The sequence below is a fragment of the Pseudolactococcus raffinolactis NBRC 100932 genome, from assembly GCF_001591765.1.
GTDB lineage: Bacteria > Bacillota > Bacilli > Lactobacillales > Streptococcaceae > Pseudolactococcus > Pseudolactococcus raffinolactis.
The window spans coordinates 1-115,343 of record NZ_BCVN01000003.1 but is presented as its reverse complement, the minus strand read 5'-3'; the positions used below and the strand labels follow the sequence as shown (position 1 = coordinate 115,343).

Here is a 115,343-nt window from a genome sequence, read left to right as displayed (position 1 = left end):
TGATTTGTTTCAATCGCTTCAGCAAATGGCGCATAGGCTGGTGTATTAATTAAAACACTTTCATTTTCATTAGTAAAAGCTTGTACAATGTAATGTAGTGTTGATACCGTCCCAAAAGTCAGGCGAATCCATTCTTTTTTTAGATCAAGATCAAAACGACGTTTATTCCAGTCAATCACAGCCTCGTAAAAATCATCTGTTACTGACGTATAGCTATACTCGCCCATTTCAGCACGTGCAATCATCGCTTCTCTTATCTCTGGTAGACATTCAAAATCAATATCTGCCAAATCCAAAGGAATAGCATCTTCCCCTAGATGGAATTTCTCCTTAATAATTTTCGGACTCCATTTTCGACAATTTGTCTGTTTCCGATCTCTTTCTTTATCAAAATCATACATAGTCGTTTACCCCTCTATTACTAGCAAGTTTTTAGTAGATTTATTAAGCGGTGTTTCCACACTATCTAGCAATGCCACATCATCTTCAATTCTGACTCCCCCTAAGTTTGGCACATAAATCCCTGGTTCACAACTCATGACCATGTTATTAGTAAGTATCATATTACTCCTTGGATTTAAAATCGGAAAATCTCCTCCACGACCAATACCATGACCTAACCCGTGTGAGAAATACTCGCCATAGCCTGCCTGTTCAATGACACGACGAGCCGCAGCATCGACCTCTTGCCCAGTCTTATCTATATTAATACTCGCAATACCAGTTAACTGTGCAGCAAGTACTGTTTCATAAATCTTTTTCATTTCAGATGTCGCTGAGCCTAGGACGATCGTTCTGGTCATGTCTGACTGATAATCATCTAATGTGACACCAAAATCAATCATCACAAATTCTCCCGACTGCATTACTTTCCCTGTTGGCCGGCCATGTGGATAAGCTGTCCGATTACCACTGGTGATAATACTATCAAAAGCCATGTTACTTGCCCCTTTGTTCAAGCAAAGATAAGTAATTAAAGCTGAGAGTTCATATTCCTTCATACCAACATGTATTTTGGGTAAAATTTCAGTGAATACTTCATCTGTCAAGGCACAAGCTGCTTTAATTTTATCAATTTCACAAGGCAACTTGATACTGCGAATTTCTGCTAGTTCATTTTCCCATAACGAAATATTCAATGGGTGCATTTTCAATTCATCATATTAACTAATAGTCAGTGCTGAGCTCTCTATCGCCAAGTGAATCAGACCTTGCTCACGTAGGGTCGAAACAAGTCCCGTTATATAGCTACCTTTGGAAACAACCTTGATTTGGAAGCCAGAGGTTGTTTCTATTGCTTCACCCTCATAACGGCCATCTAAAATCAGCCATGCATGGTCATGTAAAATTAATAAATAAACACCACTGCCACTCAATGCACCAAAATATTTTTTGTTTACATTCGAATGTACCAATACAGCTTCTAAATTACTTTTTGCTAACAGATGTCTGACTTTTTCAATCCCTATTTCATTCATTTCTCAATGCCTTTCTGATCTGACACTTCGATTAAACTGGATCACTCGCAAACAGAGTCCAATTTAGTCTTTTTATAAAGGCTACCTCTAAAAAATTTTTTTAGAGGTAGCCTAACGTCTTTAAATTAATTCGTGCTTTTGATTTTTTTAGAAATCCAATTCTAATCCTGCTAAAATATCCAAATCTTCATCTGCAACAATATCCTCAATAGCTTTGTTAGTTTTTTCAGATTCTTGACTTAATTCTTCACGTTCCATAATTTTAAAGAATGGCCAATAAATAGCGATGGCTAAGACGAGCTGAAGGGCGCAAACTAAAATCGTACGCCAGTCTCCATTGGTCAAAAAGCCTTCCAAGAAAACACCAACGTAAGGCGGATCAAAAACTGGTTTCTTGAGCCAACCCCAGTGCATGAAAAACATTGGTAATGTACCGATGATTGCTCCCCCGAATACATGAGGAATAAACATGACTGGATTTAGAATGATGGGTGCACCAAATAGAATTGGCTCATTGATCCCAAACAATGCTGGGAACAAGGCTACTTTACCAATTTTTTTATACCGGATACTTTTAGATAACATACAAGCAACGATACAACCTATACTGATACCACAACCTGTAAAACCAAAGAAGGCACTACTTGTACCAGCTGTATAGAAATGAGGTAGTGCTTGTCCCGCTTGTAGTGCGGCATATTTTCAGCGATAAAGGCAACACGAATTGGACCTGTAATTGGGCTGAAAACTGATGTATGAATCCCAAAGAAGAAAATCAAACACATCATAAAATGTAGAACCAATACTGCCCAAGGGTTATCCATACTTCCGACAAGTGGTGCTAAAATCTTGGTTAAAATCGTAGGTGGTAACTCACCAATCGTTGCCATTAGGACAAAGCGCAGAACGATAAAGGTGCCACCAACAATCAAAGTAACCGGAATCAGTTCAAATGATCGAGAAACAAAATCAGGAACGCCTTCTGGCATGTTAATAGTGATATTTTTTTCTTTACAGAAATGATATAATTCAACCGTTAATAAGGCACAAACCATAGAAGTGAACAAGCCCTTAGCGCCTAAACTTGCAATTTGTAGATTGCCCTCTTCACCAAAAGTTGCGACCATAAATAAGAAGGCAAAGGTTGATAGTGTAATACACCCGGGAATATATAATTTATAGTGATTCCCTAGATTATAGGAAATCGCCATACAAGAGTACAAGCCAATCATGCCAATTGATAACGTAACAGGCAGGTTAACTATTTCATCATTGTTCAAGATAAATTGGCTGATTGCATTGTTTTGGCCTAACATATTGGGGAGTGCTGGCAAAATTGCAAAGAAACTTCCTAAAATAGTAAAGGGTGTCATTGCAACCATACCAGCCTTAATCGCACTCAAATGAGGCTGATTGTCAACTTTATGCGCAATCGGTAGAAAGATCCGATTCATCATGGCTTCAAATCGAGAGAATAATCCAGCATTACTAGTCATTTTGTTTACCTCATTTTTCTATTAAGTACCTTGCTGCAACTGATGTTTTTTGTGTGTAATCAAAGCTAATTTCATCACAGTTGCGCCATCCATTTGGCCATATACATCCTTATTAATAACGGCATAAGGTATATTTCGAGGTTTTAAAATTGACGCAATAAACTCAACTTTATGCGTAATTTGTGGTCCAACAAGCACCACATCCCAGCCATCCACTTGATCATCTAAAGAATCTGCAGGTATTGCAGTAAAATCAAAGTCTTCTACATTCATTTTGGCACTTGCTTGTATGACTTTTTTCATATTTTGCATTAACATGTTCGTTGAAAAACCACCTGCACAACATAATAAAATTTTCATTTTTACTTCTCCTTTTGAACTTCTATAAAAATGTATAACCTAAGTTTGTGTTTCAAACTACTTATAGTAGTAAACTTATCCTTAATTTAAAGTATCGTTAACTTTTGAAAACAAATGGTCAAAGACCTCAACAAGTTCCTCAATTAAGTCTCTAGCAAGTTGACTTGTCATATAGTGATCCTGCGCATGCACCATCAGCATGCCAACCACCGATTCTCCTTCCTGGCTCATTTCTTGCTGAATCCATTGTGTCTGCATATTGTGCGCTTCTAAATCCAAGTGCCGTGATTCTTTAATTAACTCTCTTGCTTTATTGAATTCTTTTGTTTTCACGCATTTCAAGGCTTCAAAGGCTTTTGCTTTATTTTCGCCTGAACTGGAAATAATTTTGACAATTGCTAATTCATTTTCATTCATTTTCTTTTCCCCTATTAAATAAAATTTTGCACACGTTGAAAAACGTCTATATCAAAATTGATTAATATTTCTTGATATAAGTTAATCATTTGTTCGATATCTTTGATATTAACAATTGAATAAGCGCAATGGCCATATCGAACGGGTACGATATTAACGATTGTCGGCTTTCCTTCATTGACCAAATGTGCTTCTCCACCATCTGTACCACCCGTTTTGAACATATCTAGTTGGAGAGGAATCGAAGCGTTTTTAGCGCTTTCCTTCACATAAAGTTGTAAATTTCTATTTGGTAATAAGGTACGATCATAGTGTGTTAAAATCGGACCTTTACCAATTTGGCGTTGATTGGTATCATCACGTACAAATTCATTGCTAAATGTCGCAACATCTATGACCAATACAATATCTGGATTCATCTTTTGAACTGCTGTTTTGGCACCGTGAATCCCAACTTCTTCACTACTGGTTCCAACCAAATGCAAAGTATAATCTAAACTTACACCGTCTAATTTCTTCAGTAATTCACCGATAATAAAGCAACCTAAACGATCATCAAATGCTTTTCCTGCGTAGATATGTTCAACTGCAAATTTTTCAAATTCTGTCGCATAAGTGACCATGTCTCCGACATCAATGCCTAAATCAAAAACTTCTTGTGCTGTTGTTGCACCGATATCACAATATAGGCCATCTGTTATACCATCTTGATAAGTGCCATTAATGACACCACTGATTTTTTCACCCTTCAAAGTTGTAATTCGAACCTTTTGTAAATGTTGGGCCAAGGGCTTGACACCTCCAACTACCATGAGCCGAATTAGACCTAAATCACTAACACTGCGTACCATGAATCCAACTTCATCCATATGGGCACAGATCATAATACTTTTATCCGATTTTCCTTTTTTGGTGAAGATAATGCTTCCTAGACCATCTGTCTCAACGCTTGAACATTTCCCTTCAAGTTCTTGCAACATGACTTCACGAACTTCCTGTTCATTACTAGCAATTGCATCGGCGTTAGATAGTTTTTCTAAAAACTCAATGTTCATCTTTGATTTCTTCTTTCTATCATTATTTATTATTACCAACGATACAGTTGACAAATGCTGCATGATCTTTTGCATCTAAAAGCTCACCATATCGTTTAGGATCGTTCACCACATCATTAAACCATTCGAAAAACATGTTCATATAGTTCCTGTCTGCCTTACTAATCGCAATTAAGAGCACCAATCGAATTTCAAATTCTCCCCACATAAGTGGCTGCCTTAGCTGCATCACTGATAGACAGGAGACATTTGCCATAACCTTTAAACTATGTGGCATGGCAAATCCATAAGCAAAGGAAGTAGCTGAAAAAAATTCTCTTTTAAAGACATCAGCCTTAAATTCTTCTGGTGTATAGCCTTTTTCATATAGAGCATCTAGCATAAATGATAAAATATGTTCGACTGTTTCAAATTTAGAGACTTGATTGATATAAAACACATCTGGCCGAATTAAGTCACCCACCTTTTCTTCAAATATATCATGAAGCTTTTGATGGTCTAATTACGTCAGTGCATCAATGACTAGACTCTCATCAGAGTGAGTGACAAACAACGTCAATTGAACTGTCAAGATATTTAAGGAATGCGAAAGGGGAAGTGACGTCAAAATTAAATCTGGGTTCAAATCTTGAACAAGACTTTCTTCGAAATAACTTAGATGCGCAATTAGCGCGATATCTCCCTTAAATCGTGATTCAAGCTTGGCAACAAACTGACTATTACTACCTTTTTCGTCTGGATGGATGATAACAGTTCGATACTTGCTATCATTTCTACTTGTATCATAAGAAGCACCCAGATGAATCGCTAAGAAAGCGATTTCATTTTCGCAGATAGTAAAGTGCATTTTCTCTTCAATAATCTCACCTAATCTAACTGCCATATCAAAGATCAAAGGATAATGACGTTTCAACTCTTGTCGGTAAGGATTTTGAACTGCAAGTTGATTTTTCTGACGGTTGATTAAGCCTCTCAAATGTCTTTCAAGTCCACTTTTCAAATGTTCATCTTTATAAAAATTGATATCATATTGAGAAGCAAGTACTGTCAAGATTTCAGTTACAAGCGACTTAATTGATTGATCATCAGTATATGCTACATTTAACTTGCTAAAATTAGCATTTCGGTTGCCAAGTAAAATTGCCAGTAAAACAATCTCTTCCTTTTTAAGCTCGATAGGTAGACTCTGAGAAATTTGTTTATAAAAATTTTCAGCAATTTGATACTCAACACTATTTTGTAATTCAGCATCGTGATAAGGTAAACTCACAAAATTTCGATTTAGCATGCGTTCAATGCCGATACCAATATGAAGCATCATCATTGGAATATCAATTTCTCGAACCCGATAGTGGTAATGACGACAGACACCATCAAACTTTGACTTAATTGTCATCAAATCAAGTTTTGAAAAAAGTGTTGAAATCGTCGTTAGGTTAAGGAAATTACCTTTTGTTTCCTTAGATAAAAGAGTTTTATAAAGATGACGCTTTTCATCCTCTATTCCTTTTAACGAAAGAATATTTTTTGACCGTAGCAACTTGAGGGAAGGATAATCAAGCAAAAATTGGCGAACCTTTTTCAAATCGTTCTCAAGCGTTGACTCACTAATAAAAACTTGCTGTTGAAAACTTATCAGGTTTATTTCTTTTTTACTCACTAGCAAGTGCTTCAATAAAAATAAAGCACGTTCATTAGCGGTTTGTGGTATAGCCATTGACAACGGTGTTTCAATAGTTTTAGCAGTCATTTCTCCTTTAGATAAACGATAGCCTTCTCTTCGATTAGATTGGATCAAATTGAAACCATAAAAATCATTAATCTTTCCAACATCTGAACGTATCGTTCTATCAGAAACAGACATCAGATAAGCCAATTCTTTTCCTGTTAGCCAGGAACCATCCTTTTCAAGATAATCAATTATTTTTTCCTGCCTTTTCGTTAACATTTTCTCCTCACCCCTTTCTATATTATAATTATAACCAATTATTTTTATCATTTAAAGCAATACTCTTTCCTAACTGTTAGGAAGTGTTCACTTTTTTGACTTATTTTACTTCAGTATTTCACACTTCATTTTTTAGTTTGATGACACGATAATCCTAATATAGCCATTAATTTAACTTTCTACGCTATCATATGGTTTACCTTTTGAAAATAAAAAACTAGCCTACTCAATACTGCACTAGCAAGATTTAAGTAGCCTAGTTTTATTAGGTTATCGAATCACACAAGCAACGCCAGCAGTAGAAAAGACCTGTTGATAATCAATCAAGTCTTCGCTGTGTAGTTGTTTGACATCTTTAAGCTGATAGGGGCGATCTAAATAATCATATTTTTTCTCACCAAATTGATAAAAAGGAAGTACTTCGATTGCTGTCACGCCAACTTCATTGAACAATTTTGCAAAAGCTTGCGCATCCTCTAAACTATCATTATATTCAGGAATGACTGGGATACGCACGGTTAAATTAGGATGCGTCTTAACAGCAATTTTTAAATTTTCAAGAATTAATTCATTGCCAACTGCAATGCCAGCTCTATGCTTTTGCGTATCATAATGTTTAATATCCAGATAAAGATTATCTACCCACGCAATAAAAGATTTGAAAACCTCTGGTTTAGCATATCCTGTCGTTTCGCAGGCTGTATGAATCCCCTTTTCTTTTAAAGCTTTCAATAGCTCTGTCGCAAAAACAGCTTGAAAAAGTGGCTCCCCTCCAGATAATGTGACCCCACCATCTGACTCTAAATAAAAGGGTTCATCTTTCATAACCTCTATCATAATCTCATCAATTGTCTTGTATTCTCCAACAATCTCTGGTCGCTTGGTTAAATTATCATACATTTCCTCTGGTAGTCCTGACTGTGATTCAGGATTAGAACACCAAAAACAACGTAGAGGACAACCTTTAAAGAAGACAACACTCCTAATTACCTGGTCCATCATGAATACTAAAATGTTGGATATTAAAAATACATGCTTGTTCTGTCATCATAACCTCACTATTTATTAAATGGTAACGTAATCATTTCCTTATCATAAGTATACCATCATTTCATACGTAAGTAAATATTTATCATATGAAACAAAAAATAAATTTTTAAAAAATGCCTCTGCCATAAAAACAGAAACATTTTTAGTTGTCACAAATCAAAAATCTTCCCCGGATTCAAGATATTTTCCGGATCAAAAGCACGTTTAATCGCCTTCATAGCTACCAACTCACTGGTCCCAGTGTATTTTTGGAAAAAAGGCTTCTTGAGCAGACCAATACCATGTTCTGCTGAAGGCTTGCCACCGACTTGGGCCACATAAGCATAGAGAACATCCAGATAGGCTTCAAGTTTTTCCGTCCATTCCTCATCCGTCAAATCGTTTTTGATAATGTTGGCATGGATATTACCATCGCCTGCATGACCGAAAAAGATAGCCGATAAATTCGCTTCTATTGCCATTTGCTTCAGCGCTATAATCGTTGGTGCTATTTTATTTACGGGAACAACCACATCCAGTGGTTCTTGGATACTTTCAAGTTCTACTGAGGAGACGATTGCCCCTCGGAGTTGCCAGACAGCGTTACGCGTCTGCTCATCTGTCAAAATCAGTGACTCGTCGCTCAGACTTGCTAGATAGCTCAGCTCATCTTCTAGTTGCTGTTCCGCATTGCCATCTAAGGTTATGAGCAGGAAAGCCTGACCCGAAATGTCAGGAAAGGCTACTTGTAAAGCGCGCTCTGAATAAGCCATGCTGTCTCGCTCGAAAAATTCCAGAGTAGCTGGCATTAGACCTGATGCTAGGATTTCAAAAACTTTGGGTGAGAGCTGCGTCAAGTTCTCAAAACCTAATAAAACATCTCGACTGAATTTCGGTTTGGGCTGAATTTTCAGTTCAAGTTCTGTGATGACACCCAGAGTACCTTCACTACCGATGAAAATATCTTTGAGATCATAGCCTGAACTATCCTTACGGTTGATAGAACCAACCCGAAGCTCACGACCATCTGCCAAAATCACACGCATGGCCCGGATATTATCCCGTGTTACCCCATATTTGACTGCTCGCATCCCACCAGCGTTTGTCGCTGCATTTCCACCAATACTGGCTTCCTTACTCCCTGGGTCCGGTGCATAAAAATAGGGTGTATCAACCAAGTACTCTGAAATTTCTGCAATCGTGACACCTGCTTCCACTGTTAGTGTCATTGTCTCAATATCTAGTTTAATAATGCGATTCAGTTTTTCTAGACTCATTAAGACTTGATGGTCATCAGGGAAAGTCGCACCTGATAGGCCTGTATGTCCTCCTATCGTGATTAATTTCTGCTGATTTTTTCGAACATCCAGCATGATCGCCACTACCTCTTCTTGCGATGTTGGAAAATAAATCGCAGTAGCTTGACCAATTTCTCCTGTTACACGATTAGTCAAATAATTTTCTGAAATCTCCATTAAATCCCCTCTTTCTCAAGCAAGTCAACAACTTCTGTCAAGCTTTTCACTGTATAGTCTGGACGTGCTACCTCACTTTGAGGCGTATCCTTGCGATTTAACCAGACAGACTTCATGCCCACTGCATTTGCACCCAAGATATCTGTAAATAACTGATCTCCAACCATGAGACTTGTCGCTATATCCGCTTGGGCACGAGATAAGGCAAAGTTAAAAAAGTCTGGCGCCGGTTTCCCCTGACCGAAATCTCCAGAGATGATGATTTTCTTGAAATATTTTTTAAGTTTTGGTGCTTTCTCTAACTTCAACTTCTGTAAAGAAGGCGAACCATTAGTCAAAAGAACTAGTTGAAACCGTTCATATAAGGCTTCTAAGCTGGCATAGGTATCCATATAAGGCACTGAATTTTCAGTTCTGACGACGATGAACATTAAACTGATGAGTTTGGCCAATCGATTATCTGAAATGCCAACATCTGCCAAGGCCATAGACCAAACTTGCTGACGATAAGCCTTGACTATCTCTGCTAACTCAGGAAATCTTAAAGTACGATCCGTAAAGTCGCCCCATAAGGCTTCAAAGGGACTAATCCCAATCTGCACTGTAAAATCATAGATTGCATAAGTGTCAAACAGTGTTACAGCTCTATTTCTTAGAGCTGCCTCAAATGCTTCCGCCTTGATACGTGGATATTTACTAACTAAAAAAGCGGTCGTTCGATCAATCGCTGTTTGAACTGCCAGTTCATCAGACAATAAGGTATCATCCAAATCGAAAAAAATTGTTTTGATTGTCATCTTATCATCCTCCGTGAGCTAGCACTCAGTTTTATAGTTCTACGACGTCTTTTACGCTACCATCCACATCAACAAAATAGCGCTTCATGTTTCCTAAATCATAATACACATCAATCAAATCGTCTCTCAAAAATGGGACAGGATTACGGCGGAGTGGCTGACTTTTGAAAATGTAGTCTACTCCATTAATTTTACCTGTACATGTTAGTCTTGATAACCTACTATTATTAACGTTGAGTGCTGTCGCCTGAAAATCAACGAACTTAGCTGTGATTTTTGTTCCTTGTTCTATCAACCGTTGATTTTTATTATTTTGATAGTAAGGATAACCGATAAGGTACAGTCCTATCAAAAGTAAAATGAAGCCAACTCCACCAAAAGCAGCTAGGAAAATTAGGCGAAAGTTACGGACAGCTGATACACTTTCTGTATAGACACCATTGATCTCAACACCAGTCATGGGAACAAGTTGCATCACAACTGCCACAACCATAAAGATAAAACCGATTAGCAATGGAATTAATCCAATCCACCAAGTTTGATAAATAAAACTTTTCTTCTTCATACTATCCTCCTTTCTAGATGCAAATAAAAATAACCTCATTGTTGCCAACGAGATTATTATATCATAAACTTATCATATTATCAGAACCCACCCAAATCAACTGCCTTGTATTCAGGTTCAATACCTTCTGCTTTCAAATAGTCAGTTAGTGGTACTAAGCTTTCAGCTTCATAGCGTTCACGGTAAGCAGTAATTGCTGCTTGATCATGAATTTTTTCATCCAAGATAAGGGCTTCGACTGGAATCGGTCTGTCACCTGAGATTTTGGCATCAATCAAAACGGTTTCACCTTTAGCAATATCCGCTAATGCTGCATCAAAGACAGATTTTGCGTCATCTATACTTGTTAAGGTATAACCTTTTGCGCCCATGCCTTGTGCTATTTTAGCAAAATCTACTCCCATGAATTCAACGCCGATGTAGCCTGAGTTCGTCTCTTCTTGTTCATCTTTGATGAAGCCGAACTGATTGTTGCTGAAGACAATGTTGATAATCGGTAATTTGTACTGCACTTCTGTTGCTAGATCTTGCATGACCATGTTAAAGCCACCGTCACCTGCTAGATTCCAGACTTGACGGTCTGGGAAGTCGAGTTTGGCAGTCAAGGCACCTGGAATACCTATGCCCATGGTTGCAAAGAGATTAGATGTCCGCCACATTTGTTTTGGGTTGAGATGAAGATGTCGAACAGAAGTTTGTGTGACGTCACCCACATCAATTGAAAAGATCGCGTCATCTTCTGCGTGGGTGTTGATTTGGTGATAAACTTGATAAAGCTGCAAGTCACCTTCTGTTTTAGTTTCAAGTTTGTAGACGTAGTCGTTCCAGTTTTTGATGTTAGCAAGATTGGCACGCCACCAACCTGTTTCTGGTTTTTCTTTAACGAGTTTTGTCAATTCTCGAATAGCATCACCAGCATCACCTAGGATAGTTACATCATTATGGTTACGTTTGCCGAGGTTCGCAGGATTGATATCAATTTGGATAAAGTTCTTAACGTTTTCAAAGAGATTGGTAACTTCAGCAAATGGATAGTTATTGCCGACAAAGACAACTGTATCGGCGTTTGGGAAGGCTTCATTAGCAGGTTTAGTTGCGACACGATTGGCAGAGCCTAACAAGGCTTCAAAATTCGCATCAAATGCATCAAAATTGATGCCGGTCACTGCAACAGGCGCTTTGATCTTACGAGATAGATCGACCACATCTTAACCTGCCCCACGGGTGCCGATACCAGCATAGATAACCGTTTTCTCTGACTCGTCTAAAATCTTAACAGCTGCTTCGATATCTCCATAATGCAGGGTTGGTTTTGGAAACTTACGATAGGCATTAGCAGCAGAGTAAAAAGGTTTGGCTGGAATATCAAATGTCCCTAGATTGACTGGTAATTGAACAACAGCAACACCACTTTTAGCGTAGGCTTGGCGAATGGCTTCATCAATGACATGAGGGATTTGTTCTGCCGTTGTAATCGTCCGATTATAGACGGCAACATCTGCATAGATGGGATTTTCGTTCATTTCTTGGAAGGTATCCATGTTCATCCCATTTGTCGCAAACTGTCCAACAATCGCTAAAACAGGAACATGATTTTCACGCGCATCATATAAACCGTTGAGCAAATGTGTGCCACCAGGGCCAGCTGACCCAAAAGCAACTCCGATATGCCCTGTGTATTTAGCATGCATAGAAGCGGCTAGAGCACCGACTTCTTCATGACGAACTTGGATATAGTTAATTACATCTTTTTCGTGTAAGAGAGCATCCATCAAGGAATTGATGGAGCCACCAGGAATTCCATAGATATGTTTCACTCCCCATTCTTCTAAAACTTTGACTGCTGCAACACCTGCGTTAATTTTTTCCATTATCCCTACTCCTTTTTAAACGAGTGACTCGTCCATAAATTAATAACTGATCAATTAAACTCATCAGACAATCCAGTTAAAACGCTTATTTATTTTTCTACAGGTTCATTATACACCTTCTGATTTATGAGATAAAGAATAAGCTCCGAAAAGCGAAGTCTTTTCTAAAAAAGGATGATGACTATAATTTGGAAAAAAAATGAAAACTTCCTATTGCCAAGGCAATAGGAAGTTTAAACAAACTAGATTTAATCAACTTCTTTTGTCGCATTAGCGGCAAGGACAAACGGTGTCCAAATCGCAATGGCTGCTATGAAGCTGACAAGCGTTACGATTGGTGCACGCCAGTCATAACCAGTTGACATCAAACTATACAAGAACGGCGGAATAACCCACGGAGTTGCTACAACAACTGGATCTACTAAATTAGCTGCGGTCGCCAACCACCCAATGGTTACACCGACAATTGGTGATAAGATGAAAGGAATAAAGAAGATTGGATTCAATACAATTGGCAAACCAAACATAACTGGTTCATTGATATTGAAAACTGATGGTGCAATCCCTAATTTTGCTACCATACGATAATCCGCACGTTTTGAGAATACTAAAATTACAATTAAGAGTGTGATGGTACCTCCGACACCACCAAACCAAGCATAGGAATCAAATGAACCACGCACCCACATATAGGCATCGCCATTTCCTGCTTTAATGGCCTCTTTTACACCTGCCATGCCTGATCTGTCATATACGTTAGTATTTTTAAGTAAACCAACACCCCAAATACCTTCAAGTACAGGCGCCATAACATTTGAACCATGTAGACCGAAGAGCCACATTAATGAAACAAGGAAAGTCACCAAGATAATAGCACCCAAACTTTGTCCGATATGCAAGAATGGATCAGCAATTGTTTTTTGTACCCAGCTAATTAGAACATCACCATTTTTACCAAGTGTCAAACTAAAGATATAGTACATAATCGCTGTAGCATAAAGTGCAACGGCAGCAGGGATAATCGCTGTAAAAGCTTTAGCAACAGCCGGTGGCACACTATCAGGCATTTTAATTGTAATGTCTCTAATCATCAGTTTTGCGTAGATGATTGTGGCAAGGCCACCAACTACCATAATCACAAAGTAAGCGTTACCATCTAATTGACCAAGCTTTAACCAACCCCAACCGCCGACATTTAGAGCACCATCTGCATATGAAATACCTGTATCTGCAGATCCTACGTTAATTATTTTTGCTGCGGCAGCTGGAAGTTTCATAGCCGCTGAAGTTGAAAATGAAAATCCAACACCTTGAAGAAGCGCGGCAAGCGAAACAATACCACCAGCTAATTCATTGACTTGATACGCTCTAGCTAGATTATATCCCCATGAAAAGGCGAAAATAATTCCGACAACGGCAAGTGTACCACTCCACATAAAACCATTAACGGCAATGATTTGTTTGATAACAGGGATTGTGCTACCATCATAACCTTGGATAAATTTTGCGGGCATATCACGGACGATTGCGTTAAGCATAACTGCAATGGCGCCAGCCATTGTTGCAGGTAAGGTACCTATAAAGGCATCACGCAAGGCAACTAGGTGTTTTTGTCCACCAATTTTAGCTGCAAGTGGGACGAAGTACTTCTCCATCCAAGCTGTAATTACATTCATGAAAATCTCCTATTAGTATATTGAATCTATCTTAAACTACTGAAATAAGCTTAGATATAGAAACATCATTTTTTTGCGATAACCTTATATAATTCAATGATTTCTCTTGCAAGATCAACAAATGCAATACCTGTCATCAAGTGATCTTGTGCATGAACCATATAAATAGATACTGCTACTTCCTCACCATTTGCGGCCTTAGTCAATAATTCTGTTTGACCATGATGCGCCTCTACAATGGCTTTACTTGCTGCCTCAATACGTTCATCAGCTTTATCAAAATCACTTTCTTTAGCGGCACGAATCGCTTCAATTGCGGAAGATTTAGCTTCCCCTCCAAATATAATTAAGGGCATGATAACTGCCATTTGTTCATCGTTCATCAATTTCTCTTTTCTAATTTTTTATAAAGATATAATTATATCGAATGTAATGCGCATTACAAATCATTCTAACTCATCACTTTTAACAAGTCAATAGGTATAGACCAATTTCAAAAAATATATCTTTACGAGATATTTTTTGGTACAATCTATCTGAAAATTCGTTCTATTAATTAATAATTATCCTCTCAAAAATAACTATCTCTTGTTCAAACAGTAAAAATTTGATCAAAAAAAAGCTCCAAAAATGGAAGCCTCTTAATTTTGAAAAAAATAGATGACAAGCGCCAGAATTGAGCCAACTAATGAGATGCTCCAGAAGAAGAGATCAACACGCCACTCTGACCATGGTTTGCCATGCCCTGAAATCCCACCTAGTTCAAAATGATGATGCACTGGCGTCATCCGAAAGATACGTTTACCATGCGTGATTTTAAAGTAAGTTACTTGCATCATGACGCTGACCGTTTCAAAGACATAGACGATGCCAATCAAAAGCAAAGTCCACTCAACGTTTAAGATGATGGAAATAATCCCTAAGAGACCGCCTAGCGCTAAACTACCGACATCTCCCATAAAGATTTTAGCTGGTTTATGGTTGAAGATGAAGAATCCAAGTAAGCTACCAATAACAGCAACGATGAGAATCAGAACATCAAAACGGTTTTGGTGCACTGCAATTGCTGCATAAGCAAGAAGAGAAATCACGACTGAAATCGAAGCTAAACCATCAATCCCATCCGTCAGATTAACGGCATTTGAAAAGCCAACTAGCCAAAAGACTAGGAAGATGACAAAGAACACACCGAGATTCAATCGATAACCAAAAATATTCAAAAAGTTAGCTGATGTTTCATGGGTATAAACTAGATAGGCTACAATCCCTGTCGCGATTTGCGCCACTAATTTTTGCCAACTCGTCAACCCTTGATTGATTTGTTTAAAAATTTTCAAGAAGTCGTCCAAGAAACCAACAACTGCGTAAATGGCAAAGACAAACCAAATAACCATGAAAGCAGCTGTTAACTTGCCAAAAATAAAGGCAAATAGCAATGAGACGACTAGACTTACCACGACAAAAACAAAGCCACCCATGGTGGGGGTTCCAGCTTTTGCTGCATGTTGTTTGACATCTTCATGCATTTGTTGACCGCCAATTCTTGCTTTATGGTAAAAGCGAATAAAGGCAGGGATTGTGAGGACTGTGACGATAAAAGCCACAAGACCAGCAATAATAGAATTTAATATCATATTGATTTCCGTTAATTTCTAGAGCATCAGATAATGCGTTAGGCATCGATCGCGCTTGTCCTGATTTTGACACAAAACAAAAGGATTGGCATGAAAGGAGGTCTAATCATCCCATCTCTAGCATGTTCACATTTGTCACACTCAGTTGAGTGTCACCGTTAATTTTTGACCTTTTTTCAAGTTTGCATTCATCTTAATACTTTGTTCTGTTACTTTTCCAGTTTCAGCACCTTGATAAGTGACGGTTAAGCCAGCCCATTTAGCCAAGGTCTCAACATCTTCCTTAGACCAATCATAGATATCTGGCATATCAATATCCCCATCTGTCAATAATAAGACACGAGCATTAGCGCCTAGTTTAGTTCCTGCTTCAATCGATTGTTTGGTAATGACTGACCCACTACCGACAACGACTGGTTGTAAGATTTGTTGGCGCAAGAGATCCAAGGTATTACCAGGTTTTTCACCTTTGTAATCTTTCAAAGTAACTTTAGCTTCTTTGACATTATCACCGTTTGTTGGCATTGATGTCGCGTCAATCGTTGATTTAAGCTCATAAGCCCGCGCCAATAACGGATTAGCGATATCTGAAATGTAAGATAAGGTCCAATGTTGTGGGAGTGTCACAGTCATATAGAAAATGTAGTCTGGATTTTCTGAAGGAACCATGGCAACTGCCGAATAGAGATAAGATGTTTCCCCCTCATAGTAACCACCTGTAGTTTTGGCAACTTGAGCTGTACCTGTCTTGATAGAGACATCTTTACCATCCACTCGGAAGTAAGGTTGAGCATTTTTCCAGTCATAGGCGGTACCAAAAGTAACATCGGTACCAACATTGACCATATATTTAAGAACATCATCTGCCGTTGATTTTTCAATTGGTTTACCAATTACTTCTGGCTGACTCACGCGTTCTGTGGCTTGATCGATGTTGGCGATTTTAGAAATAAAATGCGGTTCTAACATTTTACCACCATTGGCAATAGCGGTGTAGCCTCGTATCATTTGAACTTCTGTCACACCAATCCCTTGGCCAAATGATGAATTGACCTGGGAAACGACATTTTCAGACGGTAGTGTTCCAAAACTTTCACCACCAACACCCATACGCGTTGGTACACCAAATTTGAAACGTCTTAAATAATCATCCCACGTTTTATCACCCATAGCCATTTGAAGCTTAGACATACCAACGTTTGAAGAATGAGAAAACCCTTGGGCAAAGGTCATCGCACGACCATTTTTAAATTCTTCAACATCCCAGTCATTGACGGGTGCATCGGCAACCATAATAGGCGCTGAAACATAGGTTGCATTTGGATTAAAAGTTTTAGTTTCAATCCCAGCTGCTAATGTAAAGAGTTTAAAAGTCGAGCCGGGCTCAAAAGCCGCTTGATAAAGCAGATTATTCTGACCAAAGAGATTTTCTTTGTCAGATTTTTTATCATCTTTAGGGCCAATGACGGTTTGTGTCGCAGGGTTAAAGGTTGGGCGTTGGGTTGTGGCTAAAATCTCTCCTGTATCAGCCTTGACGAGCGTTGCAACAATATTTTGAGCACCGGCATCTTTCACAGATGTCGTATCCATCAAGTTTTCTAAGTACTTCTGTAGAGTACCGTCTATCGTTGTGTAAACATCATCACCATCTTTAGCTGGCGTGACTGACTTGGCAACACCTTGTAAGGCTTGACCATTTTTATCTTTTTCCAGCGTTTCAACACCATTTTTTCCTGATAAAATGCCATTTAATGACGCTTCTAAACCAAATTGACCGATAAGCCCTTTGGTGTCATCATCACCATCTTTAAGACCTGCGAGTCCGATAAAGTTTGAAGCAAAATTATTATTGGGATAAGATCGTGCCAAATGAGAGGTAAAGCCGATTCCAGCAATCCCTTTTGCCTTGGCTTCATTTTCAATCTCTTCTTTTTTTGTAAATGAAATATGCTTGCCAGATGTGCCAAACTCAACTTGGCTCGCACCTTTACGTTGGAGTTGTTCTAGAGTATATTTTTCATCTATCCCTAATTTATCCTTGAAAAGCTGGGCAATGGCTGGAAAATCTTTCGGCGCAGCAAAGAGTTTCTTACCCTCCCCCGACACATAAGTCGTATCCAAGATCACATAAATAGAGTAATCACTAGAATCCATAGCAATCGGTGTGCCATTTCGATCAAAAATAGTACCACGTTTTGCATAAATCGTCGTTGTTTCAGAATAATTCGCTTTGGCACGTGTAGACAATTTCACACCATTGCTAGAGTCCGTGACGATAATCCAAGAAAATCTAACGATAAAAACCGTAAACACAAAGATAGCGAGAATCAAGATGTCCTGCGCAATCCGTTTACGGTTGGCTTGTGGGCTTAAATGCGTTTTAGCTGCACTTTTTGCTACTTTTCGAAAGGGAAAGAGTATCAGATTTTTTAAAAATTTTATCATTTATTTCGTTGCCTTTATCACATTGTCATTATTCATTTTCAATCCACTATCACTTGCTTGTTTTGCAACGCGATCATCTGTCATCAATTCATTGATTTGCTGATCATAAGCTTTGAGTTGGTCTTCTTTTGTTGTAACCTCTGCCTGAATCGTCAAGGTATTTTGCTCAACTTCAATAATTTTAGTTCGAACGAAGACCATGCCAATCGCAAGCACAATAGCCGTCACAATCACTGAAAGGTAAAATACTTTTTCAACATTTGAAAGTTTCTTAAATTTTCGCGTCAAAAGCTCTGGCGCAATTGAATCCGCAGAAATATTATAACTACCATTTTGATTGGCGGTTTTGATATCAAAATATTCTTTTGGTTTAGCTGCCATGATTTACCTTTCTACAATTTTCATTTTGCGAACCTAAGTACGCTTAAAATATTTCTGATTTTATTTAATGATTAATTTCAATTAATTTTTTTGAGCTACTCGTAATTTAGCAGAGTGTGCACGATTATTATACGCTAACTCGGCTTCAGATGCAAGAATTGGCTTACGGTTGACGACTGTTAAAAGAGGCTTCATATCCACCGGTACCATGGGTAAGCCACGAGGTATATCAACTGTCGCATACTCTTTAAACAAAGACTTTGTCAGCTTATCTTCTAAAGAATGGAAAGTAATCACAGATATTCTGCCCTCTTTTTTCAGCATGTGAATGGCTGCTTCGATCGATTCCGCAGCAGCACCCAGCTCATCGTTCACTTCGATACGAATAGCCTGAAAAATTCGTTTAGCCGGATGACCTTTTTTCTTCAATTCTTTTTGAGGAAGGGCAGATTTGATAATCTCTGCTAATTCAAGCGTTGTATCAATCGGCTGAATTTCTCGTGCTTTTTCGATTTTACGCGCAATCTGTTTAGAGAATTTCTCTTCTCCATAACGGCTAAAAATCCGCATCAAATCGTTAAAAGCATAAGTATTGACGACATCGTGCGCGGTCAATGCCTGTGATTGATCCATCCGCATGTCTAATCTAGCTTCTTTCTTATAAGAGAAGCCCCGTTGGCTGTCATCGAACTGGGGACTTGAGACACCTAGGTCATAAAGAATCCCATCAAATTCAGTGACACCATGTTCTGCTAGCGCTGCCTTAAGATGTCGAAAATTATTCTTAATCAGAGTTACTTGACTAGCTTCAAGTTGTGTTTTTAGTTTTATTTTAGCATTTTCATGGGCTGTTTCATCCTGATCAAACGCATACAGGTGCCCTGTTGTGAGTTGGCTCAGCAAATACTCGCTATGACCGGCGCCACCAAGTGTGGCATCTACATAGATGCCATCAGGCTTGACCTCAAGCATATCAACGGTTTCATGAAGCAGAACGGTATCATGCTTAAAAGTTGTCTGGTCTGACATGTGGGCTCACTTTCTTAGGTTTAGGACTGATTTAATATTATGGTATCAAAATCAGCTGATGCGATAATGCAACTCCTAAACAAATCTTATTATACCAAAAAAATCTAGCAATATCTAGATTTTTACTGAATTGTCATCTTTTAGTCATGAAATCGTGACGATTATCTTATACGTATCGCAATGATACAGCTTTGCCAGACTAAAAAACGTCATCTTAATGACGTCATAATTTTTAGCCACGAGTTTGACCATTTCCATTGATCAAATATTTGTAAGACGTAAGTGCTTCGAGCCCCATCGGACCACGGGCATGAAGTTTTTGAGTTGAAATGCCAATTTCAGCTCCTAAACCAAAGACAAAACCGTCTGTAAACCTCGTTGAGGCATTGACATAAACTGCTGCTGAATCAATTTGTGCTTGAAATTGGTCGGCATTAGTCAAATTATCCGTGATAATACTCTCTGAATGTTTGGTGCTATAGTGATTGATGTGGTCAATAGCCTGATCAATACTTGAAACAACCTTAACCGACATTTTATAATCTAAATACTCAGTACCAAAATCCGCTTCTAATGCAGGTTGGCCTACCATCAACTCAGCCGCCAATTCATCAACTTTAAAGTCAATTTGTTGGACTGTATTAATTGCCGTTTGAAGTTTTGGTAAAAACTCAGCAGCAATTTTTTCATGAACGACCAAGCTTTCAGCAGCATTGCATACACTTGGGCGCTGCGTTTTAGCATTAATGACGATTTTAGTTGCCATCTCTAAATCAGCAAACTCATCAACATAGATACTGACATTACCTGTTCCTGTCTCAATGATTGGGACACGAGACTGCTCTTTTACCGTCCGAATAAGCCCTGCACCACCACGTGGAATGAGGACGTCAAGATAGTCAGTCGCCTGCATCATTTCTCTCGCTACTTCATGGCTTGTGTCTGTCACAAGGCCTACCGCATTTTCTGTGATACCAGCAGCTGTTAACGCCGATTTAATAACTTGAACGAGTGCTTTGTTGGAATGAATAGCATCTTTTCCACCACGTAAAATGACTGCATTATTGGTCTTGAAACACAAGGCAAACGCGTCCACTCCAACATTTGGACGGCTTTCGAATATCATCCCAACAACACCTAATGGCACTCGTTTTTGGAGGATTCTCAAGCCGTCGATGTTGGTATAACCATTAATAACTTGACCTACGGGATCTGGTAAGGCTGCGACTTGTCGGACACCCTCAGCAATATCCTGGATTCTTTCTGGTGTCAAACGCAGACGATCTATCATAATCTGACTGATTCCATTTGCCTCTGCATTGGCTAAATCTTTAGCATTTTCAGAGATGATCTCAGCAGTATTGTCAACAAGTGCTTGCGCTAACTGTTGCAAAAATTGATTTTTTTCAAGTGTGGCGTATTTAGCTAGCTCAAAGGCTGCTGTTTTGGCATGTTTACCGAGTGTCTCAATCATCTGGTTTCCTCACTTATTTTATTTTTTTACGGAATTTGTAGGCAAGATTACTTAAGGAATAGAGTAGGCCATTGACCGGGATGTTGAATTCACCAACCAACTCTTGAATATCAGGGTTAAAATTACTCTTGAATTTAGATAGACCGTCATTTAGATCGCCTTCTACACCACCCATATTTGCCCATTTAGCACTGGCAGCAAAGGCATCGTCAAAGGCTTGTGGGTAAAGGAGATACTGCGGGTAGAATTTTTTGAAGGCATCATTCATCCCAGCATAGAGCATCTCCATCGTATCTCCGAATTTTATAGATAAGATCCCTGCAATCACCGTTGAATCTGCGGACTCTGTATCATAGTCTGCAAATTCTTTTAGGTATTTTTCAACTGATTTCTTCTGATCATTCAGGCGATTGAAACGTTTTTTCTGATTTTCAGGTGTCTCAGCGATGTCTTTCTCAATCTGTGCTTGTTGTGCTTGCAGCTCAGCATATTTTTCTTTGAGATTAACTTCTGCTAAATGCAAATAAGCATCTTCCCCATACAAGGTCATGAGCTGCTCAAAGTAATCCCGATTTCTTAAGGCAACGCCTTTACGACTTTCGGTCATACTCACAACTTCACTAAACTTATCTAAGTGATCGATCCCTACACGACGACCGGTAACACCACGATTAATGGCATCCTTCATAATCCGTTTCGCGTGTTTAGGATAAATCGTCGTCATATCACTAACCAAAGGCTCATTCGCTTGATAACGCGGTTGAATCGTCTCACTCATGACTTGATTAAAGCCAAGATGTTCAGCGCCTGCCGCCTTGATATTGTTTAACATCGTCACAGCTCCCGGCAAAATGTCAGAGGCTTCTCTTTGACCAAATTTTGAGGTCCGGTAAAGGATTGCAGGATCTATTTTTATAAATAGTGCTTTCTGTTTTTTGGCCATTTTCTTTAATTGGTCGAAAAAGAACGACACCAGCTCAGCATTTTCGTAATCCATGATTGGTCCACGTGGTGTATAGAACATGGTAAAGCCAAGTGGTAATTTTTTGATTAAGACCAAAGAAGAGGCAATGAGATTTCCAGCATCATCTGTCACCCCAACAATTTGAGATGCCCAATTATCTTTAACTTCAGCCCATGTGCTGGATTGTAATAAATGATTGAGTGGGCTTTGTTTAACAAATTCATCGTGTGCTTTCGCATCGACTGCTGTATTAAATTTCATGATAGACGACTGCTTTCTAACGTTTGATGACAGCTTTTAAAATTTCTGTCATTTTATTTAAGATTGGCTTCACAACTAATTCATAGTTTCCTGAGGACTGCCAAATATAGCCCTTAAAGTTTTGTTTAAATTTCAAAACACCCTGATCTGGATTATCAGGCGCATTGACCCCCATAAAATGGTAGTGATCAATGTGATGCGCAAAGGCATATTGCAAAATGTAATCTTGAATCAAGAAAGGTGCTGAGAATTCCCTGTATTCATCATACATCCCGCTAAACATATAAAGGATGTCATTAGGCATGATAAAGAATTGGGCTGCGGCTAAAATCACATCTTGATCACCGTGCATCTCCGCCAACTTTTGGAGTTCTGTTTGGAATTTTTCAAGACGTGACACCCTTTGATGAAGGGTATCAAGGCTCTTTTTCTTATTTTGCGACTGAGCTTGCTCAATTTCCTTGTGAACGCCAGCCAATTCAGACTGATTGGCTACCAATTCTGTTTGAAAGTTGAGCTTAGCCAAAACAAACTTAACACGGTCCCCAAAGGCTTGATAGACCGCCTGGTAATAGGATAAGTCTCGCGTTGAAAAGTTTCTACGCTCTCCTGCCTCATCGACAACTTTCTTAAAATCAGCCAATTCATCATAGCTCGCTTCATAGACTTGAATGCCTAATTTACGCGCTTTCTTGATTGTTTGAAGCCCATTTTTCTTATATGATTTTTCAAGTTTAGCAAAATTTTCAAAACCCGTCAAGGTTTTACTGTAATTGTAGTTAAAGCCCTTTTCAAAATCGCTCAGATGACCTTCTAAAAAGCCCAATCCCTGATAAAAAGCATCTAAGTCTTGGTTAAATTCACCTACTTTTTCCCAGTTATCATCATACTTTTCAATCATTTGATTTGAATGGATGATGAGTTTCAAGACACCTTGCTTCTTAAGTAAAGCTTTGGCACCTGAAACGAGCAGTTGATTATCGTTTGCTACTGTTGAAAAGTATGGATTGCCATGGGCTTCTGCCAGATATCCAAACCGAACCTTAGCCAGTGTTACTAGCATTGCCGCGACGATTGTCTTGTCATTTTTCACCGCCAAGTAAAAAGGCTGATGTCCTAAACTATCTTGTAAGTCACCAAATGCTTTGGTTTGCTGGAAATGAACATCATCACGTGTCGCCACAAAATCAGAAAATTCTGCTGCTGTGATGACTGTAAATTGACTACTGTCCAAAGTAAGTTCCTTTCTTCTTGCCAGAAATGATGTCCCGAATCTCACGGATTCGAGCACCATTGGTCAGCACCATCTGTTTGTCATTATCAAAAATCAGTTTGGCAGCTTCTAATTTGCTAGTCATCCCACCTGTACCAAAACGACTACCGGCACCGCCTGCTACTTTCATCAACTCGTCTGTAATTTCAGAGACAGTGTCAATGAGTTTGGCGTCGTCAAAAATATTGGGATTTTTGTCATACAGACCATCAATATCAGACAGCATGATCAACAAATCAGCATCTGCTAAGTTCGTCACAATAGCACCTAATCTGTCATTATCACCGAATTTTGTCTTATGATCCATCTCATCGACACTAACCGCATCATTTTCATTGATGATAGGAATAATGCCCATGCTCAAGATTGCTTGGAGCGACATGGACGCATTTTGCCGGCTTTCAGGATATTCAATGACATCATTTGTCAACAAGAGCTGAGATACTTTTTGCTGATAACGAGCAAAAATATGATTATATAAACTCATCAACTCAACCTGACCGATTGACGCCAAGGCTTGCTGTTGGGCAATTTCTGAAGGTCGTTTGTCCATTCCTAAGACATTGAGACCAACACCGATCGCGCCTGATGTTACCAAAATGATGTCATAGCCTTCGTTTCTTAAGCTTGACAAGGTAAAAGCCAAGTCGTCCATATTTTTCAGATTGATTTGCCCATTGGCCAAAATTAGGCTTGATGTGCCGATTTTGATTACAATTCTTTTGGCCGTTTTTAGTTTTTCTCGATTCATCTTCTTATTTTTCCAGTAATTTTTTGGCTTGTGCCAGTGCTTCAGGCGTTAAATCATCACCTGCTAACATCTTAGCAATTTCGATTTCTCGTTCTTCAAGCGTTAATTTTCTAACCGTTGATGTGGTGCTATCGTCCAGCTGTATTTTTTCAATATGGTATTGGGTATCCGCAATCGCGACAACTTGCGGTAAATGTGAAATACACAAGACCTGACCACTTTGGGAAATCTTGTAAATTTTATTAGCAATCGCTTGAGCGACGCGTCCTGAAACACCAGTATCAACTTCGTCAAAGACAATGGCTGTTTTATTTTCACGTCTGGCAAAACTTGACTTGATTGCAAGCATGATCCGGCTCATTTCCCCACCCGATGCTGTTTTAGCCAGAGGCTTGAAGCCTTCTCCCGGATTGGTTTGAATGAAAAACTCGACGTGCTGATTCCCATTGACCGAGAATTTCGCGGGTTCAAAGTGAACCTTGAAATCTGCTTTGGCCATATAAAGATCCGCCAACTCGCCCTTGACATCTTTGGCAAGTTTGTCAGCAATGATTGCTCGTGCTTCCGACAGCGCTTGTGCACTGATTAAGAGTGATTTCTCTGCTGCTTTAAACGATGCTTCTAGATTTTCTGAAGAGTTTTCATCCCCTGTCAACGCTTCTAGTTCTTTTTGACAGTTGGTTAAATAAGCCAACACATCTGTCAATTCTGGACCGTATTTTTTCTTGAGGGTCGTCAAAACTGAAATACGATCTTCAATCATAGCCAACTCGGATGGATTGAATTCCAAATCGTCAATCCGTTTTTCCAAGTCTGCTGCAGCATCCTCTAACAGATAGTAGGCTTCTGCAATTTTTTCAGACAATTTAGCATAACTTGGTGCATCAAACTGGCTTGCCGATTCCAACTCATTCATGGCATTTCTCACCATGGAAAGACTTGAATAATCAGACGCATCATCATCTAAAGAATAATAAGCTGCGTTTAAGTGTTCTGCAATGTGATTGGCATGCGTGAGCAAGTCACGTCTTTGATAGATGCCCTCATCTGATTTCAGATCAATCTCAGCTGAGGCAATCTCATCGATTTGGAACTTCAAGATATCGATGCGTTGGGCAAACTCAGCTTGATTTTTCTTCAGTGTAACGAGTTTTTGACGGAGTGTTTTATAGTCTGAAAATTTCTGCGCATAGTCTTGCTTGATTTTTCGGAATTTTTTGTCACCAAATTCATCCAACATGGCCAGATGATGGGCAGGACTCATAAGCTCCTGATGATCATGCTGACCATGAATATCAACCAAATAACTACTAATGGCTTGGAGATTTGATAAGGGTGTCAAGACACCATTAATCCGACACGATGATCTGCCGTTGGCAAAAATTTCCCGTCGCAAAATCAGCTCGCCTGTATTTTCAAAGCCTAAGGCTTCTAATTGGGTTGCGATTTCTGGACTATCTTGATAGAAGAATAGCCCTTCTATTTCCGCCTTGTCTGCACCATGGCGAACAAAAGATGTTTGTGCCCGTGAACCTAATAAGAGGTTCATAGCATCGATAATAATCGACTTACCAGCACCCGTTTCACCCGTCAAAATCGACATGCCTTGATCAAATTGCATGGCAATCGTGTCGATAATGGCAAAATTTTTGATCGATATTTCTTGTAACATCAATTTTCCTCCATCAAGCTGCCTTGGCATTTCTTGATCACACGATACGCTTTTAAGTAAAGAAAATAAAACAAAATTTATGAAATATTTTTCGTCAATTCGCGATTTATCTAAGCGCTAAACGAAAACATGGCGAATCTAGCCCTCAATATTTGCTTTATTATATCAATTAATTTGATAAATCTGAATAAATCTTTTCAGCAGTTTCTTCAGATGTGGCGATTAGTAAAATCGTATCATCATCTGATAAGACTGTAAAAATAAGCGGTTCAAAGCGCGTCAACAACCGATTTTTAAGTAACATGGCTGACCCAGGACTTGTTCTAATTGCCAGTTGGTCGCCTTGCTTTTTAATTTCTCCAACGACTGATTTGAAGAATTCAGTATCTGTGTTAGCCCGACTACTTTCAGGCAAGGCATAGCGATACCCCCCTGTTTTAGCAGGCACTTTCACCAAGCGGAGTTCCCGCATATCACGCGAAACAGTGGCTTGTGTGACTTCAATTTTTAAATCTAGTAGTGCCGACACCAAGTCGTCTTGCGTCATAATATCTTGTTCAACCAATATTTTTTTGATTAAATCAATGCGTTCACTTTTTTTCATCTAATTCTCCATGTGCCTCTGCAACCACCTTTTGAATTTGTGGTGTCACTTGATCAAGCACGTCTCTTGCTTTAGACAAATACAGTAAAAACTCTATATTACCATGACCACCTTTAATCGGCGAACTTGTTAAGCCTAGCGTAGAAAAGCCTAGACCATTTGCCATATTCACTACGGCTTCAATTACAGCTTGGTGAATTTTAGCATCTTTAATAATACCGTTTTTCCCGATTTGTTCACGACCTGCCTCAAACTGAGGTTTTATCAAGGCCACAACCTGACCGCCTTCCAGTAAAATATTATACAAGGCTGGCAAAATTAAAGCTAGACTGATAAAAGATACATCAATTGACGCGAAGGTTGGCAAATCATGGCTAAAATCTTCTGGTTTGGCATAGCGAAAATTAAACTGCTCCATAACGACAACTCGGTCATCTTGTCGGATTTTCCAAGCCAATTGATTGGTCCCAACATCGACAGCATAAACTAATTTAGCGCCATTTTGGAGCATGACGTCAGTAAAGCCACCTGTTGATGAGCCGATATCAATGGCTGTTTGATCTAAAACCGAAATGTCAAACGCTTGGAGCGCTCGTGCCAATTTCAATCCGCCACGGCTGACAAAGGGCAGTTTTTCACCCTTAATCATCAACTCTAAATCATCGGAAATTTTTTCGCCCGGCTTATCAAAGCGCTCTCCATTAAGGGCATTGATGACAATACCTGCCATGACACCACGTTTTGCCTGTTCGCGTGTGTCAAAAAGTCCTTGATTATAGGCTAGGACATCTACTCGTTCTTTAGTCAATTTTTAATCTTTCAATTTGTTTCAAAATGCTGTCAGGCACTAGCTGCGTTGTGTGCGAAAGCTCCGCCAAAATACCTTCAGCTGCTGCCAGATTGGCTGATAATTCTGCCTTGGCACCCGCCAAACCTAATAGTTTAACATAGGTCGACTTATCTGCAACTTCATCTTTACCAGGTGTTTTCCCGATTTGGTCAAATGTTGCAGTGACATCTAAAATGTCATCTCGGATTTGGAAGGCTTGGCCTACTTTTTCCCCTAGATTGCGGAGCGATAAGATGACCTCATCTGACTGCTGCGCAATAAGGCCTGCGGCAACGAAAGGAAATGTTAGCATTTTACCTGTTTTCAAGGCATGAATTTGTTTTAGCTGCTCAAAAGTGAGTGCTTGTGTTTCCCCATCCATATCCAAAACTTGACCTGCAACCATCCCATGGCTACCTGAGGCTAGTGCCAACTCTTTCACCAAAGCGACAACAACCCCTGAAGGTAAGTCAGCATTGGCCAATAAGAGATAAGGATCTAACAAGAGGGCATCGCCTGCTAAAATCGCCTGTGCTTCTCCGAACACTTTGTGGTTGGTCGGTTTACCACGACGAAAATCGTCATTATCCATGGCCGGTAAGTCATCGTGGATGAGCGAGCTAGTATGGATCAGCTCCACAGCACCGGCAACTTTGAGGTGTTCTGTCGTGATGGTCACGCCAAAAGCCTGCAAGGTTTCGAGAAGAAACAGTGGCCGAATCCGCTTGCCACCTGCCTGAATCGAGTATTGGATACTCTGCGTCAGATGGTCTACTAAATCATCCGCAGCATAAAAGCCATCGAAGATAGTTGTTAATGCTGTTAATAAAGCTTTATTGTCCATCGAATACTTGCTCTGTGCCATCATCAGCCATCACTTTGACTAGCGTAGCTTCTGCCTCTTTCAAGGTTTTTTGAAGGGATTTAGACAACTTCATGCCTTTTTGAAATTCAGCGATGGCTGCTTCCAAAGGAACATCACCATTTTCTAAACGTTTGACGATGTCTTCTAACGCTGCTAAGTTTTCTTCAAAAGTTACTGCTTTAACCATTTTTCACCTCTACATTTATCAGACCGTCTGAAACTTCTAGGCTCAGTTGGTCACCTGTTTTAACATCTTGGGTTGATTTAACGACTTTTTGATCTGCTGTTCTTGCGATTGCAAAGCCACGTTTTATAATTTTTTCTGGATCGATCAAGCTCAAGCCGTCATATGCTTTTTCTGCCCGCGTTTTTTGATAGGCCAAAAAATTGGTCATATTCAATTTTAGACTCGCCAATTCCCGTTCCAATTGCCGATTGGCTTCTGAGATTTTTTGATCAAGTCTTAAACTCGTCAAACGACTAGTTAAGAGTGATTGGGCTTGCTGATTTTTTTGGTAATGCTGTTGCAAGCGTTGGGTTAGCGTATTGGTTAGCTGATCTAGTTTCTGGAGATAGCCGTCATATAAGCGCTCAGGCTGTCGGAAAATCACTGAATTTTGAAGTCTGATCAGTCTTTCCTGACCTTGGTTAACGCTACGTTGCATACTGCTCGTTAGTCTTGTTTCACTGTTTGTCAAATACTGTAAAATATCTAGTTTAGTGTTTGGTGTTGCAAGCTCTGCTGCTGCAGTTGGTGTTGCAGCACGTCTATCCGCCACAAAGTCTGCCAACGTCGTATCTGTTTCATGGCCAACTGAGGAAATGACAGGGATTCTTGATTCAAAAATCGCGCGGACGACGATTTCCTCGTTAAATGCCCAGAGGTCTTCAATAGAACCACCGCCTCGACCGATGATCAAGACATCTAAGTCTGCCCGTTTATTGGCTTCGCGAATGCGACTAGCAACTTCATCAGCTGCACCATTGCCCTGAACCTTGGCGGGAAAGAGTAGGATTTCTGTCATGGGGAAGCGGCGATTGACGGTGGTGATGATGTCACGAATCACGGCACCGCTGGGACTTGTGATGACCCCGATTTTTCGTGAAAAGCTAGGAATCGCTTGCTTAAAGTCAGGGTTGAAGAGGCCTTCGGCAGTTAGTTTTTTCTTGAGTTGCTCGATCTGAACCGCTAGGGCGCCGATGCCGTCGGGCATCATTTTTTCGATGATAATCGAGTAAGAGCCGCCCGGTTCGTAGAGCTGCACGCGGCCCACGAGGTTGACTTTCATGCCTTCTTCTAAGTCGAAGTTAAGTTTAGAGAAAGCTCCCGCCCACATGGTCGCTTGGATTACAGATTTCTCATCCTTGATTGCAAAGTATTGGTGCTTGGGACGGCGTCTAAAATTGGAAATTTCACCCGTCAGAAAAACCCGCTCCAAATAAGGATCACGGTCAAATTTGGTCTTTAAATATTTAGTTAATGTTGACACACTCAAATATTCTGTCATGTTTCTATTGTACCAAAAAAACGGGAAATTTTCCCCGTCTGAATTTAGTGCTTATTTGCTTAAAGTCCGTTTGGCTGCTTCATAGGTCTGTTCCATCAACATGGTAATCGTCATGGGACCAACACCACCTGGTACTGGTGTCATCAGGCTAGCAATCGGTTCAACTTCATCAAACTTGACGTCGCCGATCAATTTACCATTGTCATCTCGGTTCATACCGACGTCGATTACAACAGCACCTGGCTTGACGAATTCTGCGGTAACAAAGTTACCACGGCCGATGGCAACTACTAAAATATCTGCTTGCTTGGCTAATTCAGGTAGATTTTGCGTTCTTGAGTGGGCGATGGTCACTGTTGCATGTTGATCTAACAGCATCTGTGCCATGGGTTTTCCGACAATGTTAGAGCGCCCAATCACTAGCGCGTTCTTACCTGCCACCTCAACGCCATAAGTTTCCAGCATGACCATGATCCCTGCGGGTGTTGATGGGATCATGACAGGATTACCTGACCAGAGGCGCCCCATGTTGGTTGGATGAAAACCATCGACGTCCTTATCTGGGTCAATGGCGAGTAAGATTTTTTCTTCGGAGATATGTGCGGGTAAAGGAAGTTGTACTAAAATCCCATGCCATTTATTATCTTGGTTGAGTTGCGCGATCAGTTCTAAAAGTGCCGTTTCCGTCGTGTCTTCAGATAGACGAATGACTTCTGAGTTAAAACCGGCTGCTGTTGCGCGACGTTCTTTATTTCTGACGTAAACTTGACTGGCTGGATTTTCACCAACTAAAATCACAACCAAACCTGGTGTGACGCCAGCTGATTTCAAGTCGTCAACTTTTGCTTTCAATTCAACAGCCATTTTATCGGCTAATGCTTTGCCATCTATTAAGGTCATGCTATGCTCCGTCTTTCTTTTTTACCATGTCGCGACCTACTAAAAATGCTAGCTCATGACGGGTTCTAAAACTATTTTATCAAAAAAACAGTGAGAATACCGCTGTTCCTCACTGTTTCTGAATATGAATATGTAAAATGTTCGGTATTACTATGTGTTACTTTATATTGCATTTTCTAGCCGTAAATCTTTCTTAATTCGTTCTTCTGCTGTTTGATAGGCAATTTTACGAACAGATCGCGGCAAAAACTTTCTGATATCGTCTTCATTATAACCGACTTGAAGTCTTTTATTATCAACTATCAAAGGTCGTCTCAGTAAACTTCTATTTTTTTCAATCACTTTAATCAAACAATTCATAGAGAGATCATACAAATCAACATTTAATTTTTGGTAGGCTTTACCACGTTTGGAAATAATCTCCTCAGTTCCATTCTCTGTCAATGAGAGAAGATGGAGAATTTCTACATCTGATAATTGATCTTTCACCAAATTAATTTCTTCAAATTCTAAATTGTGTTCTTTTAACCACTTTTTAGCCTTATCACACGATGAACTATAGGCAACTGTATATATCTTAATCATAACCCTCTTATCTTTAAATACTATTAAAAAACTACGACAACGTAAACAAATTAGTTATTTAATTCGTTTGTAAAAATATTATATCGCAATAAGAAACTTTTGTAAATAGGTCCACATCAAAAACAATGTTATTTTTACGTTATTTTTTATTACGATTATATAACAAAAAAAAGCCCATCTTCAACAAGATAAACTTTTTTTGATAGCAATATCAACTTGCGACATGATTTCATCACTAAGATGCCCCGTTTTTTCCCGTAAACGACACTTATCAATTGTTCTCATTTGTTCACATAGAATTACTGAATCTGAGCCAACGCCTGCTGCTTCTTTACAAATAGAAACATGTGTTGGTAATGCTTTCTTCGTCTTTTTTGCTGTGATTGCCGCAACGATTGTCGTTGGTGCAAAGGTATTCCCTGCATCATTTTGAATAATCAAAACAGGTCTAACTCCCCCTTGTTCGCTGCCCGTGACAGGCGACAAATCGGCAAAAAAGATATCTCCCCTTAAAATTTCTCTAGCCATTTTGATATATACGTTTAATCCGATCACTTAATAAACAAACTACTTCATAATTAATTGTTCCACGATGTGCTGCCACATCATCTACTGTTATTTTTTCATCACCATCTTGGCCAATCAATGTTACTTTTGTACCAATTGGTAAAGTTTCATTTAAAGCAATAGTCATTTGATCCATGGAAATCCGACCTATAATCTGACATTTTTTCCCATTAACCAAAACGTAGAATCCAGTCATATCACGTGTCCAACCATCTGCATAACCAATTGGAACAGTACCCACGATGGTAGGCTTATCTGCAATAAACTCTGCCCCATATCCAACCGTCTCGCCTTTATTGATTGTCTTGATATGCATCAATTCCGACTTCAACTCAAGCGCTGGTGTTATATTATAGGTCATTTTGAGCATTGATCCACTTGGATTTAAACCATACATGGCATCTCCCAAACGCTCAATATCTTGAATGGTTTCCTTATGCCAAATACCTGCGGCAGAATTACTAGAATGGACATATTTTGGTCGACGAGTTATCGCTGCGACAATAGTTTCAAATCGTGTCCATTGTGACTCAAATTTTTCTTGTGCTGCTTCATCAGCTGTGGCAAAATGCGTAAATATACCATCAAAGACCATACCATATTGATCTGCTACTGCAATGATGGCGTTGGCCTCTTCAGCTGTCGTTACACCAATCCGGCCCATACCAGAATCGACCTTGATATGAAATTTTAAATGCTCTATCTCGACATCTTCGAGATGTTGAGCGACCAGTTTAAGCCAATCCAGAGAAGGTACAGTTACAGTCACACGTAAGTTAACCGCAATATGAATATCTTCTGGAACAATACCACTCAAAACTAAAATCGGCTTAACAATCCCATGACTTCTAAGTTCAATCGCCTCATCAAGGTTAGAGACACAAAAGCCTGACACTAAATCATTGGCGCTTTGCGCCACATCATTTGCACCATGACCATAACCATTGGCTTTGACAACTGCCCAGATCTCGGTGCGGTCACCTGTATACCTTTTGAAGTTTTTAATATTAGCCTGAATCGCCGCGAGATCTATAATCGCTTGCGTTGGCCGATGTGTACTTGGTTTCATTTCCTATTCACGACTTTCTAAAATAACGAAAGCAATAGCTTCCAAATTGCTATGACTGATGGATAAGTGCGCCATACCCTGTTCAGAAAAAGGATGTTGGATAAACTTGGGTGCGCCTAAATCATCATGTAAAATGGTCATATCCTGAAAAGATAAATGCCCGCCTATACCGGTGCCATAGGCTTTAGAGTAAGCTTCTTTGGCTGCCCATCGACCACCTAAAAATTCGATTTGACGTTGACCTGATAGGGTCATAAATTTGGCCAATTCATTTTCCGTGAGCACACGTTGGGCAAATTTCGGATTCCGATTTAAAGCCTTTTCAATCCGCGAAAGTTCTATATTATCAACACCATTACCATAAATCATAATCTCATTATATCAAAAAAATCCCGTGCCATGGGATTTAATTGTTTTAGTTTTGTTTAATAAAGGCTACAGTCCCTGTTTTAGTTAACAGTCTATCCGTCACAATACCTGCCACCATTGAATCACTAACATTGAGTGCTGTTCTTGCCATATCAATTAAAGGCTCAACACTGATGACTAGTCCCACGATAGCAATTGGTAAGTTCATTGAAGATAAAACGATGAGTGAGGCGAATGTCGCACCTCCACCAACACCTGCAACCCCTAGTGACGAAATCGTCACGATTGCAACGAGTGAGAGGATAAACTCAAATGAAAAGATGTTAACCCCAACTGTTGGTGCAACAATAGTCGCAAGCATGGCTGGATAAATACCAGCACAGCCATTTTGACCTATGGATAAACCAAAGCTCGCTGAAAAGTTAGCAACTGCTTCATTGACACTAAATTTTTCAACCTGTGTCTCAACATTCATCGGCAACGTCCCTGCACTCGTTCTTGATGTGAAGGCAAAGAGCAAGGTCGACCAAGCATTGCCTAAGTATTCGCTTGGTAATACTTTCACCCAAAGCAAAAGAATGAGATGGACGGCGAACATCACCAGAATAGCCGCATAACTTGCGATAATGAAACGACCGAGATTGACCAGAGCTTCAAAATCACTCGTTGCCATGACACGTGCCATGAGGGCAAAAATCCCAAATGGTGTCAATCTTAAAACTAAGGTTGTCACGCGTAGGATTATTTTTTCAAGTGACTGAATCAAGTCAGCAAAAGTTTTAGCTTCTTTCGTATACTTTCTTTGGATACCAAGAAAAGCAATGCCCAAGAAAGCCGCAAAGATGACGACAGCAATCGTACTTGTCGGACGTGTGCCCGCAAAATCTGCAAACACATTACGAGGAATTAGATTAAGTAACTGATCAGTGATGGGAACACCCTTAACCTGAAGCTGTTTTTCCGTCAATGCTGCAATCCGTTCTGCTTCAGCTGCCCCTTCAGCGAAAACAGCACCATTTAGTCGGAAAACAATGACCGATAAGTAACCAATCGCCGCCGACACCGCAGTCGTGCCTAATAAAATCAGAAGAACATTTCGTGCCATTTTACCCAAATTTTTAGAGACTTCCAACTTGGTAAAAGCCCCAACTATAGAAATAAAAACCAACGGCATCACAAGCATTTGCAGAAGTGCAATATAAGCATCTGCTACCAATGAAATCCAAGAAAGACTGGTAGAAAAGTTCGACACCTTTTCAAATAAGAAACGAATCAAGAGACCAAAAACAATACCGCCAAACAAACCAAAAAGCACCCGTTTGTTAAAGCTAATATGCTTCACTTGCAAGCGAAAAAGCCACAGCAAACTACCAATGAAACCCGATAATATAATAAGTAATGATAAAATAGTCATAAATTCCCCTTAAAATTGATATAGTCTATTTTCTCATGCTATTTTATGATCTGCCATATGAAAAATTTATGCCCGTGATCAAGTTTCATAAAACCTCATTGGCTAATATATTTAAGCCCTTTGAAATCAAAAAAACACCACCAACTTCTGGTGATGTTTTAGTTATAGCTTGACTTATTTGGCTAATTCGTAGATCGCCTCAGCATAGATAGCCGCTGCACGCAACAAGACATCCACCGGAATAAATTCATTAGCTTGGTGCATGGTGTCAATGTCACCAGGGAACATAGCACCAAAGGCTACGCCGCGTTTAAGTAAGCGACCAAAAGTCCCACCACCGATGATTTGTTCGTGGCCTTTAAGACCTGTTTGTTTTTCATAGACAGAAAGCAATGTGCTCACCAATTCATCATCCATTGGCACATAGTGTGGTGTGTGCTCATGGGCAGATTTAGTAACCGCATCAACGCCTTCAAGCGCTGCGAGAACGCTATAAATCGCATCTGAATCTGTCCCTTGTGGGTAACGGAAGTTCAAAGCAATCGTGTTGTCAGATGACGCGTCATCAAAGTTGAAGACACCTGCATTCATTGACAAGGCACCCATTTTAGGATCTTCGAAGGCAACGCCTGTTTTGTCACCTGCATGATCTTCAATGAGGATCGTCCCTGCAATTTTAGTGAATGGTGATACAACGCCGATTTCATCTAGGAATTTAGCGAGGTATGTTGCACCATTAACACCTTTTTCTGGCATGGCACCGTGGGCTGAACGACCATGAAGTACGACTGTTACTTGACCATCTGAAGTGGCTTCAGTTTCAAATCTAAGGTTTTTGTCGCTATGGGCGCTGACAAAGGCTTCAAGTTTTGCCTTAAGGTCTGCTAGGTCGCCAGAAATCACTGCTGTTGCAGATTCCGGTACCATGTTTTCACGCAAACCACCTGTAAAGCTGTGCAGGTGAACCGTACCCGTGTTATCGCATGCGATGTGGAGGTATTCTGTAATGTTACCTTTTTCACCATTGATGATCGGGAACTCGGCATCAGGTGAGAAACCAAAGTCAGGTTCAGGTAGACCAACATGGGCAAAGTAGTAATCCATGTCTCCCCAACCTGATTCTTCGTCAGTGCCTGCGATGAAGCGGATTTTTTTAGTTAAAGGCACGTTCAACTCTTTTAAAATTTTCAAGCCATAGTAACACGCCATGGTAGGACCTTTATCATCCGAAGCACCACGGGCATAAATCTTGCCGTCACGGATTTCAGGTTCGTAAGGGTTGCTATCCCAGCCAGTGCCAGCAGGGACAACGTCCATGTGGGCGAAAATCCCAAGGACTTCTGCATCTTCTGGTAGGTCATCGCCATATGTAAAGTGCCCCGCATAGTTATCAACGTTTTTCGTTGCGTAGCCATCACGTTCTGCCAAACTCAAAAATTGTTGGAGTGCCGTAACTGGACCAGGGCCAAAAGGTGTTTCTGGTGTAACTTGGCTATCGTCACGTTCAGAGTTAATTTTCAAAAGTGAAAATAAATCTGCTAATAAGTCCTCTTTACGTGCTGCAACCTCTGCTTTAAAATCGATATGTGTCATTTTCTTCCTAATAACCTTTCTTTATATTCGTCATATTCTTCTGCGGTAATCAAACCTTCTTCCATTGAAAGCTTGGCAGATGACAATTTTTCATACATCGTGGATGTATCATAGACAACTTTTGGCTCTGCCGTTTGTTCTAGCATGGGCTGTTGCTGTTGTGATGATCCTGGCATTGGGGCATTTGTCTGATAACCACCATACATCTGGTTATTCTTAATATCGCTCACCCCTTCTTGGATCCGCTTAGCTATCCTTCTGACGACATTTTTCGTCCAAAAGACTGAAAAATTATCACCTAAAGATTCTACTCGAACATGACCCCAAATAATATGGGTGATGGGCTCGATATTTTTGATATCATTGAGCGGAATTGAAGATACCTTGTGAAAGAATGGTCGCCAGCGGGCATAGACTAAGCGATTTTCGTTAGTGATGATATAAGCATAGTAGCCTTGGGTATTGAAAAACTTAGGGTCTACTTGCCCGCCGTCACTTTCTTCTCCTTCGTCATCATCATAATCTGTATGTCTGCCGATAAAACTAGAGACAGCGTATTCGTCATCTAACAAACTCTCAGCGACAATCTTAAAATGTAATTTCTGCAACCATGCGCCCCAAAGGTTAAAGCCAAGTTTATTTTCTCTGGCAAAGCGATACATATCATCTGCCGTCCAGAGTTGGGCTTTGTTCGTCATCTGTCACCTCTTTTCATTTGGGTATCGTTATATCCTTAAGCTTGATTTGCCATCATCACTATTTTATCAAAAAAACGTGCAAAATGGCGCATTCAGCTCATCTTTTCCCGAATTTCTAGAAAAGACTTACTCTTTCTCGTCTTCTGTCGGTGACAGGGTTTCTATGATTCGGCGTGCGACATCATAAGGAATCCCTGCTTCGTGAATCGCTTCAGGCGTGGCTGTTTGGATATTGGTCAAGGACTTGAAGGTACGCATCAATTTTTGTTTGCGTTTAGGCCCTAGGCCATCTATGCCGTCTAGTTTGCTAGAAAATGAATTTTTCGAACGAACTTGTCGGTGAAAGGTGATGGCAAATCTGTGAACTTCATCTTGAATCCGCTGTAATAAGAAGAACTCTTGACTTTGTCGACTCAATGGCACGACTTCCAAAGGATCACCGAATAATAACTCCTGCGTTTGGTGCTTATCATTTTTGGCCAAACCTGCAATCGGAATATCAAGACCTAGACTATCCAAAATTTCCTTAGCTGCATTAATTTGCCCAACACCACCATCCATGATAATTAAATCAGGCAGGATACCATCTTCTTTGATGGCACGACTATAGCGTCGCAAAATAACTTCGCGCATGCTGGCATAGTCATCTGGTCCCACAACAGTCTTAATCTTGTATTTGCGATAATCTTTATTAGAGGGTTTCCCATCTACAAAGACAACCATAGCACTGACTGGACTTGTCCCCATAATATTGGAGTTATCAAAGCTTTCAATTCGATGCGGTGTCGGAATATTCATGATGGTACCAAGATTTTCAATCGCACCTTGAGTTTTTTCGATATGTTTTTCAGCTAATTCAAATTTTTGCTGCAGACTAACACGTGCATTTTTAGTCGCCAAATTAACCAACTGTTTCTTCTCTCCACGAGACGGCTGAATAACATTGGTTTGTGTCAAAGCCCGAACAGATGCCAAATCAATATCCGATGGAATGAAAATCTCCTTGGGAATAAAGTGACTTGTCCCCTTGTAAAATTGACCAATATAGGTCAAAAAATCTTCATCTGCATCATTATAGTAGGGAAATAGATTAACATCACGCTGAATAAGCTTACCTTGCCGAACAAAGAATACTTGTACACACATCCAACCTTTATCCACTGCGTAACCAAAGACATCTCGGTCCTGTAAATCATGATTCATGACCCGTTGTTTGGTTCTAAGCGTTCCGATATTCTTGACCAGATCGCGATACTCAGCAGCCTTTTCAAAATCAAAAGCTTCAGCTGCTGTGTGCATTTTCGTCTCTAATTCCCTGATGATTTTATCTTCACCACCATTGAGAAACTTAGTAATCTCCTCTGTCATCCCCTCATAAACCTTGGGATCAATATCAAAGACACAGGGTGCCAAACACTGGTGCATATGGTAATAAAGACAAACTTTGTTGGGCAAGACATTACACTTGCGCAAGGGAAAAATCCGATCCAGTAGCTGCTTGATCTCATTAGCCGCTCTAACATCAGGATAAGGACCAAAATACTGAGCCCGATCCTTCTTAACTTGCCGCGTAATCAAAAGACGCGGGTACTTCTCGCGTGTGATTTTAATGAAAGGATAGGATTTATCATCCTTAAGTAAGATATTGTACTTGGGCATATTCTCTTGGATCAGATTAATCTCCAAGAGCAATGCTTCGATATTTGATTCAGTAACAATAAATTCAAAATCGACAATCTCCGAAACCAATAGTTCTGTCTTTGTATCATGCGACCCACGAAAATAAGATCGAACACGATTTTTCAGATTTTTGGCTTTGCCGACATAGATAATCGTGCCATTTTTATCTTTATGCAAATAACAGCCTGGATTATCTGGTAAGATGGCTAGTTTTGCCTTGATATTATCATTCATACTGTGGCCAGCCCTAATGTTTTCAATTTGACCATTTGATGCTTTCTCCTTTTCATTCGTAGATCGTGCGCACAATTTAGCAAGATCTTTGCGCCCTATGATTTACCTACGAACTCTTGATATTAAAGCCGTTTTTAGCGCCGCTTTCTTTCCATTATAACAAAAAAACGCCCTTTCGGACGTTTTGGCAACCTTTAATTAAAAGTTGTTGATATCGAAATCATCACCTAAGAAGTCAGCAAGTGAGAAGCCTTCTTGCGTTTCTGGCAATGTGTATTCTGGTTTAGTGTTGCGACGTGGCGCGCGTGGTTTAGCATCACGACGTTGTCCACCTTGTGCAGCGTTACCTGAATCGTTTGAACGTTCTTTACGTGCAGGCGCTTCAGTCAAAGCTTTGATAGACAATGAGATACGTTCTTCAGCTGGTTTCACGTCAAGTACTTTAACTTGAACAGCTTGACCTACTGACAAGACATCTTTAGCGTTTTCAACACGTTCCCAAGAGATTTGAGAAATGTGAACCAAACCTTCAACACCTGGGAAGATTTCAACAAAAGCCCCGAAGTCAGTGATACGTTTAACAGTACCATCGAGAACAGAACCAACTGGTGCTTTTTCATCGATGTCATCCCATGGGCCAGGCTGTGTAGCTTTAAGAGAAAGTGATACACGACCAGCTTCTTCATCAACTTTCAAGACTTTAACTTGAACAGTTTCGCCAACTTTAACAACATCGCTAGGTTTTTTAACGCGTCCGTGAGCCAATTCAGTCACGTGAACAAGTCCGTCAACACCACCAAGATTGATGAAAGCACCAAAGTCAGTTGTACGTGCAACAGTACCTTCAACGATATCACCTTCGTGCAAGTTAGCAAAAGCTTCAGCACGTTGTGATTTAGATTCTTCTTCGATAACCGCACGACGACTCAAGATGAAACGTTTTTCAGCAGCGTTAACTTCGATGATTTTAGCGTCAAATTCTTCACCGACAAATTTCTTAGTATCGCGTACAAAGTAAGTGTCAATCATAGATGCTGGGATGAAACCACGAACACCGTTGAAGTCTACAGACAAGCCACCTTTAACGTCTTTCAAGACTTTAACAGTAACAACTTCGCCTTCTTTGCCTTCAAGGTCAGCAAAAGCTTTACGTGCAGCAAGACGTTTTTCAGAAAGCAAGTAAACGTTAGCGCCTTCTGATTCTTTACCGACGATTTGCTTAACAACCAAGAGTTCTTTAACTTCACCAGCTTTGACGAAGTCATTTATATCAGCGTCACGTTCGTTAGTGAGTTCACGAAGCGTCAAAACACCTTCAACACCTGTACCAACGATAGCTACAGTAGCTTGATCGCCTTCGACAGTGAGGATTTCACCGCTTACGACGTCACCGACTTTAACGTCACCGACGCTGTTCAATAATTCTTCAAATTCGTTCATTTTTTAAAAAGTTTCCTCCAACAATTTGACTAGTACACATCTTTTTACGACAGATACAGTCCTAATGTTTATCTTAACATAAATATTCCTAAAAAGAAAGCGATTTTTGACTAGAAATCACTTTTTATTTTAGATTTGACTCGCTTTTTGTAAAAAATCAGCAATTTCATCTGTTTTGCCGTCGTGTAATCCCTTAACAATGTAAGATCCGACGATGACGCCATCAACCGCTTTGCGGAAATTTTCAACATGTGTGATAGATGACACACCAAAACCAGCTAAAACAGGCGCATCAGAAATCTCAGATAATTTTGCCAAGTGTTGATTCAAATCCGCTCGATAATCGTGACCAGCTCCTGTGACACCATTGACCGTCACAGCATAGATGAAGCCTTTGGCATCTTTTACTAATTCAGCTTGGCGTTCTGGAATACTAGTCAAAGTCACAAGTGGCACCAGAGCAATGTCAGTGTTTGTTAAAAACGGTGCAATCATATTTTCATGTTCACGTGGGACATCGGGTAAAATCAAGCCTTTGACCGGTGTATCTTTGAGGTCGTTGACAAATTTTTCGATGCCGTATTTGTAGATTGGATTGAAATAAGACATGATGACCAGTGGCACATCTGTTTTGATGGTTTTCAGGGTTTCGATGGCGTTTGTCAAAGTCGTCCCATTTTTCAAAGCACGAATCCCCGCTAATTCAATCACAGGGCCATCTGCTACTGGATCTGAAAAAGGGATACCGACCTCAATGGTGCTGGCACCATTGGCCACCAAAAAGTCGATCGTTTCAGGGAGTCCCGCGATGCCATTTGCGTGATCGCCGGCCATGATATAGGGTACGACTAGGGTTTTCCCAGCTGATTTGAGTGTTTCTAAGTGTTGTCGTAAGGTTTTCATCTTAAAATTCTCCTATAGTTGAACTTCAAGCTAACTTCTTAGGAAAATAGATAATTTGTGAACCTGCGCAAGCGCAGAACCAGCAAATTCCTAATTTTCTACAAAAGTTTGCGACGATATCGCACCGCTTTCAGTATCATGATTTTCAGCGCGAGCTTTGATCTGCGCGACATCCTTGTCACCGCGACCGCTGAGGCAGACGATGATGCTCTCATCTTTGCCGTAGCGTTTCGCCAAGCTTGGCAGTTGGGAAATGGCGTGTGAACTTTCTAGCGCAGGGATGATGCCTTCAGTGACGCATAGCATTTTGAACCCAGCTAATGCTTCATCGTCAGTAGCTGAGATGTACTCTGCTCGACCCGTTTCGTTCCAGTGACAGTGCTCAGGACCAAGGCCTGGATAATCCAAACCGGCTGAAATGCTGTAAGCTTCTTGCACCTGACCATTTTCATCTTGCAGCAAGCGCATAATATTGCCATGAAGAACACCGTCTGTGCCACGGTTGATAGAGGCTGCTGTTTCTCCGCTATCAAGACCACGACCAGCCGCTTCTACACCGATCATAGCAACTGATGCATCATTGACAAAAGGATAGAAAAGTCCAGCTGCGTTTGACCCACCGCCAACACAAGCCACAACAGCGGCAGGGAGTTTGCCTTCTTTTTCGAGGATTTGCGCACGCGATTCACGTCCAATGATGGCTTGGAAATCACGCACCATTTCTGGGAAAGGAGCTGGACCAGCAGCTGTACCTAAGATGTAGTGGGTGTCTTCAACACTTTCAACCCAAGCACGAAGGGCGGCATTGACCGCATCTTTGAGGACACTAGAGCCATCAGTTACAGGCACAACTTCTGCACCTAAAAGTTGCATGCGGAAAACGTTTAGTTCTTGGCGTTGCACGTCGATAGCACCCATGTAGATTTTACAGTCCATGCCAAAGAGTGCAGCAGCGGTTGCTGTTGCAACACCATGTTGTCCGGCACCTGTTTCAGCGATAATTTTATTCTTGCCCATTTTTTTGGCAAGCATGACTTGTGCTAGGGCATTATTAATTTTGTGTGCGCCTGTATGATTGAGGTCTTCACGTTTGAGGTAGATTTTAGCGCCACCACATTTTTCAGTCAGATTTTTCGCAAAGTAAAGGGGATTTTCACGACCGACATAGTTTTTGAGTAGGTCTGATAATTCGGCTTGGAAAGCTTCATCCGTTTTACTAGCCTCATAGGCAGCTTTGAGTTCTTTGACGGCGTACATTAATGTTTCTGGTACGAAGGTGCCGCCGTAGGTGCCGAAGAAACCGGCTTGGTCAGGGTTTTGGTAGATCATGGTGTCTCCTTATACGTTATAATATGCTTGAGATAGCTTATCGTTTATGACATTTAGTTTGTGCAGATGAGATAAAATGTTCTATTTTAGCCAAATCTTTCTGTCCATCACTCTCAACCCCACTAGACACATCAACCCCAGTCGGATTAAAAATAGAAATGGCTTGACTGACGTTCTCGGGATTCAAGCCTCCGGCTACAAAAAATTTGTAGCCGTCCAAGGCAGTCAAATCAACCTTGTCCCAATCAAAAGAGTGACCACTGCCACCGGCAAATTGAGCTGGTGGGGCATCTAATAGAATTGTGTGTGCTCTAAAATCGGCGATGGCAGCTAGTATTTTACCATCTTTGATACCAAAAGCCTTAATAGCGGGTACACCGACTTGCGCCGCATAGTCCGCGTTTTCTTGCCCGTGAAGTTGCACCATGTCGAGCCCGACTTTGGCTACCACTTCTTGGACAACTGCCAAGTCTTCATTCACAAATAAGCCGACTTTTTTGACTGTTTTCGGCACATCTTTTGCCAAATATTTGGCATATTCTGGCGTGACTTGGCGCTTGCTTTCGGCGAATACAAAGCCGATATGCGTCGCCCCAGATGCCACCGCCATATCAACAGCTGCGTGTGTTGATAAACCGCAAATTTTAATCCACATGGCGCTTGACCTGAAGCCCTTTCGCCGCTGCTTTCGGCTTGCCATCTTTCATCAAGGCTTCGCCAACGAGGACTGCACGGAAATCATGGGCAACTTTTCTAGCTTCAACAGGTGACTTAATCCCAGACTCTGAGATATAAAAGCGACCAGATTCTTGTAAGGCGACCAAGTCAAGACTATTCTGAAGACTGACTTCGAATGTCTTGAGATTGCGATTATTAACGCCAATCAACTCAGCATTGATACGATGTGCAACAGCTAGTTCTTCAACATTGTGCACTTCAACCAAGACTTCTAAACCGAGCGAAATGGCATAGTCATACAAGTCTTGCAAGTCTTTTTCAGTCAGGCAAGCAACGATCAACAAGACAATCGTTGCCCCACTGTTGACCGCACGCGCAATCTGCTTTTTATCAATGATAAAATCCTTGTTCAACACCGGCACGTCAACGTTTTGGGCAACCAAGCGCAAATCGTCAATCGATCCCTTGAAAAAAACAGGGTCTGTTAAAACTGAAATAGCTGAAACACTCGCCGCTGCATAACTTGTCGCTTGCTCTAAGACATCGACAGTCATATTGATAGCACCAAGTGACGGTGAGGCACGTTTTACTTCGCCAATCACCTGTAAGGTCTCAGGATTGTCACGCAGTCGCTCGATAAATCCCTTGACTTCCCGAACTTTTCCAGGCCTTTCCATGACCATCTCTGCCACTTCGATTTGCTTTTCTGCTAATATTTTTTCGAGAAAATTTTCCATTACTTGTTTTTCCTTTACTGCACGGTAAACTAATCTTTAAGATTAGCCTTAAGCGCCTGATGTTCAATCCTAATAAAATCCTCTATCATTTGACGATAGAGATTTTCGACAAGCTGTGTATCAGCGCCCTTTTCAGTCGCGAGTTTGGTCACTTTATCAATCACTTGCTGCACACGTTCAGGCGCTGCTACTTGCGCTGCTGTCTTTTTAAAAGTCGCAGCTTGCTTGACGAACTCACCACGTTTCGCAATCAAACCAATCAGAGCGTCGTCGATTTTATCAATTTCAGCACGAACTTGAGTCAGACTTTCAGCCATCATTTCAACTCTTGCATTTCGACTAACTTAGCCATTGCGGCACCGCTCGCAATCACATCACGCGCTTTGGCAACGCCTTCCGATATCGTTGTCACACAACCATTAGCAAAAAAACCTAGACCGGCATTCAAAACCGTCACTTCCAAGAAAGGACTCGGCTCGTTATTGAGCACGGACTTGAGAATCACCGCATTTTCCTTACCCTCGCCACCGCGAATCTCCTGCAGGGTCACGCGCGGCATCCCCAGACTCTCATGATCGAACTCATGCACCGTAATCTCGCCGGTCTCATCCAGCAGCGCATAGCGATTCACGCCGTCCAGACTCGCCTCATCCATATTATTTGGCCCACTCACGACCACGGCACGTCGCCGTCCCAATGATTTCAGGACTTCAGCCGTCGTTGTTAAAAGGTCGGGACGAGAGGTTCCGAGTAACTGGGTATCGAGATCGACTGGATTTGTGAAAGGACCGATGAGATTGAGCACCGTGCGAACCTCCAGCTCACGCCGAACTGGCATGACATAACGCATATTGGGATGCACATGTTGGGCAAAGAGAAAGACTAGCCCCGTCTGATCAAAAATCTCAGCCAGTTCATCTGGTGTGTGATAGAGATTGATACCGAGTGCTTCTAGCACGTCAGCCGAACCAGATTTAGAAGAAATCGAGCGATTGCCATGCTTTGCCATTTTCACACCACCGGCAGCTAGGACAAATGCTGATGTCGTCGACACATTAAATGAAAAGGACAAATCACCACCTGTACCACAGTTGTCCATGGCGGTCGTCACAGTTGTTGGAATTTTCAAGGCTTTGTCACGGACAACATCCACAATCCCCGCCATTTCATCAACTGTTTCGCCTTTCATCGCAAGGGCGATGAGAATTGCTGAAAGTTGTGAATCCGTCAGCTCACCATTAAACATAGCATTTGCCATTTGATTGACTTCGTAACGTGAGAGATCCTCACGGTTCATGAGTTTGACTAGATTTTCTTTCATATTATTTGTCCTTTGCTTTCTATCTGCGAGTTACGCTCACAACCCCACAAAATTCTCAATCATCTTAAGCCCATCAGGCGTGCCAATACTTTCTGGATGATATTGCATCCCAAAAATCTGTAGGGTTTTATGTTGTATCGCCATAATTTCGTGGTCATCAGTTGTTTTCGATAAGATATCAAAATCTGCTGGCATCTCTGAAATCACGATGGAATGATAGCGCATGATTTCATGCGTTTTGGGAATGCCTGCCAATAATGGTGTATCTTGCAACCTTTCAGCCATGGAAGTTTTGCCGTGCATGATACGTTGCGCCAAATCTAATTTGCCACCAAATACTTCAGCAATAGCTTGATGTCCGAGACAGATACCTAGGATTGGTTTCTTGCCGGCAAAGTCACGGATCATCTCTTCCATTCTGCCGGCGTCAGCAGGCCAACCAGGTCCTGGTGAAAAGACGATTTTATCTGCCGCCTCGGCCACGTCGTAGAGGTCTCGGTCGTCATTTCGCAAAACCTTAACTTCGGAAAATTCGCCGATGTATTGGGCTAAATTATAGGTAAAACTATCGTAGTTATCAACTAATAAAATCATTACTTTCTCCAATCTTGGTCATGGCTTTGGCCTTGTTCAGGGTTTCCTGATATTCGTTTTCTGGGACGCTGTCAAAGACGATACCGGCGCCTGCTTGGGCGTGTGCTTTGCCATCTTTTAGAACCATTGTTCTCAGGGCGATGGCGAAATCCATATCTGAGTTGCTCGACAGATAGCCGATGGCACCTGCATAAATGCCACGTTTTGTTTTTTCTAACTCGTAAATCCGTTGCATGGCGCGGATTTTTGGTGCGCCTGATACGGTCCCTGCCGGCAAGGTTGACTTGAGGGCATCTAGGCTAGAAACGCTATCTAAAAGCTCCCCTTTGACAACGCTGGTCAGGTGCATAACATAGCGGAAATACTCAACTTCCATGTATTTAGTTACTTTGACCGTACCAACTTTAGAAATCTTCCCGATGTCATTACGGCCTAGGTCGACTAGCATCCGATGCTCCGCGACTTCTTTTTGATCCCCTAGCAAATCTTTGGATAAGGCATCATCTTCTGCCTCATCAGCGCCGCGCGGTCGTGTTCCCGCAATCGGATTAGTTGTCACCACGCCATTTTTGACAGACACGAGACTTTCAGGACTGGCACCCATGATTTGATAATCGCCAAAATCTAGGAAATACAGGTAATTTGACGGATTGGTCAGGCGTAGATTGCGATAGTAATCAAAGGGATTGCCCGTAATCTGGCTCGTCAAACGTTGACTGAGAACGATCTGGAACATATCGCCATTTTTGATATAAGTCTGCGCCTGCTCAACCATCCCCATAAACTCTGCCTTTGCCGTATTACTCGTAAATGATAAAGGATTGAGCTTAACTGTTTCAAATTCATTTTTATGCGGTCGCGTCAGGTTTGACAGCACCAAGGCCATGGCCAATTCCTGATCAAGTTCCGAGCGCCCACTGTAAATATCCGACTCGACGATCGTAATCTGCTCCTTTTTATGGTCGAAAATCAGATATGACTCATATAGGAAAAAATGCAAATCCGGCGTCCCAATCACATCCTCAGGAATCTCCCCGATATATTCATAGAAGGAAATGGTGTCATAACTCACAAAACCAATGGCTCCGCCCGTAAATGGTAGGCTTGAAGCCTCAGTATTTTTAACAGTCAACTCACCCAGATAATCGAGTGGATCACCTGTTTTGACCTGACCATTATCCGTCAACACGCCATTTTCAAACTTAATTTCATGCACAGGATTGTAAGCAATCATGGAGTAGCGTGAATTTTCCTTTTCACGTGGAATGGATTCCAAGATCAGCTTGTGTTTCAACTCCAATCTCAAATAAGCTAGAATTGGTGTGATAATGTCTGCGTTAATCGTTTTTTTTAAAGTCATAAACTTGCTCTTTCTATACAAAAAGTCCTCGACGAAAGACTTAACTTTCGTCGAGGACGTTATCACACGCGGTGCCACCTCAATTTGTAGCGAAAAAACCTATCTGAAATAGCATTTCTCTACATCTCATCTCCCTCAAGCAAGGGATTGTGCGATATCGGGCACCTACGTGATTCTTATCGTTTCGAACCAAGATTGAACTCATCTCTAGATCAGCTCACACATTGCAGCCCATTCACGTGATCGAACTCTTGTCTCGCAATCACCGACAAGTCCCTGAAAGTCCTATTATCTCGCTACTTCTTCTGCTATTGTTCTAATTTTACGATTATTCTGACAAGTTGTCAAGCGAAAAAAACATTTATTATGAGCGAAATACTCTATTTTACTCATTTTATTTTTTTAAGGTCGCCAAAACAAGTCTTTTTGCCTATAACAACTACTTCACACGCATCAAGCGAATCCCATTCAAGGTCACTAAAATCGTTGCGCCCATGTCGGCTAGAATGGCTATCCAAAGTGTCAACCACCCTGGAATCACCAGTAACAAAGCAATTACTTTCAGGGCTAATGAAAAAGTAATATTCTGTTTAATGGTTCTTAAAGTGCTGCGGCTCAGTCTGACGATAAAAGGTAGTCTTGCTAAATCATCGCCCATCAAGGTGATATCTGCTGTTTCCAATGCCGTATCCGTTCCAGCGACACCCATAGCAATCCCAACATTTGCCATAGCTAAGGCTGGTGCATCATTCACGCCATCCCCAATCATAGCAACCCGACCGAAAGTCGCTTGTAAGGCCTGAATCTCTTTTAATTTATCTGTTGGCATTAGGTTTGCCTTGACTGCTGATACGCCAACTTCTCGGCCAATCTGATCTGCTGTGGCTTGATTATCTCCTGTCAACATGACCGTCTCTTTAACGCCCAGTGTTTGTAAGGCTTGTATGGTTTGGCGACTGTTTTGACGCACGGCATCTTGCAGGCCAATAACAGCTAGCACTTGATCACTTGTACCGAAATAGATCACTGTTTTACTTTTTCGGTGGAAATCTTGTTTAATGGTATCAATTTTCGAATCCGATACAAACAATGTTGGACTACCAATCAAGTAGGTGATGCCATATATATCCCCCTGTACACCACGACCCGTGAGTGACTTGAAATTCTCAATGCTAATCGGTGTCGCATCAATGCCTCGTTTTTGGCTGAGTGCTACGATAGCAGAGGCAAGAGGATGTTGAGAATAGATTTCCAAGGCTGAGATTTTCTGAAGTAGATCAGTTGCTTCAAACTGGTCATCTAGCACAACAAAGTCAGTCACTGTAGGCTTACCTTCTGTTAGCGTACCCGTTTTATCAAAGGCAATGGCTTGAAGTTTTCCCATTTCTTCTAAATAGATCCCGCCTTTAACTAAGACACCATGACGCGCAGCGTTGCCAATGGCCGACACGATAGAAACTGGAGTTGAAATGACTAAAGAGCACGGACAGCCGACGACTAGGACGGATAGACCTTGGTAGAACCATCTCTGCCAGTCGCCACCGAAAAATAAGGGTGGGAGGATGATGATTAAGGTCGCTAATAAGATGATGAATGGGGTGTAGATTTTTGCAAACTTGTCAACAAAAGCTTGGGCTGGTGCGCGTTCGCCCTGGGCTGCTTCGACGAGTTGGATAATTTTCGCAAGGGTTGTATCTGCTGCACGTTTTGTGACTTGAACTTCTAGGTAACCTGCTTCGTTAAGGGTTCCTGCAAAGACTTCGTCTGAGAGTTGTTTATCAACCGGTAAAGCTTCCCCTGTAATGGCGGCTTGATTAACCGTTGACTCCCCTTTAATCACGATACCATCCATGGCAATTTTTTGACCAGGCTTAATCAGCATAACATCATTGATTTGAATGTCCTGTACTGCAATCGTCTGCTCAAGGTCATTGCGGCGAATCGTTGCGACTTTTGGCGCTACCTTGACCAAGCTAGAAATGGATTGGCGAGCACGATCAGCGGCATAACGCTCAAGCGTTTCACTGATGGCAAAAAGAATCACGACAATCGCACCTTCAGCAAAGTCACCAATCAAGGCCGCACCAATTATGGCAATGGTCATCAAGGTTGCCATTGAAAAGTCAAACTTGATGAGATCTTTGATGCCTTCGATAAATAGGGCATAACCGCCAATGATGATAGCTGCGATAAACAGACTTGCTGTCAGAAAATGCGGTTCTCCGATCATGGTCAACTGGCTGACAAAAGCCAAGACAATCAAAACTGCCGCAATCAATTGGCTACGATTCTCGCGCCAGAAAGCGGGTTTCTGATGCCTTGCTTCAGTGTCTATTTCTTGTTCCGGTTTGACCTTGATATTGTCAAATGCTCCAGCTTGTTCTAGCTCAGCAATACTTGCCTGACCCGTAACGGTTAATTTAGCAGCACCGTAATTGACTTTGGCTTCACTAACCCCTTCCAGTTCCTGCACATTTTTCTCAAACTTGGCCGAGCAACTTGTACAGGATAGTCCTGTCAGCCGGTAACGCCTTGTCTCTGATTTAGCCATAGGTGACCACCTCTTTTTCTTGCGTCATGGCATCTAAAACAAGCCGTTCAATGATTGGATTGTTAAGTTGATAGTAAACCATTTTACCCACTTTTTCATGGGTCAGAATTGACAACTTACGCAAGGCGCGCAAGTGATGAGACGTTGTCGCTACCGTCGCGCCGATGATAAGAGCGACATCACAAACACAAAGTCTCTCTTGTGTTGTCAAGGCATACAAAATTTTAAGACGTCGTTCATCTGCTAACACTTTGAAGAGCTGACTAATCGAAAAAGTATCATAGGCCGCTAGTGATTCTTGGACCACTTGAACCTTTTCTTCATCAAAACATGTTATCTCACAACTATCTTCACGCATTTTCTAGTCCTCCTATTATTCAAACGTTCATTTGATAATCTTTAGTTTAACATAAAGAAAAAGCATATTCAAACATTAGTTTGAATATGTTTTATTTCATCTGCTCTTTAACTGGACAAGAACAGCCGCAATCTTCACAAGCACCACGTGACTTGATGAATTTATAAAAGGCATAGCCCGCACCTGCGATGGCTAGGGCAAAAATGACAATCGTTTGGATATTCATATAGTCACACTTTCTGCCAATTGAGGCGCTTGATAAACTGGTTTTCTAAAGACAAGATAGCCGCCCAGCCCTAACATCAGAACAGCAAGCACAGCAAGGATACCCACTTGACCCGTGACAAAGGCATGACCCAGCTGATAGACGATAAAACTAAAGATATAGGCAATCGCACACTGGAAACCAACCGCAATTCCCGTCCATTTTGCCGTACCCATCTCACGATAGATGGCACCGATCGCCGCAAAACACGGTGCACAGAGTAGGTTAAACAAAAGTAACGTGTAGGCAGATAAGGCTGTGAAATTACTTTGCATGGCAGTGTTGAGTGCTGCGCTACCCTTGGCATGGTAGAGGACACCCATAGTAGACACAAGCGTTTCTTTGGCAAGTAAACCTGTAAAGGTTGAAACCGTTGCCTGCCAAGATGTCCAGCCTAATGGTACAAATAATGGCATAATGACACGGCCAATGCCGGCTAAAATGGATTGTTCCGTATCCACAACCTGTAAGCGGAAATTAAAGGTCGTCAAGAACCAAAGCAAGATGGTCATGGCAAGGATAATTGTCCCTGCACGCTTGATAAAGCTCAAGCCCTTTTCCCAAGCATAGCGTAAAACACTTGACCACTTGGGCAGATGATAATTTGGCAACTCCATGATAAAGGGTGTAACTGATCCGCCTAATAACTTGGTCTTTTTCAGCATAATCCCACTGATAACAATCGTAAAGATACCTACGAAATAAGCACTTGGAGCGATCAAGGAATTATTAGGGAAAAGTGAACCAGCGACCAAGGCGATAATCGGTAACTTAGCGGAACACGGCATGAAAGTTGTGACCATAATCGTAATGCGGCGATCTCGTTCATTTTCAATCGTCCGAGATGCCATGACACCCGGAATCCCACAACCTGTCGCGATCAACATGGGAATAAAAGATTTACCAGATAGACCAAAGCGACGGAAAATCCGGTCCATAACGAAAGCGACCCGACTCATATAACCTGAATCTTCCAGAATCCCTAAACAGATAAAGAGAACAAAAATCTGTGGCACAAAACCAAGGACAGAGCCGACACCAGCGATAATCCCATCTAAAATCAAACTCTGACCAATCGGCGCAATATGTAGCGCATCAAGTAAACTTTGCGCATACTGCGGGACAATCTCGCCAAAAAGTTTTTCATTGACAAAATCCGTCCCCATGATCCCAACCGTCTGGATGCTGACATAATAAACTGCCCACATGGCAAAGAGAAAGAATGGAAACCCAAAAATTCTAGACGTGACGAACTGGTCAATCTTATCTGAAAAGTTAAAGCGAACCCCTTTCGAGCGACTTTCAACCATGGCAGCTAGGCTCGTTAAGTATTGGTAGCGTTCATTAACAACGATACTTTGTCGATCATCCAGAAAAATATCTTCAGCAATCGCTATAATGTCAGAGACTTCCTCAGCTTGTTTTGCTGATAAGGCCACGCGTTCTATTATTTTTTCGTCATTTTCAAAAACCTTGATAAGCTCGAAGCGGTTGCTCACGTGCGTGGCGCTCGCTAACTCCGCCAAACTCGCTTCAAAGCGTTCGTCATAATGGAGTTCGACTTGTGGGGGCCTTGCTTTTTGACTGAGCGAGACGAGTTCCTCAAAGCCCTGATTTTTGAGGGCTGAGATGTTGACAACAGGGACGCCTAATGAATACGAGAGTTTTTCCGTGTTGATGAAAATATCATGTTTGATCAGGAGATCGGTCATGTTGAGAGCGATGACGACTGGTTTGCCGATTTCGATCAGTTGCGTCGTCAGGTAAAGATTGCGCTCAATATTCGTGGCATCAACGACGTTGATAATTACATCATAATCATCAGATAGAAGGTAATCTCTTGTGACATTTTCTTCTGGTGTGAAAGGTGATAGGGAATAAATGCCGGGTAAATCTTGGATGATAATGGTCTTATCTTTAGCGTATTTTCCAGATTTCCGTTCAACCGTCACGCCTGGCCAGTTTCCGACATACTGATTAGAGCCCGTCAGGAGGTTAAAAGTTGATGTCTTACCAGAGTTTGGATTGCCGACCAGCGCAAATCGTTTGTTATCAGTCATTTTCTAGTACGCTCACTTCTACTTTTTCCGCTTCATTTTTCCGCAGGGTTAATTCATATCCCCTGACGTGTAACTCCATAGGATCGCCTAAGGGTGCAACTTTTCTGACAAAGATCCGAGTACCGCGTGTCACACCCATGTCCAGCAAGCGACGTTTCAGTGCCGCATCGGCAGGATCTTTGGGATGATTTACGGCGACACTTAAAACCATGGCCGTTTGACCGGGTTTCATCGATGACAGCTTGGCAAGATTCCCATGACCGATGAGTTCCTTAGATAGGGCAATATTATCTAAAATGGTGTTGTCTAGCGCCACACGGGAGTTGTGGATGAGGATAACGCCATTATTTTTATCACGATTCATAACCGCAACACGCGCATTTTTGACAAAACCAAGATTTTGCAGGTGTTTTCTACTGTCAGGATCGCCTTTGATATCTGAAACAAAATAGGTTTGCTTCAACGGACAGGTGGTTAAGGTTATCATAGTTGTTTTCTGAGTCAACTTCTTTTAAAAAGTGGCGACTCAATTCCTTTCAAATTTTAGCACTTAACAGATTGACAGACAAAGTACAAATTATTTGTTTACAAATTTATTATAGCACAAAAAGTAAAAGGTATTATACATAAACTGAAAAAAATCATGATATTTTTCAGCAAAACAAAAAAATCGAGCATGATACTCGACTCTAAATTCAAAAAAACAAGCCGAAGCTTGCTTTTTTAATAGTCTTGCTTATTTAGCCAAAGCTTTTTTAGAAGCGTCAGCCAAAGCTGCGAAAGCTGCTGCATCATTAACTGCAAGATCAGCTAACATTTTACGGTTAACTTCAATTTCAGCTAATTTCAAACCATGCATCAATTTAGAATATGACAATCCGTTGATACGTGCAGCTGCATTGATACGTGCAATCCACAATTTACGGAAATCACGTTTCTTTTGACGACGGTCACGGAACGCATAGTTATATGAGTTCATTACTTGTTCTTTAGCAGTACGGAACAAAGTATGTTTTGCGCCATAGTAACCTTTCGCAAGTTTCAGTACACGTTTACGACGTTTGCGGCTTACAACGCCACCTTTAACACGAGCCATTTATAGTTCTCCTTATTATATCTTAGTTTAATGTAGTCTATGCTTGATTCAGCTCTCTATTATTTAAGAGAGTAAACCATTTTACGGATACGTTTGTAGTCACCAGTTGATACCATACCAGCTTTACGAAGGTGACGACGTTGTTTTTTAGTTTTCCCGTGGAAACGGTGGCTTGTATAGGCTTTAAAACGTTTCAAGCCTCCAGAACCAGTACGTTTAAAACGTTTTGCTGAAGCGCGGTGTGATTTTTGTTTTGGCATTTCTCAAATCTCCTCTAAAATTTTAGTGTTTATTTCTTTTTCTCGCCTGGTGCCAATTGCATAAACATTTGACGACCATCCATTTTGGCACGTTGTTCAACGTGGGCAATGTCTTGGGTTGCGATAACGAAATCGTCCAAGACTTTTTGACCAACTTCTTTATGGGTAATCATCCGACCTTTAAATCGAATAGAAACCTTAACTTTGTTGCCTTTTTCAAGGAATTTAGTTGCTTGACGCAATTTTGTATCAAAGTCATTTTGGTCAATAACTGGAGACAAACGAACTTCTTTGACTGTGACAACAGCCTGATTTTTCTTTTGTTCTTTCAGTTTTTTCTTTTGCTCAAACTTGAATTTTGTAAAATCCATAATTTTGGCAACAGGCGGTGTCGCTTGTGCTGAGATCAACACTAAGTCCATATCTTGATCCATGGCTTGATTAAGCGCATCACGTGTCGGTGTAATCCCGAGTTGATCACCATCTGCCGAGATCAAACGAACTTCGCTTGCACGAATCGCCTGATTCATTGTAACTCTTTCTCTTGCTATGATTGTTCTCCTTGTCTTAAAGATGTTGAGCTGCTTACTTGACTCATAGAAATCTATCAATTCAGGTAATCAAAACTCAATTACTGTAAATGTTCTGCTGGCTAAATGAGCCAACTTCTCCATTGAAAAACAAAACGGACTTTCCGTAGAAAGCCCGCTATAAATCAACTCTGAATCCAGAGAATAAATTCATTTCCATGCCAAGTAGCTTACGCAGTATTGGCGAGAAAGCGGGGGCTTTCTGCTTTTCAACTTCTCTAGTATATCATAGTTTTTGTGGTTAAGTCAATAGAATTAGTTGATTATTTTTTTATTTCTTTATTCTTGCATGCTCTGATATACATCATCTATAAAATCTGGGCACTTCTTTTTTTAAACTATCATTATTTAGTAAAACACCAAAGAAATCTTGATTTTGTGTATAGCCATCTGTTAATGCTTTATCGATCTCATCTTCAAAAGTAAATTTAAAATCTGCTCGATTATTAACACGTGCTGATTTTTTTAGCTTTTCGTTTTTCTTCATCAATTCTCGGATTGCAATCGCACCACTGACACCAATTGGTGCACCAATTGATACTGTGGGTCGCCATGCATTCTCTTTCGGCCTAGTTTGCTAAAAAATATTTTCGGGCTTTATTCTCACCTTGAGCGACTAATAAGTTTTTTGAAACCAATTTCGCAAAATAATTACGCACTGTTGCTGCTGATTTACCTGATAATATTTGTGCTTCAGCACTCGTCACACTCTCATTTTTTTGTAAATAATCACGTATAAGATGGTAAAATTCAGTTTGTGGTTTACTTAATTGTTTTATCGCTATTTTATCGCTTGTTATATCGCTATTTTTTATTGTCTCCATAATAATATCAAGCATAAAATTAATGAATCGCGTGGCACTTTTGTTATCACTCAAAGCCTTATAATAGCTTTCTTGATGCTCATAAATCATCGTTTCAATTGGCAGGTATTCAAATATTGGGTAATCTTGTGCTAAAATCAAATTCTGCCACAACCGTCCCATTCTGCCATTACCATCTTCAAAAGGATGAATTTTTTCAAGTTCATAATGCACAACGCTACTCTTTATTAAGGCTGGAATAACTGAACTTTGTCCCCACTCAAGTAACTCATTAACAAGATGGCTCACAAACTGTGGACGTGCACCCATATGCACAAGATTTCCCGCAATATCATAAATACCGACATCACCTAAACGAAAGCCTCCTGAACGTTTTACTAAATCAGCTATGAGATAGCCGTGCGCTTGCAATAGGTCAGTGACTTGATAAGGATTGAGTTTAAAAATTAGTTCATATGCTTGATAAGCATTTTGTACTTCTCTAATTTCTTGCGGTTTACCTAATACACGCTTGCGGTTGTGTGAGTGTTAATTTTGTTACAATTTCTGTTATTTCAACGATTTTATTTAACATATCGTCTGTGATGTCGAACAGTGGTTGATAAGACATAGTTTCTCCTGACATAGAATAGGTTAATTATACCAAAATATCAATATTTTATCGATTTTTATGTCATTTGGTATAATATTTCATTTTCAATGTTAAAGCATATATATTTAAATTACTCAAACTTAATCCTTCTTACAAGCTTTCATAAGAATCTGATAGCACTCTATGTAAAATTGCAACAAATATCTTGAACTGTGACTCATTTGGTACACGTATTTCGTTTCCATTATACCATAGAAAAAAGCCCAGATAGTCTGAGCTTATTACGTCTTACTTACCTTCCAAATAAACCATCAAAATACTAATATCCGCAGGATTGACACCTGAGATACGACTGGCTTGACCAATCGTTTCTGGATTGATTTTCTTAAATTTTTGACGCGCTTCTGTAGCAATGCTATCTAAAGCATCCCAGTCAATATTTTTCGGAATGCGTTTGGCTTCCAAACGGTGCATTTTAGCGACTTGATCCGTCGCTTTTTTGATATAGCCTTCATATTTAATTTCTGTTTCGATTAATTCAATAATTTTCGCATCCAAAACTTCTGGCGCTTCTCCGATGAAGGATGTCGCAATCTCATAAGTGATTTCTTGACGGCGCATAAACTCTGCTGCTGTCAAGGCATCCGTCAAAGGCTTGAAACCTAAGGCTTCTATCTTAGCATTGGTTTCAGCGATCGGCTTGAGTTTATTTTTTTGCAGGCGCAATAGTTCGTTTTCATATTGATATTTTTTAATATCAAAAGTATGCCAACGGTAATCAGAGACCAAGCCGATCTCACGGCCAAGTGGTGTTAACCGCATATCCGCATTATCATGGCGAAGAATCAAGCGGTACTCAGCACGACTTGTCAACAAACGATAGGGTTCAATCGTTCCTTTCGTTACCAAGTCATCAATCATCACACCGATATAGGCATCTGAACGTTTCAAAATAAACTCAGGTTTACCTTGCGCCTTCAGCGCGGCATTGATCCCTGCAATTAAACCTTGACCTGCTGCTTCTTCATAGCCTGACGTTCCATTGGTTTGACCCGCCGTGAACAAGCCTGAAATCAATTTCGTTTCAAGCGTCGCACGCAGTTGGTGTGGTAAAACCACATCATACTCAATGGCATAACCTGAACGCATCATCTCCGCATTTTCCAAACCTGGAATTGAGCGCAACATCTCAAACTGCACATCTTCCGGCATCGACGTCGACAAGCCTTGCACGTAAACTTCTTCTGTATCTCGGCCTTCAGGCTCTAAAAACAGTTGATGGCGTGGCTTGTCAGCAAAACGCACGATTTTATCCTCAATTGACGGACAATAACGCGGCCCAACACCTTTAACCATCCCTGAAAACATCGGCGCACGATGCAAATTCTCTTGAATGATCATATGCGTCGCATTCTTCGTATAGGTCAACCAACACGGAATTTGATCAGTCAAATAATCCGCATCCTTTGATAAGAAACTAAAGTGATTTGGCTTCTCATCTCCTGGTTGAATCTCCGTTTTACTGTAATCAATGGTACTAGACTTCACGCGCGGTGGCGTACCCGTTTTAAAACGACCAATCTCAAAGCCCAAGTCACGTAAATTGTCAGCAAGACCGATAGAAGCTAGGGAGTTATTTGGACCTGACGAATACTTGAGCTCACCGATGATGATCTCACCACGAAGGGCTGTCCCTGTTGTAATGACAACTGATTTCGCCGTATAAATCGTACCCGTTGACGTTTTAATCCCAGTTATTTGACCGTCTTCTACGAGAATTTCATCCACTACCGCTTGACGCAAAGTCAGATTTTCCGTCTGCTCAATCGTTTTTTTCATCTCACGCGCATACAAATCCTTATCCGCCTGTGCGCGAAGCGCCCGAACCGCAGGGCCTTTACCAGTATTGAGCATCTTCATTTGAATATAAGTTTTGTCGATGTTGCGACCCATCTCGCCACCGAGCGCATCGATTTCGCGAACGACGATCCCTTTAGCCGAGCCACCGACTGACGGATTACACGGCATGAACGCGACCATATTTAAATTAATCGTGACAAGCAGTGTCTTACTACCCATCCGTGCAGACGCTAGTGCTGCTTCACTTCCTGCATGACCGGCACCAACGACGATGACATCAAAATTTTCTTGAAATTGCATGATTACCTCTTTTTATATTTTCATACCAAAAAGCCAAGTACACGAAAAATAGCTACGCTATTCTTCTTGGTACTTGACTACCTTGAATTATTGATACTTATATTTTAGCAGAATTGTCCTAGTCGGTCAAGATTTTTACGCAACTCAAGATTTACCCCGATAATCCAAGGCCATGCCTTTCAGCATATTACGCAAAATTTGATCGCCAGCAGGTTTATAGTTACGGTGATTTTTATTACGCAAAATCGCAGACAGCTCGCTCGTCGACACCGTTTTACCTGATTGCGCCAGAAAATCCTGAAGATGATCCGTCGTATAAGTCATAGTGATCTTAATCTTCTTAATTGTCACATTGTTAATCAGCGCATCGCCCGTCATATCAAAGGTCGCAGGCACCTCCTGCCCTTCTTTATCACGTTTCACACCCCTTTGGCTAATGATGAAGCCATTTAAGAAACGCTCCAAATTCTCGCGAGATAAGGCTTGATCACGATCCGTATCAAGCTCTTGTTTTTTTAAGATGACACGGAGCTTTTCTAGCGTGAGCGGCAACCCACCCAATGCAAAAATATCGAGCATATTACTATCTTTAATGTCAAACGTGTAGCGCAGTCGGATTAAAATATCGTTATTATTCATACCTTTGATTATACCAGAAAAGAGCTAGCATGAGTAGCGCTTATCTCAAGGTATCTTCGACTTTAGCTAGCTTATCTAGCATGGCAACCAATTGTTGCAGATCTTCATTGAGGACAGCAGTTTTCAGATAAGCATACTGTACATAAAAGATTTCTTTATCCTTAGCTGCTAAAGGTATCTTGACCAAGTTTTCCATATCCCTAAAGGGTAGGAAATCCGTCATTAAGGTAATCCCGATATTCGACTTGACCAGTTGGCCAATCGTTTGCACATCAGAAAAATGCAGTAAGACTTTGGCATCCTTTTGATACTTGTCCTTGAGATTTTGAAAAGCTTTGGCGTGGACAAAACTTTCTTCTAATAGAATGAACGGATAATCCAGGGCTTCTTCAAATGAAATTTCAGACTTTTGGGATAAGGGATTATCTTGAGATGCGAAAATATAAAATTCACGTTGATCCAAGGCTTGCACTGTTAGATTTGGATGAACCAGGGGCGCAACGCTACCAATCAAACTAAAATCAAGCCGACCAGATAATAATTTTGACAGCAGTTCATTTGAACCACCTGAAATCAAATCAAAATTTGCGATAAAGTTGACGGCTTCTTTTTCTCTCAATAATTTCGATAGGACTCTGGCCCTGATAATCGGTGGAAATCCGACAAGCGTTTGCTTTTTCTTGGCATGCTCGATCGCTCTTTCCACCGTCATGAACTCGTCCAGAATATGATGGATATGCGCCTTTAAAATCGCCCCTTCACGCGTCAACTGAACCGTTCGATGCGATGGATCTTTCTTGATTAAATCACAAGCATAGTGCTGTTCTAAACGTTTAATAGCATAGCTAATCGTTGGCTGACTGACATCAAATTGATGGGCCACCTGTGTGTAAGATAATAAATCTGCTAAGGCATCAAAATATTCAAAATCTCGTAAATTCATGTTCAAACGTTCCCCTTTTGACCATTTTAACATATCATGGCTTATTTGTTATAAATAAAATTTATCGTAGCCAAGTGAGTTGACTATAAGATTTTATAGGGTGTAAACTAGCCAATATAAAAAATATTTTATAACTAATAGAGGAGACACATATGCGTGCACACGACATTTTAAACAACCCGTTCTTAAATAAAGGGACAGCCTTTACTATGGCAGAACGTCAAGAACTTGGCCTGATTGGTATTTTACCGCCCCATGTTCAAACCATCGAAGAACAAGCTGAACAAACGTATCAACATTATTTGATGAAACCCAACGACTTGGAAAAACGTCATTTCTTAATGGAAATTTTCAATACTAATCGGACTTTGTTCTACTACCTCTTCAACCAACACATCGTTGAATTTAACCCAATCGTTTACGATCCAATCATTGCGGACACCATCGAAAACTACAGCCACCTCTTTGTGGATACACAATATGCTGCTTACCTCGATACCAACCACCCAGAAAACATTGCAGAAACTTTGAAAAATGCTGCAGGCGACCGTAAAATCCGTCTCATTGTTGTAACGGATGCGGAAGGGATCTTAGGTATTGGAGACTGGGGCACACAAGGTGTGGATATTTCAGTCGGTAAATTGATGATCTATACAGCAGCAGCTGGTATTGATCCTGCGTCTGTTCTACCAATCGTTATCGATGCTGGCACAAATAGAGAAGAATTACTCAAAGATTCATTGTACCTCGGTAATCATCAAGAACGTCTTTACGGGGATCAATATTATGACTTTATCGATCAATTTGTCACAACTGCTGAAGAAATGTTCCCTAAACTTTACTTGCATTGGGAAGATTTCGGCCGCTCAAATGCTGCAACCATTTTAGACAAATACAAAAAAGTCATCCCAACCTTTAATGATGACATTCAAGGAACAGGTATTGTCGTGCTCGGTGGTGTCTTTGGTGCACTTGATATCACAGGTGGCAAATTAACTGATCAAGTTTATCTATGTTATGGTGGCGGATCTGCTGGTGCGGGGATCGCGAGTCGTGTGCATGCAGAAATGGTCAGCGAAGGACTTTCAGAAGCTGAAGCTTACCAACGTTTCTTCATGATCGACAAACAAGGCCTCCTCTTTGATGACATGACAGACTTAACTCCAGCTCAAAAACCATTTGCTAAAAAACGTGCAGACTTTGAAAATGCTGGCGACATGACAGATCTACTCACTGTTGTTAAAACCGTTAAACCAACTATTTTAGTCGGAACATCAACTGATCCAGGTGCCTTCACACAAGAAGTTGTTGAAGCCATGTGTGCTAACACTGAACGCCCAGTTATTTTCCCAATTTCAAACCCAACCAAAAAATTGGAAGCAACTGCTGAACAAGTGATCGAATGGTCTGACGGTAAAGCCTTTGTTGCAACAGGTGTTCCTTCAGGTACTGTTCACTATCAAGGTGTTGACTACGAAATTGGTCAAGCCAATAACGCTTTGATCTATCCTGGTCTAGGACTTGGGATGTTAGCATCTGAAGCGTCACTCTTGACAGATGAAATGATCGGCGCAGCAGCACATTCCTTGAGCGGTATGGTAGACTTAAAACAACCAGGTGCGCCTGTTCTCCCACCATTCCAATATGTGGCAGATGTTTCAATCAAAGTCGCTGAAGCTGTCGCTAAAATGGCACAAAAACAAGGTTTAGCCCAAGCTGAAGAAACTGATATGTCTAAAGCCGTTCAAGACCTCAAATGGTATCCAGAATACTAAGAGGACCTAAGAGAAGAGAAAATGAAAGATTTAAAAACTATCAAAATTTCAGGAATTCCTTTGCCCCTCTACGCCTTTTTTATCGTGATTCTTGCAAGTGTGATCGCACTTGGCAAACTCCCACTTAATATGGTGGGGATCACCCTCTTACTAGTCGTCTTGGGTCATCTCCTATACTATATTGGTGAAAAACTCCCTATTGTCAACTCCTATCTTGGTGGCGGATCAGTTTTTACCTTGATTGGGGCAACGCTCCTATCTTTTGGCCACGTCATTCCTAAGAACGTGATTGGAGCCGTTGGTAAATTCATGGGTGGTCAATTTGGCTTTCTTGATTTTTATATCGCAGCACTGATTTGTGGCTCTATTTTAGGCATGAATCGCAAGCTATTGATTAAAGCCTCTACTAAATTTATCCCTGTCACTTTGGTTACAATGGTCATCGGATTTTTTGCAGTCGGTGGCATGGGGATGTTGCTCAGCAAAGGTTTTGCACACTCAGTCATGTACGTTTCAATGCCAATGATGGCAGGTGGTATGGGCGCGGGGATTACACCACTGTCTCAAATCTATGCCTCTGGTCTAGCGCACGGCAGCCAAGCCGCTATCTTCTCACAACTCGCACCTGCGGTGACTTTCGGGAACATTATGGCGATTATTGGTGCCCTGTCTATTTCAAAAGTTTTTGCTAACACCAAATACAATGGCCATGGGACATTAATTTCAGCAACTAAAGAAGAACTTGAGCGACCAAAAATTAAACTTGATGCCCAACGCATCGGTGTCGGTATGCTCTTTGCCTTCACACTGCTGATGGTGGGTTGCCTACTCAACAACTTCTTTCCAAAAGTTCACGAATATGCCTTTATGATTATCATCGTCTTTATCATCAAAGCAACAAATACCGTGCCAAAACAATTGGAAGAATCTGTTATCATGTTTAATGAAGTTGTCATGACCAATCTGACTCATGCTGTTTTAGCTGGGATAGGTTTGGCCTTGATCGACTTAAAAACCTTGGCTTCAGCCTTGACTTGGCAATTTGTCATCCTTTGCTTAACAAGTGTTGTTGCCATGGGACTGGCGAGCTGGTTCCTAGGTAAAATACTTGGTATGTATCCAGTGGAAACAGCCATTGGCGCTGGTATGATTAATAACTCCATGGGTGGCACAGGTAATATTGCCGTTCTATCCGCATCCGACCGGATGGAAATGATCGCCTTCGCCCAAATGGGCAATCGCCTCTGCGGTGCCATCGTTCTGATCATGGGTGGTATCCTGATACGTCTCTTCTATCCTTAATCAAATCCTGAAAATCCATCATTCTCATGTGATGGATTTTTTTATAGCCTACTTAAATTTAGGGAAACAACACGAAATTGTATTGTTTCTTTTTCATCCTCAAAAATTTTTATTCAAATTTCTTCATGCAAAAAATCGTCTGGGAAAGTTCTCCCAAACGATTTTCTTTCATATTTATTGATATTGCATGACTTGTTCATTTTTATAAGCGTGGTCGATCATCGCACCGCCCAGACATTCTGCGCCATCATAGAAGACAACAGCTTGACCTGGTGTAATGGCACGAACGGGTTCGTCAAAGACAACTGTAACCTTGTCACCATTGACTTTCATCGTCACACCTGTATCAGCTTGACGGTAACGAAACTTAGCCGTGCAGTGCATGTCAAAAGTATCTGGCATATCACGTGTAAAAGATAAATCACTGGCATCAAGGCTGGTTGAATACAAGGCTTCATTGTGGAATCCTTGTCCCACATAAAGAATATTTTGTGACAAATCTTTACCGACAACAAACCAAGGTTCGTTATCGCCACCGTGTTGTCCACCGATACCAAGACCACCACGTTGACCAATTGTATAGTACATAAGACCAGCATGTTCACCCATATCACGGCCTTCAAAGGTCATCATACGACCTTTTTGAGCTGGTAAGTATTGGCTGAGGAATTGTTTGAAATTCTTTTCACCGATGAAACAAACACCTGTTGAGTCTTTTTTCTTAGCTGTGGCAAGGACTGCGCGTTCCGCAATTTTACGGACTTCAGGCTTTCCCAAATGACCAAGTGGAAACATCACTTTTTGGAGCTGTTCTTGTGACAATTGGCTGAGGAAATAAGTCTGATCTTTATTATCATCAGCGCCGCGTAACATGTGGACGATACCATTGTCATCACGTGTGACTTGGGCGTAATGTCCTGTCGCCACGTAATCTGCACCAAGTTCAATAGCGTAATCAAGGAAAGCTTTAAACTTAATTTCCTTGTTACACATGACGTCTGGATTTGGCGTCCGACCTGCACGGTACTCTGCTAAGAAGTACTCGAATACGCGATCCCAGTACTCTTTTTCGAAGTTAACCGTATAGTAGGGGATGCCGATCTGGTCTGCCACTAAAGCCACGTCTTTATAATCTTCCGTCGCTGTACAGACACCAAAATCATCGGTATCATCCCAGTTTTTCATGAAGATCCCGATCACATCATAGCCCTGCTCCTTGAGCAAAAGCGCTGTGACACTAGAATCCACACCACCACTCATGCCGACAACGACACGAGTTTTTGAATTATCATTTTGCAAAATAATAATCCTCCCATCAAATTTTATTTAGGAGCACGAAAAGCTACTCCCCGTTAATCAATCGCTTTGAAGGGCGTCATTAACTATTCTAGTATAGCAGATTTACCGGCGGATTGCTAGGTAAGGGCACTTTTGAAAAATACGTGTGAACTACTGGCAACAACAGGTTTAGATCTATCAAGATGAGTCCTCAGACCTCTGTTATGTTATACTGGTATTAAGCATAAAGTAGCCTATAGGCACACTAAATTAGGGAGTTTAACGCATGAAAAAATTATTTCTCAGCTCATCATTTGACGATGTTGCCAACCGTTTGCCAGCATTTATCGGCGAAAAATTAGCTGGAAAAGTTGTAACCTTTATTCCAACTGCTAATGTCCCGCAAGACTATGATGGCTATGTCCTATCAGCTAAAGCAGCTTTTGAGTCACTAGGTTTAACGATCGATGAACTTGAAGTCTCGACAGCTTCACCAAGTGATATCCAAAGCAAGCTCACCCAGAATGATTATATTTACGTTTCAGGTGGCAACTCCTTCTTTCTCCTCCAAGAATTAAAACGAACAGGTGCTGATCAACTCATCATCGACCAGATCAATCAAGGAAAGCTCTATATCGGAGAATCAGCAGGTTCGATCATTACCTCACCTGATATTGCTTATATCTCAGCCATGGATAGTACTAAAAAAGCACCAAACTTAACTAGTACAGAAGGGCTTAATCTAGTTGATTTTTATACCTTGCCTCATGCCACCAACGAACCCTTTGAAGAAGAAGCACAGGAGATCATCGCAGCTTATGGTAACAAGATCAAATTGAAACCTATTTCAAATGATCAAGTCATCATGGTCTTAGGCGATACGATTCGTGTGAGTTAAAATTAATGTTACTGACTTATATTATGAGTCTCAAGTTCTTAACTTGGGGCTTTTTTTAACTCAAAAAAAACCAAGCCTTAGCTTGATTTTGTTTAACATGACGCACCATCATCACGATGCCTTAGGCACTTGATTTGGCATGATCGCTTTTGAGTTAATACTTTTGTTGAATTCTGATGATTTCAAGGCGATCCGATTGAGTTCATCTGTTTTGGCATTATATTGATCGACAACGCTAGAGATTTGTATTTGCCGCTCTGTCAATTCGGATACCTTTTGTTGCAAACTATCTCTATCTGCAATAAACTCTGATTCACTAGCATACGCTTTATTTTGTGACCGACTATTAAAAGCATCAATTTCTGAATTGACATTGGTAAGGTCAGTCTCATATTGGGACAGATCGCTATCAATTTGTTCTTTTAAAGATGTTGTTTCAGCTGATAATTGCGTTGACTTTTGTTCTAAAGCATCAAACTTAGATTGATAGTTTTCATACATGGTCACGATTTTTTCTCTATTTTTAAAATACTTGGCATAATGTTTTTCCAATTTCGGTGACAGATGACGATACTCAGTTCCTAAAAAGGAATGTAATTCATTATCACGCTGTCCTAATTCAAACTTAGCATAATCCGCTAACAGTTTTTCCGTTTTCTCCGTTTTGATTTTGGCATAATCTTCTTCCAAAAGTGGCATGAGTTCTCGTCGCTCTTGGCAGGTCAAGCGATACCAGTCAGCATGTAAAGCTTCATGTGCTGCAGTGACTTCAACGATATCTTCTAAATCTTGATTTTTGATCCGATAAAGGAAAATTTTGCGATGATTATAGTAACCCAAAGTGGCATTGGTATCATAACTATCAGGTACCTCTGCATTAAAGTCTGCTGCATCTAACAGTTGTGGATTTGACGCATAAAATATCACGCGCCCTTTTTCGGTAAATCCGATTTTCTCTGTAATGGCTGCAATTTCTCGCGTTGGTTGATAGGTCTTGACGATTTTTTTATCAATTTTGGCTTGATGTGCTGCCTCTGACGACGTTTTGATGCTTAATTGTCCGTTATTCCCATTAGCATCCGAATTTTTTCGGATGTTCCATGCGACGACAATTGATATTAAGACGGTTAGCGCAACTAACCCTTTTATGCACTTTTTATTCATAAATTACATTATAACAGAAAACATCCTGTATCATATTTCTAAAATTGTATAATTTTTTTAATCTATAAATCAACTACTAATCTAAAAGTGACTGCCAATTTTTGCCATTTATTACTGCCAATTGCTACTTGACACGGACGACATTATTCTCTATACTAACAATTGTATACCTATTATTTATATTATGTTTACAATTAGGAGGATTTATGAAAACACGTCACCTTACCCTATCAGCTATTGTCTTAGCTGCACTTATTGTCATAGCTTATATTCCGATTATTCCGCTACCGCTTGTTCCCATAACCATTCAAAATCTAGGCATCATGCTCGCAGGTGCTTTACTTGGCGGGCGCAAAGGGTTTATCACAGTAGCCCTACTTTTATTGCTTGCCATGCTCGGTTTACCTGTTCTAACCGGTGGTTCTGGTGGATTCGCACGTTTCTTTGGTGCAACTGCTGGTTACTTGTGGGCATACCCTGTTGGCGCAGGCTTGATTGGCTTCAGTGTCGCAAAACTTAAACAGTTAAATCGCTTGAATTTTTTGAGTGTGTTGGTCATCATCTTGGTCTTCGGTGTGCTTTTCATTGATGGCATGGGCGCTATTGGTCTAACACTCGTCACAAAGATGCCGTTAAGCAAATCGCTATTTTTACAGTTAACTTATATGCCAGGTGATGTCATTAAAGCAATTGTTGCAAGTACGATCACAGTCGCCTTACACACACGATTCGGAAAGTTTTTAAATGCCTGAGATATTTGGTTTACAAGTTGACAAATCTGGTCGCTGTCAGCATTGGCATGGCGAAAATGATGTTGTCGCTAATCAGTGTGCTAGCTGTCAACAATATTTTGCCTGCTATCTTTGTCATAATGCCATAAAGGATCATGAGTTTATACCAAATCCTTGGCACAAATTAAGCGTCATGTGTGGCAATTGCCGCTCCCAAATGACAGGTAATGTTTATCGTCACTTATCTGCTTGTTCTACTTGCCAACAGCCCTTCAATCCTGGCTGTCACCTACACGCACATCTCTATTTTAACTAGAATCATTAGCAAGTCATTTAGGGCAAACAAAGGGTTACTGACAAGGGATGCGTGATTAAAAATAATGATATTATCCGATAAGCGTTTAAGATATTTATGTTAAAATGAAGTATGACAACTTCAACAGCTGAAATCATTTTAAATCTACTCATCAACCATGAAAATGAATGGGTCTCTGGCCAAGAATTAGCCGCTAGCCTGAATCTTTCGCGTGCAGCGATTTGGAAGGCAATCGCCAAACTAACTGCTGATGGTTTTACAATTGAGAGTCAGCGTGGTCCTGGCAAGGGCTATCGCTATATTCCAGATGAAAAAATGAGTGCCGCAGGGATTAGCCATGACCTGGAGCATGATATCACAGTCCAAGTTTTTGACAGTCTGCCTTCAACCAATGTCTATGCCAAGCAAGGACTAGTCAATGGCGATGTGACTGAACCAACTGTGATTATCGCCAATATCCAGACAAGAGGGACCGGCCATTTCGGTCGAGTCTTTGACTCGCCTGCTCAAACAGGCTTATACCTCAGCTTTGCGCTCCCAGTCGATCCTGATCAACAAGTCGTGCCACATTTGCTTGCGACCAGTCTCGCTGTCGCCGTCGGTAGAACGGTTAAAGCGCTATTTGACATTGATTTGGACTTCAAATGGATTAATAATATTTATTATCAAGGGCAAAAAGTTGGTGGTATTCTAACCGAAGCCATTGTCAATTTTGAAACACAGACCTACTCAGCGCTCGTCGTCGGGATCGGGTTAAATTTGACCAATAAACAGACTGAACTAGGCTACCTCACCAGCCAGCTCGCAATTTCTCGTAACCAAGTTGCGGCTGCTCTGATCGATCAGTTTTTAAACCTCTACGACACTTACCTAGATGGCAAATTCCTTGATGATTATCGGGCACATTTTAGTGATCTGAACCAAACCATTCAGGTCCAATGTAGTCAGAAAATATTAAGTGGTAAGGCTGTCCGCATTGATAACGATGGGCGATTAATCCTCGAAACGGCAGAGGGTCTGGAAAAGTTAGTAGCTGGAGAAACACTATAAAAATAGACTATGAACGATTTTAATGTCATTGAAATCATGTATAGTCTATTTTTTAATGTCACTTTTGTCATTTTATGAATTGTTAAGATTCAAAATCACTGCTACTTATGATTTAAACTTAGCATTTTTATAATCATAGGGTAAACTTGTCCCCACCACAACATCCTCAATTTTCTCTAAAATCAGCCAGTCATCCATATTGCCTTGACGTTCAAATTCTAGCGGTGAAATAGCTTCAACAGCCTCAAACTCAACCAGACACAAACACTTCTTATGCCATCTCGTCTTTTGTTTGTCTGATAATGCCAACTTATCCTGATGCTCTTCAAGCCTTGTTGTAATCTCTTCATCAGTTAATTTAACAAAGTTCTGAACTGATTTCACACGCGCTTTTGTCGCAATATCTTTTGTTCCCTTTTTTATAAAATATAAAGTTTCACCTTCAAAGACTCGACTATGCGGAATTTTCCGACCAGCTGCACCACGTACAATCATCGTTTTTTCACCAGACAAAATCTTCTCTAAGACCTTTTCTTTGTCATCACAATAAACTAAATGAATCATCTTAGTCACCTCCTTTTTTTATCGGCAGCCAAACTTCACATCTGTAATCCTCAGCCTGCTGATTACCTTCTGTATAGACTTCAATATCTGGTGCATCAGCATATTCATAACCAGAACTTGGCAGCCACTCCGTGATAATTCGCCTTTGCAAGTCTTGTAAAGCATGAGGTAAAGCACCAATACACTCAAAAATCGCCCACTTAGAAGCAGGGACAATCGTGTCTACCATACCAATTGGTGTCTCATTTTCACTAGCAACAGCAATATAATAATCAAAAGTTTTACCATCCATACAAGTGCTGACCCCTAATACACCAAACGGTTGACACGACATTTGACTCACAAGTTGGAGCATTAGACCTTCTTGTGCAATTTTCCCCCAAAACATGGGAATGGCTTTAAAATTTTCTTGTATCTCAACTTGATAATGCTCACTAAATCCCACAACCTTAAAAGTAGCTTTATTTTCAATTCGATAATTTAATTCTGACTCCCCTTTAATAGAGAGTGTAAAAGAAATCGGTGGATAGGCTTTTAGTTTCGTTCCCTCACTTCTTGCAACGGATGGGGCCACACCGTGAATTGTCTGAAAGGCACGATTGAAAGCGGTCGGCGACTCATAACCATATTTCAAAGCTATATCACTAATTTTTTCTGAACTATTTTGTAAATCAAACGCTGCACGTGACATTCTTCTTCTGCGAATATATTCTGACAATGGTATTTCTGCAATGTAGGAAAACATCCTTTGAAAATGAAATGTTGAACAACAAGCAAGCTGTGATAATTTCTCCAAGTCAATTTCATCTGTTAAATGTGCCTCAATATAATTGATTGACTTATTCAAATGATTAATCCACTTCATTCTTCATAGCTCCTCATGCTTTATTAATTATATTTTAACATTTTATACAAAACCACCTCTCTATCACTGCACAAAAAAGAGAGTCTCTCATCATCTCCCACTCACTTTGCAATCTAAAAATGAGAATACGCCAATATATCATAAACTTCCTAACTCCCCAAATTAACCTATCCATAAATCAACCATTTCCCATATCAAATCCGCCCATATCGTGATAAAATAGAGCTATGACATTAAAAAATTTATTCTTTGATTTAGATGGGACGATTCTGGAAAGTTCCAGAGGGATCCTTAATAGTTTTCGATATACATTTGATGAAATGGGGCATCCTCAGTTATCTGATGCTGAGTTAAACACGTTTATCGGGCCACCCCTTGAAACAACTTTTGCAACCCTCGCAAATGGTGATGACGCATGGGCCGAAAAAGCCATCGTGACTTATCGCAAATACTATGCGGCAAAAGGTATGCTAGAGGCTGAGCCCTACGACGGGATTTTAGAGACCTTGGAGACGCTACAGCGCTTGGACTACAACCTCTTCATCGCGACCTCTAAAAAAGAAGATGTCGCGCAGAACATGCTGGCAGGACTCAAGTTATCGCAACACTTTAAAGGCATCTTTGGCAACACACCCCAAGCACACTCTAAAACGCTTGTCCTCAAAAAATCGTTGGACCTATCACAATCTACTCCTAACACCTCTGCCATGATCGGGGATCGTGAGTACGACATTATCGGCGGCCAGGAAAATAAGGTCGCAAAAACGATCGGTGTGCTCTGGGGATTTGGTGATGAGACCGAGCTAAAAAATGCGGGTAGCGATATTCTGATTGCCCACCCGCAACAACTTTTGGAGATAATCAGATGAGACACCTCAAATTTAAATCCGTTTTTGATATCATGGGCCCCGTCATGATTGGCCCTTCAAGCTCACACACTGCCGGTGCGGTTCGCATCGGTAAAATTGTGCACTCGATTTTCGGTGAGCAGCCGACCGAAGTCGAGTTTCATCTTTATCAGTCCTTCGCTAAAACCTATCGTGGCCATGGAACAGACTTGGCGCTAGTGGCGGGGATTCTGGGCATGGAGACAAATGATCCTAGGATTCCAGATTCTTTGGAAATTGCCGATAAGGCTGGCATTAAAGTCTTTTGGCATATTCACAAAGACGAAAAAGCTGACCACCCCAATACGGCTAAGATTATCATCAAGTCTGAGACCAAGTCCATGTCGATCAAAGGCATTTCTATCGGTGGCGGCAATATCCAGGTAACTGAGCTCAACGGCTTTGACGTTGCCCTGAATATGAACACACCAACACTAATCATCGTCCATCAAGATTTACCTGGCATGATCGCTAAAGTGACAGATAGACTTTCAAAACACGACATCAATATCGCCCAAATGAACGTCACACGAGAAAATGCGGGTGAAAAGGCCATCATGATCATCGAAATTGATTCTCGTGATGTCGACCAAGCCCTCGCCGAAATCAAAGCCATTGACAACTTACACAACGTCAACTTCTTTGGTTAAATTTAAAGGAGTAGCCTGTCCAACGGCTAAGCGGTAGAACCGCTTAGCCACGTTGTACATAGCAACTTCCCTAAGCTCTTCGTCTCTTCGTCTCTTCGTTCCTCAATCGCTAAAGGAGTAGCCATGTTCTACACAATAGAAGAATTAGTCACACAGGCTGATCAGGAATTTGATGGGTCCATCTCTGAATTGATGATTGCGACCGAAATCGAAACATCTGGTCGGTCGCGTGCTGAAATTCTTGACCTTATGTCAGAAAATCTCAAGGTTATGTTGGCCTCGATTGATAATGGCATGACAGAAAACACATCGCGCACTGGCTTGACTGGTGGCGATGCGCTCAAACTTGATCGCTATATCAAATCTGGTCGCACCTTATCAGATACAACTGTTTTGACTGCCGCACGAAATGCTATGGCAGTCAACGAAAGTAACGCCCAGATGGGTCTCGTCTGTGCCACACCAACCGCTGGTAGTGCCGGCTGCGTCCCCGCAGTTCTCGCCACCGCTATTGATAAGCTCCAGTTGACTGAAGCACAACAACTGGACTTTTTATTCACCGCTGGTGCTTTCGGTCTCGTCATCGCCAACAACGCCTCAATTTCTGGTGCTGAAGGTGGCTGTCAGGCTGAAGTCGGTTCAGCTGCCGCTATGGGATCAGCTGCCCTCGTCATGGCTGCTGGTGGCAATCCCCATCAGGCCAGTCAAGCCTGTGCCTTTGTCATCAAAAACCTGCTCGGTCTTATCTGTGACCCTGTTGCGGGGCTAGTCGAAGTCCCTTGTGTCAAACGCAATGCCATGGGCGCTAGCTTTTCACTCGTTGCTGCCGATATGGCGCTTGCTGGGATTGAGTCTAGAATCCCAACTGATGAAGTCATCCAAGCCATGTACCAAGTTGGTCAAGCCATGCCAAATGCCTTCCGTGAAACCGCAGAAGGTGGCCTCGCTGCTACACCAACTGGTAAACGTCTCAAAGCCGAAATCTTCGGTTAGATCTAAAATAGATAAAAAGCTCATCATGTGATTAAACCACATGATGAGCTTTTATTAATTTACTCAGCCTATCTTATATTCTCTGTTCAGGTATTACCTGAGCTTGATTTGACCTCTCTTTTCTTTTATAGTCAATTTCTAGCAACTCAAGTTTTGTAATATCTTGATTTTCAGTATCACCACCACTTGTCAAATAATCTCCTAAAAATAAAGAATCTGTTATCAAAAGAGCAAAATGTTGTAAATCTCCAAGATGATATTCTCGCCCAGCGCTCGCACGTAGTTCTGTTTCAGTAAAAATAAACCGCATCAAAGCCAAAATTTTCAAACATTTAAGAGGCGTCAAAGTATGGACATTTGAAAACTTTGTCCCCTCAATCGGAATTAGAAAATTTATCGGAACAGCATGCGGTGTTAAGTCACGCAACTCAAAAGCCAAATCAATCAACTGCTCATCTGTCTCACCCATGCCACAGATAAAGCCTGCACAAGCATTCATATCAACTTGTTGCAACATCTCTAAGGTAGCTTTTCTTTGCGCATAGGTATGCGTTGTCGCTATTTTTTCATAATTATCCTGAGGTGTATTCAAGTTATGATTCAGACGATCAACACCACAAGATTTAAAATAGTTGATTTGTTCAAGGGTTGACAGACCAACTGACAGACAAATCTCCAAAGGCAAGTCCCGCTTAATTTTTTGGATCGCCTCACACACTGCAAGCATTTCCTACTCAGACAACCGACTACCACTTGTTGCAATACAAAATGTCGTAGCATTCCTTTTGTAGGCAAGAAGTGCCTTTTTATAGATGATATCAGTCGGTAACAAGCCGTAAGTCTCAATATCAGCTGAACTAATCTTAGACTGTGCACAATAACCACAGTCTTCAGCGCATAATCCACTTTTGGCATTCATCAGAACATTTAACTGCAGCTTATTTTGATAAAAATGATTTTTCACCATCAAAGCAGCCCCATATATTCCCCACCACTCAGTCCTACTATTTAAAACAGCCAATGACTCTGCTTTTGTTATCTGACCTTTTCCATTACAAATTCTCTGAGCAAGTGCAGTAAAATCCATCCTAAAATGCCACTCTTTCGATTATATAGTAAACCTATTCTATATAAAAAGTTTACATTTGTCAAACCGCACAAAAAAACCTTATCAACTGACAAGGTTTTTTGTATAATATAAATTTATCTGTGATTTGAAACACGCAAGCGGTTAAGCGCACGGTGAAGTGCAACTTCGGCACGCTTGGCAGCATCCACATCACGTTTGTTTTCAGCTTCTTGCAATTCGCTTTCAGCGCGACGTTTCGCACGTTCGGCACGTGTCACGTCGATATCGCGTTCACGTTCGGCCGAATCGGCAACAATCGTCACTAAGTTATTACGGACTTCGGCGATCCCACCATTGATGGAAATCCAGTCAACGTGTTTTTCATCGTCAATCCGACGCACTTTCAGCTCATCAATTTTCAATGACGCAATCGTTGGGATCATGTTAGGCAAGACCCCAAGTTCGCCATCAACAGTTGATAACAAGATAAAATAGGCATGGTGATCGTAACAAATCCCATTAGGCGTGATGACTTGGACTGTCATGTAATCCATATCAGACCTCCTTAGTAACCCATTTTCTTAGCTTTGGCAATAACATCTTCAATTGGCCCAACGGCACGGAAGGCATCCTCAGGTAAGTTGTCGTATTGACCAGCAAGAATGTCTTTAAAGCCTTTAACCGTTTCTTCAACTGGTACATATGACCCAGGTTGACCGGTAAATTGTTCCGCCACGTTGAAGTTTTGTGACAGGAAGAATTGGATCCGACGCGCACGACCAACAAGGGTCTTTTCTTCGTCAGACAATTCATCCATACCTAAGATCGCAATGATATCTTGCAATTCACGGTAGCGTTGGAGCACACGTTGAACTTCTGTCGCCACTTCATAGTGTTCTTGACCAACGATTTCTGGTGTCAAGGCACGTGAACTTGATGCCAATGGGTCAACGGCTGGATAAATCCCTTGTTGCGTCAATTTACGCTCAAGGTTGGTCGTTGAATCCAAATGGGCAAAGGCTGTCGCTGGTGCTGGGTCAGTATAGTCATCGGCTGGTACATAGATAGCTTGGATAGAGGTAACTGAACCTTTTTTAGTAGACGTAATCCGTTCTTGCAATTGACCCATTTCTGTTGCCAATGTCGGTTGGTAACCAACGGCTGATGGCATCCGACCCAAAAGGGCAGATACTTCAGAACCTGCTTGTGTGAAACGGAAAATGTTGTCGATAAACAAGAGGACATCTTGTCCTTCAACATCACGGAAGTATTCCGCGATTGTCAAACCTGCCAAAGCAACACGCATCCGTGCACCCGGTGGCTCATTCATTTGACCAAAGACCATGGCAGTTTTTTCGATAACGCCAGATTCTTTCATTTCACCGTAAAGGTCATTCCCTTCACGTGTCCGTTCACCAACACCCGTAAACACTGAAATACCACCATGTTCTTGAGCGATGTTGTGGATCAATTCTTGAATCAAAACGGTTTTACCAACACCGGCACCACCGAAAAGTCCAACTTTACCACCTTTAAGATAAGGGGCAAGCAAGTCGATTACCTTGATACCAGTGACAAGGATTTCGTTAGAGGTAGACAATTCATCAAAAGCAGGTGCTTTTTGGTGAATTGGGCTACGTTGCGCATCCTCAGGGAATGGTGTTTCCAAGTCGATTGTGTCACCAATTACGTTAAACACGCGACCAAGAGTTTCTTTCCCGACAGGGACACTGATTGGGCGACCTGTGTCAAGGACTTCAAGGCCACGTTTCAAACCATCAGTAGACTCCATGGCAATGGTGCGGACAACGCCGTCACCAAGCTCAAGCGCTACTTCTAGCACGATTTTAGTTTTTGTATTGTCGCCGTTGTCTTTATAAACAATCAGCGCATTATTAATTTCAGGAAGATTTTCTCCACCTGCAAACTCAACGTCTACAACTGGTCCGATTACCTGTGAAATTTTACCAGAGCTCATATTACCTCCTGTTTTATTAAGATATTCAGTTGACTATTTATTCCAAGGCACTCGCGCCAGCAACGATTTCCGTAATTTCTTGGGTAATGGCTGCTTGGCGGGCGCGGTTGTATTGGATGGTCAGATCATTGATCACATTTTTCGCATTATCTGTTGCGGCTTGCATGGCTGCCATACCTGCAGCGTGCTCAGCCGTTTTGGCATCGATAATGCTACCATAAATCATGCTTTCCGCATACTGGGGCAAAAGTTGCTCTAATATGGTATCACGATCTGGTTCAAGTTCAAATTCTTGATGATGTGATGTGGCTTCATTTTCGTCTAAATCAGTAATCGGCAACATCTTTTCGACGCGCACTTGGCTGGTCAAAGAATTGACATGGTGGTTGTAACAGACGTACAACTCATCGAACAATTCATTTTGATAGAGGCTCACTGATTTATTGACAATTTTACGCACTTCATCAAAAGTTGGCTGATCAGACAGACCACGAAGCTCATAAGAGACATTGATATCGCGGGCTTTAAAGAAATCTGCACCCATGCCCCCAAGAGCAATGATGACATATTCTTCTTGATTGTCATGATCATCTGCCAACATTTGCATGACAGACTTCAAAATCGTTGAATTATAGCCACCGACGAGACCTTTATCAGATGTGATGACAATGTAGCCAGTCTTTTTAACTGGTCGTTTGATCAACATCGGATTGTTTGACCCCTCAGATAATTCTGAGCCAATCAAATCGGTCGTCATCGCCCGAACTTTTTGGGCATAGACTTGAAAATTCTTAGCGTTTTGTTCAGATCTTGTCAATTTAGCAGCAGATACCATTTGCATGGCACCTGTAATCTGACTTGTTTTTTTAGTAGATGCAATTCTGACTTTGATTTCATTTAGCGAAGCTGGCATGCTAACCTCCTTAATCCAGTTTATAAACCGCAACTCCTAGTGAAAAAGATAAATCACAGAACCGGCGCAAGCGCCGAACCGTGAGATTTCCTATTTTCATACGAAGCTAACCGCGGTTTAACACCTTTTGCTTCATCATTTAAATGCTGACGATGATTTGAATTCTTGAATCGCTGCGTCTAATAAGTCTTCAGATGGAAGGTCTTTAGTTGTAACGATTGTATCAAGCAAGTCTTTATGATTTGCATCAAAGAAATCAAACAATTGTGATTCAAAGGCAAGAATATCATCAACTGGCACTGTATCAAGGAAACCATGTGTCAAAGCATAGAGAATCAAGACTTGGTATTGAACAGCAAGTGGTTCATGCAATGGTTGTTTCAAAACTTCCACTGTTCTGCGACCACGGTTCAATTTGGCTTGCGTTGCAGTATCCAAGTCTGATCCAAATTGTGTAAAGGCTTCTAGTTCACGGAACGATGCTAAGTCAAGACGAAGCGTTCCGGCAACTTTTTTCATAGCCTTAATTTGTGCGCTACCCCCAACACGTGATACGGATGAACCGGCATCAATGGCTGGACGAATACCTGAATAGAAGAGGTCATTTTCAAGGAAAATTTGACCATCGGTAATTGAGATAACGTTTGTTGCGATGTAGGCTGAGATATCACCTGCTTGCGTTTCGATAAATGGTAGGGCAGTCATAGAACCACCACCTAATTCATCAGAAAGTTTGGCTGCACGTTCCAAAAGACGTGAGTGCAAGTAGAAGACATCACCAGGATAGGCTTCACGACCTGGTGGACGGCGGAGCAAGAGAGAGAGTTCACGGTAGGCAACGGCTTGCTTTGATAAGTCATCATAGACGACTAAAACATGTTTGCCGTTATACATGAATTCTTCACCCATGGCTGCACCAGCATAAGGCGCGATGTAAAGCAAAGGTGACGGTTGTGATGCAGAGGCAGTCACAACGATTGTGTAATCAAGCGCACCATATTTGCGGAGCGTTTCAACTTGCGTCCGGACGGTTGATTCTTTTTGACCAATCGCCACGTAGATACAGATCATGTCTTGACCTTTTTGGTTCAAGATGGCATCGATCGCAATCGTTGTTTTACCTGTTTGACGGTCACCGATGATCAACTCACGTTGACCACGGCCGATTGGTACCAAGGCATCAATCGCTTTAAGACCTGTTTGAAGGGGTTCTGCAACACTTTTACGTTGCATAACACCCGGTGCTGCTGATTCAACCGGACGTGTTTTATCCGTTTTAATCTCACCAAGACCATCGACTGGAATCCCCAAAGGATTGACAACGCGCCCGATCAGCGCTTCACCAACAGGGACTTCCATGATTTTACCTGTCCGTTTAACGGTATCGCCTTCTCGGATATTGCCAAACTCACCGAGAACAATAATCCCGACGTCAGTTGACTCCAAGTTTTGTGCCATACCGTATGAACCGTTTGAGAACTCAAGCAATTCACCACTCATGGCATTTTCAAGACCATGTGCCCGGGCAATCCCATCACCGACGTATGTTACAACTCCGGTCTCAGCGACCGAAAAATCAGGTGTGAAATTTTCAATTTGTTGTTTAATCAGTGAACTGATTTCATTAGCGTTAAAAGCCAAAGATTGTCGCCTCCTTATTTTAACTTCAAGCTAACTTCTGTATAAAATAGGTGATTCGTAAGTCTACACAAGTAGCGTACCTCAAATCCTTAATTTTATATAGAAGTTTGCGACTATATCGCACGCTTTTCCGTATCCTATTAGATAATAGATTTCGCAATTTTAGTCAATTGCGACTTAATACTGGCGTCGATGATTTTGCCACGGGCGTTGATAATCACGCCGCCCAAAATACTGGTATCGACTGTATTTTTGATTGTGACTTCATTGAGGTCAAACTTGCTTTTAATTGTTGTTTCAAGTTTGCTGAGTTGCGCATCTGATAGCGCAATGGCACTCGTCACGTCAACATCTGAAATCTTGAACAAACTATCAGCTTGGTGGCGAATTTCCTTAATGATGACAGGTAACAATGCCATGCGTTGATTCTTAACCAAGATGGTCAAGAAATTCTTGAAAATATCAGAAGACGCATTTTGCAGACTCTCAATGACTTGATGTTTCTTGTCATCAGAATAAGCCACATCAACTAAGAAAGCCTGGAGATCGGTCGATTGAATGACTTGATCAAAAGCAGCTACTTCGGCTAAGACAGCTTCTAATTGCTGACTTTCCTGTGCGACTTCAAGTAAAGCTTTACTATATTTTTGAGCAATAATGAGAGACATACTTATTCCCCCAATTTTTCCAAGTACTGATCGATCAAGTCTGATTGCGCTGACGCATCTAAAGTTTGACCGATAAGTTTTTCAGCAATTTTGACTGAAATATCAGCAACATTACCTTTGATACCTGAAATGGCTTCTTTTTTAGATTGTTCAATTTCTTCATTGGCACGTTGTTTGGCACGACGTGCTTCTTCTGCAGCTTCTGCAGCGATTTTAGCTTTGTTGGCTTCAGCAGTGTCTTTGGCATTATTGATGATTTTAGTGGCTTCATCACGTGAGCCTGCTAATTCAGTTTCACGTTCCGCAGCAAATTGCTCAGCTTGTAGCCGAGCATTTTCTGCACCATCAATATCATCATTAATTTTTTTAGCACGTGCATCAAGCATTGATGTCATCGCACCCCAAGCATATTTTTTAATCAAGACGAGCAAGATTAAAAAGGCACCGCTGACCACAATAATGTTGCCTAGCATTGAACTCGGAGCAGATTCTAACAAAATAAATGGACTCATGACTACTCCTTTCTACTCTTCTTTTGCGATTTTTTCATTGATATACATGGTTGATAGCAAGACAAAAACGTATGCTTGCAGCGCACCAATAAAGAGCGAGAACGCCGTCCAAGCCACTTCAAGCAGAATTGCAAGTGGTAGATGATACACTTCAAGATTACCAACACGTGTAATCAAGCCGATCACAATTTCACCAGCAAAAATATTACCGAATAGACGTAAGGCTAAACTTAGAAAATTGATAAATTCTTCCATAATGTTCATCGGTAACATGGCAGCAGGCGTTAAGAAGGCATGTTTGATGTAGCCTTTAAAGCCGAAACGCTTAATACTCGATAATGTTGCAACGAGTGATACCATTAATGATAAAGCCAATGTCACGCCAACATCTGCTGTTGGTGATTTCCAGTAAGTTAACTCATTTGACCCTTCAATTTTGGTCATCAAACCAATATTGTTGGCAACAAAGATGAACATGAAGAGGACAAAGATGAAAAGTGAGTAGCGACGTGATTCAGTCGCACCCAAGTTGTCTTTTGAGACACCATTGACAAAATCAATGATGGCTTCCAATACATTTTGTTTGCCTTTTGGTCGTAAAGTCATCCGACGACTTGCCCAAAAGACAAAGCCAAAGATAATCGCACAAGTTAAAACAGTCATGACAAGGACAGCACCATCAAAATAAACCGGTCCAAGATGAAAAGACCAAGATTTTTCCACGAATACTCACTTCCTTTCTAATATATACACGTTATTAGCAACTAAAGCAAAACTTTACTCTGTAATGTCTCAAGCTAGCTACTGGTGTATAAACTGAGAACCGTCTTATTTCAAGACGAATGTCATAGCAAGTGTGATAAAGAAAGTTCCTTCAATAAATGCGATACCGACAAACATCAATGAACGCAATTTGCCTTCAAGTTCTGGTTGACGAGATACTGCGTTCAAAATACTACTAACGATGAGACCTTCACCGATACCTGCACCAAGTGCTGCAATCCCTAAAGCGAGAATTCCTAATGACATTAATATGTCCTCCTTAAAATTGGGTAAATTTTTCTTGTAAGAGTATCTTACGTTTTTACTTAACAGTAAAATTCTAGTCCTATTTTACTGAAATGTCAACAAAAAAATAGGTCTGTGGACTGATTTTCTGAAAAAAAGCGAAAAAGCTTTCATTTTTAAGATAAACGCTCTTCTTGATTATATTTTATAGGAAGAAATTCAAGCACACGATCCATCATTTTTGTCCAATAATACCATTCATGTGTCCCATCCGCTGTTTCATAAATAATGTCAAAGTCCTTATTCTTCAAGTCTTGGACCGCAAAATTATTAGCTGGATAGAGAAAATCTTGATGACCACACCAGGCGTAAAGTTTAGGTTTCTCATCTCCAAATGTCTTTGTGAAATCTGACGCAAGTTTTTGGACAGAATTAACCGATTCGTCAAATTTATCTAGATCACCAAAAATACCTTGCCAATAAGCGAGATTCCCTATCTCTTCTCTTGCGACTTTTTCAAAAGATATGGCACCTGACAAACTTGCCGCATAAGAAAATTTGTTAGAAGCCAGTGCAATTTTGAAAGCACCATAACCGCCCATAGATAGGCCGGCAATAAAGTTCTTCTCACGTTTAGTAGATAGATTTGGTAGAAAGTTTTGCAAGACTTGTGGTAATTCAGTCACAATCGCATCATAATACCTTGCGCCGTAAGTTGTGTTGGTATACCAAGCCAAGTCTGTTGACGGCATCACAACCGCTAAATTCGTACTTCTAACGATACGCTCAATACCTGAACGATTAAGCCATGAATCCTGATTACCAGACATACCATGCAACAGGTATAGAACAGGAATATCCGTTGTCGGAACATCCTTATCTGGATTCTTACGTGGTTCAGGATACAACATGTTGACCGTGCGCACCATGCCTAGAATTTCTGAGTAGTAGTCGATTTTTAATAGTGCCATATTATATATGTCTTTGCACGCCCTTCCGACATACAAATCCTTTCTATTGACTCTTTCTAGAGTATTGCCTCTATTCTATCACTTTACTGTCGAGATGTGCCAAAATTTACTGTTTTTCTTAAATTTTATAGCACCATGATAATCTGTTCGAAAAGTTTGAACCTCATATTTCTGGAAGGTTGTGAGAGTTTCCATATTTGGATGACCGTACCGATTATCCAAACCACAAGAAATCAATCCGACTTTTGGTCGAATCGCTTCAATAAAAGACTCAGAAGATGACGTTTTTGAGCCATGATGCCCTACTTTTAAAACATCAACTGAGAGATTGGGATAACGTGTCAACAACTCTCGCTCGCCTGTCTCCTCCAAATCACCTGTTAACAAAAATTTTGTCCCATAGAGCTTACCATACAAGACGATCGAGTCATTATTTTTACCATCTCCTGGGGTCAATGGATACAGAACTTCCAAATAGCTGTCAAAAATCTTTAGTCGTTGACCGACCTTAGCCACTTGAACCTTAGCTCGGGTTTGCTTTAAGAGTTTGACAAATTGGGCATTATTGAGACTGCCTTGACTCACGATGATATTTTTGACCTTAATTTGGTCGATGACAGCGAGTAGGTCACCCATATGGTCCTCGTGAGTATGGGTTAGAACCAAAGTATCAATCTGACCCACACCCCGACTTTTCAAATAAGGAATTAAAGTCTTTTCAGCTGGTGCTGCAATTTTACGCTCCTGCCACTTTTTCTTCTTACCTAGTTCAATCCTGCCACCTGTATCGATTAAAATATTGCGTCGATTAAACTTATCTTGTAAGAAAATACTATCCCCCTGGCCAACATCCACCATGGTTATCGAAGGAGTCGGTGGATTTTTAGTTATGAAGAATAAGCCCATCAAGATGATTGCCAGCCTAGCACTAACTTTTCGATTTCGCCAGTGGTCAATTACTGTCACAACTAGCGTCACCAGAAAGACCAAGGCTGTTGGTTTACCAAGTACTAACGGATAATGCCACCAGCTATCTGTCAATTTGATAAGGTCTTCAAGCCACTGAAAAATGAGATTGACTTGTGTTAGCGTGAAGCCTGTTACCATTGCTAGCAAGAAAATGACGGATAGACCTGGTAGGAAGAGAATATCAAAAAGAAAGCTGAAGACAAAGGTCAAGATGATCGACACTGGTTGGAAGGTGTGAAAATAAAGGATGAGGAGCGGTAAAACGCATAGAGAAAGGGTTAAACTTTCTGCTAGTAGTTTACGATATTTTGGGAGGTTCTCAAAGCGATCACCAAAGATTGAAATGACGAAGGCAAAAAGTAAAGACAAGGTGCCGCCTGTGGTTAAAAGGAATTTTGGCGCCGTGATAAATAGAAGCAACAACGTGAGACTGAAATTGTCAAGCGCCTTAATTCCAAAATTAGCTAGGATTTTCTGGACCAAGGATCTGTTGACAGATATGGAAAATCCTGTAAGACCAGCATAAAAAACAGAAAAAGGGATTTGAAACCAATCGACAACATCTCTCCTGAACCCTAGTCTGAGCATACCCTTTCTTAAAAAGTCGATAAAAAATGACACTTGCATGCCTGATAGCGCAAAGAGGTGCATGATGCCTAAGCTGGTATAGATACTGCTCATATCTTCAAAATCTTTACCGAGATGCCCAAAAAGTAAACCGGTCATGTAGGCTGACATAGGTCGCGGAAAGTGTTGCTCACTAAACAAAATAGCTTTTCGTCGTAAGAGCGCTAAGGTTAAGGTTTGTTTTCTTGTCACCCCTGTCACCTGTTCAATCGTCAAAACTCGATAGATATTTTGTGTCTTGAGATGGTGTTGATAATCAAAGCCATTGAAATTTCTTTGTTGACTCGCTTTTTCTAGTTGACCTGAAATGGATAGGACGACTGGTTGTGCTAATTGCTTAAAGTAGCGCTGCTCTTGTTCCGTCGTGACCCTATAATAGACTTGATAGGTTTGTTTGCCCGATTTCCCACGAAAAGAGACCTGGTCACCATCCACCTGAATCGTATCCAGTATGGGGCTGATCCGTGTCACTGTCATCTCACGCGCAAAATCTTTAGCTTCACGATCTTGTAGCGCTAGACAAATGGTTGCAAACCCAATTAAGATCATGCTGAGCTTTAAACAAGTTCTGATGCCATTTTGCCAGATCAAGATTAGCAAAGAAATGATGAGATAACCTAAAAGTAAATAGGAGAAACAAAAGACGGTATAGTAGATCAGCACACAAAAATAGGCGATGAAAATCGATGGTAGATTAATCCACCGTAATGCTTTCTTTAAGTTTTTCAATTGTCTTCTCTCCAAAACCTTTGACATTTCCTAAATCTTCTGGTGTCTTGAAAGGACCGTTTTGCTCCCTGTAATCTATGATATCCTGCGCTCTTTTTGCCCCAACGCCTCTTAGTGTCTGGAGCTTAGCTAGGTCAGCTGTGTTGATATTGACTTTATCAGTTGTCGTTGCTTCCCCTTGCTCTGCTTGTTTCACCTCTGATGCTGTCACATCCTCACCGATACTTGCAACATAAATGGTCATCTCATCCGTTACCTTCTGAGCTAGATTGATTGATTTGATATCTGCTTGATCGGTCAACCCACCTGCTAAGGCGACCACATCATTTACCCGTGCATGACTGGATACTTTATAAACTGCGGGCTTTTTCACTGCACCTTTAATATCAACCATAATGTCCTTGCTCGTCTCAGATTTTTGTTTGTCAGGTGTCTGTTTGTCAGCAGACTGATCAGTCTTAGCAGCTATACTAGATTGACTAGATACCGCAAGCGCATCGTCTGTATCTTTAGTCATGGGTCTCAAATAAAAGAAGACGACCAAAATAAAAACAAGACCGACGCCAATTACGAGTTTTAAATTTTCTTTGAGCCGTTCCAACAGCATTTTCCAGTTCATAGTTTCACCTCACTTTTATATACGAAAAAAATCCCCGTTTGTCACAGGGATTTTAGCTTATTTTTTTAGATTTCGAATGAGCTGCTTAAAGATTTTTTCATCAGAATAACTCAAGACATTCTTAGCATAGATGCGTTCGCCAAACTTAGCAACTAGCACGAGCGCAATGAGCTGTATAGCTAGCGCGATGTAAGCCTCTGTCGAAGTTGATATCTCCAGTGCTAAACGGCTCGGCATGAAGGTAGGTGAGACAAAAGGCAAATAACTCAACACCTTAAGCACAATGTTATTGGGTACTTCTGCCCCAAAAATACCAGCCATGTAGCCGACCAAAGACAGATAAGAAATCGGTGCAATGGCTTGCTGAACCTGACTTTGATCATTGACCAAGCTAGCAGTAATCGCTGTCAAGAATAGATAAGCCGCGAGACCCACTATCAGCATTAAAACAGCATAGAGTAAGAAACTCATATCGACGCCACCGACCATACTTTTGGCACTTTCGACCATTTGATTGCCTTTTAGAACAATGGCCGCAACCACACCTAAAACGACGTAAAATACGATATGGGTTAGAACGAGTAGACCAACCCCTAGTATTTTACCAAAATATTGGACTTTAGTGCTGGTTGCTGCTAGCAAAGTCTCCATAATCCGATTAGATTTTTCATTGGCAATTTCTTGGGCCAACATATTAGAATAAATCATCAGTAACATGAAGATAACGACTGAAATCAGCACAGAAATAGCATTATTGGCTGCATTTTTAGCTTCACCACCACTAGATTCACCTTTCTTACCCAAGGTTTTCATGGTTAGATTTGCGGGTGTTTGAAGACTGACCAACTCCTCAGTAGTCAATTTAAGATGGCTCGCTTTTTCAGCTAGCTCAATTTGCGAAAGCGCTGTTTTAACAGTTGTTTCATTGAATTTCGTTGTGCTATCGGTTCCCGCAACCAGGGTGTATTTGCCATCTTCTTTGACAAGATAACCATCTAGTTTCTTATCCAAGATCTTTTGCTTGGCAGTTTTGACATCAGCTACTTCCGAAATTTTAGCATCTAAGACTTTACCTGTTTTTAGTGTTTGAACCAGTGCTGTGTTATCTACGACAGCGAGCCTTGCAGGTGAATGATCACTCGTTTTAGCAATCACAAAGCCAATGATTAAACCTATAATTGGCAATAACAATGGCGTTAGTACCGTTAACCAAAAAGTCGGTGTTTTAATTTTTGTGCGGTAAACTTGACCCGCGACTAATTTCATTTGTTTAAACATTTTCAGCGACCTCCTTACGGAAAATTTCATCGAGTGTTGGTGGGGCTTGTACAAAAGCCTGTACATAACCAGATTGCGTCACTTTAGTGAAAATCTCGTGACCAACCGCTGCATCACTGACATGTATCATGCGACCAGCACCTTGTTTCTCAATTGTCTCAACACCTGAAATAGCTGCCAAATCCGTATCTGATACATCACTTTCCACATAGATTTGGGTGCGGCCAAATCTATCCCGAATCCCATATATGTCACCTTGCAAGACGACTTTACCTTTTTTCAGCATGGTCAGCTGATCACTGAGTAACTCAACCCCGCTCATGTTATGACTAGAGAAAATGATGGCTGCACCATTTGCCTTGAGATTTTTAATCTCCGTCATTAAAAGGCTAGTATTAACTGGATCGAGTCCGCTGAAAGGTTCATCCAGAATCAAAAAGTCAGGACGGTGAATCAAGGTCGCAATAAATTGAACTTTTTGGGCGTTACCTTTGGACAGGGTTTGCACCTTGTCTGTGATTTTTCCGACGATTTCTAGCTTATCCATCCAGCGAACGAGATCTTCACGTGCTTCAGCTCGTTTCATACCATGGAGTTGAGCAAAATACAAGATTTGCTCTTCAATCGTCAACTTTTGATAAAGTCCACGTTCTTCAGGTAGAAAGCCTATTTTTTGCTTGATATCCTGGGTAATGGGCACACCTTGCCAAGTAATCTGACCCTGGTCCGGTTTGATGAAATCCAAAATCATTCGAAAAGTTGTCGTTTTTCCGGCACCATTTTGACCAATCAGCCCCATAATCTCGCCAGGTTTGACGATCATATCAAGCTGATTGACAGCGACTTTATCACCAAATTTTTTTGTGATAGTTTCTAGTTTTAACACATCTACTCTCCTCTTAACTCTAGTTGTTTAACAACGCCACACAAGGTCAGCCCCTACTGATTATTTTAGATACTTATAATAACAATTCAATTTTATCATATCTTTCATAATATTCCACAATGTAAGAATGGTTATCCTTAAAAAACATCCCCATTACAGCGATAATATCAATAATTATTTTCTCAATCTATAAAAATAGTAAGCGATTGACAAATAAACAAGTAACACTAACGGCATCAGACTGACCGTTATCTCTTCTTTTTCAATTGAAAGAAACATCACGACAGTGGCAACCCCTAGCAAAAATTGACCAATATGCGCCCAAGCCTCTTGTTCTAGTAATTTCCGACGCTCATCTGTTATTTTTAGTCTCGCCGCTCGCAGGCGTTTCGGATTATGTAAAAGCCATACTAACCAGATACCATAGCCCAAAATAGGAAAAATTCCACCAATCGCACTAGAATAGAAAATTTTTATATCCTTTATTTGCCTATACATAACAGATAAAAATAAAAAAAGGAAAATAACCGTTAACGGAAACCAAATTAAATGATATTTTTTATAGTCGCTATCTTTCTTAATATTTTTCTTAAATAAATATTTAAACATTAATTCCTCATCCTTTCAAATTTTCTTTTCTTGATCTTTAATTTCATCATACTCCTTATTCATCCTCGCTGAAAAAGATATCCTCAATCGTTGTATTAAAATATTGCGCTAATTTATAGGCTAGATTTAAGGATGCCGTATATTTTTCTTTCTCAAGTGAAATGATTGTTTGCCTTGTGACTTCCATCGCTTCAGCCAGGGCTTCTTGGGATACACCGTAATCTGTCCGATAGGCTTTTATTTTATTAATATGACACCTCCTGTATAGTTAACTTTACGTAAAGTTTACTATACTTTTTATCATGTGTCAACAATTTAATACAAAAAGTCTAGCACAAACGTACTCTAAAAACTTGGCTGGTTTTATACCAAATCGGCATTCTTTTGCCAAAACAATGCGAAATTGGTCAATAATTCGCTGATTCTATATCAAACCGGTATTCTTTCTACAGAACAATAAAAAAGAGAAAAGTAAACTGGTTAGTTTGCTTTTCTCTTTTGCTGACTGAGACTTTTGTCCCAGCCTTTTTTCATGACGTTTAATTACGTTTCAATTATTTAACTTCTTCGAAGTCACCATCAACAACATTATCGTCTTTTGGTGTATCACCAGAAGCATCAGCACCTGCTGTAGCTTGTTGTTCAGCAGCGGCTTGTTCGTAAAGTTTAACTGCCAAGGCTTGTGCTTTTTCGTTCAGAGCTTCAAGTTTTGCTTTCATATCTTCAAGATTGTCAGCTTCTTGTGCTGCTTTCAACTCATCAAGTGCCGCTTGAGCAGCGTCACGTTCTGTGTCAAAGCCTTTACCTTCAGTTTCTTTGATTGTTTTTTCAGTTGCAAAGATTGTTGCGTCAACTTCGTTTTTAAGGTCAACTTCTTCTTTACGTTTCGCATCCGCTTCAGCATTTGCTTCAGCATCTTTCATCATTTTGTCGATTTCTTCATCAGACAAACCTGAGTTAGATTGGATCACGATGGTTTGTTCTTTGTTTGTACCCATGTCTTTGGCTTTAACAGATACGATACCATTTTTGTCAATGTCGAATGTTACTTCGATTTGTGGGATACCACGTGGTGCAGCAGGGATATCTGAAAGTTGGAAACGACCAAGCGTTTTGTTATCAGCTGCCATTGGACGTTCACCTTGAAGGACGTGAATGTCTACTGCTGGTTGGTTATCAGCCGCAGTTGAGAAGACTTGTGATTTAGATGTTGGGATTGTTGTGTTACGGTCGATGAGTTTTGTGAAGACACCACCCATTGTTTCAATACCAAGTGACAAAGGTGTGACGTCAAGTAAGACAACGTCTTTAACGTCACCAGTGATGACACCACCTTGGATCGCAGCACCCATAGCAACTACTTCGTCAGGGTTAACTGATTTATTTGGTTCTTTATTTGTTTCTTTTTTAACTGCTTCAACAACCGCAGGAATACGTGTTGAACCACCAACTAAGATGACTTCATCAATTTCAGATGCTGACAAACCAGCGTCTGACAAAGCTTTACGAACTGGTGTTTTAGTCCGTTCTACTAAGTCAGCAGTCAAGTCGTCAAATTTAGCACGTGTTAAAGTTTCTTCCAAGTGGAGCGGTCCAGCTTCACCAGCTGTGATAAATGGCAATGAGATTTGTGTAGATGTTACACCTGACAAGTCTTTTTTAGCTTTTTCAGCAGCATCTTTCAAACGTTGCAAAGCCATCTTATCTTGAGCTAAGTCGATACCGTTAGCAGATTTGAATTGTGCGACCAAGTAATCAATAACTTTTTGGTCAAAGTCATCACCACCAAGGTGGTTATCACCAGAAGTAGACAATACTTCAAAGACGCCATCGCCAAGTTCAAGTACTGAAACGTCGAATGTACCACCACCAAGGTCAAAGACAAGGATTTTTTCGTCTTTATCAACTTTATCAAGACCATAAGCAAGTGCTGCTGCTGTTGGTTCGTTGACGATACGTTCTACTTCAAGACCAGCGATTTTACCAGCATCTTTTGTTGCTTGACGTTGGGCATCGTTAAAGTAAGCAGGTACAGTGATGACAGCTTTTTCAACTTTTTCACCAAGGTAATCTTCAGCAAAACCTTTGATGTATTGGAGGATCATAGCTGAGATTTCTTGTGGTGTGTAAGATTTGCCGCCAGCTTCGACTTTGTAGTCAGTACCCATGTGACGTTTGATTGAGATGATTGTATCTGGGTTAGTCACTGCTTGACGTTTGGCAACTTCACCAACTTGAATTTCGCCGTTTTTGAAAGCGACTACTGATGGTGTTGTACGGTTACCTTCTGGGTTAGCGATGATTTTAGCTTCGCCACCTTCAAGAACTGAGACTGCTGAGTTTGTTGTACCTAAGTCAATACCGATAATTTTAGACATAATGTTTTACCTTCTTTTTTTATTTTATTTTTTGTTTGTTTTGATTTTATTTTCTGAAGTGGGGGAATTTAGTGAAATCATCACTTTCAGAAACAAAATCTGGGAAGTTTACGCGATGCGTAAACTTTTTGTGCGCTACGCGCGTTCGTTAATTTATTCATAGTTTTGTGACATTTCGGTCAAACAATTCATTATTGATAAACCACAACCATTGCAGGGCGTAGGTTGCGTTCGTGAAGTTGGTAACCTTTTTGGAGGACTTGAGCAATGGTATCAGCTGGATGTTCATCGTCTGCTGGTGCAGTTTGAACTGACATGTGGAAGTTAGGATCAAATTCGCCTTCTGTTGATACTTCAACAACCCCTTCTTCTTTAAGGGCGTTGAGCAAACTTTCCTGCGTCATCTCCAAGCCTTTTTTGACATCATCTGTCAACCCTTCAACTGCAAGCGCACGCTCAAGGTTATCCAAACTTGGTAAGATTTTACGCGCTAAGTCTTGTGAGCGATATTTCAAAATCGTTTGACGCTCTTCATTGGCACGACGCTGATTGTTTTGCATCTCCGCATGAGCCTTGAGATATTTATTTTCCATCTCGTCTAGCTTAGCTTGAAGTACTGCTAACTCATCGATTTCGTCATCTACAATTTCTTCCAAAACCGCTTCGTTTTCAACTTCCTCAGCTAATTCTTTTTCGATGTCTTCCTTATGCTTTTTCTTAGACATTGCATCTCCTTTTTGTTATTTATGTTATATCACTTCGTAATGATTACCGTCGAGATAACGATAGTAATCACTCAGTTTCATGGTTAAAATCTTGGCCACAAGGTCCATGGTAGAGACGACTTTTTGATAGTCTAAATCTACAGGACCCATTAGCGCTAAAGTACCTAGACCTCGATACGGCACAACAAACTGTTGCGTCATGAGGGTGATGTTTTTTGAAATCTGATGATTCTCTGTCAAACTTGAATCAAATTTGACACTTCTGATTTCATCATCAGATACTGTATCACGAATCTCATGAATAATCGCCTCATCGTCCATCAAAATCTTGTAGAGTGAGACAACATCATCCGAATACTCTAATAAGTTTTGTCGACCTGCAGAAATCAAGTTTTCCTTGAACAAGTCTGAAAAGACATAATCAAACAGTTGCAAGACATCTGTAGTCATAACAAAATATTTCTGTGCGACCTGCGGAATCTCGGTCAATAAGGAATAGTGGATGTCCAAAATTCGCTTGCCAACTAGCCGTTCATCAGAAATAAATTTGAAGGTTGTCAAATCGTCTAAGGTCATTGACCTTGGCAGTGAAAACTGCATCGTTTTGACCAAACCAGTATCAAGCGTCATCACAGCCATAGCTGAGTGACTATCGAGCTGGACGATATCAAATTTAGATAGGATCTGATTTTTAAGCGAGACATTTAAGATGAAGGCTGAGAAACCTGTCATATCTGACAAGATTTGGGCAGCCTGCTGATAAAGCACATCTAGTTTATAAAACTCACCGTCGAAACGTTTCATGACTTGGTAAACGTCATTATTGTCTAGTTTACCAGGCTTTAAGAAGTTTTCAACGAAGTATTTATAACCTGTCACACTTGGCACTCGGCCAGATGAAGTGTGCTCTTTTTGGATGAAACCAAGCGTTTCTAGCGTCTTCATATCATTTCTGATGGTGGCACTAGAGGCACTAATCGACGTCATCAAAGCTTTTGATCCGACCGCTTTATGAGTTTGTGTATAAAGCGATATGATCAGATTTAAAATTTGTTGTTGGCGTTTTGTAATCATGTTGAACACCTCTTTTTTAGCACTCGTAGTTATCAAGTGCTAACTACATCTTTAATTATATAATTCTCTTGTTTCATTGTCAAGGAAAAAACACAAAAAAATTAGCACTCTTTTGCATCGAGTGCTAATTTTGAAATACGCATTTTTTTAAAGCTAATATTTAGATGAGACCATTTGTCTTAGAAGTCAGAAAAACATTGACAAAGCTGACTGCCATCACGATAAAGGTGAACCACTCTGCTGATGTTGCACCATTTGACCAGGCATAGTAAGCAAAATTACAAACCAAGATAAAGACAAAGAAGAGAAGCGCATAAATGGCAAACTTCCAAAATTTAGTCAACAAGAAGATAAAGGCAACAAGCAAGACCACATAGATCAAAAACTGAACATTGGTCATCGAAGCTTTTGACTGTAACTTGAAAGCATCAACTGCTTTAAGAAAGGTGTCATAGACAATCTTAAATATTTGTAAATTGGGTAAGATGTTATTAATCATCTGCCAAGCTGAATAAATCAATAAACCAATACTAGATAAAATGACAAATGATGATGATTTTCCTGAAAACATGGGGACCTGCACTCCTATACCTTTAAATTGACATTAGATAATACCATTCTACCATAATTTTCAGGTGACATTATCATGAAATTGGATCATTTTTTATCTAGTAACTTGATATAGTCTTCCAAAGTCAAATGATGCTCTGTCATATATTTAGCGTTGGCAACACCGACGTAGCGAAAATGCCAGTCTTCGTAATCGACACCAGTGCTTGTGATACCACCTTGAGGGAAGCGTAGAACAAAACCATATTCAGGTGCTATAGCAGCAACCTGTTCAGCAGTCGTTGACTCGTTTAAACTATCAACATCAGATAAATCAATCGCTAAACCTGTCTGATGTTCAGACTTTGTCGGTGGTTGCGAATAAGTTTGTACTTTCTTCTCTGCTGCTTCACGATCAAGTGAAGGGTCAGCTGCCATTTCTTGCGCAACGTATTGCTCATAGAGTGTCGTTTGATAAGCAACACTACGATAGCCTGAAATCAGATGTTCAGCAGGATTGATCGCTTGTGCTGCTGCCAAAAATTTTTCTGTGGCATCTGAAATTCGTGCATCAACCCAGATATTATCAATCTGTACGACATCAGGGCTCATTTCATCTTTAGGGTGATCACGATTAACCAAGACAAGGTCCCAATCTGTCGATTTGCTATCAGGTAGATTTTTATCTTTTTTAGCTTCTGTTGTTGATGCTTTAGGCTTAGCTGACGATTTTTGAGACTGACTAGTCGTTGCAGATTTAGTTGGTGTCGCTGTATCTTTTTTAAGTAGGGTATGAACTAAAAAGACAAGCGCACAAATGGCTAAAACTAGCACTACAGCTACACCAATTAGGCGGTCATAACGTGGCTTTTTACGTGGTCTTCTTCTATGATAGTGTTCATTCTGCATTTAAAATCTCCCGTCCTAATTCTCGGTAGCTCATATCCCCAATTTCACCGATTGAAAAATTACCATCTGAGTAGGTTAAGTGTGTCACTGATCCATTATCTAACCCTTGAAATTTCGGACGACGACTATCGAGGAGTTTGATAAAGGTCGCAATCGTCATACCGTGGCTGACGATGACGATATTTTCTGCACCATTGGCCTCGGCCTTTTTAGCAGCGTCAAAGAAGCCGTCGAGAATACGTTTACTGAGTACTTCCCAAGGCTCCGCCCAACCTGCTGTATCGACTTCGAGGAGGCCTTTGGCGATGTCTTCATAGGTCAATTCTTCGGCACTTTTGCCCTTATAAGCATCGGTTCTTGGTAAAACGCCGTCAAAAAGTTCACCGTCATACCCACCATCGAGGCTACCAAAGCACCATTCCCGAATGCGCTTGTCCATTTCATAAGGGATGCCTTCGTTTTCGGAATACTTCAAAATGAAGTTTATCGTCTGAATCGTGCGACCGCTATCTGATGAAAAAGCATAATCAAATTTGATATTCTTTGCTGCAAAACCTAAGCCAAGCTCAGTAATGCCGATTTCTCCATCACGTGTCAAGGGGGTATCTGACCAGCCTTGGGCACGGCCGATTGTATTAAACATGGTCTTGCCATGTCTGACTAAATAGATATTTACCATATGTCTACTCCATTTTCAAAAACGTTTTTTGATCAGTTAGGTCTAGCTGAGTCGTTGCTTCAAAGTCACACGCCACAACGACAGTCTGAGTGTTGATTATGAACTCTAGCACGGATATTCTAAAAAATGTAAGCGCTCATCAACATCATTTATACTCATTTTAACAAAAAAAAGCAGATTTCTCCACTTTTATTAAAGAACTGCAGTTGCAGTTTTAAGCTTGATAGATCAGAATAACCTAATACAAGGTAACCGTCTTTAGTTTTTAAAACTATGAATTGGCGCTGGGATATGACCGCCACGTGCGATAAATGCTGCAGATGATTCTTTGTGAACTGGCATGACAGGCGCTGTCCCAAGTAGTCCACCGAATTCAATTTGTTCGCCAACCTTACCTTTAGGAATCACCCGAACAGCAGTTGTCTTCATATTAATCACGCCAATCGCAGCTTCATCCGCAATCATAGCTGAAATCGTGCTAGCAGGTGTATCGCCTGGTACGGCAATCATGTCTAGTCCGACACTACAAATGGCGGTCATGGCTTCAAGTTTTTCAAGATTGAGCACGCCAGCATTAACCGCTGCGATCATGCCTTCATCTTCAGAAACTGGAATGAAAGCACCTGAAAGTCCGCCGACTTGGTTACAGGCCATGACGCCACCTTTTTTGACTTGGTCATTCAAAAGTGCGAGGGCTGCTGTTGTGCCATGAGTTCCGACCATTTCGAGACCCATTTCTTCTAAGATACGTGCGACAGAATCACCAATGGCTGGTGTTGGGGCAAGCGATAAATCAACAATCCCAAACTCGACACCTAGGCGCTCTGACGCCATTTTACCGACAAGTTGTCCCATGCGTGTAACTTTGAAAGCCGTTTTCTTAACCACTTCAGCGACAACGTCAAATGATTCTCCGCGAACTTTTTCAAGGGCACGTTTCACGACACCAGGTCCTGAAACACCAACGTTGATCACAACATCAGCTTCACCAACACCATGGAAAGCACCAGCCATAAAAGGATTGTCCTCAACGGCATTGGCAAAGACAACAAGTTTAGCACAGCTCATGTCATCTAATTTAGCAGCTTCGACAATGATTTCCCCGATATCTCGGACAGCATCCATGTTAATCCCTGTTTTAGTTGACCCAACATTGACTGAGCTACAAACATAGTCAGTTGCCGCAAGCGCTTTGGGTAAAGAATCAATGAGGATCTTATCACCTTTTTGGTAGCCTTTTTGGGCGAGTGCTGTGAAACCACCGATGAAGTCAATGCCGATTTCTTTTGCTGCACGGTCAAGTGCTAGGGCAAACGGTGTGTAATCAGTCGCATCAGTTGCCGCACCGATAATAGCGATTGGTGTCACGCTGACCCGTTTATTGATAATCGGAATACCGAGTTCATCACCAATCTCATCACCAATTTTCACAAGATCTTTTGCCTTAGTAGTAATCTTTTGATAAATCTTTTCACAGGCACGATCAATATCACTGTCAATACAATCCAAAAGGGAAATCCCCATTGTAATCGTCCGGATATCGAGATTTTCTTCTTCGATCATGCGAATTGTTTCAAGAATTTGATTTTGTTTCACTTCATTAACCTTTCTGCGATTTCACTTTGTGAAATCTTAAAACTTGACCTGCGCTTGCGCTCCGTCCAAGCGAGGTCATTCGCGAACTACGTCCGCTCATAGTCTTTCTGTGATTTCAATCGTCTCATACGACTAAAAATTAAAGTTGGTGCATGGCCTCAAAAATAGCTTCATTCATGATTTTAATGTCAACTTTCAAGCTTTCACCTAGGGCTTCAAGATTTGACTTAACTTCAGGGAATGCTTCCGTTGCTTCAATTTCAACCACCATGTTCATGGTAAAAAAGCCATCCATGATCGTTTGTGAAATGTCGACGATGTTCACATCAAGTTCTGTTAAACGTGTTGATACCCCAGCTACGATACCTGTTTTGTCTTTTCCGATAACTGTCACAATTGCGCGCATTAGATTCTCCTTTTAAGCTATTGAGGCGACTATTTTGAAGCCAGAAACGACAGATCGGCCAAAACTCATAGAGTTCTTGCAAGCAAATCAGCTGTTTTCCTAGGATTCAGGTAGTCGAAACTCAGTTCCTATCTATTTTTTGATATAATAGTTAGTAATATTATATCACAAAACAGACATAATTTTTAGAAAATTTTGTCTTTTAGGATAGAGGTAACAATGACCTTCAAAACTTTTCTGAATTTCACGCGCATTCAGACCTTACCCGCCGCACTATTATCGCCGATTGCCGGTGTGATTTTCGCGCTTTATACCTTTGGTAGCTTTCATTTTTTGCCAACACTTTTATTTTTTATCGGCCTTATCGCGATCAATCTCTTTGTCAGTGCTTGGAATAATCTGATGGATTACAAAAAAGCGCTTGATCCAGACTACAAAACCCACGAAAACATCCTGTCAACGCGCAATATCGCCCCTAGCTTGGCGCTCAAAATTTGTTTGGCGTTGCTTGCCATTGACCTCATCGTCGGGATCGGTGTCGTCTTAACGACTAACATTGCGATTTTACCGATTGGTGCGCTTTGTTTTATCATCGCTATTTTCTACACCTTCGGTCCCTTTGCCTTCTCCCGATTTCCGTTGGGCGAGGTGCTCGCCGGTTTTGCTGAAGGACTTTGTGGCTTCTTCTTCGGCATCTACGTCAACGCATTCGACGCTAATTTCTTCACAGCCTCTTTTCATCAATGGTTGCTGACTTTTAACATCGATTTCGCGACGCTCATACCCATTGGCCTGGTGGGGATGATGTGCTTCTGTATGAATTTCAACGTCATGCTGGCAGATAACATTTGCGATTTGGCGCAAGATGAAAAAAATGGGCGTTTGACTCTGCCGCATTTTATTGGTGTTCATCATGCTTTGAGGCTGTTTGTGAGTATGTATGGTTTGGCTTGTTTCGTTGTTCTAGTAGGTGTGATTACTGGTGTGCTACCGAAGACAACGCTGCTCATGAGTTTGGTCTCGCCTTTGATCATCCGAAATGTCAACAAATTCCTGAAAAAACAGGATAAAAGAGAAACTTTCATCCTGTCTGTTCAAAATTTGATGATTTATAATGGGGCTCTGGCGATTACGATTGCCTTGGGATTGATTTGGGGATAATTCTTAATTTCTAAAAAGCATTTGTTTATGACGTGCTTTTTTATTTTGGTTTGAATTTCATTTGTAGATTAAATTTTAGGAAAATTACGACTAAAATCAACTTGTAAATTAAATTTTATGGAAAATCAGACTAAAATCGACTTATAAGTGAAATAAAAAAATATAACTTAAAGAAAACAGTAGAACTATTTTTAATTATTCGATGTTTGTCAAATACCTATACAATTTATAATCAACAGCTTCTAGAAATTTAAGGTGCATTTCAACAACTGATTTAGTTTTGCCATCATTTGTCGGTTTATGAAACTCTTCAATAGAATTCAACTGTGGCTCGACTTTCCCAAGATAGTAAAAGTCAGTTCCTTCATCATCAGACTTTTTAACAAAAATATGCATATTTAACCCAGATATATAGTAATCTAAAATTGCTTTTACTTCTGGAGAACTCATAGTCCTAGGTGCCTTGGTATACCACTTCAATAAATTTGGAGAGAGAAGTTCATCTTCATACGCCATCATAGCACCACTGAATTCTGCTCCTTTCTTCAAAGTAATGAAAATAGCAAACTCATCATCTTTTCGTATGTAACCACCAATATTTTGATCAATTTGCTGTTTGTCCCAATTCAAAAGTCGAATTACATCTCTTCTACGATACTTTTTATACAAAGTGAAAACTCTACTTTTATCATAGCTTTCACTTTTAATAAAGCTCGCAGATAACAAATCTTCTAACAACAATTTAAAATATGAATTTCTCAAAAGCGCTTTTTTCATACCAACTGATAATTGTATATTTTGACCAGCTTCAATTATTTCTCCCCCACTATAAGTTTCAGCAAGTAGTCCTGTAAAGAAGTTTAAGTTAAGTGTATTTAAAACAGAATCAATTGTCCTCTCTTGTGCATCCAATCCGTAACTTTGGAATAAAACTTTAACTTCTTTTCTATTAAACTCTCTTCCTTTGACCATTTCAGATAGTAAGAGAACATCTTGTTTACGAACTCCTGTTAAAAACTCACGTGAAATAATCATCAAGTATTTATTTTCTAGTTCTGAAATTTTTCCTATAGCATCATCATTTTTCAATAAGAAATCATAGTACGTCTTGATATTAGAAACTTTTCCACTGACAATGAGATATGGATCAATAGATTTTTGTTCTAAAAAATCAACTAACATAGGAACACGATTTAAACGAATTTTTAATTTTGCATAAGCATCTTTTATGGACTTCATACTATCTAGTTTAACGTCATCAATTGCCTTATAAATTCGTTCTTTAGCAATCGCTTCAAAGTTAATCGATGAAATTCCAGTTATATAACTTGTATCAAAAGTACCTTTTCTCAACGAGTCCTTATTGTAACTCATATCTCCTGATAAGGCCATAGGAATCATATAGTTGTTTTTATAATTACCTATAAAATCAATTATTGTTACATAGTCCTTTGAACCATGTTTGCGCAGACCACGACCAAGTTGTTGAATAAAAATAATACTTGATTGAGTATTTCTTAACATGATAATTTGATTAACTGATGGGATATCAATCCCCTCATTAAAGATATCAACGGTAAATATGTAATCTAATTCACCGTTCTCTAGCCTTTCAACTACTTCTTCTCTTTTCGAGATAGAGTCTTCTCCCGAAAGAAAGGCTGTATAGAACCCTCGATTGTTGAATATTTCTGAAAGCTTTTTAGCTTCTTCTTTTCTTGAACAAAAAACTAACCCTCTGATTTTATGACGCGATACACCATAATACTGGATTTTTTCGATGATAAATTTAACACGTTCCTCCGCTACCAAGTTCTCAAAATTTGTCGTCTCTTCAATTATCACACCATCTTTTTCATAGTCAGTAACACCAAAGTAATGAAATGGACAAAGTAAGTCTTCCTCCAAAGCTTCTTGAAGACGTATTTCATAAGCAATATTGTAATCGAATAATTCAAATATATTAAAGATATCTGTTCGCTCAGGCGTTGCTGTCATTCCCATTAAAAATTTCGGATCAAAATAATCAATAACTTTATGGTAACTGGCAGCACCAGCTTTATGAACTTCATCAATTAATATATAATCAAAATCATTTTTTGAAAACAAATTAAGTATTTGAGGTTTTGAAATTGTTTGAACCGTCGCGAATAAATATTTAGCCGTAATATCTTTTGAATTCCCAGATAAGATTCCGAAATCTTCATCCGCTCCTCCAATAACCATCTTAAAAGTTTTGATTGCAGATTTTAAAATTTGTTCTCTATGAACAATAAAAAGCATTTTTGAAGGGTTCACCTGTTGAACATCAAAAGCAGATAAATATGTTTTTCCCGTTCCAGTAGCCGAAATGACTAGACCCTTATTTTTACCTTCACTTCTCAAGTTTGCCAAGTTTTCTAGAGCTTTTTCTTGCATTACATTGGGACGAGCTACTGAATAAATTGCTTTCTCATCCTGTACGTCTGTCACAAGTTTATCTCTAGTCAATGATTGCCAATTTTTAGAATACCTTTCCACCCACTTTTCAGTTAAAGGTAAGGCTTCATGCCACATTCTTTCTAGTTCTTTTTTTGACTCACGTAACACTTCACCGTTTTCAAGACTTGTTAATCGAACATTCCATTCAATATTTTTCTTTAAAGCATTTGCTGTCAAATTAGAGCTGCCAATTATCAAAGAATGATAACCATTTTGTTCAAATAAATAACCCTTAACATGAAAACCTTCTTTTTCAACAATTCTAACGTCAATATTTTCAATCTCTAGTAAACTACGAAAAACATCCGGATTATTAAAACCTAGATAATTACTCGTCATTAATCGGCCACGTATGCCCTTCCTAGCCAAGTCAGCAAAATGTGTTTTCAAAAAACATAAGCCAGACTGCGTAACAAATGCAACTGATATAAAAAAATCTGTACATATATCAAGTTCATCTTGTAAAGCATTTTGAGCAAATACATGATTTTTCTGATCATTTGTAATTAATTTATGTTGATGAAGCTGTGATGTCTCTATTTTATAATCAAGAAATGCTTTTTTTTACTGCACTTTCTATAAACTCCACTATTAAGACCTTCCTAATTTATATATTTTCCATTTTTTTAAGTTCAGATACTGTTGGTATATCCGCGGGAGCCCATTCCAATTGCTCTAATTCCTCTTGCTTTAACCACTTTATTGCAATATGTTCGGTTAAAGTCAGTATTCCTTTTTTAATATAGCATATAAATGTCGTTAAATTAACGATGCCAAATTCATATTCAAAGCTTGTCGAAATAAACTTCTCAGGCTCATCAGAAATTTCAAATAAAAGTTCTTCACGAATTTCTCTCTTTAATGCTTGAGTAGCCGTTTCACCGGATTCAATCTTACCACCTGGAAATTCCCAAAAACCTGCTAAACTTTTATCATAACCACGTTGAGCACATAAAATTTTACCATTTTTTACGATAATCGCACCCACCACATTAATCTGCCTTTTCATAATAACGTTCCCACTTTATCTAATTTTTTATTCCATAATACATTTATAACAAATACTACTTGATGCTCAAAATCATTATATCATGAAATAATCTAAGATAACTTCATTAATCAGACGATATATAAATAAAATACTATTAGTTCATCTAATCTGTAGATGATACTTAAAAATTGGCTTTTTCATTTTCATTTAAAATAATAAACATCTAACAATTAATTTCAAACATCTTGATAATAAGATATGACTGATTCACTTGAATAAGCTATTCTTAGGCATTGAGATATTACTCATAATAAAAAAGTTTACCCTGAACGGATAAACTTTAATCACTTCTGTCATCCCCCAACAGGAGAAAATTCCCCAATCAAAGCCTCAGCACATTTCAAGCCATCAATCGCAGCTGAAACAATCCCACCTGCAAATCCTGCACCTTCACCACTCGGATAGATGCCTTTGGTTGAGACGGATTGGAAACTATCTTCATCTCGATTAATTCGCAAGGGCGATGACGACCGTGATTCAACACCAGTCATTACGGCATCTGCCATGGCAAAGCCGTGGAGTTTCTTATCCAACCCTGTCAGAGCTTCTCTCAAGGCTTCTGTGATATAGTCAGGAAACAGCGCTGACAAATCCGTTGGCTTAACGCCTAAAGAATAGCTTGGTGTGACACTTGCCATTGCTGTCGACGGTTGTTTCTTAAGGAAATCCCCGACTAATTGGGCCGGTGCTTGATAGGTGCTACCGCCTAACTCGAAAGCTTTCTGCTCTAACGCTCTTTGGAAGGCAATACCTGCCAGAGGATGATCGCTGCCAAAATCTTCCGGGAAGACTTGGACTAAAAGTCCGCTGTTGGCGTTGTTTTGATTCCTTGCGTGTTCACTCATGCCATTGGTCACGAGGTGGCCTGCCTCAGATGCTGATGCAACGACAAGACCACCTGGACACATGCAAAAAGTATAAACACCTCGGCCGTTGCTGGCCTTGTAGGTCAAGCGATATTCCGCAGCGCCAAGTCTCGGATGCCCAGCGAACTCTTTATATTGAGTACGATTGACGACTTCTTGCGGGTGCTCCACACGAACGCCAACCGCAAACGGCTTAGCCGTCATCTTCACGCCGTCTTCATAGAGCTCGCTAAACGTATCACGCGCGCTGTGGCCAATCGCCAAAATCGCCTGTTCAGCCAAAATTTCTTCACCTGTTGTCAGAACCAAGCCTTGCAGCTGACCATCCGAAATCTTGAAATTTTTAACCTGCGTCTTAAACCGCACCTCGCCACCTAGCGCGATGATTTCCTTGCGGATATTTTTCACGATATCACGCAACAAATCCGTTCCAACATGCGGATGCGCCTTGTAGAGAATTTCCTCCGGCGCGCCAGCATTGACGAACTCCGTCAGCACCTTGCGACCACGCAAATCTTTGACACGACTGGTCAACTTCCCATCCGAAAACGTCCCTGCGCCACCTTCGCCAAACTGCACATTCGACTGAGGATTCAACTCCCCTTTGGTCCAAAATGCGTCTATGGATTTAACACGGTCATCGACGGCTTCGCCGCGTTCCAGAACGAGTGGTTTGTAGCCCATTTGCGCAAGGAGGAGTGCAGCATACATGCCAGCCGGTCCAAAACCGATAACGACTGGTCGGTGTGACATTTTCTTAGTCCCAATTTTGGGATTTTTGTAAGTCAAATCCGGTGAGGGTGCCACATTTTTATACTTGCCGGTCAAAAATTTACTTTCATCTTTAAGCTTTACATCTACCGTATAGATAAAGTTGATTTCGCCACGTTTTCTGGCATCAATGGATTCCTTGTAAATCCTGAAATCCAGAATATCAGTTGGGCAAATTTTTAACTTTTTAGCCACTTGATTTTTGACCGCTGACATCTCGTCATGGATTGAAATTTTGATTTGTGTGATTCTTAGCATAGGTCTCTTTTCATTAATCAGTTAATTCGAACGTCATGACGACTGGATTGTGGTCACTTGATTTAAAGTCATTTTGAATGGTTTTGATGTTCAAGCTTTTGATATTTTCCGACACCAGAAAGCCATCAATCACGCCCAATGTAGAATGGTCACCATAAGCAGTTCCATTGCTACGGACTGAAGGGGCATTTGTTGGTGCAACGACCCGCAGTTTATGAGATAGTTTAGCCGTCGGAAATGGTTTCATCCAGGTCAGTTCAGGATGCGCCTCACCTGATAACACATGGTTATAATCCCCACCACAAATCACATAATCTCCAGCATCAGCATGTGCTTTCATATTGTCAAAAAGCTTGGTCAACTGTGCAGCCTGAATCACCTCATCTTTGATGAAAGCAGACAAATGAACATTGAAAATAAAGAGTTTCTTACCATTGTCAACAGTTACTTCACTCACACTAAAGGCGCGGTCAAGGTCGAAAAACTTATTAAAATTCGTCTCTATCGGTAAGCTATAGCGTGTGGCTTGAGTCATCTGACCTTTGGATAAAGTCAGCAGACCTGACTTGGCCTTGCCAATCGGCTGTGTAACAGGATAAAACAAATAAGCAGAATGATAGTTGTTAGCAAAACTACTATTGTATTCAGGATTTTTAGTCCTGAAGAAGTCGGGCTGGTCTACTCTAAATGATCGATCACCCTCGTAGTCAACTTCTTGCAAGTTAACAAAGTCAGGGTTTTCAGACGTTAAAAGACGATGATCCTCTGTTAAATTTGCTAGGACATCTGCCTTTGAGCGCGCACGGACTTCCTTGCCACCATCCATAAAGAAAGTGTAGTCAGCAGGATAAGCACCATAACCAATGTTAAAGGTCATAATTTTATAGGCTTGATTGGCTGAAATTTGTTTTGAGTGCTCTGCCTTTTTAATGGGCAAGGTCTGCTTGTCAGGTAGGCGGTTATATTGCAGGTAAACGTAGGCGATATAAATACCTGCGATCAATATCAGCAGTACAAGCAAACTTAAAATAATTTTTATCATGTTTCTCATCCCTTTATTATACTAAAAAATCAGTTATTATGCGTGGTTGCTTTATATGATAACACAAAAAAACGCTTCAAGCGCTTCTTTTTAATATTTTCTAAACCGTTGATAGCGTGCTTCAACCAGCTCGTCAGTTGTCAGCTTAGACAGAGTGTCGAGTTCTGTGATCAAAGCTGCTTTCAAGATATCTATGGTGTTTTCTTCTGAGATAATCTTGTCAATCACGCCATTTTTAAGTAAATCTTTAGACGTGATCTTCAAAAGCTCAGCCGCTTCAGGCGCACGTGATGAATCTTTCCAAAGAATCGTCGCAAAACCTTCTGGCGATAAAATGCTATACATGGCATTTTCCAACATCCAAACACGGTCAGCAACTGCCAAAGCCAGCGCCCCACCAGAACCGCCCTCACCATTGATAATGGCAATAATTGGCACTTTAAGATCACTCATCTCTAGCAAATTGCGCGCAATCGCTTCACCCTGACCACGTTCTTCCGCGCCAGATCCTGGAAAAGCACCTGCCGTATTAATAAAAGTAATAATCGGACGACCAAATTTTTCAGCCTGCTTCATCAAACGCAAAGCCTTGCGATAACCTTCCGGATGCGGTTGACCGAAATTCCGGTCAAGGTTATCTTGCAAACTCTTACCTTTTTGAATCCCGACAATGGTCACAGGACGTCCAGCAAGACTAGCTATACCACCAAGGATAGCCCCATCATCTCTGAAATTGCGATCACCGTGAAATTCGATAAAGTCATCGAAAATCTTTGTCGCATAGTCAAGCGTCGTCAAACGATCCTGACTCCGCGCCAACTGGACAATTTTATTTGCACGATCAGCCATTTGATTGTCCTCCTATTCCATGTGTATGCCATTTCAAAATTTGACCGATTGTCGTCGCAAGTTCTGTGCGTTTGACAATCTTATCAACGAAACCATGGGCTTGCAAAAATTCAGCCTTTTGGAAATCATCTGGTAAGTTTTCACGCACTGTTTGCTCAATTACACGACGTCCCGCAAACCCAATGAGAGTTTGGGGTTCAGCCAAGATAATATCACCAAGCATGGCAAAGGAAGCTGTCACACCCCCCGTCGTTGGATCCGTTAATACCGTCAGGTATAACAAGCCCGCATTAGAATGGCGCTTAACGGCTGCAGATATCTTAGCCATTTGCATCAGGCTCATAATCCCCTCTTGCATGCGTGCACCACCTGAGGCTGTGAAAATGACAACTGGTAATTTTTCAGTTGTCGCATACTCAAACAGGCGCGTAATTTTTTCACCTACGACCATGCCCATTGACGCCATGATGAAGTTGGAATCCATGATGGCAAGGGCTGTTTTTTGACCCTTGATCACGGCAGTCCCAGTCAGGACAGCTTCATCAAGTTCTGTTTTAGCTTTCGCAGCTGCTAATTTATCCAGATAACCTGGAAAATTAAGCGGGTCAGTTGTTTCAATCCCTGTAAACAATTCAGAAAATGTATCTGCATCTGCTACAAGGTTCAAGCGTTCCTGCGCTGAAATTCTAAAGTTATAACAGCAAAACGGGCAGACTTTCTCTTGTCCTAAATCCTTGGTGTAAATCGTGTGCTTACAACTTGGGCATTTGGCGAAGAGTTCATCTGGTACTTCAGGCGTACTATTTTGCTCATTAAGACGCGAACGGTTGGGATTGATGCGAATGTATTTACTTTTTTTCTTAAATAAAGCCATAATCTTCTATCAATCCTCTTTTTTTAAGTAATTAGGTAAAAATGTTTCACCCAGAAAGGCTGTGTCGTAATCCCCTGCGATGACATGACGGTCAGAAATCAAATCGAGTTGGAACTCGGCATTGGTCTGTACGCCTTCAACTTCAAGTTCAAAAAGTGCGCGCTGCATTTTCATCAAGGCTTCGAAACGGTTGTCACCATGAACGATGATTTTCGCAATCATACTATCATAGAAAGGTGGGATCGTATAACCTTGATACATGGCAGAGTCAACCCGTAAGCCAACACCACCAGATGGCAAGAACAAGTCCGTAATCTTACCGGGACTTGGCGCAAAATTGAACTTAGGATTTTCAGCGTTAATCCGACACTCAATGGCATGGCCAGTAATTTTGATGTCCTCTTGGGTGATCTCAAGTGCTTCACCGGCTGCAATCTTGATTTGGTTCTTAACGATATCAACATTGGTCACAAATTCAGTAACTGGATGCTCTACTTGAATCCGTGTATTCATTTCCATGAAATAGAACTCACCAGTAGACTCGTCTAATAAGAATTCAATCGTGCCAGCATTTTCATAACCTACATGTTTAGCTGCTGCAACAGCCGCTGCACCAATTTTTTCACGTAAGGTATGGCCAATCGCAATTGACGGTGCTTCTTCAAGCACTTTTTGGTTGTTACGTTGCAAGGAACAATCACGCTCGCCTAAATGGACGACATGACCTTGCTCATCAGCCAAAATTTGCACTTCGATATGGCGTGCGGGATAAATCACACGCTCCATATACATGGCACCATTGCCAAAAGCGGCTTGGGCTTCAGCTTGGGCGGAGGAGAAATTCGGTAGTAATTCTTCTTGCGAATTCACTTTACGAATCCCTTTACCACCACCACCTGCTGAGGCTTTAAGCATCACTGGATAACCAATTTTTTGTGCCACTTCAAGGGCTTGCGTGGCATCATAGGCTTCACCATCAGACCCTGGAATGACTGGCACATTGGCAGCTATCATTTGCGCACGCGCATTGATCTTGTCACCCATGGTATCCATGACTTGAGCAGAGGGTCCGATAAATTTGACCCCAACTTCTTCACAGAGATTGGCAAATTTTGAATTCTCACTCAAAAAGCCAAAGCCCGGATGAATAGCTTCTGCTTGTAAGGTCACAGCTGCTGAAATAATTTGATGCATGTTCAGGTATGAATCAGCCGCTTTAGCAGGGCCAATACAAACCGCTTCATCCGCTAACAAAGTATGCAGCGCTTCACGGTCAGTCTCAGAATAAACAGCAACAGTTTGAATGCCTAATTCGCGTGCCGCACGGATAATCCGCACCGCAATTTCACCACGATTGGCGATTAATATTTTTTTAAACATATCATTTCTCTTTTGTTAACGCCATGATGGCTGATTAGATTCTTTTTTACTTAGTTGGTAACCTTTATTCACCAATCGCAAACGTCAAAGTACCTTTAGCTGCCAACTTACCGTCAACCGTTGCTTTAGCTTCAACAACAGCGATTGGTCCACGGCGTTTGATGAACTTGGCATTCAAGATTAATTGATCACCAGGGACCACTTGTTTCTTGAATTTAACGCCATCCATGCCTGCGTAAAAGACCAATTTCCCTTTGTTTTCAGGCTTAGACAACTCCAAAACACCTGCAGCTTGTGCCAAGGCTTCCATAATCAACACGCCTGGCATAACTGGATACTCTGGAAAATGACCGTTGAAAAAAGGTTCATTGATGGTCACATTTTTAAGCGCTGTAATCTCGTCCTCAGAGTGTTCAATCACGCGGTCAACCAACAACATAGGATAACGATGTGGCAAGGCCTCTTTAATCTGATTAATATCGATCATTTGATGCGTACCAGTTCCTCTCCATATTCGACCATAGCTTCAGCTTGGACCAAGATTTCAGTCACGACACCATCATGCGGTGCAGGAATTTCATTCATGACCTTCATAGCCTCGATGATCAGCAAAGTCTGACCTTTTTTGACCGTCTCACCAACTGTGATAAAGTCTGATTTGTCAGGCGCTGGTTTAAGGTAAGCCACACCCACTAAAGGACTCGTCACAACATCGCCTTCGGCAATGGCAGCAGGCGCCGCTTCAGGTGCTGAAACGACTGCAGGTGCAGGCACTTCAGCGCTCTGAGTTTGTGGGGCTTCTGCTACTGCTAAAGGTGCAGCTGATGGCGCTGTTGCACCATTATTTTTAGAAAATGCCAAGGTAAACTCATTGGTTGCGTAAGAAAATTCACGTAAAGATGAGCTATCAAATTGGCTGATTAAATCTTTGACTTCGTTAATTTGAATAGACATATGTGTTATTCACCCTCCCATTTCTTAAGGGCAATGACAGCATTATGACCACCGAAACCAAGTGAGTTTGAGATGGCATATTTGATGTCATGTTGTTTCCCTTGACCCAATACGACGTTGATGACTGATGTATTTTCATCCAATTCAGTCGTACCAGCGTTAACTGGTGCATATTGGTTGAGGATGGCTTGTAGGGTCGCGACGGCTTCGATACCGCCAGCGCCACCAAGGGCGTGACCTGTCAAGGCTTTAGTTGACGAAACCAAAACATTTTCATCATCGCCGAAGACAGTATGAATGGCAAGTGCTTCACCTTTTTCATTGGCTTGCGTTGATGTCCCGTGCGCGTTGATATAACCAACGTCGCTAGGTTGGATGCCTGCTTCTTCGAGGGCAAGTTGCATGGCTTTAGCCGCACCATAACCGTCAGGAAGTGGTGTCGTCATGTGGTGGGCATCATTTGTTGAGCCGTAACCGACGATTTCAGCCAAGATGTTAGCACCACGCGCTTGTGCGTGGTCTAAACTTTCAAGTACCAAAATACCAGAACCTTCACCCAAAACAAAGCCAGAACGGTCTTTGTCAAAAGGAATTGAGGCACGTTTAGGGTCTGTTTCAGTTGTCAAGGCAGTTAAGTTAGCAAAACCAGCCACACCAAATTCACAAATCGCTGCTTCAGTACCACCCGCTAGCATCACATCCGCATAACCATGTTTGATTTCACGGAAGGCTGAACCAATAGCATTTGTACCTGCCGCACAGGCAGTTACTTCAGCACGGCTCACACCATTTGCTTTGACACACAAGGCCACATTACCTGTCGCCATATTAGCGATTGAAAGTGGTACGAAAAGCGGTGCCACGCGTTTAGGACCACGAGTCGCAAGACGCGCACCTTGTTCTTGAATCACTGGTAAGCCACCGATACCAGAGCCGATGATCGCACCAAAACGGTCATGGTTAAGATCTGTATCTTCTGGATTTATACCAGCCATATGCAAGGCTTCAAGCGCTGTATAAACAGCATAGAGACTAAAAGTGTCCATGCGTTTTTTGTCTTTGTGCACAAAGTATTTATCAAAAGGAAAATCTTTAACTTCACCAGCAACGCTAATCCCAGTCGCTGTCGCATCAAATTTTTTGATGGTGTCAATTCCGCTGTTACCAGCTTCAAGATTTGTCCAAAATTCTTCAGGGGTGTTACCAATCGGCGATGTAATGCCATAACCTGTAATAACGACACGATTTGTCATGTGACTTACTCCTCATTTATATGTAGATAAGCGCTCAGGATGACGATGCAAAATCCCTGCACCCATTCACCCAAAAGCACTTTTTCTTCTTAAATTTATTGCATGACCATGCCACCGTCAATGGCAATGGTTTGACCTGTGATATATTCTTGTGTTGCGACAAACAAAGCAGCCGTCGCGATCTCTTCCACGCTACCAAAACGTTTCATCGGAATTTGTGCTTTCATGGCGTCTTTCACTTTATCAGATAAGACAGCGGTCATATCACTTTCGATAAAACCAGGCGCAATGGCATTGACCCGAATATTACGGCTCGCGACTTCGCGCGCAACAGATTTAGTCAGACCGATTAACCCAGCTTTTGAAGCAGCGTAGTTGGCTTGCCCGGCGTTACCAATCAAACCAACAACTGAGGTCATATTGATAATCGCACCTTGGCGCGCTTTGGTCATGGGTTTCAAAACAGCTTGTGTCATGTTAAAAGCACCAGTCAGATTAATTTTAAGCACACGCTCAAAATCATCTGCTGTCATTTTCAACACGAGCTTGTCGGCTGTAATCCCAGCATTGTTAATCAAGACGTCAACACTACCAAGTGCGTCAGTTGCTTCTTGAATCATGCGTTTTGCATCATCAGCATCACTGACATCACCAGAAACACCGACGACTTGTACATCATACTGGTCAAATTCGCCAATCAGTTCTGATGAAATCTCAGAACGACCGTTGAGCACGAGGTTTGCACCTTGTGCGGCAAAGTGGTGGGCGATCGCAAGACCAATCCCACGCGTTGAGCCGGTGATGAAGACATTTTTATTTGTAATTTCCACTTTTTATTTCTCCAAAATTGCATTGAACGTCGGTACATCTTCGACATGTGTGATACCAACCGTTTTATCGATTTTCTTCACGAAACCTGATAAAATTTTACCTGGCCCGATTTCGATAATATCTGTCACACCCATGCTAATCATCGTTTCAACAGAATCGTAAAACTTAACGGGTTCCATGACTTGACGTGTCAACAAAGCTTTGATGTCATCAAAAGCCATCACTTGTGCGGTTGTATTAGAAATCAATGGTTTTTCAAAAGGTTTGAATGCCACTGTTTCTAATGCGACTGCTAGTTTTTCAGACGCTGGTTGAAGCAAGGCTGTATGGAAAGGACCTGAAACCTTCAAAGGAATCATCCGTTTCACACCAGCAGCTGTTAAAAGTTCAACCGCTGCATCTACCGCTGCGACTTCACCACCGATGACGATTTGTCCCGGTGTGTTATAGTTAGCAGGGCTAACAATCCCCTTGCTATTGAATGAAGCTTGCTGGCAAGCCGTCTCAATCACGTCAGCCGCTGTATTCATGACTGCAACCATTTTACCCGAACCTGTCGGAGCCGCTTCTGCCATGTACTGACCGCGTTTGGCGATGAGTCTCACGGCATCGGCAAATGGTAAGCTGCCACTTGCGACAAGTGCTGAATACTCACCCAAGGAAAGGCCTGCGACCACATCATAAGTGATATGGTGCGCATCAAGTAAACGTAAAATGGCGACAGATGTCGTCAAAATCGCTGGCTGTGTGTACTTTGTTTCACCTAATTTGTCGGCATCGTGATCAATCAGCTGACGTAAATCGTAGCCAAGAATTTCAGATGCTTCATCATAAGTTGCTTTGACAATGTCAAAATTATCATATAAATCGCGTGCCATACCTAATTTTTGGGCACCTTGTCCCGCAAATAAAAGACCCGTTTTTGTCATGCTATACTCCAATAATTACTGTGTTTACCAGCTACTGATGTCATCATCATGAATGGCATCAACAACCGGTCTATGTCATATTTTTTAATCCAACCATTTAGCAGAAGCTTTAATTTCTGCTTGGAAGCCATTGTACAAGTCCAAGATAATTTCTTCAACGGTTTCTTCTTTACGAACGAGACCGGCGATTTGACCCGCCATGACTGACCCATTATCAACGTCGCCATGAATGACTGAGGCTGGTAATTTCCCAGCGCCCATTTCTTCAAAGACGCTCAAATCAGGATCGACTTGTTTGAAGGCAGCCATTTCTGCTGCATCAAAGTCTTTTGTCAACTGGTTTTTAATGGCGCGAACGGCATGACCAAAATGACTAGCCGAAACGACCGTCGAAATATCTTTTGCTTTCAAAACTTTGTCTTTATAGTTTTGGTGGGCATTTGATTCTTTGGCTACGATAAAACGTGTGCCAACTTGAACTGCCTCAGCACCCAACATAAAGCCAGCTGCCATACCTTTTCCATCAGCGATACCACCGGCCGCAATAACAGGCAAATCCACAGCGTCAGAGACTTGACGGACAAGCGTCATCGTCGTTAATTGGCCGATATGACCGCCTGCTTCCATGCCTTCAGCGACAATGGCATCTATGCCAATCCGCGTCATTGATTTTGCTTGTGCGACACTAGCTACGACAGGGATGACAACCATGCCTGCTGCTTTGAAGCGCTCCATATATTTTTTAGGAGAGCCTGCGCCAGTCGTCACAACTTTAACGCCTTCTTCGATGACAAGATCAACGATATCATCCACAAAAGGTGAGTGCAACATGATGTTCACGGCAAAGGGTTTGTCCGTAATTTCGCGGATACGTCGGATATGACCTCTGATTACATCTTTAGGCGCATTCCCACCACCGATGATCCCAAAGCCACCTGCTTTTGAAACAGCACCAGCTAAGTCACCATCAGCGATCCAAGCCATACCACCTTGGAAGATTGGATATTCAATGTTCAATAGTTCAGTAATTTTAGTTTTCATCTTATATTATATTTTGTTTTTAAAATAGTTTGATAATCAAACTATAGGGATAAAAATTTTGAGAACGTGTCACACGCTCTCAGAATTTTTATGGATTATTCAGCGATTTTAGCGTCTACGAATTTGACCAAGTCACCAACAGTGTTAAGGCCATCTTCAGTTTCGATTGCGATATCGTATTCATCTTCAATTTCGTTGATGATTTGGAAGATATCAAGTGAATCAGCATCAAGTGATTCAAATGATGTTTCAAGCGTGATTTCGCTTGCGTCTTTACCGAGTTCTTCAACGATAATTTCTTGAACTTTTTCAAATACTGCCATGATTAAATCTCCGTTTTTTCTATATATAGATGTATGGGACGCATGACGCCTAAACGCATTTCGTCCTTGCAATAAGATTACTTAAATTTTAACAACAAGTGTGCCCCATGTCAAGCCACCACCAAAACCAGTTAACACTAATTTTTGTGAGCCGTCTAATTTAATGGTGTCTGCATCAACCGCTTCTGATAAGAGAATGGGTATGCTGGCTGCACTTGTGTTACCATATTCCTGCATATTTTGTAGGAATTTACTGCGGTCTGTTTTGATTTTACGTGCCAATTTATCCAAGATTCTTGAATTGGCTTGATGTAAGAACAGGTAGTCAATATCATCTGGACTTAAATCAGCTTTTTCAAGACTTTCTAAAATGTTTTTAGGCACGTCGCGGACGGCAAAATCAAAAATCGCACGACCATCCATTTTCAAAAACAAGTCATCAGTTGTGTCTGATTTTGAAAAGGGTGACTTGGGTTGTGTCAGATTACTGGTCAAGCTCATGCCACGATTACCGTCAGATTTTAAAGACTCCGCTAAAATCATAGGCGTTTCGGATACAGCTTGGAGTAGAACACCTCCTGCACCATCACCAAACAAAACGCTTGTCGAACGATCTGACCAGTCAACGATTTTTGATAGGACCTCAGCTCCGATGACAATCCCGTTTCGGTAAGCACCACTGGTAATCAACTTATCCGCAACTGATAGGGCGTAAACAAAGCCACTACAAGCTGCAGTTAAATCGAAAGCAAAGGCTTTACTTGCCCCTAATTTGGCCTGGACAAGGCTTGCCGTACTAGGCATATTGCCATCAGGTGAAACTGTTGCAACGATGATAAAGTCAAGATCTTCGGCTGCTAGTGACGCTTTTGCCAACAATTGTTGACCGACATTGGCAGCTAAGTCTGATGTGTTTTCATCTTGAACGATGTGGCGTTGTCGAATCCCTGTTCGGGATGCAATCCATTCATCAGACGTCTCCATGATTTGACTTAAATCATCATTTGTCACGACTTGCTCTGGTGCATAGTGCGCAGTTGCCGTTAGTTTGGCAAAAGTCATTTAATTTCCTCCAAAAATGTGTGAAGATTTTCCAGACCTGTTTGTAAAATTTTCACGGAATCATCTGGTAGGTCTGCAACAAAGCGTTTGACCATTTCGCGGTGAAACTTACGGTGCAAGCGATATAACAATCGACCTCTGCTTGACAAGGATACATTTACCACACGCCGATCATGTTCACTGCGGTAGCGTTTAATGTAGCCTTTCTTCTCCAGTCGATTTAGTGACACGGTAACCGTGCCTACCGTTAACATCAAGTCTTTGGCAATATCACTTGGCGTCGTCATCTTGGCTTCACCAATGCTGTCAATCGTATGCATCTCCTTAATAGAGACATCTGAAAAACGAGATGTTCGTAAGGTTGCCTCCTCAATAATCAAAACATTGTTGAAAATATGAGTGAGATATTTATTTATTTTTGTATAATCTACCATCAACCATAGTCCCTTTCACGAATATCGTTTTGATTGTCAAGTTGTTTGACTATCAAATTATATCAGGATATGGTTTTGCTGTCAAGAAAAAATTTTTTCGAATAAATAGTTTGACAATCAAGTAAGTTTTGTTAAAATAAGTTATATGGTTTAGATTATCTAGTTATCGAAACCATGAAAAAATATAATCATGATTATATCTATACGAGGAAGAATAATGAAACTACCAGAACTTAAAATAGGCGAATTGACAGCGAAAATCCCTGTCATTCAAGGTGGTATGGGGATCGGTATTTCCCTAAATAGATTGGCGGGCACTGTGGCTGCCGAGGGCGGGATCGGGATCTTATCCACTGCCCAAATTGGTTTCCAAGAAGACAAATTTCAGCGCGCTTCTGTTAGAACCAACCTACAAACGATCAAAAAACAATTAGACAAAGCCCGTAGCTTTGCTAAGGGTGGTATTCTCGGTTTCAACGTCATGGTGGCGAGTTTCCGTTATGATGATGTTGTCAGAGCGACTGTTGAAGCTGGCGCTGATGTGATCATCTCTGGTGCTGGTCTGCCGATGAACTTACCAGATTTGGTAGGTGATGCCAAAACAAAGATTGCACCTATCGTGTCATCTGTTAAGGCTGCCAAACTCATCTTACGGAATTGGGCTAAAAAATATAACCGAACTGCTGACTTTGTCGTCATTGAAGGCCCTAAAGCCGGTGGTCACCTCGGTTTTAAAGCGGACCAAATTGACGAAGCTATTCTAGGCATGGACGATGAGGTCGTTAAAATCATCGCGCATGTTAAAGAATACGAAGAAAAATTCAATATGAAAATCCCAGTGATTTTCGCTGGTGGGGTTTGGGATCGTTCAGACATCGACCATTATATGGGGCTTGGGTGTTCTGGTGTTCAAATGGCAACGCGTTTCATCGGAACTCAGGAATGTGATGCACCAGATGACTTTAAAGACCGTTTCTTAAAAGCTACCGAAGATGATATTCATTTGACAACATCCCCTGTTGGTTTACCAGGTCGTGCTATCGATAATAAATTTACTGAAACCATTACCAACGGAGTTGCGGCCTACAAGGCTCAAGAGGCGCCTAAAACGCCGATTATTCCGATTGCTAAATGTTTGAACTGCTTGCAGCACAAACTCTGTGACCGCAAGACGATTCCTTACTGTATCAGTGAAGCCTTGCTGAATTCTGTGGAGCATAACACGGATATGGGCTTGATTTTCTCTGGGACTAATGGTTACCGGATCAACGAAATCACGACCGTTAAAGCGATTTTTGATGAGATTGCTGTATAAGGACATCTCTAAAAACCCAGATTTGCCACTTTTGGCTAAATTTTCCTATTGCGTCGTTATTACTTCGCACCTTGCAGTAGCAAGCTTTGTCGCAATGCCTAGCACTAGAAAAATTTAGCTCAAAAGTCATCAAAAGCAGTTTTTATAGATGCCCTTAATCAATACCTGACAAGTTTGTTCGCAGACTTGTCTTTTTTTACCCTTTGTCTAAAGCCTGAAAATTTGCTAAAATAAGACTAACACTCATCTACAAAAATTGAAGAATATATGGAGACGCTCATGCCAACTTTACAAGCCACTTTCTACGGTCACACTTATGACAATCCGTTTATGAACGCTTCTGGCGTACATTGTATGACAACGGCAGAACTTGATGCGCTCGCAGATTCAGCAGCTGGTTCATTTGTGACCAAGTCTGCGACGGCTGAGGCACGAGAAGGCAACCCTGAGCCACGCTATGTCAATGTTGATCTGGGTAGCATTAATTCTATGGGATTGCCAAACTTAGGTTTAGATTACTATCTTGACTACGCGATTAAGCGACAAGCCAGTCATCCAGACCAACCTTTTGTGATGAGCGTTGCCTCTTATCAAGGCTTCTATGAATATGTGACCAATATGCGCAAAATCCAAGAAAGTGACTATACTGGACTGGTTGAGTTGAATCTGTCTTGCCCTAATGTGCCTGGCAAGCCACAAATGGCCTATGATTTTGAAGATACGGATAGACTTTTAACTGAAATTTTTGCCTTCTATACCAAACCTTTTGGTGTGAAATTACCACCTTATTTTGACATCATGCACTTTGATAAAATTGCGGCCGTCCTCAACCAATTTGACCTCAAATTTGTCAACTGTATCAATTCTATCGGTAATGGCTTGTATATTGATGAAGCGACTGATACAGTGGTCATTAAACCTAAGGGTGGCTTTGGTGGTATCGGTGGCGAATATGTTAAACCGACGGCTCTTGCCAATGTCCGCGCTTTAAAACAACGTCTGAATCCAAGCATCGAAATCATCGGTACTGGTGGGATTTTGACTGGGCGTGATGCCTACGAACATTTGCTTTGTGGCGCTTCTATGCTCCAAGTTGGGACGCAGCTTGAAAAAGAAGGCCTTGGGGTTTTTGACCGCTTAACTAAGGAATTGCTAGCCATTTTAGAGTCGAAAGGTTATGCGTCGATTGCTGAGTTTAAAGGTAAACTTGGGACTTTGGACTAAGCATTATCAAATAAAAATTGAAGCTGAGATAAAATCTATTAAAAATAGGTTATGAACGACTTCCCATGTGAGTTGGAATCGTTCATAGCCTATTTCTTTTTTATTTTGTGATAAATTGTCAAGCAACATGAGTATTCGGATATTTCTGGGAAACAATACCAAAATGGTAAAAAATGTGCTGTTTTTGTGCGAAATCGGTATTCTTTCTGAGATACGGTACCATATCGGCAAAAACCGTTGATTTTGTGAGAAATTTAGATTTTTACGAAAATAAAATAAGGCTGAGTACTTTTGTCCTAGCCTTATTTTATT

The 115,343-nt window shown here is 40.9% G+C and carries 113 protein-coding genes and 5 pseudogenes (1 of these 118 running past the window's edge); 12 read left to right on the top strand and 106 right to left on the bottom strand.

The genetic code is table 11. The features are described 5' to 3' along the window. The 61 genes and pseudogenes from LRA01S_RS02375 to LRA01S_RS02085 form a co-directional block, all read right to left on the bottom strand. Window positions 1-401: the 5' portion of a MalY/PatB family protein gene (locus tag LRA01S_RS02375; RefSeq protein WP_061774044.1), read on the bottom strand. The gene continues 787 nt to the left of window position 1, outside the view; the window shows 401 of its 1,188 coding nt (coding positions 1-401); its start codon is at window positions 399-401; its stop codon lies off the left edge, out of view. A gap of 6 nt (window positions 402-407) precedes the next feature. After that, entirely contained in the window at window positions 408-1,148 is a 741-nt protein-coding gene (locus LRA01S_RS02370; protein WP_239519156.1) for a M24 family metallopeptidase, read from the bottom strand. Window positions 1,149-1,163: 15 nt separating this feature from the next. Next, window positions 1,164-1,478, bottom strand: coding sequence for an aminopeptidase P family N-terminal domain-containing protein (locus LRA01S_RS11255; protein WP_239519157.1), 315 nt, complete (start codon window positions 1,476-1,478; stop codon window positions 1,164-1,166). 147 nt (window positions 1,479-1,625) lie between these two features. Further along, window positions 1,626-2,974: pseudogene (locus LRA01S_RS02365) on the bottom strand (PTS sugar transporter subunit IIC). Window positions 2,975-2,995: 21 nt separating this feature from the next. Further along, window positions 2,996-3,334: a PTS sugar transporter subunit IIB gene (locus LRA01S_RS02360; RefSeq protein WP_061774043.1), complete on the bottom strand. Its 339-nt coding sequence runs from the start codon at window positions 3,332-3,334 to the stop codon at window positions 2,996-2,998. Window positions 3,335-3,415: 81 nt separating this feature from the next. Then, the gene (locus LRA01S_RS02355; RefSeq protein WP_061774042.1) at window positions 3,416-3,751 is read right to left on the bottom strand and encodes a PTS lactose/cellobiose transporter subunit IIA; all 336 of its coding nucleotides are present in this window, start codon (window positions 3,749-3,751) and stop codon (window positions 3,416-3,418) included. A 14-nt stretch (window positions 3,752-3,765) separates the two neighbouring features. Next, entirely contained in the window at window positions 3,766-4,806 is a 1,041-nt protein-coding gene (ypdE, locus tag LRA01S_RS02350; protein ID WP_061774041.1) for an aminopeptidase, read from the bottom strand. A 22-nt stretch (window positions 4,807-4,828) separates the two neighbouring features. Beyond that, a complete protein-coding gene (locus LRA01S_RS02345) occupies window positions 4,829-5,269 on the bottom strand; it encodes a PTS sugar transporter subunit IIA (RefSeq protein WP_061774040.1) in 441 nt (146 codons plus the stop codon). Window positions 5,270-5,308: 39 nt separating this feature from the next. Further along, entirely contained in the window at window positions 5,309-6,805 is a 1,497-nt protein-coding gene (locus LRA01S_RS02340) for a BglG family transcription antiterminator (RefSeq protein WP_082785354.1), read from the bottom strand. A 219-nt stretch (window positions 6,806-7,024) separates the two neighbouring features. Then, a pseudogene (locus LRA01S_RS02335) lies at window positions 7,025-7,802 on the bottom strand (glycyl-radical enzyme activating protein). Window positions 7,803-7,953: 151 nt separating this feature from the next. Further along, window positions 7,954-9,258 carry an FAD-binding oxidoreductase gene (locus LRA01S_RS02330; RefSeq protein WP_061774038.1) on the bottom strand — a complete coding sequence of 435 codons (1,305 nt, stop codon included), beginning with the start codon at window positions 9,256-9,258 and terminating at the stop codon, window positions 7,954-7,956. Beyond that, window positions 9,258-10,055: an HAD family hydrolase gene (locus tag LRA01S_RS02325; protein ID WP_061774037.1), complete on the bottom strand. Its 798-nt coding sequence runs from the start codon at window positions 10,053-10,055 to the stop codon at window positions 9,258-9,260. Before LRA01S_RS02325 ends, LRA01S_RS02330 begins: the two co-directional genes overlap by 1 nt. 31 nt (window positions 10,056-10,086) lie before the next feature. Beyond that, window positions 10,087-10,620, bottom strand: coding sequence for a hypothetical protein (locus tag LRA01S_RS02320; RefSeq protein WP_061774036.1), 534 nt, complete (start codon window positions 10,618-10,620; stop codon window positions 10,087-10,089). An 80-nt stretch (window positions 10,621-10,700) separates the two neighbouring features. Then, a pseudogene (spxB, locus tag LRA01S_RS02315) lies at window positions 10,701-12,491 on the bottom strand (pyruvate oxidase). A 248-nt stretch (window positions 12,492-12,739) separates the two neighbouring features. Continuing rightward, window positions 12,740-14,167 carry a PTS sugar transporter subunit IIC gene (locus LRA01S_RS02310; protein ID WP_061774035.1) on the bottom strand — a complete coding sequence of 476 codons (1,428 nt, stop codon included), beginning with the start codon at window positions 14,165-14,167 and terminating at the stop codon, window positions 12,740-12,742. A gap of 65 nt (window positions 14,168-14,232) precedes the next feature. Next, window positions 14,233-14,550 (bottom strand): PTS lactose/cellobiose transporter subunit IIA, encoded by a 318-nt coding sequence (locus LRA01S_RS02305; RefSeq protein WP_061774034.1) that lies wholly within the window; start codon window positions 14,548-14,550, stop codon window positions 14,233-14,235. 258 nt (window positions 14,551-14,808) lie between these two features. Beyond that, the gene (gene mraY / locus LRA01S_RS02300) at window positions 14,809-15,798 is read right to left on the bottom strand and encodes a phospho-N-acetylmuramoyl-pentapeptide-transferase (protein ID WP_061774056.1); all 990 of its coding nucleotides are present in this window, start codon (window positions 15,796-15,798) and stop codon (window positions 14,809-14,811) included. Window positions 15,799-15,942: 144 nt separating this feature from the next. Next, complete coding sequence (locus LRA01S_RS02295) at window positions 15,943-18,246, bottom strand: penicillin-binding protein (protein ID WP_061774033.1); 2,304 nt, start codon at window positions 18,244-18,246, stop codon at window positions 15,943-15,945. Beyond that, window positions 18,247-18,627, bottom strand: a complete 381-nt coding sequence (locus LRA01S_RS02290) for a cell division protein FtsL (protein ID WP_061774032.1) — start codon at window positions 18,625-18,627, stop codon at window positions 18,247-18,249. An 81-nt stretch (window positions 18,628-18,708) separates the two neighbouring features. Then, window positions 18,709-19,656 (bottom strand): 16S rRNA (cytosine(1402)-N(4))-methyltransferase RsmH, encoded by a 948-nt coding sequence (rsmH, locus tag LRA01S_RS02285; RefSeq protein WP_061774031.1) that lies wholly within the window; start codon window positions 19,654-19,656, stop codon window positions 18,709-18,711. A gap of 232 nt (window positions 19,657-19,888) precedes the next feature. After that, on the bottom strand, window positions 19,889-21,130 hold the full coding sequence (locus LRA01S_RS02280; RefSeq protein WP_061774030.1) for a glutamate-5-semialdehyde dehydrogenase: 1,242 nt from the start codon (window positions 21,128-21,130) through the stop codon (window positions 19,889-19,891). Window positions 21,131-21,143: 13 nt separating this feature from the next. Continuing rightward, on the bottom strand, window positions 21,144-22,358 hold the full coding sequence (locus LRA01S_RS02275; protein ID WP_373279973.1) for a peptidoglycan bridge formation glycyltransferase FemA/FemB family protein: 1,215 nt from the start codon (window positions 22,356-22,358) through the stop codon (window positions 21,144-21,146). A 13-nt stretch (window positions 22,359-22,371) separates the two neighbouring features. Next, window positions 22,372-23,589 carry a peptidoglycan bridge formation glycyltransferase FemA/FemB family protein gene (locus LRA01S_RS02270; protein WP_061774028.1) on the bottom strand — a complete coding sequence of 406 codons (1,218 nt, stop codon included), beginning with the start codon at window positions 23,587-23,589 and terminating at the stop codon, window positions 22,372-22,374. Continuing rightward, window positions 23,579-24,379, bottom strand: a complete 801-nt coding sequence (gene proB / locus LRA01S_RS02265; protein WP_061774027.1) for a glutamate 5-kinase — start codon at window positions 24,377-24,379, stop codon at window positions 23,579-23,581. The genes LRA01S_RS02270 and proB overlap by 11 nt, the downstream gene beginning before the upstream one ends. A gap of 4 nt (window positions 24,380-24,383) precedes the next feature. After that, window positions 24,384-26,051 carry a DNA repair protein RecN gene (gene recN, locus LRA01S_RS02260; RefSeq protein WP_061774026.1) on the bottom strand — a complete coding sequence of 556 codons (1,668 nt, stop codon included), beginning with the start codon at window positions 26,049-26,051 and terminating at the stop codon, window positions 24,384-24,386. 169 nt (window positions 26,052-26,220) lie between these two features. Continuing rightward, window positions 26,221-26,655: an arginine repressor gene (locus LRA01S_RS02255; RefSeq protein ID WP_061774025.1), complete on the bottom strand. Its 435-nt coding sequence runs from the start codon at window positions 26,653-26,655 to the stop codon at window positions 26,221-26,223. Beyond that, window positions 26,642-27,463, bottom strand: a complete 822-nt coding sequence (locus tag LRA01S_RS02250; protein WP_061774024.1) for a TlyA family RNA methyltransferase — start codon at window positions 27,461-27,463, stop codon at window positions 26,642-26,644. The genes LRA01S_RS02255 and LRA01S_RS02250 overlap by 14 nt, the downstream gene beginning before the upstream one ends. Then, on the bottom strand, window positions 27,456-28,328 hold the full coding sequence (locus tag LRA01S_RS02245) for a polyprenyl synthetase family protein (protein ID WP_061774023.1): 873 nt from the start codon (window positions 28,326-28,328) through the stop codon (window positions 27,456-27,458). Before LRA01S_RS02245 ends, LRA01S_RS02250 begins: the two co-directional genes overlap by 8 nt. After that, the gene (locus tag LRA01S_RS02240; RefSeq protein WP_061774022.1) at window positions 28,318-28,536 is read right to left on the bottom strand and encodes an exodeoxyribonuclease VII small subunit; all 219 of its coding nucleotides are present in this window, start codon (window positions 28,534-28,536) and stop codon (window positions 28,318-28,320) included. Before LRA01S_RS02240 ends, LRA01S_RS02245 begins: the two co-directional genes overlap by 11 nt. Further along, complete coding sequence (gene xseA, locus LRA01S_RS02235) at window positions 28,529-29,857, bottom strand: exodeoxyribonuclease VII large subunit (RefSeq protein WP_061774021.1); 1,329 nt, start codon at window positions 29,855-29,857, stop codon at window positions 28,529-28,531. Before xseA ends, LRA01S_RS02240 begins: the two co-directional genes overlap by 8 nt. Window positions 29,858-29,908: 51 nt before the next feature. Next, window positions 29,909-30,757: a bifunctional methylenetetrahydrofolate dehydrogenase/methenyltetrahydrofolate cyclohydrolase gene (locus LRA01S_RS02230; RefSeq protein WP_061774020.1), complete on the bottom strand. Its 849-nt coding sequence runs from the start codon at window positions 30,755-30,757 to the stop codon at window positions 29,909-29,911. 162 nt (window positions 30,758-30,919) lie between these two features. Next, window positions 30,920-31,342 (bottom strand): transcriptional regulator Spx, encoded by a 423-nt coding sequence (gene spx / locus LRA01S_RS02225; protein ID WP_061774019.1) that lies wholly within the window; start codon window positions 31,340-31,342, stop codon window positions 30,920-30,922. 180 nt (window positions 31,343-31,522) lie between these two features. Further along, window positions 31,523-31,870 carry a type II toxin-antitoxin system PemK/MazF family toxin gene (locus LRA01S_RS02220; protein WP_061774018.1) on the bottom strand — a complete coding sequence of 116 codons (348 nt, stop codon included), beginning with the start codon at window positions 31,868-31,870 and terminating at the stop codon, window positions 31,523-31,525. Next, window positions 31,863-32,978 (bottom strand): alanine racemase, encoded by a 1,116-nt coding sequence (gene alr, locus LRA01S_RS02215; RefSeq protein ID WP_061774017.1) that lies wholly within the window; start codon window positions 32,976-32,978, stop codon window positions 31,863-31,865. The genes LRA01S_RS02220 and alr overlap by 8 nt, the downstream gene beginning before the upstream one ends. A 3-nt stretch (window positions 32,979-32,981) precedes the next feature. Further along, on the bottom strand, window positions 32,982-33,347 hold the full coding sequence (gene acpS / locus LRA01S_RS02210) for a holo-ACP synthase (RefSeq protein WP_061774016.1): 366 nt from the start codon (window positions 33,345-33,347) through the stop codon (window positions 32,982-32,984). Between the two features lie 46 nt (window positions 33,348-33,393). Continuing rightward, window positions 33,394-34,761, bottom strand: coding sequence for a cation:dicarboxylate symporter family transporter (locus LRA01S_RS02205; protein ID WP_061774015.1), 1,368 nt, complete (start codon window positions 34,759-34,761; stop codon window positions 33,394-33,396). A gap of 174 nt (window positions 34,762-34,935) precedes the next feature. Further along, complete coding sequence (pepV, locus tag LRA01S_RS02200) at window positions 34,936-36,354, bottom strand: dipeptidase PepV (RefSeq protein ID WP_061774014.1); 1,419 nt, start codon at window positions 36,352-36,354, stop codon at window positions 34,936-34,938. Next, on the bottom strand, window positions 36,351-37,052 hold the full coding sequence (locus tag LRA01S_RS02195; protein WP_061774013.1) for a hypothetical protein: 702 nt from the start codon (window positions 37,050-37,052) through the stop codon (window positions 36,351-36,353). Before LRA01S_RS02195 ends, pepV begins: the two co-directional genes overlap by 4 nt. A gap of 126 nt (window positions 37,053-37,178) precedes the next feature. Next, on the bottom strand, window positions 37,179-38,966 hold the full coding sequence (gene uvrC, locus LRA01S_RS02190) for an excinuclease ABC subunit UvrC (RefSeq protein WP_061774012.1): 1,788 nt from the start codon (window positions 38,964-38,966) through the stop codon (window positions 37,179-37,181). A 198-nt stretch (window positions 38,967-39,164) separates the two neighbouring features. Continuing rightward, complete coding sequence (rpsA, locus tag LRA01S_RS02185; RefSeq protein WP_003139086.1) at window positions 39,165-40,406, bottom strand: 30S ribosomal protein S1; 1,242 nt, start codon at window positions 40,404-40,406, stop codon at window positions 39,165-39,167. A 129-nt stretch (window positions 40,407-40,535) separates the two neighbouring features. Then, the gene (trpA, locus tag LRA01S_RS02180) at window positions 40,536-41,309 is read right to left on the bottom strand and encodes a tryptophan synthase subunit alpha (protein ID WP_061774011.1); all 774 of its coding nucleotides are present in this window, start codon (window positions 41,307-41,309) and stop codon (window positions 40,536-40,538) included. Window positions 41,310-41,399: 90 nt separating this feature from the next. Beyond that, window positions 41,400-42,638 (bottom strand): tryptophan synthase subunit beta, encoded by a 1,239-nt coding sequence (gene trpB / locus LRA01S_RS02175; protein WP_061774010.1) that lies wholly within the window; start codon window positions 42,636-42,638, stop codon window positions 41,400-41,402. A gap of 37 nt (window positions 42,639-42,675) precedes the next feature. Next, window positions 42,676-43,293 carry a phosphoribosylanthranilate isomerase gene (locus tag LRA01S_RS02170; protein ID WP_061774009.1) on the bottom strand — a complete coding sequence of 206 codons (618 nt, stop codon included), beginning with the start codon at window positions 43,291-43,293 and terminating at the stop codon, window positions 42,676-42,678. Further along, on the bottom strand, window positions 43,283-44,053 hold the full coding sequence (gene trpC, locus LRA01S_RS02165; protein WP_061774008.1) for an indole-3-glycerol phosphate synthase TrpC: 771 nt from the start codon (window positions 44,051-44,053) through the stop codon (window positions 43,283-43,285). Before trpC ends, LRA01S_RS02170 begins: the two co-directional genes overlap by 11 nt. Window positions 44,054-44,082: 29 nt before the next feature. Next, on the bottom strand, window positions 44,083-44,370 hold the full coding sequence (locus LRA01S_RS02160) for a chorismate mutase (protein WP_211276893.1): 288 nt from the start codon (window positions 44,368-44,370) through the stop codon (window positions 44,083-44,085). Next, the gene (trpD, locus tag LRA01S_RS02155; RefSeq protein WP_061774006.1) at window positions 44,370-45,374 is read right to left on the bottom strand and encodes an anthranilate phosphoribosyltransferase; all 1,005 of its coding nucleotides are present in this window, start codon (window positions 45,372-45,374) and stop codon (window positions 44,370-44,372) included. Before trpD ends, LRA01S_RS02160 begins: the two co-directional genes overlap by 1 nt. Window positions 45,375-45,410: 36 nt before the next feature. Continuing rightward, complete coding sequence (locus LRA01S_RS02150) at window positions 45,411-45,968, bottom strand: aminodeoxychorismate/anthranilate synthase component II (RefSeq protein WP_061774005.1); 558 nt, start codon at window positions 45,966-45,968, stop codon at window positions 45,411-45,413. After that, complete coding sequence (gene trpE, locus LRA01S_RS02145) at window positions 45,952-47,328, bottom strand: anthranilate synthase component I (protein ID WP_061774004.1); 1,377 nt, start codon at window positions 47,326-47,328, stop codon at window positions 45,952-45,954. The genes LRA01S_RS02150 and trpE overlap by 17 nt, the downstream gene beginning before the upstream one ends. A 439-nt stretch (window positions 47,329-47,767) precedes the next feature. Continuing rightward, the gene (locus LRA01S_RS02140) at window positions 47,768-49,879 is read right to left on the bottom strand and encodes a heavy metal translocating P-type ATPase (RefSeq protein WP_061774003.1); all 2,112 of its coding nucleotides are present in this window, start codon (window positions 49,877-49,879) and stop codon (window positions 47,768-47,770) included. Beyond that, the gene (locus LRA01S_RS02135; protein ID WP_061774002.1) at window positions 49,872-50,237 is read right to left on the bottom strand and encodes an ArsR/SmtB family transcription factor; all 366 of its coding nucleotides are present in this window, start codon (window positions 50,235-50,237) and stop codon (window positions 49,872-49,874) included. The genes LRA01S_RS02140 and LRA01S_RS02135 overlap by 8 nt, the downstream gene beginning before the upstream one ends. A gap of 91 nt (window positions 50,238-50,328) precedes the next feature. Next, complete coding sequence (locus LRA01S_RS10885; RefSeq protein WP_096039351.1) at window positions 50,329-50,463, bottom strand: FeoB-associated Cys-rich membrane protein; 135 nt, start codon at window positions 50,461-50,463, stop codon at window positions 50,329-50,331. Next, window positions 50,460-52,562 carry a ferrous iron transport protein B gene (feoB, locus tag LRA01S_RS02130; RefSeq protein WP_061774001.1) on the bottom strand — a complete coding sequence of 701 codons (2,103 nt, stop codon included), beginning with the start codon at window positions 52,560-52,562 and terminating at the stop codon, window positions 50,460-50,462. Before feoB ends, LRA01S_RS10885 begins: the two co-directional genes overlap by 4 nt. After that, a complete protein-coding gene (locus tag LRA01S_RS02125; protein WP_061774000.1) occupies window positions 52,555-53,049 on the bottom strand; it encodes a FeoA family protein in 495 nt (164 codons plus the stop codon). Before LRA01S_RS02125 ends, feoB begins: the two co-directional genes overlap by 8 nt. 249 nt (window positions 53,050-53,298) lie before the next feature. Further along, window positions 53,299-53,658, bottom strand: a complete 360-nt coding sequence (gene rplT / locus LRA01S_RS02120; RefSeq protein ID WP_061773999.1) for a 50S ribosomal protein L20 — start codon at window positions 53,656-53,658, stop codon at window positions 53,299-53,301. 59 nt (window positions 53,659-53,717) lie between these two features. Then, window positions 53,718-53,918, bottom strand: coding sequence for a 50S ribosomal protein L35 (gene rpmI / locus LRA01S_RS02115; RefSeq protein WP_003140675.1), 201 nt, complete (start codon window positions 53,916-53,918; stop codon window positions 53,718-53,720). A gap of 29 nt (window positions 53,919-53,947) precedes the next feature. Further along, on the bottom strand, window positions 53,948-54,448 hold the full coding sequence (gene infC, locus LRA01S_RS02110; protein ID WP_003140677.1) for a translation initiation factor IF-3: 501 nt from the start codon (window positions 54,446-54,448) through the stop codon (window positions 53,948-53,950). A gap of 339 nt (window positions 54,449-54,787) precedes the next feature. After that, window positions 54,788-55,034: pseudogene (locus LRA01S_RS02105) on the bottom strand (hypothetical protein); the annotation flags it as partial. 43 nt (window positions 55,035-55,077) lie between these two features. After that, entirely contained in the window at window positions 55,078-55,743 is a 666-nt protein-coding gene (locus LRA01S_RS02100) for a Fic family protein (protein WP_061773997.1), read from the bottom strand. Window positions 55,744-56,212: 469 nt separating this feature from the next. Further along, window positions 56,213-58,084: a tRNA uridine-5-carboxymethylaminomethyl(34) synthesis enzyme MnmG gene (gene mnmG, locus LRA01S_RS02095; RefSeq protein ID WP_061773996.1), complete on the bottom strand. Its 1,872-nt coding sequence runs from the start codon at window positions 58,082-58,084 to the stop codon at window positions 56,213-56,215. Window positions 58,085-58,228: 144 nt separating this feature from the next. After that, on the bottom strand, window positions 58,229-58,723 hold the full coding sequence (locus LRA01S_RS02090; protein ID WP_061773995.1) for a YehS family protein: 495 nt from the start codon (window positions 58,721-58,723) through the stop codon (window positions 58,229-58,231). 40 nt (window positions 58,724-58,763) lie between these two features. Further along, window positions 58,764-59,666, bottom strand: coding sequence for a LysR family transcriptional regulator (locus LRA01S_RS02085; protein WP_061773994.1), 903 nt, complete (start codon window positions 59,664-59,666; stop codon window positions 58,764-58,766). Window positions 59,667-59,818: 152 nt separating this feature from the next. On the opposite strand from LRA01S_RS02085, the gene LRA01S_RS02080 reads away from it, so the two are divergent. Further along, window positions 59,819-61,441, top strand: coding sequence for a malolactic enzyme (locus tag LRA01S_RS02080; RefSeq protein WP_061773993.1), 1,623 nt, complete (start codon window positions 59,819-59,821; stop codon window positions 61,439-61,441). A gap of 21 nt (window positions 61,442-61,462) precedes the next feature. Further along, complete coding sequence (locus LRA01S_RS02075) at window positions 61,463-62,743, top strand: 2-hydroxycarboxylate transporter family protein (RefSeq protein ID WP_061773992.1); 1,281 nt, start codon at window positions 61,463-61,465, stop codon at window positions 62,741-62,743. A 174-nt stretch (window positions 62,744-62,917) separates the two neighbouring features. On the opposite strand, the gene mnmA is transcribed toward LRA01S_RS02075, so the two are convergent. Continuing rightward, the gene (gene mnmA / locus LRA01S_RS02070) at window positions 62,918-64,042 is read right to left on the bottom strand and encodes a tRNA 2-thiouridine(34) synthase MnmA (RefSeq protein ID WP_144259869.1); all 1,125 of its coding nucleotides are present in this window, start codon (window positions 64,040-64,042) and stop codon (window positions 62,918-62,920) included. Window positions 64,043-64,307: 265 nt separating this feature from the next. Between mnmA and LRA01S_RS02065 the strand changes: the two genes are divergently transcribed. Next, window positions 64,308-64,919 (top strand): peptidase E, encoded by a 612-nt coding sequence (locus tag LRA01S_RS02065; protein WP_061773991.1) that lies wholly within the window; start codon window positions 64,308-64,310, stop codon window positions 64,917-64,919. A gap of 111 nt (window positions 64,920-65,030) precedes the next feature. On the opposite strand, the gene LRA01S_RS02060 is transcribed toward LRA01S_RS02065, so the two are convergent. Further along, window positions 65,031-66,083, bottom strand: a complete 1,053-nt coding sequence (locus LRA01S_RS02060; RefSeq protein WP_061773990.1) for a hypothetical protein — start codon at window positions 66,081-66,083, stop codon at window positions 65,031-65,033. A gap of 206 nt (window positions 66,084-66,289) precedes the next feature. Between LRA01S_RS02060 and LRA01S_RS02055 the strand changes: the two genes are divergently transcribed. The 3 genes from LRA01S_RS02055 (at window position 66,290) to LRA01S_RS02050 (ending at window position 68,180) form a co-directional block, all read left to right on the top strand. Beyond that, a complete protein-coding gene (locus LRA01S_RS02055; protein WP_061773989.1) occupies window positions 66,290-66,835 on the top strand; it encodes a biotin transporter BioY in 546 nt (181 codons plus the stop codon). Beyond that, complete coding sequence (locus tag LRA01S_RS10725; protein WP_082785352.1) at window positions 66,828-67,130, top strand: CHY zinc finger protein; 303 nt, start codon at window positions 66,828-66,830, stop codon at window positions 67,128-67,130. The genes LRA01S_RS02055 and LRA01S_RS10725 overlap by 8 nt, the downstream gene beginning before the upstream one ends. Before the next feature lie 111 nt (window positions 67,131-67,241). Then, window positions 67,242-68,180 (top strand): biotin--[acetyl-CoA-carboxylase] ligase, encoded by a 939-nt coding sequence (locus LRA01S_RS02050; protein WP_061773988.1) that lies wholly within the window; start codon window positions 67,242-67,244, stop codon window positions 68,178-68,180. Between the two features lie 105 nt (window positions 68,181-68,285). On the opposite strand, the gene LRA01S_RS02045 is transcribed toward LRA01S_RS02050, so the two are convergent. Both LRA01S_RS02045 and LRA01S_RS02040 read right to left on the bottom strand, forming a co-directional pair. After that, a complete protein-coding gene (locus tag LRA01S_RS02045) occupies window positions 68,286-68,744 on the bottom strand; it encodes a hypothetical protein (protein ID WP_061773987.1) in 459 nt (152 codons plus the stop codon). 1 nt (window position 68,745) lies between these two features. Continuing rightward, window positions 68,746-69,609, bottom strand: coding sequence for an AraC family transcriptional regulator (locus LRA01S_RS02040; protein WP_061773986.1), 864 nt, complete (start codon window positions 69,607-69,609; stop codon window positions 68,746-68,748). A gap of 227 nt (window positions 69,610-69,836) precedes the next feature. On the opposite strand from LRA01S_RS02040, the gene LRA01S_RS02035 reads away from it, so the two are divergent. The 3 genes from LRA01S_RS02035 (at window position 69,837) to sdaAA (ending at window position 72,139) form a co-directional block, all read left to right on the top strand. Next, window positions 69,837-70,478, top strand: coding sequence for an HAD hydrolase-like protein (locus LRA01S_RS02035; protein WP_061773985.1), 642 nt, complete (start codon window positions 69,837-69,839; stop codon window positions 70,476-70,478). Beyond that, window positions 70,475-71,146 carry an L-serine ammonia-lyase, iron-sulfur-dependent subunit beta gene (gene sdaAB / locus LRA01S_RS02030; RefSeq protein ID WP_061773984.1) on the top strand — a complete coding sequence of 224 codons (672 nt, stop codon included), beginning with the start codon at window positions 70,475-70,477 and terminating at the stop codon, window positions 71,144-71,146. The genes LRA01S_RS02035 and sdaAB overlap by 4 nt, the downstream gene beginning before the upstream one ends. A gap of 123 nt (window positions 71,147-71,269) precedes the next feature. Next, complete coding sequence (gene sdaAA / locus LRA01S_RS02025) at window positions 71,270-72,139, top strand: L-serine ammonia-lyase, iron-sulfur-dependent, subunit alpha (RefSeq protein WP_061773983.1); 870 nt, start codon at window positions 71,270-71,272, stop codon at window positions 72,137-72,139. 73 nt (window positions 72,140-72,212) lie between these two features. Here sdaAA and bioB read toward each other — a convergent pair. The 24 genes and pseudogenes from bioB to LRA01S_RS01905 form a co-directional block, all read right to left on the bottom strand. Then, window positions 72,213-73,226, bottom strand: a pseudogene (gene bioB, locus LRA01S_RS11395) (biotin synthase BioB). Between the two features lie 116 nt (window positions 73,227-73,342). After that, the gene (locus LRA01S_RS02015) at window positions 73,343-73,762 is read right to left on the bottom strand and encodes a F0F1 ATP synthase subunit epsilon (RefSeq protein ID WP_061773982.1); all 420 of its coding nucleotides are present in this window, start codon (window positions 73,760-73,762) and stop codon (window positions 73,343-73,345) included. An 11-nt stretch (window positions 73,763-73,773) separates the two neighbouring features. Then, window positions 73,774-75,186 (bottom strand): F0F1 ATP synthase subunit beta, encoded by a 1,413-nt coding sequence (atpD, locus tag LRA01S_RS02010; RefSeq protein WP_061773981.1) that lies wholly within the window; start codon window positions 75,184-75,186, stop codon window positions 73,774-73,776. A gap of 37 nt (window positions 75,187-75,223) precedes the next feature. After that, window positions 75,224-76,099, bottom strand: coding sequence for a F0F1 ATP synthase subunit gamma (locus LRA01S_RS02005; RefSeq protein WP_061773980.1), 876 nt, complete (start codon window positions 76,097-76,099; stop codon window positions 75,224-75,226). A 135-nt stretch (window positions 76,100-76,234) separates the two neighbouring features. Then, a complete protein-coding gene (atpA, locus tag LRA01S_RS02000; RefSeq protein WP_061773979.1) occupies window positions 76,235-77,740 on the bottom strand; it encodes a F0F1 ATP synthase subunit alpha in 1,506 nt (501 codons plus the stop codon). A 140-nt stretch (window positions 77,741-77,880) separates the two neighbouring features. Beyond that, window positions 77,881-78,408 carry a F0F1 ATP synthase subunit delta gene (locus LRA01S_RS01995; protein ID WP_061773978.1) on the bottom strand — a complete coding sequence of 176 codons (528 nt, stop codon included), beginning with the start codon at window positions 78,406-78,408 and terminating at the stop codon, window positions 77,881-77,883. 2 nt (window positions 78,409-78,410) lie between these two features. Beyond that, a complete protein-coding gene (gene atpF / locus LRA01S_RS01990) occupies window positions 78,411-78,920 on the bottom strand; it encodes a F0F1 ATP synthase subunit B (protein WP_061773977.1) in 510 nt (169 codons plus the stop codon). Between the two features lie 12 nt (window positions 78,921-78,932). Beyond that, on the bottom strand, window positions 78,933-79,643 hold the full coding sequence (atpB, locus tag LRA01S_RS01985; protein ID WP_061773976.1) for a F0F1 ATP synthase subunit A: 711 nt from the start codon (window positions 79,641-79,643) through the stop codon (window positions 78,933-78,935). Window positions 79,644-79,748: 105 nt separating this feature from the next. After that, window positions 79,749-79,949: a F0F1 ATP synthase subunit C gene (locus LRA01S_RS01980; protein ID WP_003140734.1), complete on the bottom strand. Its 201-nt coding sequence runs from the start codon at window positions 79,947-79,949 to the stop codon at window positions 79,749-79,751. Window positions 79,950-80,104: 155 nt separating this feature from the next. Beyond that, complete coding sequence (locus LRA01S_RS01975; RefSeq protein ID WP_061773975.1) at window positions 80,105-80,899, bottom strand: alpha/beta hydrolase; 795 nt, start codon at window positions 80,897-80,899, stop codon at window positions 80,105-80,107. A gap of 78 nt (window positions 80,900-80,977) precedes the next feature. Next, window positions 80,978-83,224, bottom strand: coding sequence for a DNA internalization-related competence protein ComEC/Rec2 (locus LRA01S_RS01970; protein WP_239519162.1), 2,247 nt, complete (start codon window positions 83,222-83,224; stop codon window positions 80,978-80,980). After that, window positions 83,190-83,843, bottom strand: a complete 654-nt coding sequence (locus LRA01S_RS01965; RefSeq protein WP_061773974.1) for a helix-hairpin-helix domain-containing protein — start codon at window positions 83,841-83,843, stop codon at window positions 83,190-83,192. Before LRA01S_RS01965 ends, LRA01S_RS01970 begins: the two co-directional genes overlap by 35 nt. 57 nt (window positions 83,844-83,900) lie before the next feature. Beyond that, window positions 83,901-85,121 (bottom strand): ABC transporter permease, encoded by a 1,221-nt coding sequence (locus tag LRA01S_RS01960; protein ID WP_061773973.1) that lies wholly within the window; start codon window positions 85,119-85,121, stop codon window positions 83,901-83,903. Then, on the bottom strand, window positions 85,114-86,007 hold the full coding sequence (locus tag LRA01S_RS01955) for an ABC transporter ATP-binding protein (RefSeq protein ID WP_061773972.1): 894 nt from the start codon (window positions 86,005-86,007) through the stop codon (window positions 85,114-85,116). Before LRA01S_RS01955 ends, LRA01S_RS01960 begins: the two co-directional genes overlap by 8 nt. 174 nt (window positions 86,008-86,181) lie before the next feature. Further along, window positions 86,182-86,616 carry a hypothetical protein gene (locus LRA01S_RS01950; RefSeq protein ID WP_061773971.1) on the bottom strand — a complete coding sequence of 145 codons (435 nt, stop codon included), beginning with the start codon at window positions 86,614-86,616 and terminating at the stop codon, window positions 86,182-86,184. A gap of 55 nt (window positions 86,617-86,671) precedes the next feature. Continuing rightward, window positions 86,672-86,866 (bottom strand): helix-turn-helix transcriptional regulator, encoded by a 195-nt coding sequence (locus LRA01S_RS01945; RefSeq protein WP_061773970.1) that lies wholly within the window; start codon window positions 86,864-86,866, stop codon window positions 86,672-86,674. 304 nt (window positions 86,867-87,170) lie between these two features. Then, window positions 87,171-88,994, bottom strand: coding sequence for a molecular chaperone DnaK (gene dnaK / locus LRA01S_RS01940; protein WP_061773969.1), 1,824 nt, complete (start codon window positions 88,992-88,994; stop codon window positions 87,171-87,173). Between the two features lie 191 nt (window positions 88,995-89,185). Beyond that, window positions 89,186-89,719, bottom strand: coding sequence for a nucleotide exchange factor GrpE (grpE, locus tag LRA01S_RS01935; protein ID WP_061773968.1), 534 nt, complete (start codon window positions 89,717-89,719; stop codon window positions 89,186-89,188). 24 nt (window positions 89,720-89,743) lie between these two features. Continuing rightward, on the bottom strand, window positions 89,744-90,793 hold the full coding sequence (hrcA, locus tag LRA01S_RS01930; protein ID WP_061773967.1) for a heat-inducible transcriptional repressor HrcA: 1,050 nt from the start codon (window positions 90,791-90,793) through the stop codon (window positions 89,744-89,746). A 160-nt stretch (window positions 90,794-90,953) separates the two neighbouring features. Continuing rightward, entirely contained in the window at window positions 90,954-91,364 is a 411-nt protein-coding gene (locus LRA01S_RS01925; protein ID WP_061773966.1) for a hypothetical protein, read from the bottom strand. An 86-nt stretch (window positions 91,365-91,450) separates the two neighbouring features. Further along, window positions 91,451-92,251, bottom strand: a complete 801-nt coding sequence (locus tag LRA01S_RS01920) for a M15 family metallopeptidase (RefSeq protein ID WP_061773965.1) — start codon at window positions 92,249-92,251, stop codon at window positions 91,451-91,453. Then, entirely contained in the window at window positions 92,241-92,930 is a 690-nt protein-coding gene (locus LRA01S_RS01915) for a histidine phosphatase family protein (protein WP_061773964.1), read from the bottom strand. The genes LRA01S_RS01920 and LRA01S_RS01915 overlap by 11 nt, the downstream gene beginning before the upstream one ends. Window positions 92,931-93,188: 258 nt before the next feature. After that, on the bottom strand, window positions 93,189-94,526 hold the full coding sequence (locus LRA01S_RS01910) for a PFL family protein (protein ID WP_082785349.1): 1,338 nt from the start codon (window positions 94,524-94,526) through the stop codon (window positions 93,189-93,191). Window positions 94,527-94,665: 139 nt separating this feature from the next. Next, the gene (locus tag LRA01S_RS01905) at window positions 94,666-94,932 is read right to left on the bottom strand and encodes an ACT domain-containing protein (protein WP_061773963.1); all 267 of its coding nucleotides are present in this window, start codon (window positions 94,930-94,932) and stop codon (window positions 94,666-94,668) included. A gap of 219 nt (window positions 94,933-95,151) precedes the next feature. Here LRA01S_RS01905 and LRA01S_RS01900 point away from each other — a divergent pair, with 219 nt between their 5' ends. Further along, window positions 95,152-96,093, top strand: a complete 942-nt coding sequence (locus LRA01S_RS01900) for a UbiA family prenyltransferase (RefSeq protein WP_061773962.1) — start codon at window positions 95,152-95,154, stop codon at window positions 96,091-96,093. A gap of 195 nt (window positions 96,094-96,288) precedes the next feature. Here LRA01S_RS01900 and LRA01S_RS01895 read toward each other — a convergent pair whose 3' ends face one another. From LRA01S_RS01895 to fabT, 16 genes are all read right to left on the bottom strand, one after another. After that, window positions 96,289-99,114, bottom strand: a complete 2,826-nt coding sequence (locus tag LRA01S_RS01895; RefSeq protein ID WP_061773961.1) for a DEAD/DEAH box helicase — start codon at window positions 99,112-99,114, stop codon at window positions 96,289-96,291. Window positions 99,115-99,181: 67 nt separating this feature from the next. Beyond that, a complete protein-coding gene (locus LRA01S_RS01890) occupies window positions 99,182-99,583 on the bottom strand; it encodes a (deoxy)nucleoside triphosphate pyrophosphohydrolase (protein ID WP_096824024.1) in 402 nt (133 codons plus the stop codon). A gap of 335 nt (window positions 99,584-99,918) precedes the next feature. Next, window positions 99,919-101,520, bottom strand: coding sequence for an NAD(P)/FAD-dependent oxidoreductase (locus tag LRA01S_RS01885; protein WP_061773959.1), 1,602 nt, complete (start codon window positions 101,518-101,520; stop codon window positions 99,919-99,921). Window positions 101,521-101,533: 13 nt separating this feature from the next. Continuing rightward, window positions 101,534-102,562 carry an endonuclease/exonuclease/phosphatase family protein gene (locus LRA01S_RS01880; protein WP_096824023.1) on the bottom strand — a complete coding sequence of 343 codons (1,029 nt, stop codon included), beginning with the start codon at window positions 102,560-102,562 and terminating at the stop codon, window positions 101,534-101,536. A 90-nt stretch (window positions 102,563-102,652) separates the two neighbouring features. After that, entirely contained in the window at window positions 102,653-103,411 is a 759-nt protein-coding gene (locus LRA01S_RS01875; protein WP_061773957.1) for an acetyl-CoA carboxylase carboxyl transferase subunit alpha, read from the bottom strand. Next, a complete protein-coding gene (gene accD / locus LRA01S_RS01870) occupies window positions 103,404-104,285 on the bottom strand; it encodes an acetyl-CoA carboxylase, carboxyltransferase subunit beta (protein ID WP_061773956.1) in 882 nt (293 codons plus the stop codon). Before accD ends, LRA01S_RS01875 begins: the two co-directional genes overlap by 8 nt. A 9-nt stretch (window positions 104,286-104,294) precedes the next feature. Beyond that, on the bottom strand, window positions 104,295-105,665 hold the full coding sequence (gene accC / locus LRA01S_RS01865) for an acetyl-CoA carboxylase biotin carboxylase subunit (RefSeq protein WP_061773955.1): 1,371 nt from the start codon (window positions 105,663-105,665) through the stop codon (window positions 104,295-104,297). 64 nt (window positions 105,666-105,729) lie between these two features. Further along, window positions 105,730-106,152 carry a 3-hydroxyacyl-ACP dehydratase FabZ gene (gene fabZ, locus LRA01S_RS01860; protein WP_004260947.1) on the bottom strand — a complete coding sequence of 141 codons (423 nt, stop codon included), beginning with the start codon at window positions 106,150-106,152 and terminating at the stop codon, window positions 105,730-105,732. After that, a complete protein-coding gene (accB, locus tag LRA01S_RS01855; protein WP_061774052.1) occupies window positions 106,149-106,613 on the bottom strand; it encodes an acetyl-CoA carboxylase biotin carboxyl carrier protein in 465 nt (154 codons plus the stop codon). Before accB ends, fabZ begins: the two co-directional genes overlap by 4 nt. Window positions 106,614-106,624: 11 nt before the next feature. Further along, entirely contained in the window at window positions 106,625-107,872 is a 1,248-nt protein-coding gene (gene fabF, locus LRA01S_RS01850; protein ID WP_061773954.1) for a beta-ketoacyl-ACP synthase II, read from the bottom strand. A gap of 95 nt (window positions 107,873-107,967) precedes the next feature. Continuing rightward, window positions 107,968-108,702 (bottom strand): 3-oxoacyl-[acyl-carrier-protein] reductase, encoded by a 735-nt coding sequence (fabG, locus tag LRA01S_RS01845; protein WP_061773953.1) that lies wholly within the window; start codon window positions 108,700-108,702, stop codon window positions 107,968-107,970. A gap of 3 nt (window positions 108,703-108,705) precedes the next feature. After that, window positions 108,706-109,632: an ACP S-malonyltransferase gene (gene fabD, locus LRA01S_RS01840; protein WP_061773952.1), complete on the bottom strand. Its 927-nt coding sequence runs from the start codon at window positions 109,630-109,632 to the stop codon at window positions 108,706-108,708. 84 nt (window positions 109,633-109,716) lie between these two features. Further along, complete coding sequence (fabK, locus tag LRA01S_RS01835) at window positions 109,717-110,673, bottom strand: enoyl-[acyl-carrier-protein] reductase FabK (protein ID WP_061773951.1); 957 nt, start codon at window positions 110,671-110,673, stop codon at window positions 109,717-109,719. A 95-nt stretch (window positions 110,674-110,768) separates the two neighbouring features. Further along, window positions 110,769-110,996 carry an acyl carrier protein gene (locus LRA01S_RS01830; protein ID WP_004260973.1) on the bottom strand — a complete coding sequence of 76 codons (228 nt, stop codon included), beginning with the start codon at window positions 110,994-110,996 and terminating at the stop codon, window positions 110,769-110,771. 81 nt (window positions 110,997-111,077) lie between these two features. Then, window positions 111,078-112,058, bottom strand: coding sequence for a beta-ketoacyl-ACP synthase III (locus LRA01S_RS01825; RefSeq protein ID WP_061773950.1), 981 nt, complete (start codon window positions 112,056-112,058; stop codon window positions 111,078-111,080). Then, on the bottom strand, window positions 112,055-112,492 hold the full coding sequence (gene fabT, locus LRA01S_RS01820; protein WP_061773949.1) for a fatty acid biosynthesis transcriptional regulator FabT: 438 nt from the start codon (window positions 112,490-112,492) through the stop codon (window positions 112,055-112,057). The genes LRA01S_RS01825 and fabT overlap by 4 nt, the downstream gene beginning before the upstream one ends. A 217-nt stretch (window positions 112,493-112,709) precedes the next feature. Between fabT and LRA01S_RS01815 the strand changes: the two genes are divergently transcribed. Both LRA01S_RS01815 and LRA01S_RS01810 read left to right on the top strand, forming a co-directional pair. After that, the gene (locus tag LRA01S_RS01815) at window positions 112,710-113,807 is read left to right on the top strand and encodes an NAD(P)H-dependent flavin oxidoreductase (protein WP_061773948.1); all 1,098 of its coding nucleotides are present in this window, start codon (window positions 112,710-112,712) and stop codon (window positions 113,805-113,807) included. A 279-nt stretch (window positions 113,808-114,086) separates the two neighbouring features. Next, window positions 114,087-115,031, top strand: coding sequence for a dihydroorotate oxidase (locus LRA01S_RS01810; protein ID WP_061774051.1), 945 nt, complete (start codon window positions 114,087-114,089; stop codon window positions 115,029-115,031). Between the two features lie 6 nt (window positions 115,032-115,037). On the opposite strand, the gene LRA01S_RS11195 is transcribed toward LRA01S_RS01810, so the two are convergent. Next, window positions 115,038-115,343: hypothetical protein (locus tag LRA01S_RS11195; protein WP_218003132.1), on the bottom strand; the 306-nt coding region annotated here is incomplete at its 5' end.

Excerpts from the sequence above, each read along its gene's own strand:
- LRA01S_RS02370 (WP_239519156.1), bottom strand. The coding sequence starts at position 1,148 with ATGCACCCATTGAATATTTCGTTATGGGAAAATGAACTAGCAGAAATT.
- LRA01S_RS11255 (WP_239519157.1), bottom strand. The coding sequence starts at position 1,478 with ATGAATGAAATAGGGATTGAAAAAGTCAGACATCTGTTAGCAAAAAGT.
- LRA01S_RS02360 (WP_061774043.1), bottom strand. The coding sequence starts at position 3,334 with ATGAAAATTTTATTATGTTGTGCAGGTGGTTTTTCAACGAACATGTTA.
- LRA01S_RS02355 (WP_061774042.1), bottom strand. The coding sequence starts at position 3,751 with ATGAATGAAAATGAATTAGCAATTGTCAAAATTATTTCCAGTTCAGGC.
- ypdE (WP_061774041.1), bottom strand. The coding sequence starts at position 4,806 with ATGAACATTGAGTTTTTAGAAAAACTATCTAACGCCGATGCAATTGCT.
- LRA01S_RS02340 (WP_082785354.1), bottom strand. The coding sequence starts at position 6,805 with ATGATAAAAATAATTGGTTATAATTATAATATAGAAAGGGGTGAGGAG.
- LRA01S_RS02330 (WP_061774038.1), bottom strand. The coding sequence starts at position 9,258 with ATGGAGATTTCAGAAAATTATTTGACTAATCGTGTAACAGGAGAAATT.
- LRA01S_RS02325 (WP_061774037.1), bottom strand. The coding sequence starts at position 10,055 with ATGACAATCAAAACAATTTTTTTCGATTTGGATGATACCTTATTGTCT.
- LRA01S_RS02320 (WP_061774036.1), bottom strand. The coding sequence starts at position 10,620 with ATGAAGAAGAAAAGTTTTATTTATCAAACTTGGTGGATTGGATTAATT.
- LRA01S_RS02310 (WP_061774035.1), bottom strand. The coding sequence starts at position 14,167 with ATGAATGTAATTACAGCTTGGATGGAGAAGTACTTCGTCCCACTTGCA.
- LRA01S_RS02305 (WP_061774034.1), bottom strand. The coding sequence starts at position 14,550 with ATGAACGATGAACAAATGGCAGTTATCATGCCCTTAATTATATTTGGA.
- LRA01S_RS02295 (WP_061774033.1), bottom strand. The coding sequence starts at position 18,246 with ATGATAAAATTTTTAAAAAATCTGATACTCTTTCCCTTTCGAAAAGTA.
- LRA01S_RS02290 (WP_061774032.1), bottom strand. The coding sequence starts at position 18,627 with ATGGCAGCTAAACCAAAAGAATATTTTGATATCAAAACCGCCAATCAA.
- rsmH (WP_061774031.1), bottom strand. The coding sequence starts at position 19,656 with ATGTCAGACCAGACAACTTTTAAGCATGATACCGTTCTGCTTCATGAA.
- LRA01S_RS02280 (WP_061774030.1), bottom strand. The coding sequence starts at position 21,130 with ATGATTGAGACACTCGGTAAACATGCCAAAACAGCAGCCTTTGAGCTA.
- proB (WP_061774027.1), bottom strand. The coding sequence starts at position 24,379 with ATGAATCGAGAAAAACTAAAAACGGCCAAAAGAATTGTAATCAAAATC.
- recN (WP_061774026.1), bottom strand. The coding sequence starts at position 26,051 with ATGTTACAAGAAATATCGATCAAAAATTTTGCCATTATCGACACGATT.
- LRA01S_RS02255 (WP_061774025.1), bottom strand. The coding sequence starts at position 26,655 with ATGAAAAAAAGTGAACGCATTGATTTAATCAAAAAAATATTGGTTGAA.
- LRA01S_RS02245 (WP_061774023.1), bottom strand. The coding sequence starts at position 28,328 with ATGGACAATAAAGCTTTATTAACAGCATTAACAACTATCTTCGATGGC.
- LRA01S_RS02240 (WP_061774022.1), bottom strand. The coding sequence starts at position 28,536 with ATGGTTAAAGCAGTAACTTTTGAAGAAAACTTAGCAGCGTTAGAAGAC.
- xseA (WP_061774021.1), bottom strand. The coding sequence starts at position 29,857 with ATGACAGAATATTTGAGTGTGTCAACATTAACTAAATATTTAAAGACC.
- LRA01S_RS02230 (WP_061774020.1), bottom strand. The coding sequence starts at position 30,757 with ATGACCTTAATAGATGGCAAAGCATTAGCCGATAAAATGGCTGTTGAA.
- spx (WP_061774019.1), bottom strand. The coding sequence starts at position 31,342 with ATGATTAAGATATATACAGTTGCCTATAGTTCATCGTGTGATAAGGCT.
- LRA01S_RS02220 (WP_061774018.1), bottom strand. The coding sequence starts at position 31,870 with ATGGCTAGAGAAATTTTAAGGGGAGATATCTTTTTTGCCGATTTGTCG.
- alr (WP_061774017.1), bottom strand. The coding sequence starts at position 32,978 with ATGAAACCAAGTACACATCGGCCAACGCAAGCGATTATAGATCTCGCG.
- acpS (WP_061774016.1), bottom strand. The coding sequence starts at position 33,347 with ATGATTTATGGTAATGGTGTTGATAATATAGAACTTTCGCGGATTGAA.
- LRA01S_RS02205 (WP_061774015.1), bottom strand. The coding sequence starts at position 34,761 with ATGACTATTTTATCATTACTTATTATATTATCGGGTTTCATTGGTAGT.
- pepV (WP_061774014.1), bottom strand. The coding sequence starts at position 36,354 with ATGACACATATCGATTTTAAAGCAGAGGTTGCAGCACGTAAAGAGGAC.
- LRA01S_RS02195 (WP_061774013.1), bottom strand. The coding sequence starts at position 37,052 with ATGACGAACAAAGCCCAACTCTGGACGGCAGATGATATGTATCGCTTT.
- uvrC (WP_061774012.1), bottom strand. The coding sequence starts at position 38,966 with ATGAATGATAATATCAAGGCAAAACTAGCCATCTTACCAGATAATCCA.
- rpsA (WP_003139086.1), bottom strand. The coding sequence starts at position 40,406 with ATGAACGAATTTGAAGAATTATTGAACAGCGTCGGTGACGTTAAAGTC.
- trpA (WP_061774011.1), bottom strand. The coding sequence starts at position 41,309 with ATGAAAACCTTACGACAACACTTAGAAACACTCAAATCAGCTGGGAAA.
- trpB (WP_061774010.1), bottom strand. The coding sequence starts at position 42,638 with ATGATCTACCAAAACCCTGACCAAGCCGGTTTCTTCGGCACCTACGGC.
- LRA01S_RS02170 (WP_061774009.1), bottom strand. The coding sequence starts at position 43,293 with ATGTGGATTAAAATTTGCGGTTTATCAACACACGCAGCTGTTGATATG.
- trpC (WP_061774008.1), bottom strand. The coding sequence starts at position 44,053 with ATGGAAAATTTTCTCGAAAAAATATTAGCAGAAAAGCAAATCGAAGTG.
- LRA01S_RS02160 (WP_211276893.1), bottom strand. The coding sequence starts at position 44,370 with ATGGCTGAAAGTCTGACTCAAGTTCGTGCTGAAATTGATAAAATCGAC.
- trpD (WP_061774006.1), bottom strand. The coding sequence starts at position 45,374 with ATGAAAGAAAATCTAGTCAAACTCATGAACCGTGAGGATCTCTCACGT.
- LRA01S_RS02150 (WP_061774005.1), bottom strand. The coding sequence starts at position 45,968 with ATGATTTTATTAGTTGATAACTACGATAGTTTTACCTATAATTTAGCC.
- trpE (WP_061774004.1), bottom strand. The coding sequence starts at position 47,328 with ATGACTTTAAAAAAAACGATTAACGCAGACATTATCACACCAATTCTA.
- LRA01S_RS02140 (WP_061774003.1), bottom strand. The coding sequence starts at position 49,879 with ATGGCTAAATCAGAGACAAGGCGTTACCGGCTGACAGGACTATCCTGT.
- LRA01S_RS02135 (WP_061774002.1), bottom strand. The coding sequence starts at position 50,237 with ATGCGTGAAGATAGTTGTGAGATAACATGTTTTGATGAAGAAAAGGTT.
- LRA01S_RS10885 (WP_096039351.1), bottom strand. The coding sequence starts at position 50,463 with ATGAATATCCAAACGATTGTCATTTTTGCCCTAGCCATCGCAGGTGCG.
- feoB (WP_061774001.1), bottom strand. The coding sequence starts at position 52,562 with ATGACTGATAACAAACGATTTGCGCTGGTCGGCAATCCAAACTCTGGT.
- LRA01S_RS02125 (WP_061774000.1), bottom strand. The coding sequence starts at position 53,049 with ATGATAACCTTAACCACCTGTCCGTTGAAGCAAACCTATTTTGTTTCA.
- rplT (WP_061773999.1), bottom strand. The coding sequence starts at position 53,658 with ATGGCTCGTGTTAAAGGTGGCGTTGTAAGCCGCAAACGTCGTAAACGT.
- rpmI (WP_003140675.1), bottom strand. The coding sequence starts at position 53,918 with ATGCCAAAACAAAAATCACACCGCGCTTCAGCAAAACGTTTTAAACGT.
- infC (WP_003140677.1), bottom strand. The coding sequence starts at position 54,448 with ATGAATCAGGCGATTCGTGCAAGCGAAGTTCGTTTGATCTCGGCAGAT.
- mnmG (WP_061773996.1), bottom strand. The coding sequence starts at position 58,084 with ATGCAATTTCAAGAAAATTTTGATGTCATCGTCGTTGGTGCCGGTCAT.
- LRA01S_RS02090 (WP_061773995.1), bottom strand. The coding sequence starts at position 58,723 with ATGAATAATAACGATATTTTAATCCGACTGCGCTACACGTTTGACATT.
- LRA01S_RS02085 (WP_061773994.1), bottom strand. The coding sequence starts at position 59,666 with ATGAATTTACGAGATTTTGAATATTTTGATGCCTTAGCAGATTTATTA.
- LRA01S_RS02080 (WP_061773993.1), top strand. The coding sequence starts at position 59,819 with ATGCGTGCACACGACATTTTAAACAACCCGTTCTTAAATAAAGGGACA.
- LRA01S_RS02075 (WP_061773992.1), top strand. The coding sequence starts at position 61,463 with ATGAAAGATTTAAAAACTATCAAAATTTCAGGAATTCCTTTGCCCCTC.
- LRA01S_RS02065 (WP_061773991.1), top strand. The coding sequence starts at position 64,308 with ATGAAAAAATTATTTCTCAGCTCATCATTTGACGATGTTGCCAACCGT.
- LRA01S_RS02060 (WP_061773990.1), bottom strand. The coding sequence starts at position 66,083 with ATGAATAAAAAGTGCATAAAAGGGTTAGTTGCGCTAACCGTCTTAATA.
- LRA01S_RS02055 (WP_061773989.1), top strand. The coding sequence starts at position 66,290 with ATGAAAACACGTCACCTTACCCTATCAGCTATTGTCTTAGCTGCACTT.
- LRA01S_RS10725 (WP_082785352.1), top strand. The coding sequence starts at position 66,828 with ATGCCTGAGATATTTGGTTTACAAGTTGACAAATCTGGTCGCTGTCAG.
- LRA01S_RS02050 (WP_061773988.1), top strand. The coding sequence starts at position 67,242 with ATGACAACTTCAACAGCTGAAATCATTTTAAATCTACTCATCAACCAT.
- LRA01S_RS02045 (WP_061773987.1), bottom strand. The coding sequence starts at position 68,744 with ATGATTCATTTAGTTTATTGTGATGACAAAGAAAAGGTCTTAGAGAAG.
- LRA01S_RS02040 (WP_061773986.1), bottom strand. The coding sequence starts at position 69,609 with ATGAAGTGGATTAATCATTTGAATAAGTCAATCAATTATATTGAGGCA.
- LRA01S_RS02035 (WP_061773985.1), top strand. The coding sequence starts at position 69,837 with ATGACATTAAAAAATTTATTCTTTGATTTAGATGGGACGATTCTGGAA.
- sdaAB (WP_061773984.1), top strand. The coding sequence starts at position 70,475 with ATGAGACACCTCAAATTTAAATCCGTTTTTGATATCATGGGCCCCGTC.
- sdaAA (WP_061773983.1), top strand. The coding sequence starts at position 71,270 with ATGTTCTACACAATAGAAGAATTAGTCACACAGGCTGATCAGGAATTT.
- LRA01S_RS02015 (WP_061773982.1), bottom strand. The coding sequence starts at position 73,762 with ATGGATTACATGACAGTCCAAGTCATCACGCCTAATGGGATTTGTTAC.
- atpD (WP_061773981.1), bottom strand. The coding sequence starts at position 75,186 with ATGAGCTCTGGTAAAATTTCACAGGTAATCGGACCAGTTGTAGACGTT.
- LRA01S_RS02005 (WP_061773980.1), bottom strand. The coding sequence starts at position 76,099 with ATGCCAGCTTCGCTAAATGAAATCAAAGTCAGAATTGCATCTACTAAA.
- LRA01S_RS01995 (WP_061773978.1), bottom strand. The coding sequence starts at position 78,408 with ATGTCTCTCATTATTGCTCAAAAATATAGTAAAGCTTTACTTGAAGTC.
- atpF (WP_061773977.1), bottom strand. The coding sequence starts at position 78,920 with ATGAGTCCATTTATTTTGTTAGAATCTGCTCCGAGTTCAATGCTAGGC.
- LRA01S_RS01980 (WP_003140734.1), bottom strand. The coding sequence starts at position 79,949 with ATGTCATTAGGAATTCTCGCTTTAGGGATTGCAGCACTTGGTGCAGGT.
- LRA01S_RS01975 (WP_061773975.1), bottom strand. The coding sequence starts at position 80,899 with ATGGCACTATTAAAAATCGACTACTACTCAGAAATTCTAGGCATGGTG.
- LRA01S_RS01965 (WP_061773974.1), bottom strand. The coding sequence starts at position 83,843 with ATGAACTGGAAAATGCTGTTGGAACGGCTCAAAGAAAATTTAAAACTC.
- LRA01S_RS01960 (WP_061773973.1), bottom strand. The coding sequence starts at position 85,121 with ATGTTTAAACAAATGAAATTAGTCGCGGGTCAAGTTTACCGCACAAAA.
- LRA01S_RS01950 (WP_061773971.1), bottom strand. The coding sequence starts at position 86,616 with ATGTTTAAATATTTATTTAAGAAAAATATTAAGAAAGATAGCGACTAT.
- dnaK (WP_061773969.1), bottom strand. The coding sequence starts at position 88,994 with ATGTCTAAAATTATCGGTATTGACTTAGGTACAACAAACTCAGCAGTC.
- grpE (WP_061773968.1), bottom strand. The coding sequence starts at position 89,719 with ATGTCTAAGAAAAAGCATAAGGAAGACATCGAAAAAGAATTAGCTGAG.
- hrcA (WP_061773967.1), bottom strand. The coding sequence starts at position 90,793 with ATGATTACAAAACGCCAACAACAAATTTTAAATCTGATCATATCGCTT.
- LRA01S_RS01925 (WP_061773966.1), bottom strand. The coding sequence starts at position 91,364 with ATGTTTTCAGGAAAATCATCATCATTTGTCATTTTATCTAGTATTGGT.
- LRA01S_RS01920 (WP_061773965.1), bottom strand. The coding sequence starts at position 92,251 with ATGCAGAATGAACACTATCATAGAAGAAGACCACGTAAAAAGCCACGT.
- LRA01S_RS01915 (WP_061773964.1), bottom strand. The coding sequence starts at position 92,930 with ATGGTAAATATCTATTTAGTCAGACATGGCAAGACCATGTTTAATACA.
- LRA01S_RS01905 (WP_061773963.1), bottom strand. The coding sequence starts at position 94,932 with ATGCGCGCAATTGTGACAGTTATCGGAAAAGACAAAACAGGTATCGTA.
- LRA01S_RS01900 (WP_061773962.1), top strand. The coding sequence starts at position 95,152 with ATGACCTTCAAAACTTTTCTGAATTTCACGCGCATTCAGACCTTACCC.
- LRA01S_RS01890 (WP_096824024.1), bottom strand. The coding sequence starts at position 99,583 with ATGAAAAGGCAGATTAATGTGGTGGGTGCGATTATCGTAAAAAATGGT.
- LRA01S_RS01885 (WP_061773959.1), bottom strand. The coding sequence starts at position 101,520 with ATGCTAAGAATCACACAAATCAAAATTTCAATCCATGACGAGATGTCA.
- LRA01S_RS01880 (WP_096824023.1), bottom strand. The coding sequence starts at position 102,562 with ATGATAAAAATTATTTTAAGTTTGCTTGTACTGCTGATATTGATCGCA.
- LRA01S_RS01875 (WP_061773957.1), bottom strand. The coding sequence starts at position 103,411 with ATGGCTGATCGTGCAAATAAAATTGTCCAGTTGGCGCGGAGTCAGGAT.
- accD (WP_061773956.1), bottom strand. The coding sequence starts at position 104,285 with ATGGCTTTATTTAAGAAAAAAAGTAAATACATTCGCATCAATCCCAAC.
- accC (WP_061773955.1), bottom strand. The coding sequence starts at position 105,665 with ATGTTTAAAAAAATATTAATCGCCAATCGTGGTGAAATTGCGGTGCGG.
- fabZ (WP_004260947.1), bottom strand. The coding sequence starts at position 106,152 with ATGATCGATATTAATCAGATTAAAGAGGCCTTGCCACATCGTTATCCT.
- fabF (WP_061773954.1), bottom strand. The coding sequence starts at position 107,872 with ATGACAAATCGTGTCGTTATTACAGGTTATGGCATTACATCGCCGATT.
- fabD (WP_061773952.1), bottom strand. The coding sequence starts at position 109,632 with ATGACAAAAACGGGTCTTTTATTTGCGGGACAAGGTGCCCAAAAATTA.
- fabK (WP_061773951.1), bottom strand. The coding sequence starts at position 110,673 with ATGAAAACTAAAATTACTGAACTATTGAACATTGAATATCCAATCTTC.
- LRA01S_RS01830 (WP_004260973.1), bottom strand. The coding sequence starts at position 110,996 with ATGGCAGTATTTGAAAAAGTTCAAGAAATTATCGTTGAAGAACTCGGT.
- LRA01S_RS01825 (WP_061773950.1), bottom strand. The coding sequence starts at position 112,058 with ATGACTTTTGCCAAACTAACGGCAACTGCGCACTATGCACCAGAGCAA.
- fabT (WP_061773949.1), bottom strand. The coding sequence starts at position 112,492 with ATGGTAGATTATACAAAAATAAATAAATATCTCACTCATATTTTCAAC.
- LRA01S_RS01815 (WP_061773948.1), top strand. The coding sequence starts at position 112,710 with ATGAAACTACCAGAACTTAAAATAGGCGAATTGACAGCGAAAATCCCT.
- LRA01S_RS01810 (WP_061774051.1), top strand. The coding sequence starts at position 114,087 with ATGCCAACTTTACAAGCCACTTTCTACGGTCACACTTATGACAATCCG.